Genomic DNA, 82,500 nt, shown 5'->3' with positions numbered 1-82,500 from the left:
AGCGCCGTGAGTTCCCCGTCCGGGAAGGTGAGGTTCAGGTCCTGCACGGCGAACGAATCGCCGAAACGTTTTTCAAGGTGATGCAGTTCGATCATGCGGCCCTCCCCAGGCGCCGTGCGAGCAGGGTCTCCAGGCCGCGCAGCGCCGCGTCGACCGCCACGGCCAGCAGCGCCGCCGGCACGGCGCCCAGCAGGATCAGGTCGGTCGCGGCACTCTGGAGACCCTTGAAGATGTACGTGCCCAGCCCGCCCGCCCCGATCAGCGCCGCGACGGCCGCCACGCCCACCAGCAGCACCGCCGCCTGCCGCACCCCGCTGAGCCACACCGGCAGCGCCAGCGGCAGCTGCACCCGCCAGAAGCGTTGCGAGGCGGTCATGCCCATGCCGCGCGCCGCGTCCACCGCGCCGGCCGGCACGCTCCGCAGCGCCACCACACCGTTGCGCAGCACCGGCAGCAGCGCGTACAGCGTCATGGCACTCAGGGCCGGGGCGACCCCGATGCCGCTGACCCCCGCCTCACGCAGGGCCGGGAAGGCGTTCGCCAGCGCCGAGAGCGGCGCGATCAGCAGGCCCAGCAGCGCCAGACTGGGAATGGTCTGAACGGCGTTCGCGGCGCCCAGTACCGCGCCCGCCACCCGTTCGCGCCCGGACGCCCACACGGCCAGCGGCGCCCCGATCAGGAGCGCCAGCCCCAGCGCCGTGCCCACCAGCCGCAGGTGCTGCGCGAGTTCCTGCACCCAGCGCGGCCCCTCGCTGCGGCCCTCGACCAGCACGGACCAGTCCGCCAGGGTGCCGGTCAGCAGCAGCGCCGCCAGCCCCGGCAACCACGCCCACCCGGCCACGCGTGGACCGCCGCACAACCGCGCGCCGTACACGGCCACGCCCGCCCCCAGCAGGGTCAGCCACGCGCCGCTGGCGGCACTGGCCCGCGCGAACTCCGCCTGACCGACCAGCGCCGCGCCCGTGCGCGTGCCCAGTAACCACACGGCCAGCAGCAGTGCCAGCGTGGCCGGCACCCAGGTCAGCGCCGACCGCCAGCGGGCCGCCGCCAGTGGAAGCAGCGCCAGCACCAGCAGCGTGGCCACCCACACGGGCGGCAGCCGCAGGTACTCGCCCGGCGCCAGACGGTTGGGCCGCAGCAGCACCCACGGCAACCACGCGCCCGCCAGCATGGGCAGGGCCGCCAGGGCCAGGACCGCCTGAACGTCCCCGCGCGCCCCCGACCGGCCCGCAGCAGAAGGGGCAGGCAGCCTCTCGGCTCCCACCTCCTTGCCCGCCGGATCACTCACGGACGGCCCGCCTGCGGGTGGGGAAAGTCCCAGCGCGGAAAGACGCTCCGTCCGGCCCGCCCCAGTGCAGCGCCCCCAGGCGCAGAGTCTCCAGTCACGGCGCTTACTTGATCAGGCCCTTGGCCTTCAGGTACTCCTGCGCCACCGCCTGCGCCGTGCGGCCCTCCAGGGCCACCTTGGCGTTCAGGCCCTGCATGGTGGACTGCGACAGCGTGGCAAAGGTCCTGTTCAGCAGCGCCTCAATCTGCGGGTTGGCTTTCAGGGTCGCCGTGCGGATGATCGGGGACGGCTGGTACACCGCCTGCGCGCCCTTGGGGTCCTTCAGGGCCACCATCTTCAGCGCCGCCAGCGTGCCGTCCGTGCCGTAGGCCATCGCGGCGTTCACGCCGTTCGTGCCGTTCGCGGCGGCCTGCTGCGTCTGGGGCGGCGTGGCCCCCGCCAGGATCAGCTTCTGATCGGCCTTCAGCTTGAAGCCGTACGCTTCCTCGAAGGCCGGCATGGTGTCGGGACGGTTGAAGAACTCCGGGCTGCCCGCCAGTTTCAGTTTCCCGCCGCCATTCACGTAACGGGCGAGGTCCGCGACCGTGTTCAGCCGCGCGCTTTTCGCCAGCGCTTCGGGCACCGCGATCACCCAGGTGTTGTTCACGGCGGCCGGCTTGAGCCACGTCACGCCGTTCCGGCTGTCCAACTGCCGCGCCAGCCCGTAGATGGTGCCGGTGTTCCCCGCCTGCTTGGCCGTGATCTTCGCCTTCGGGAACAGGTACACCGCGTTGCCCGTGTACTCGGGGTACACGTCGATCTCGCCCGCCAGCAGCGCCTTGCGGTTCACGCCGGTATCCCCCAGGTTCGTGCGGTCAGTCACGTCCAGGCCCGCGTTCTTGAGGGTCAGGACGATCATCTGCCCCAGGATCTGCGCCTCGGGGTCGAGTTTGCTCCCGACCACGATGGGCTTCGCGGCGGCAGCGCCGGACAGGGCGGCGCCCAGAAGAAGGGCCGGCAGCAGAAGGGTGCGGGTCATGCGGTCAACGTACCCGCCGCCCCGGGCCGCACAGGTAGGGCAGGTCACAAAACCCACCGGCCTCCAGAGACTTCTAAAGACTTCTTAAACCCGCCCCCAGACGGGCAGCCGGGGCAGTCAGCGGTTCTGGCTCTCGTCCAGGCCCACCCCGAAGCCCTGATCCAGCAGCGCCTCGTTGTACGTGCGGAACGCCAGCATCGTCTGCGTGCGCGTGATGCCCTCCACCTTGCGCAGATGCCCGGTCACCACGTCATCCAGGTCCTCGTAGCGGGCGATTTTCAGGATCGCCACGATGTCCCACTCGCCCGTCACCGAGTACACCTCACGCACGCCGGGCACGCCCGCCAGCGCCTCGGCCGTCTCCTGCACCCGCTGCCGCTCTGCCTGCACCATCACGATCGCCGTTACCATACCCGCCATTGTGCGCCCACACCGGCCCCCACCGCACCCGCCTGACCGGTCGTTCGGGGACGTTCCGCCGCCCCGCCGGCGCGTATTGTGCAGACATGACCGCACCCGCCGCCGCGCCCAAGCCTGCCCCCACGCCACGCGAGCAGCTCCTGAACCGCATCCAACGCGACATCCCCATCACCCGGCGCCCCTACGCCGTCATCGCGCAGGACGTCGGCCTGACCGAAGCCGAGGCCCTGAGCATCCTGCGTGAAGTGAAGGCCGAGGGCGTGCTGCGGCAGGTCAGCGCCATCTTCGACACCCGCACCCTGGGCTACCAGAGCAGCCTCGTGGCCGCCGTGCACGACGAGGACCAGCTCGACGCCGGCGCCGAGATCGTCAACGCCCACCCCGGCGTCAGCCACAACTACAAACGCAACCACGACTTCAACCTCTGGTACACCATCGCCGTGCCGCCCGAAAGTGACCTCGAGGCGCACGTGCAGAAACTCCACGAACTCAGCGGCGCGCGCCTGACCCGCCTGATGCCCACCCTGCACCTGTTCAAGATCGGCGTGGAATTCGACATGACCGGCAAGGAAGACTGGAACGCCAAGGCCAAACCCCAGTACACCAGCGAGCAGCGCAACATCGGCTACGCAGTCACCGACCTCGACCGGGCCTTCGTCACGGAATTCCAGAAGGACCTGCCCGTCACCGAGGAACCCTACGCCGACGCCTGCGCCGCCCTGGGCCTGAGCATCGAGGAAGTCGCCGCGCACGCCGAGAAGATGAAGGCTGCCGGCGCGCTGCGCCGCGTGTCCGCCGTGTTCCGCCACCAGAAGGCCGGCTTCACCTTCAACGCCATGGGCGTCTGGGCCGTCCCGCAGGAGAATGTGGCCGAGGTCGGCCGCCAGATGGCCGAATTCAAGGCCGTCTCGCACTGCTATCTGCGCCCCACCTACCCCGAATGGCCCTACACCATCTTCACGATGGTTCACGGCCGCAGCAAGGAAGAAGCCTTCGGCAAGATCAGCGCCATCGAACAGGAAGTCGCGCAGGGCGTCGACCACGCCATCCTGTACTCCACCAAGGAATACAAGAAGGTCCGCCTGGAGTTCTACAAACCGGAATTCTACGACTGGGCGCGGCAGAACCTTGGCACCGAGGCCTGACCAGGAGGGCGGAGAGGGGATGGATGCCTCTCTCTGACCGGACACGACGAAAAAGAACCGCCCCGTAACGTGGGGCGGTTCTTTTTCGTCGTGCGCTCGCTTACAGCACCAGCAGGATGGGCTGTTCCAGCGTCCCGGCCACCTGCGCCAGGAAGTGCGCGGCGTGGGCGGGGTTCACGTCGCCGTTCAGGGTCAGGGCGGCGCGGCCGTCCTGCACGCGACCGACGCTGAGGGTCAGGGTGTGCGGGAAGTGCAGGTCGTCCAGGCCGTGCGCGCCGGCGTCCACGACCAGCAGGTCCGGGGTGCCGTCCTGCGCGGTGCCCAGCTGCGCCAGCGCGTCGCGCAGGCTGCCGGTCCCGACCGTCTGGGCGTGCGTGTCGCCCTGCACGGCCACGCTGCCCAGCCCCAGGGTGTCGGCGTGACGCTGCGCGGCGCGGGCCACCAGCAGACCCAGCGGCAGGTCCTGTTCCAGCGCGGCACTCACCTGACGTTGCAGGTCGCGCAGCGCGGCCACGTCGGCGTCACGGCGCAGGTACGCACCGAACCACACGGCGTTCGCCGGAGCGGCTGCGGGCGTGTGGACCACCGCGCTGACCGGCGCGACCAGCACGGGCGCTTCCTCTTCCGCAGCGTCCTGCGGAACTTCCTGCGCTGCGGCAGGCACGTCCGTCCGGGCGTCCTCGGGTTCCGTCACCTCGGGAGCGGCCACTTCCGGCTCGGCCAACTCGGGCTCGGTCGCTTCCGGTTCGGCCAACTCGGGCTCCGGGGCGACTTCCGGCTCCGTCACTTCCGGTTCCGACACGTCGGCCACGGCCGCGACCTCGGGCTCGGCAGCGATGTCGGGTTCAGGGGCGATCTCGGGCTCGGGGGCACTCTCAGGCTCGGCTGTGATCGCGGGCTCTGCCGGGGCGGTCTCCTCGACGGGCAGATCGGCCTGCGGGGCCTCCACGAACGCCTCGTCGGTGTCCGTCATTCCGGTGCTGCCGGTGATCTCGGCGCTGTCGGTGGCGGCCTCGACCGGTTCGGCCGTTGCGGACTCCAGCACCTCCGGCTCCGACACTTCCGGTTCCAGGGCCTCCGGCTCGGGGGCCTGCGCCGTCGCGGCGGGTTCGGCCCAGGCCTGGTCCTGCTCCTGGCGGCCGTCCGTCCAGGCGGGCGCGGCATCGGCAGCAGTCTCCTCGGCGGCGACGGGTTCCGCCACCACGGGAGCGGGCTCGACCGGCTCAGACTCGACCGGCTCGGGTGCAGCTGGCTCGGGTGCAGTCGCCGCGACCTCGGCCGGCTGGGTGGCGACGGATTCCGGCGTCACGGGGGTCGCCTCGGGCGCCGGCTTCTGGTACAGGCGGGACAGCAGGCTGCCCAGGCCGGCGGCCAGTCCGGTCGCGGCGGCGGCCTCGGCCACGGGGGCCGGGGCGGGTTCGGCCGCGGGCTGCGGCGCCTCCATCTGCGGAACTTCCAGCTGCGGCGCTGCGATCTGCGGAACGTCGGATTGCGCGGCCTCGTGGGTCACGTCCGGGGCGGGCGTGAACACGGGCGGGGGCATCACGACGGGCACGTCGGCCGCCGCGCCTTCCGGCAGGTGGGCCGGGGCGGGGTCGGGCGTGTGGCCGGGGGTGGGCGTTCCCCAGTTCCAGCCTCCGGCGGTCGCGGCGGGCTGCGGCGCGGCCGGTTCCGTCGCCGCGAAAGCCGGAGCGTTGACGGTGGGCTCGGGCGTGGCGGGGATGGGGTCGGGCAGGGCCGGCTCGGGCAAGGTGGGTTCGGGCATGGTGGGTTCGGGGGCGGCGGCGACCGGCTGGGCGGCGCTCTCCTCGTCCTCCAGCTCGAATTCCAGGTCCTCGTCTTCCAGGCTGCTGCCGGTCGGGGTGGCCGGCACCTGCGGGGACACCGCCGTGCGGGCCTGCTCGACGAACGCGGTGATGTCGGTGTCCACGCCGGCGCGGCTGAGCATGTCGGCGTTCATGCCGGCCTTGTTCAGCATGTCCGCGCTGGGGATCTCGTCACCGGTCCAGTCGGCGGGGGTGGGGTCCACGGGCGTGCTGGGCGGGTCTTCCTCGCCACTCATGACGCGCGACAGGTAATTCAGGATGTCCTGTTCGACGATCATGCCGCCGCTTCCGGTCCCGTCGAGTTTCTGCCAGTCAATCCCGTTCGCTTCCGCCAGAATTTTGGCGAGCGGAGCAATCCGATCCATTCAATTCCCCCTTTGTGCGCCCCATTGTAAGGGACGTCTGTGCGCCCCGGCGCCACGGTTCGGCGCCGCCCCGGTGAGGGGCGGCGAGACGGCCGGGCGAGGGACCAGCGTAAGCATTGTCACAGGGTGACGAACGGCCTCTGACAGCGTTCTTTCACGCGGCCCGCCGCCCGGCGCGGGCGGGGCATGCGCCGCTGGTGAAGACATGCGCCCCGGTGATACGCTGGTGGGCGGTACCGCGCCCTCCGGGCGGCCCCCTCCCGCTGCAACGGAGCCGGGGGCCCGGAACGCGGCGGAACACAGGAGTCATATGCTGATACTTGAGGAGATGCAGTCGCGCGGGCACGAGGCCCTGACCTTGCTTCACCATGCCCCCAGCGGTCTGCGCGCGGCCCTGGCGGTCCACTCGACGGTGCTGGGGCCCGCCATTGCCGGCGTGCGCCTGCGCGAACAGGACGAGGAACTGGCGATCCGGGGGGCGCTGGCGCTGTCCGAGAGCCTGACCCTGAAGGCCGCGCTGGCCGGCCTGAACTACGGCGGCGGCGCCTGCGTGATCCTGATGCCCGAGTCGGGCGTCGAGGACCCGCACGCCCGGGAAGCGCTGTTCCGCGCGCTGGGCCGTCAGGTGCTGCCCATGGAGTCGCGGGTGGTGCTGACCGAGGACATCGGCGTGAGCCCGGCCGACATCGCGTTCGTGGCGCAGGAGACCCGCTCCACGCTCGGCATGAACACCGACACGAGTTCCGTCACGGGGTACGGCGTGTACCGCGGCATGAAGGCCGCCGCGCGCCACGCGCTGGGCTCCGAGAGTCTGCGCGGCGTGCGCGTGGCGATCATGGGCGTCGGCGCGGTCGGCCGGGCGCTGGCCGGGCACCTGCACCGCGAGGGCGCGCGCCTGACCGTCGCGGACGACCGTCCGGAACGCGCGCAGGCGCTGGCGGACACCCTGAGCGGCGTGACGGTCGTCGGCTGCCACGAACTGCTCGACGTGCCCAGCGACATCCTGGCACCCTGCGGGTACGGGCACACCATCCGCAGTCAGGACGTGCCGCGCCTGCAGTGCCGCCTGATTGCCGGCGGCGAGCACCACCCCCTGACCCGCCGGGGTGAGGAGGCCGTCAAGGAGGCCGGAATCGTGTACATGCCGGACTTCGCCATCAACTCGGCGGGCCTGATCGCCGCGGCCACCGGCCTGGAGGCCGCGCAGGCCGCCGAGCGGGTGTACCAGATCGTCAACCGCATCACGGCCGCCGCCGAGCAGTACGGCAAGGCCCCGCACGTCGTGGCGCGCCGCATGGCCGAGCGCCGCATCGACCTGATCGGCAGTCTGGGCGCCAGTGCCAGCGGCGTCCGCCCCGCCGGGGGTGTCGCGTGAGCCGGCCGTTCATGATCGGCGTGGCCGGCGGGTCCGGCAGCGGCAAGACCACCGTCACGCGCCGCGTGATCGAGACGGTCGGGCGCGAGGGCGTGGCCGTCCTGAACCAGGACAACTACTACCGCAACCAGGACGACATTCCCTTCGAGGCGCGCCTGAAGACCAACTACGACCACCCGGCCGCCTTCGACTGGGCGCTGCTGGGCGAGCACGTGGACGCCCTGCTGGCCGGCGTGCCCATCGACATGCCCGAGTACGACTTCACGAACCACACCCGTTCGGCGCAGACCACCCGCGTCCTGCCCGGCCCGGTCGTGGTCCTCGAGGGGTTCTTCGCGCTGTACGACGAGGCGCTGCGCGGCCGCATGCACCTGAAGGTGTTCGTGGACGCCGACGCCGACGTGCGCTTCATCCGCCGCCTGCTGCGCGACACGCAGGAACGTGGCCGCACGCCCGAGAGCGTGATCGAGCAGTACCTGGAGTACGTGCGCCCCATGCACCTGAGTTTCGTGGAACCCACCAAACGCTACGCCGACGTGATCATCCCGCACGGCGGCATGAACGAACCCGCGCTGGACATGCTGGCCGCCCGGATCCGCGCGACCATCTGAGCGCCGCGCGCCGGTCGGTCCTTTCGGTGGACGACCCGGCCCTCCGGCGGCCGTCAGCATGAATCTCCCTGGCGCCGCGCCCGCCCCGCAACCGCGCCCCGGTCCCGCGTGACCACAGGTCCGTGCGCTGCGGGGGTGGTGGACCGCCGCCCGGCCCCCGTCGACCCTCCGTCCATTTCCGCCGTTTCTCCCCTTTAGGATGTGCCTGTGACCGATGCTCCCCCCACCCGCGACGCGCCTGCCCAGGGCGGCATGACCGTCCCGCCGCCGTCCCGACACCCCTGGACTCCGGCGCTGCTGGGCCTGATCCTGCTGTCCCTGATTCCGGCGCTGCTGCTGGCCGTGGGCCGCGTGAACCACGAACGAGACGAGAAGACGGCCGCGCTGGTCATGGATTACCCGGCCGTGGCCGCGCAGGCGCGCCGTTTCGGCCTGGAACCGCAGGCGCTGATGGACCGCTACCAGAAGCTCGGCGTGAACGGCGTCGCCGTGTACGAGGACGTGATCGGGAATCTCGTGCAGCGCGGCGAGGTGTACCTGCGCAGCGGCGCGGACCTGAAAGCCGACTTCCCGGACTCGGACGCGAACCCGCAGAACGTGTACCTGCGCTCGCTGAAACCCGGCGTGGCCGAGGCCCTGCCCGCCCGCTACACCATGCCCACCCGGCAGGTCCGCGTGGGCGGCCTGACCTGGACCGAGTGGCCCACCGACCCCACCTTCCTGCCCACCGGCCCGAACGCCGCGCTGATCAGCGAACTGAAGGGCAAGGGCTACACCATCGTGTACCGCCCGTACGCCGACGACGCCCTGCGCGAACCCGGCGCGGACTGGCCGGACGTGCCGTTCATCGCATTCAACGGCGAGGAGGTCATCGGGGCGCGCACGCCCGAACTGCTGGAGAAGATCAACGAACGCATGGGGGACCGCGTCCCCGCGCTGATTGAGGCGACCCCGCAGCGCGGCCTGGACACCCTGATCGCCACGCACGGCGCGGCCCGCACCTTCAGCGTGAACCCCGCGTGGCAGAACCGCCTGGACCCGATCACGCTGGCCAGCAAGTACAACCTCGCGGCCCGTGAGCGCTCCATGCGCCTGCTGTACCTGCGCCCCTACCCGACCATCAACGAGACCGAGGCCCTGCTGACCCGCACCACCGAGCTGCTGGGCCGGTCCGGCGTGAAGATCACCGAGCCGGTCATCCGGCCCTTCACCGAGAACACGGCGCTGCGCGCCCTGAGCCTGATCGGGCCGGTCGCGGCGCTGCTGCTGCTGGGCCTGAGCTTCCCGCTGGTCCGCCTGGGCCTGCTGGTCGCCGCCGCGAGCGGCGCGCTGGCCCTGGGCCTGAACCGCTTCGATCCCTTCGCGGGCGGCGCGCTGATCGCCGCCGTGACCTTCCCCGCGCTGGGACTGGTGCTGCGCCGCGCCCGCGTGACCGACTGGTTCATCGCGACCGGCCTGAGCCTGTGCGGCGTGCTGTTCGTCTCCGCGCTAGGCGCGAACCGCGACAGCGTGCTGGGCCTCGAACCGTTCCGGGGCGTGGGCCTGACCCTGGCGCTGCCGCTGCTGCTGGTCGCCCTGAGCTTCCTGCCCCGCCAGGACCTGCGCCAGACCGCGCGGGACATCTACAACGCGCCCATCAAACTGGGTGACGTGGTCGTGATGGGCGCGGCGCTGGCCGTGTTCGCGCTGGTGTTCCTGCGGCGCGGCAACGCCACCGGCGCCAGCGTCAGCGACGCCGAGGCGAAGATCCGCCAGGACCTTCAGGACAGCCTCGTGCGGCCGCGCTTCAAGGAGATGGCCGGCCACCCGCTGGGCATCGTGGGCCTGAGCGGCGCGCTGCCCGGTTACCTGGGCGCCATGCTGATCCTGGGCGGCGTGGTCGGCCAGTCCAGTATCCTGAACACCTTCTCGCACTTCCACACGCCGCTGCTGATCAGCGCCACCCGCTGCTTCCTGGGCCTGGGCGTCGGCCTGATCGCCGGTCTGGTCGGCCTCTGGCTGGTCCGCACGGCGCTGCGCCTGTGGCACACGTACGGCGCGCGGACGGTGAACGCATGACCCGCACCACCGTCACCGTCAGCGGCTACTACGGCTTCGGGAACACCGGCGACGAGGCCATCGCGCTGGCCATCACCCGCGAACTGCGCAAGTACAGCGCCGAGCCGCTGCTGCTGTCGAACACCCCCGCCGAGACCGCCCGCACCTACGACTGCCTGAGCGCCGAACGCATGAAACCCGCCGCCGTGCTGGGCGCGCTCATGCGCTCGCGCGTGCTGCTGTCCGGCGGGGGCGGCCTGCTTCAGGACAAGACCAGCAGCCGCACCCTCACGTACTACCTGGCGATCATCCGCCTCGCGAAACTGATGGGCCGCCGCGTGGTCGTGTTCAACCAGAGCGTCGGCCCCCTGAGCGAACAGGGCGGCCGTCGCGTGGCCCGCGCGCTGCGTGGCGTGACCGTCATCGTGCGCGACCAGGGCAGCCTGGACACCCTGGGCAGCCTGGGCGTGCGCGCCGAACTGGGCGGCGACCCGGCCTTGCTGCTGAGCGCCGCGCCCGCCACCCGCGACCTGAAACGCGTGATCGTCGCCCCGCGCGGCGACGTGACCGACGCCACCGAGAAACTCAGGGACGTCATCCGCCGCCTGCAGGCCGAGGGCCGCCACGTCACCGCCCTGAGCTTCATGCCCGACCACGACGACGAAGCCGCCCACAGCCTCGGCGCGAACGACGTGATCAGCACCCGCGACCCACAGGTGGCGCTGGACGCCATCGCCGCCAGCGGGTACGTGATCGGGGTGCGCCTGCACGCCGTGATCCTGGCCGCCGCGACCGGCACGCCCTTCACCGGCGTCGCCTACGACCCCAAGGTGCAGGGCTTCTGCGCCGACGCCGGCGCGCCCGCCCACCCCACCGACCTGAACGCCGAACAGGTGGCCGAGGAAGCCCTGCGGCGCGTCGTGCCCGACTGGAACGCCGTCGAGGACATGAAACTCAGGGCCGCGCAGAGCTTCGGGCGCGCCCTGAACCGCTAGGCCCATGACCCGCCCGGACTACCGCCCCCCCGACGGGCACCGCCGCCTGCTGCTGCACGTCGCCTGGGACGGCGCGCCCTACGCCGGGTGGCAGTCCCAGCCCACGCTGCCCAGCGTGCAGGACACCTTGCACGGCGCGCTGGCCCGGCTGGGCGGCGGGGAGTTCCGCCCGGTCGCCGCCGGCCGCACCGATGCCGGCGTGCACGCCGAGGCCATGCCCGCCCACGTGGACGTGCCGGACACCTTCCAGGTGCCCCCCACCAAACTGGCCCGCGCCCTGAACGCCCACCTGCCCCACACCGTGGCCGTCCTGCACGCCGCCGACGCGCCCGCCGGGTTTCACGCCCGCTTCTCGTGCACCGAGCGGCAGTACGTGTACCGCCTGCTGGTCCACCCGCAACGGCACCCGCACTGGCACGGCCGCGCCCTGCACGTCCCGCAACCCCTGAACCCGGACGCCATGAACGCCGCCGCCGCCGCCCTGACCGGCACGCACGACTTCGCGGCGTTCGCCACCCAGGAGGACCGCCAGACCGTGCGCGAACTGCGGCGGCTGCGCGTGCAGCCCGGCCCGCTGATCTGGGAAATCCACGTGCACGGCGAGAGCTTCCTGCGGCACATGGTGCGCGGACTGGTCGGCACCCTGCTGCTGGCCGGACAGGGCCGCCTGAGCCCCGAGCAGGCCGAGAGCATCCTGCACTCGCGGCAGCGGTCACAGGCGGGCGCGAACGTGCCCGCGCACGGCCTGTCCTTCACCGGCGCCCGCTACGAGGGCTTCCCCGAAATCGCGTCCGCGTGACCCACGACCTGCACGCCTTCACCGGCCCGCGCCTCCCGCACGACGGCGGCCAGGGCACCGTGCGCGGCGCGCTGGTCGGCTGCGGTCCCCTGAGCGCTGCGTGCCTGCTGCGGTGGCACGCCGACCGGCTGGACCGGCCTCTGCCGCCGCGCGACGCCCTGGCCGCCGAACTGCTGACCGCCCAGCGGGCCTTCATCGTCCCCGCGACTGGCGGGCAACGCGCCGTGCTGCCCTGGGACTGGCTGACCGGCACGAACGACTGGCTGCGCGCACAGGGCCTTCCGCTGCGCGCACGCGGCCTGTGGGGCGTGCGCCGCGCCGAGGCGCTGCAACGCCACCTGCACCGTCTGTTCACCGCCGGGACGCCTGCCGTGGGCCTGGAATTCAGCCCGCGCCTCCAGCATTACGGCCTGCTGAGCACCTACCAGCCCGGCCCCACCCTTCGCGCCACGCTGCTCGTGGATGGCAGCGACCTGCACCTCGCGCCCCGCGTCGGCTTGGGCGGCGTGTTCTGGATCGAGGAGGGGTAGCGCCGCCGCTCTGGCCTACCCGAGCCGGACCCGGAGTTCCTGCGGGCCGCGCAGGACGAGGTTCGCCTTGAACGGCGGGGTGGGGTCGCTGACGGTCAGGTTCGGGAAGCGGCGGGCGAGCGCGGCGTACACTTCCGCGATTTCCAGGCGGGCCAGGGACGCGCCCAGGCAGTAGTGCGCGCCGGCGGCGAAGGCGAGGTGCCGGGCGCTGTTCGGGCGGTCCCAGTCGAGGCGGTCGGGGTCGGGGAACACGCCGGGGTCGCGGTTCGCGGCGGCCAGCATGGTCTGCACTTGCGTGCCGGCCGGGAGGGTGAGGGGCTGGCCGTCCGCGCCGGTGGTGGTGAGGTCGCCGGCCAGGGTGCGCCCGTCGAGTTGCACGGGCGAGACGACGCGCAGCAGTTCGTCCGCGACGTTCGGGTGGTCGGGGCGGGCGACCAGGGCGGCCCACGCCTGGGGTTGCCGGGCGAGTTCGAGGAGGCCGCCAGGAATCAGGTTGCTGGTCGTCTCGTGCCCGGCGGCCAGCAGCAGCACGGCGTTCGAGAGCAGTTCGTCGCTGCTCAGGCGTTCGCCGCCGTCCTGCGCGGCGGCCATGGCGCTCAGCAGGCCGGGTTGCGGGTGCGCGCGCAGTTCGTCGGCCAGGTCGCGGAAGTACGCGCGCATCTCGCTGGCGTCCGCCTCGATGCGGGCCAGCAGATCCGGATTGCCTTCCGCGCCGCCCAGCAGGTCCGCGACGCTCTGGGTCCAGCGCATGAATTTCGCCTCGTCCTCGCCGCGCAGGCCCAGCATCCGCATGATCACGCGCGCCGGGAGGGGCGCGGCCAGTCCAGCCACGAGGTCCACGTCCCGGTCGGTGGGCAGGGCGTCCAGCAGGTCGGTCAGGACCGCCTGCACCAGTTCGCGTTGCGCCTCGACCACGCGCGGCGTGAAGGCCGCCTGCACCAGCCCGCGCAGGCGGGCGTGCGAGGGGCCGTTGTGGAACAGCATCATGGGTTGCAGCAGCCGGGTGCCCTGCGTGTCGGCCGGCATCTGCGAGATCACGGCCCCCGAGAGGGCCAGCGGGGAGCGCAGCACGGCGCTGTTCACGGCGTGCGAGGTCACGAAGGTCATGCCCCACTCCGACACGCCCAGCACGCCGGACGGGTTCAGGTCGCGCAGCGCGGCGTACGCCGGGTACGGGTCCGGGATGGTCTGTGGGTGCCACAGGGCCTGCACGGCCTCCTGCGTGCGCTGCTGTTCGGGCGTGAACGGCTGGGCGGCCACCTGCGCTGGATTGGTCATGCCCCAGCGTGCGCTCCGGTCTACTCGACCCTCAAGCACCCGCGTCGAGTAGATGTGACGGCCGCTGCGGTACGCTGCGGGCATGCCGCCCGCCTGGACGCGCCTGGAATACCCGCACGCCGCGCGGCTGGCCCTGAACCCCGCGTACACCGACCTGCTGCGCCTCCTGATGACCCGCGAGTGGACTGCCGCCCCGCTGGCTGCCGCCGCCGGGCAGGCGCTGAACGCCGCGCACCACCGTCTGGGCCGCCTGCTGGAGGCCGGACTGATCCGCGTCACGCGCCTCGAACGCCGCCGGGGGCGCCCGCTGCGGCACTACCGGGCCGTCAGCGACGCCCTGCTGATCCCGTACCACCTCACGTCGCTGGGCAGCCTGGAGGCGCTGATCTCGCTGCACGAGGACGCCTTCAGCGACCGGTTCCGGCAGGCGGTCGTGCAGGCCGGCGTGCCGCTGGTCCGCCGCGAGGAGGACATCGCCGTGCGCCTGTACCGCCACGCGGGCGGCGTGGTCATGGACGTCACGCCCACCGCCGAGCATTTCGATATGGACGACCTGCTGCGCCCGGAGGCGCCCGCCCTGACCGTCGACTGGGGCGTGCTGCACCTGACCCGCGAGGACGCCAAGGCCCTGCAACGCGACCTGCACGACCTGCTGGCCCGCTACGCCGCGCGGGGCGGCCCGCACCCGCACCTGTACCGCGTGAACCTCGCGCCCGATACCGGCGAGTAGAGAGCGGGAAGGGGAGGCGGGAACACCGATCCACTGCCCACTCCCCACACCTGACTCAGCCTCTGCGGGTCACGCCGTCCAGGGTCAGCAGCGGGCCGTACAGTTCGGGGCGGCGATCGCGGAAGAAGCCCATCCCGGCGCGGAACTTGCGGGCCTCGGCGATGTTCAGGGTGTGGATCAGGGCGCCTTCCTCGGTCTCGGCCAGTTCCGCGACGATCTCGCCGGTGTAGTCGCTGACGAAGGTGTGCCCGTAGTACGTCTGGGTCAGGTCGCCCACGACCTCGGTCCCGATGCGGTTGGCGGCGGCCACGTACGTGGAGTTGCTGACGGCGTGGCCGATCATGGCGCGCTGCCACATGTGGTGGCTGTTCGGGGTTTCCACCTCGGCCGGTTCGCTGCCGATGGCGGTGGGGTACAGCAGGAAGTCCGCGCCTTGCAGCATCATCACGCGGGCCGTCTCCGGGTACCACTGGTCCCAGCAGATGCCCACGCCCACGCGCCCGAAGCGGGTGTCCCAGACTTTAAAGCCGGTGTCGCCGGGGTTGAAGTAGTACTTCTCCTCGTAGCCGGGGCCGTCGGGGATGTGCGTCTTGCGGTAGTTGCCCAAGAGGGTGCCGTCCGCGTCGATGCACACGAGGCTGTTGTAGTGCGCCTGCCCGGCCTTCTCGAAGTACGACAGGGGCAGCACCACGCCCAGTTCGCGGGCCAGTTCCTGGAAACGCCCGATGAACGGGTGGCCCTCCAGCGGGTGCGCCAGCGCGAAGTACTCCTCGCGTTCCACCTGACAGAAGTACAGGTTCTCGAACAGTTCCGGCAGCAGGATCACCTGCGCGCCCTGCGCGGCGGCGTCGCGCACGTGCGCGGTGGCGCGCGTGACGTTGTCTTCGAGTTGATCCGTGACGTGCATCTGCACGACGGCCAGCTTCACGGTGTCGGGGGCTCTCATGCCCCCACGCTACCGGATGGGGGGGGTGAGGATGGTGCGCCCCGCCTTCAGGGAAGGGTGAGGGCCGGCCCCGGTCTGGCTAGCCCCCGGCGCCGTCCGGGGCGCGGGCGGCCTTTAGAGTGACCGTATGAAGTACGTTTCCACGCGCGGCCTGCAGGACCTGGGAAGCTTCTCGGACGTGCTGCTCTCGGGACTCGCCCCGGACGGCGGACTGGCCATGCCCCAGCGCATTCCGACCTTCACGCCCGCGCAGATCGGGGCGTGGCGCGACCTGAGCTACGCCGACCTCGCTTTCGAGGTCATGCGGCCCTTCATCAGCGACATTCCCGAAGACGACCTGCGCCGCCTGCTGCGCGCCACGTACACGCCAGAGGCGTTCCACAGCGAGGCGATCACGCCCCTGACCCCCCTGGGCGAGGCGGGACCGGACGGGGGCGGCCTGTTCCTGCTGGAACTGTCGAACGGACCCTCGCTGGCGTTCAAGGACATGGCCATGCAGTTCCTGGGCCACGTGTTCGAGTACGTGCTGGAGGCGCGCGACGAGCGGCTGAACATCCTGGGCGCCACCAGCGGCGACACCGGCTCGGCCGCCGAGTACGCCATGCTCGGCAAGGCCCGCGTGAACGTGTTCATGCTCTCCCCGCACGGCCGCATGAGCGCCTTCCAGCAGGCGCAGATGTTCAGCCTGCACGACGACAACATCTTCAACGTGGCCCTTCAGGGCGTGTTCGACGACTGCCAGGACCTCGTGAAGGCCGTGAACGCCGACGCCGACTTCAAGGCCCGCTTCGAGATCGGGGCGGTGAACTCCATCAACTGGGCGCGGGTGCTGGCGCAGGCCGTGTACTACTTCCGCGCGTACCTGACCCTGAACCTGCCCGAAGGGGCAGAGGCGGATTTCAGTGTGCCGTCCGGGAACTTCGGGAACGTGTTCGCCGGGTACCTCGCCCGCAGCATGGGCCTGCCGGTCGGGCAGCTGATCGTCGCCACGAACGAGAACGACGTCCTGAACGACTTCTTCACGGGGGGCGTGTATCACGTCCGGCCCGCCGAACGGGTCGCGGTCACCAGCAGCCCCAGCATGGACATCGGCAAGGCCAGCAACTTCGAACGCTACCTGTATCTGATCACCGGCAGCGACGCCCCGCAGACGCACGGCTGGTGGCAGGACGTCGGTGAGGGCCGCCCGGTGGACCTGCGCGGCACCGCCCACTGGGACGCCGTGCAGGCCAGCGGCCTGAAATCCGGGCGCAGTACCCATGCGGACCGCCTGAACACCATCCGCCGCGTGGACCGCGAGCACGGCCGCCTGATCGACCCGCACACCGCCGACGGCGTCCTCGTCGGCGAGCGCCACCGCCGCCCCGGCGTGCCGATGGTCTGCCTGGAGACCGCCCTGCCCGCCAAGTTCGAGGAGACCGTGCAGGAGGCAGTGGGCCGCCTGCCCGAGCGCCCCGAGCGCTTCGCGGGCATCGAGAACGCCCCGAAACGCTTCGAGGTCCTGCCGAACGACGTGCAGACCCTCAAGGACTTCATCGCGGCGCGTCTGGGCGCAAAGCAGCCCAGCTGACCTTCACGCCTAGCCCGGCCGGTGTAGCTTGCCGGGCATGACCGATACCCAGACAGCCGTCCCCCAGGCAACCGACGTATTCATCGACTTCCTGTGCCCCTACGCGTGGCGCGGCGTGGAACTCGCCGCCGTGCTGCGCGCCGGGGGCGAGGCGTTCACGCTGCGGCACTTCTCGCTCGTGCAGGGCAACCACGCTGACAACGCCGGGCAGGCGACCCCCACGTGGTGGCTGACCGATCAGCCGGCCGGTGAGGGCAGCGAGTACCAGCAGGGCAGCCTCGCCGCGTTCCTGGCCGCGCAGGCCGCCGCCCGCCAGGGTGAGGACGCCGCCTGGGCGTTCTCGCTGGCGCTGTTCCGCGCCCGCCACGAACACGGCCAGCCCCTGACGGAAGGCACCATCCAGGCGGCCGCCGTGCAGGCCGCGCTGGACCCGGAACGCTTCGCCGCCGACCTGAGCGACGACGCGGGCCTGCGCGCCACGCTGCGCGCCGACCTGCAGGATGCCGCCGAGATCGGCGTGTTCGGCACGCCCACCTTCGTCCTCCCGACCGGCGAGGCCGCGTACTACCGCTTCGAGAACCTGACCCGCGACCCCGCACAGGCCCGCGCGTGGTGGGACCTGTACGTGACCGTCCTGCGCGACGGAGCGGGCGTGGCGACCATCAAACGCGCCAGGAACCGCCCCGCCCGCCGCGCCTGAAGCAGGGCCGGGCCGCTGTGTGACCGGATGCCCAAGGGCCGCCCCACCCACCGCCCGCCGCCCCTGCCTACGCTCGGGGCATGACCCTCAGCACCCGGCCCGCTCCCGGCGGCCCCTCCCCGATCCTGGACCTCGCGGGCGTGACCCTGGAGGTCAACCACCTGGAGCGTGGCGTGCGCTTCTACGCGCAGGTGCTGGGCCTGCCCCTGCAACACCTGGACGAGGACCGCCGCACCGCCCGCCTCGGCGTGAACGCCTCCCAGACCCTGACGCTGTGGCAGCCCGTCACGCGCCAGCCGAACGACCCGTGGCTGGCACCGCTGCGGGCGCGCGGCGCGGGGCACCTGCACCTCGCGTTCCAGGTGCGGCCAGAGGACCTGCCCCGCTGCCGGACCCTGCTGGACGCCCACGCCCTGCCCTGGCAGGAGATCGACCTGGGTACCCCGGACGCCCCGGACCCCACCCTGTACTTCTTCGATCCGTTCGGGCACGGACTGGAACTGCGGACCGTGAACCGCCACGACCCGCGCCAGCCGCACTGCCCGGTCCCCGACCACCCGCTGGCGCCCGACCCGCACGCGCTGCCGGTCCTGGGCCTGCGCGAGGCAGCCATCGCCTTCGGTGACTACCCAGCCATGAAGGAACGGCTGCCCCGCGCCTACGGTTTCGCGTTCGCCAAGGAGCAGGACGACCGCGACTTCGCTCAGTTCACGCTGGGCCCCTGGCCGGAACCCGACGGGAACGGCACCCCACACCGCTGGCTGTACGCCTGGGACCCGCAGGTAGGACTGGCCGACATGCTGGGCGGCGACCACGCCCTGCTGGAGTTCTACGCCGACGTGCCCGCCGTCGCCGCCCGCGTGCAGGCCGAGGGACTGCCCTGCGTCACTGACGCCGGTCGCCTCGCCGTGCGCGATCCCGAAGGGCATGTGTTCGTGTTCCGCCCGGTGCCGACTGATACGGACTCCGATTGAATGGCTTATAAAGCCGTTCAATCCGAGCGGATGCGAGTAGGAGAGAAACGGATTCCGGACGTGGAGTTGGCAGATCGGTGGTCTTCCGATCTGTCAACGAAATAAACGGAATCCGTATGACAGCGGTTGGAAGTGGAATTGAAGGGCGTGCTGTTGGCCCTTCAATTCCACTTCCAACCGCTGGTGTGAACGGTTTCTCGCTCTGCTCGTTTCAGGGGTGCTGAGGGAACCCCTCGACACCCCTGAAAACCGCTGTGACTAAAGGCGGGTCAGGCCGCTGCGGCGGTCCATGTACGCCGCGTACGCCGGATCGAAGCTGAGCAGCAGGACGGCCATCACGCCGTGTCCATTGATCTGTACGCCCTGAAAGCGGAAGCCCGCGCGGAGCTTCGGGACGATCACCGCGTTGTTCGTCAGGTGGTGGTGGCTGCGGACCAGCGCGTAGCCCTCGCCGTGCAGGGCGTCCAGTACCACGGGCAGCAGCCGCGTGTACACGCCCCGCCCCCGGTGGGCAGGCAGCAGCGCCGTGTTCACCATGTACGCCGTGCGGGTGTCCCAGGCGCGGCTGGCCTGCCACCCGGCCACCCGCCCCGCGTGGCTGATCAGCCAGCTCCACAGCGGGCCGTGCGGTGCGGGGGCGGGTTTACGCTCGCCCCAGTCGAACGAGTCCGTCTCGTAGGCGCTGGCCTCCAGCTGCGCGTACACCTCGCGGTACGTGGCGGTCGGCACGCGGTGCAGCGTGTACCCGCCGCCCAGATCCACGCCCGCCTCCGCGTCTGCCGGGAGGGGGAGGCTGGGCGCGTCGGCCAGACCGGGCAGCGCTTCGTCCGGGACGCCCAGTCGCCGCGCCGCCTCGCCTGATGGCGCGCGCAGGCCGCTGCGGACGTGCATCGCCTGCCCGTACGTCCCATCCAGGCTGAGGGTCAGCGCGGCATTCACCCCGCCCTCGTAGGCATTCAGGCCCTGAAGGTGAAACCCGGCGCGGAGCTTCGGGACGATCACGGCGTTGTTCGTCGCGCGGTGGTGGCTCTGCACCAGCGTGAACCCGGCTGTGCGGAAGGCGGCCAGCAGGTGCGGCAGCAACCGCGAGTACACCCCGCGCCCCTGATGCTCCGGTAGCAGGCCCGTGTCGGCCATGTACACCGTCCGCCCGTCCAGCGCGTGCGCGTGATGCCAGCCGATCAATTCCGCGCCGTGGTACACGCCCCAGTTCCAAGAGTCGCCGACCGGCGGGGCCGGGCGCACCGGCGGGTCGAAGGCGTACAGCGAGTTCCCGCCGAAGATCCGGTCCTCCAGCCGCGCGCACGCCTCCCGGTAGGCCTCCAGCGAGATCGGGCGGGCCACGTACCCGCCGCCCAGGTCAAGGTCAGTCACGCCGTCACTCTGGCACGCGCGGTCAGCGGACGTGGTTCATGTAGAAGTTGTAGACCTGAGCCTGCCACTCTGCGTTCCCCTGGAGGGTGAAATGGATGTCCTCCAGCGGCACCTCGCGGCCCTGGGCGTCCACGAAGCGTGCGCCGTCCAGCGGACGCAGGCCCAGCGTTTCCTCGATAAGGGTCAGCAGGCGCGGTTCATCCAGCAGGTCGCGGAAACTCCCGAACGACACCTGCCGCCCGCTGTCCGGCGCGACACCCCCCATGGAGCGGGGCCGGGCCGCGCCGCAGGCCGGGCAGGAGCCCAGCAGGCCCAGCTGCTGCTCATAGACCAGCCAGCGGTGCCCGCACGCGGGGCATTCCACGGTGCAGATCGGCTGATCCTGCGGCAGCGGCTGGAAGGGCATGGGTCACCCCTGCTGCTGCCAGGGCGTCCCGGTGGGCTGCTGCTGCGTGACGCAGTGGAAACTGCCGCCCCCCTCGATGATCGCGCGGCTGCTCAGGCCGATCACCTCGCGGCCGGGGAACAGCGGCGTCAGGACCTCCAGGGCGCGGGCATCGTTCGGGTCGCCGTACTGCGGGACGACCACGAAGCCGTTCCCGATGTAGAAGTTCGCGTAGGTGGGCGGCAGGCGGCCCTCGGCGCCTTCCAGGTAGGTGGCGGGCAGGGGCAGTTCCACGATGCGGAAGGGCTGGCCGTCCTGGTCGGTCATGGCGCGCAGGTCCGCGAGGTTCTTCGCCATGACCGCGTGGTTGGGGTCCTCGGGGTTGGGTTCGACGCTGGTGACAATGGTGCGCTCATCCGTGAAGCGCGTGATGGTGTCGATGTGCCCGTCGGTGTGGTCGTTCTCCAGGCCGCCGTCCAGCCACAGCAGCTTGCGCACGCCCAGCGTGTCGTTCAGCAGCGCCGCGTATCCTTCCTCGGTCAGGCCGGGGTTGCGGGTGTCGGTCAGGAAGCACGAGCGGGTGGTCAGGCCCACGCCCAGCCCGTTCACTTCCAGGCCGCCGCCCTCCAGCACAAACGGCTGCGCCCAGCGGTGCGTGCCCAGGTGCCCGGCGACGTACTCGGGCACGAGGTTGTCGTGGTCCCAGTTGAACTTCCCGCCCCACGAATTGAACTGCCAGTCGGTCAGGGCCAGATCACCGTCACGCTTCACGAAGATCGGGCCGTTGTCGCGCACCCACACGTCGTCCAGCGGCACGCGGTGGTAGGTGACGTTGGCGCCGTCCAGGCGGGCGCGGGCGTCGGCCTCGCTCTCCTCGTCCCGCACGAGCAGGTGCAGCGGCTCGAAGCGCGCGATGGTCCGCACCAGCCCGGCGAACTCGGCGCGCACGCCCGTCAGGTGCCCGAACCACAGGTCGTCGTCGGCGGGCCAGCTCATCCAGGTGGCGGCGTGCGCGGCCCACTCGGCGGGCATGCTGAAGCCCAGCTCGCGGGGCGTGGGCTCATGCGGGGTGGAGGCAGGGGAGAGGTCGGACATGCCCGCCATTAAAACAGACCCCGGTGCGCGGATTGTCTGATGAGGCGGCATGGGGGGACTGTGTATTACGCCAGCTGTGCCTGGGCGTGGCGGGTGGCAAGGTCCGGGCGGCCCGCCTCGATCAGCGCCCTATCGCGGATGCGGCACGAATCGCACACCCCGCACGGTTCCTCGCCCCCCTGATAGCAACTCCAGGTCACCTCGATCGGCACGCCCACCGCCAGCGCCTCGCGCACGATGTCCGCCTTCGTCATCTCCGCCAGCGGCGCCGTCAGCACCGCCCCGCGCCCCTCCAGGCCCGCCTTCGTCGCCAGGTCCGCCAGCGTCTGATACGCCGACAGGTACTCCGGGCGGCAGTCCGGGTACCCGCTGTAATCCACCGCGTTGATCCCCAGGAACACCCGCTCGGCGTCGATCGCCTCCGCGAGACTCAGACCCACCGCGATGAACACCGTGTTGCGCCCCGGCACGTATGTCGGCGGAATCACGCCGTCTTCCGTCCCGTCCGTCGGCACCACCATCGACTCGTCCGTCAGCGCACTTCCCCCGAACGACCCGATGTTGATGTCGATCACCCGGTGCACGGCCCCGAAATGCGCCGCGACCGTCGCCGCCCGCTCCAGCTCCACCGTATGCCGCTGCCCGTACCGGAACGACAACGCCGTACACGCGTACCCGTCCCGCGTTGCCATGCCCAGCACCGTGCTCGAATCCAGCCCACCCGACAGCAGCACCACCGCCCGCTTCATGCCCTCAGTCATACTCCACCTCCGAAAAAGAACCCCTCACCCCACCCTCTCCCCACGGGAGAGGGCTCCAGAAGCTCAGTACCCCAGGGCCGCGTTCCCGCCGAGGGGAATCAGGCGCTTGTCGCTGTGCGCGTCGAGGTCGTCGGCGCGGTACAGCTTGTGCATCTGGTAACCGGCCCGCAGGCGCGGGTTCTCCTTGACGGCCTGGGTGATCGCGTTCAGCACCCCCAGGTCCCGCTCGCGCGCCCGGCTCCACTCCGGGTGAAGCCAGATCACCGCGTCCTGCGGCAGACCGCTCAGGGTGTCCAGCCCGGCCTGGATGTCACCGGGCTCGTGGACGATGATCTTCACCTCGTCCGCCCGCGCCACGACCTCTGGCAGCGGGGGCTGCCCGAAGGGTTTGGGCGACAGCGTCACCCAGTCCAGCGCCCCGCGCAGCGGTGCGATGCCGCTCGTCTCGATGTGAACCCGGCGGCCCAGCGCGTGCAGGGCGTCCGTCAGGGGGTTCAGGTCGAACAGGATCGGCTCGCCCCCCGTGACCACCACGACCGCGCCGTCCGGGCTCTCGGCGCGTACCACCTCGGCCAGTTCATCGGCACCCATCAGGGTCACGCCGTCGGGGCGGTAGTCACGGTGCCAGGTGCCGGCGCTGTCGCACCACGGGCAGGCCTGCGGGCAGCCGTACAGCCGGATGAAGTACGCCGCGCGGCCCAGGTGAACTCCCTCGCCCTGCCAGGTGTAGAAGCGCTCGTACACCGGGTATTTCACGGCCTCACTCCCAGTACTCGCAGGAACTGTCGGGCGTTTCCCACAGCGTCACGTGCAGGCGCAGGTCGGCGCCGTCGTCCCCGTCGGGCAGGTCGGCGCGCACGCGGTCCATCGTCTTGCGGTGGATGTACGCGGCGATGACCTCGGCGGTGGTGTCGTCGCCCAGGTCCGGGAGGTCGTTCAGGTACGCGTGGTCCAGGCCGCCGGCGTCGACGTCCTTCTTGGCCCATTTGAGGGTCTTGAAGTCCGCGACCATGATGGCGCGCTTCACATGGGCACTCGGGCGCAGGCGGTCACTGCTGAGTTCCATGCGGACGCGGTACGTGTGCCCGTGTAGCCGCCCGCACGGGCCGTCGTAGCCGGTGATCACGTGTGCGGAGTCGAACGTGAATTCCGAACTCAGTTTCCACGGCATCCGCTTACGCCCCCTGGGGCTGATGGTCGGGCGCCACGTACTTCACGGTGCAGATCGTGTTCAGGCCGCCACGCATCCCGTAATCGCAGCGGATCTCCATGCTCAGGGGGTTCAGCAGGTTCACCAGATCCGCCAGCACCCGCCGCGTCGCGTGCTCGTGGTAGATCCCCACGAAACGGTAGCTCGTCAGGTAGTACTTCAGGCTCTTCAGTTCCACGCACGCCTCGCGCGGCAGGTACCGGATCTCCAGGCGGCCGAAGTCCGGCAGGCCACTCCAGGGGCACACCGGGCTGAACTCGTCCGTCACGATCTCGATCTGCATCGGCTCGCCCGGATAGCGCACCGGGTCGTCCTCGCGCACGTGCGGGAAGGTGCCCAGCACCGCCACGTCGATGGCATCCAGGCCCTGCACGTCGTAGCGGCGGTCGAAACCGGGGTTCTGGGGGCCGCAGTCGGCTCCGGCGGTGGCCGGCGTGTTCACAGTGTTCGTCATGTTCTCTCCCTGACGGTCCCGCCGCTTGGTACGGACAGGCCGGGACGACAGCACAGGTCGTCCAGTGGTGGGGGAGCCCCCGCGGGCGGCAGGCTCGCCGGGCATTATCCGTGCCCGCCGCCCCGCTGCCTAGGGCCGCGCCGCCCGAACGGCACAACGAAAACCCCCCACCGCCGGGGTGGGGGGCTTTCTTGGTGGTGGCCAGGGCCGGACTTGAACCGGCGACCCAACGATTTTCAGTCGTTTGCTCTACCAGCTGAGCTACCTAGCCTTCCTTGGCGGTCCGGACGGGATTTGAACCCGCGACCTTCTGCGTGACAGGCAGATATGCTAACCGCTACACTACCGGACCAAGTGGATGTGACTGCTGGTACGCCGCTGTAAAAGCAGCGGGGTTAAGGATAGCGGCGGCTGTCACGGTTGTCAACCGGGCGCGGGCCGGGTCAGAAGGGAACGGCGCGGACGCTGATCAGGGGGTCGGGCTGGTCGGGGTTCAGCATGAGTTCCAGGTACTCGCGGCCGTGCAGGGCGTCGATCATGGCCAGTCCGTGCGTCTCGTCGAGCAGGATGCCGTCCTCGATCTGGGTGTGGCCGTACACGCCGAAGCTCAGGCCGGCCATCTGCACGTACTCGGGCGTGTCGCGGAACCAGCGCTTGGGGCTGCGGTCGGCGTAGAACAGGTCGTCGTAGTGGGTGTGCGCGGGCAGCGGGGAGACGTGCGCGAACTGCACGCTGCCGACCCTCAGTTCCCGGGGGAAGCCCTGCATCCAGTGTTTCAGGTGGTCGGGCAGGTGAATGCCGCCGTGGTCCGGGTCGAATTCGGTGTGCACAAGGCCGCCGCTGGTGCCGAGCACGAAACTGGTGTTCAGGACGGCGTCGTCGTGGTTGCCCAGGATGATGTGGATGGCGTGCGGCGCGGCCAGCTGGTACTCGCGCAGCTGTTCGAGGTGCTTGACCTGTTCGCGCGCGGCGAGGAACAGATGGTCGGGGTTTTTCGGGTCGAAGCGGTGAACGCCGGTCAGGCGGCTGTACTCGCGTTCGTTCTTGGGATGCACGAGGTCGCCGATCAGGACGACCTGGTACAGCCCGGCCTGCACGGGTGGCGTGGGCCGGCCGTTCGCGTCGGCGCAGCTGGCGGCGCGCAGGGCGGCCCAGAGGGTGTCGAAGTCGGCGTGCACGTCACCGAAGGCCAGGAACTTGCGCATCGGCTGTCAGTGTACGGGATCCCGCCGCCCTCCCGCTCCGGCGCCGGTCATGGGGCCGGTCAGCCCCTGAGGATGGCGTGCAGTTCCTTGTAGATGGCGCGGCTCTCCTCGAGCGTCTCGCCGTAGCCGCGCATCAGGATGCGGGCGGCCTCTCCGCCGCGCCCGGCGACTTTCAGCTGTTCGAGCAGGTCCTCGATGTGCCGCCGGGCCTTTTCCATCTGCGGGTCGCGGGGCGGTTCGGGCGGCAGGGGGCGTTCCGGGGCCTCGGTGGGGGCGGGCGTGTCGGTTTCCAGTTCGGTGGTGTTTGCGCCGTCTTCCGGGTCGTACTCGACCCAGACGGGGTCGCTGGTGGGCCGCACGCCGTACGTGCGGGCCAGGTCGGCCAGCGCGGCGCGTTTGGCGTCCGGCAGTGAGTGCGCGGCGGCCAGTCCCTCGCGCACGACGCCGTGGACGGTCAGGCGGGCGCGCACGACGGGCGGGCTGACGCTGTCGCAGGCCCAGGTGAGACTCCAGGCGGGGTCCAGCAGGTCGAGTTGCGGGGCGAGCACGTCGAGGTCCGGGGCGAGGGCCACGCGGGCCTGGTCGCCGCGCAGGTCCAGGGTGGCCCAGGCGGTCATGCTGGCGCGCAGGGCGTCGCGCACGCGGTGAAGGTCAGCCATGTTCCGGAGTGTACCGGGTTGCCGGGCCGGGAACCGGGCTGTGTGAATGCACGGTGGACGCCCGTTCAGGGGCGGGGCGTGAGGGTCAGTTGCCGGGTGCGGCCCCAGTCGGCGGGGTCGGTGCTCATGGGCAGGTACTCCCCGGCGATCCAGCGGCCCTGCTGGTCGGCCGTGTGCCGCGCCAGCGGGTGTCCTTCCTGGCCCAGGCTGCCGATGTACAGGCTGCGGTCGGGGTCGGCGAGGTCCACGATCTGGCGGTAGCTGGCGCCGTGCGTCTGTCGGTACGTGCCGTGTTCGGGCCGGGCGACGTTCACGGTGTTCGTTCCGCCGGGCGTGGGGGCCTCGTGGTTGAACAGCCACGCCAGCGCGCCGACCTTCCCGAAGGCGCGGTGGTGGCTGGCGACGGTGTGCAGCCGCCCGTACGTCCAGCGGTTCAGGTCGGGTCCCAGGCGGCCTTCCAGGTCGGTCAGGGCGGCGTCCAGCGTGCGGGTCAGCAGGGCGGCGCAGTCGCCGGCGCCGTTCACGGCGCACAGTTCGCCGTTCCCGCGCAGCTGGTTCAGGACCGAGAGGCTGTTCATGACCGCGTCGTTGCCCAGCTCGTCGCGGGCCATCCTTTGCAGTTGCATCAGCCACGCCTCGAACAGGGTGGACGGCACGCTGTCGGTCGTCTGCCGGCCGTCCCAGCCGCGCAGCCGCTCCAGGGCCTGCCGGGCGCGGTCGCTGCCGGGCCGGGTGGCGAGGAGCGGCCCGCGCAGGTCCGCCCACACCAGACTCAGGGTGTCGAGCTGCACGCGCCGCACGTCCGCGACCGTCAGGGTGCGGCCGCCCTCCAGCAGGTCCGTGATCCGCCGGGCGCGGTACGGTTCCGCCCAGTTGCGGTCGTTGCCCAGCGCGTGCGGGTAGCTGTCCGGCACGACCCGGTTGTTCGCGGTGACGATCAATCCGTCGGCGGGGTTGAAGGTGTGCGGCAGCTGCTCGAACGGCACGAAGCCCTGCCACTCGCGCGACCCGTCCCCGCTGACCGGCAGGCTGCCGTCCCAGCCGCGCCGGACGGGAATGCGGCCCGGCGCGTAGTAGCCGGTGTTGCCGTCCACGTCGGCGTACACGAAACTCTGGCTGGGGGCCACGTAGGACCGCAGCGCGCCCGTGAAGTCCGCCCAGTTGCGCGCGTAGTTCAGGCCCAGGAAGGCGTCCATGGTCGTGTCGCCGTCCTGAAGGGCAGTCCATTTCAGCGCGACGCGCGGCCCGACCGCGCCCGCCCCGGCGTCGCTGATGATCGGCCCGTGCCGGCTGCTGCGCACCGTGAGGATCACGTCGGGCGCGCCCTTGACCCGGATGACCTCGCGGCGGCTGGTCAGCGGCGCGCCCTCGGGTTCGATGTACAGGTCCTGCACGTCCGGGTTGACGTTCGTCACGCCCCACGCGACCCGCTCGTTGCGGCCGATCACGATGGCCGGCAGGCCCGGAATGCTCGCCCCGATGGCCTTCAGGCGGTCACCCTGCAGGTCCGCGAGGTACCACAGCATCGGCGCGGTCAGCGCGAGGTGCGGGTCGTCCGCCAGGATCGGTTTCCCGCTGGCCGCGCGGGTCCCGGCGATCACCCAGTTGTTGCTGCCCTTGCCCGGCACGGCCTGCAGGCCCAGCGTCCGCGCCGCCTGCAGGTGCGCGCGCAGCGCGGTCACGGTCGCCTGCGGCAGCGCCGTGGGCGCGGCGGCCCGGCCTGCCGCCACTGATCGGCCCACCGCCTTTCCCGTCCTGGCCGCGCCGGTCAGGGACTGCGCCGCGCCGCTCAGCTCGTCGGCACTCAGGACGGTCGGCGCGCCGTCCGGGTAGGGCGCCGTCACCTGATCCAGTCCGTCCGCGCCCAGCCGGCGCACGACCTGCGCGCCCAGCACCTCCTCCTCGTAGTTGCCGCCCAGATCGAAGGCCATCAGCTTGCTCCAGGACACGCTGTCCACCTCGCGCCAGGGTTCGGGCGTGTAGCCCAGAATCCGGAACTCCAGTGCGGTCCGCCCCTGCGCCTGCGCGGCGTTCACGCCCGCCGTGTACGCCCGGATCAGCGCGCGCGACTGCGCCGACAGCGCCGGCAGAGACGCCTGGGCGGCCCGCTCGAAGCCCCAGGTGCGCAGGAACCGGTCCTGCGGCAGCGCCGCCCCGCCCAGCACCTCGGCCAGTCGGCCCTGCGCCACGCGCCGCTGGAAGTCCATCTGCCACGCCCGGTCCTGCCAGTGCGCGAAACCCAGCGCGAACACCGCGTCCGCGTCGGTGTTCGCGCGGATGTGAGGCACGCCCCAGGCGTCCCGCGTGACCGTCACCGCGCCGCCCAGCCCACCCGCCGCTGCGCTCCCGGCGTGCTGCCCCTGCGCCGACAGGTGCAGCCACGCGCCCGCGCCGCCCAGCGCGAGCAGCAGCGCGCCCGTCACTCCCAGTGCCGCGCGCCCCGCGACCGCCCACCCTGACCGTTTCCTCACGCCGCCCGCCGCCTGCCGTCTGTGCCTCACGTTGCGCTCCCCTGACACCCGCGCCCGTGCCGGGGCGGTGTCTGCTGCCTGCTCTGTCTGCCTCTGATCCGTGAAGCATAGCGCCCGGCCCTGCCGCCGCGACGTGCAGAAACCCGCTCCCGGAACGGCCGGGGCGGGTTGGTATCAGGGCCGGGCTCAGCGGCCCGCCGGGTCAGAATTCTTCGTGCAGCAGGGCGGCGTTCGCGGCGGCGCGGCGCGGGTGGACCGGCAGGCGCTCGGTCAGCATCAGCAGCCCCTGGGTGCCGGCGTGGGTCAGGCCGCTCAGGAACTGCCCGCTGACCGGCGTGTCGAAACACGGCTGCGGTACCGGCAACGTGCAGTCCAGCACGCAGAAATCCAGTCGGGCGTCCGGTCTGGCCGGGCAGGTGACGGCCGCGCCGTACCCGTTCGAGAACCGGAACACCAGCAGTTCCCCGTCCGGCAGGGTGTGCCGTTCGGGTTCGTGCAGCAGCGCCGGAAAGGACGTGGTCGGCGTCAGCAGCGCCGCGTGAAGGCTGAGCACGGGATCGTGAAGGGTCATGGGCGCACTCCTGAGGGCCGGACGTGAACGCCGGCAGCGTTCAGGACAGCCGGATCGGTGAAAGGATCGGGTGGGAACAGGCGCCGGGCCGGACGTCCGGGGCTCTGACCGGCACCGTACGGCCGGCGTCCTTACGGGTCACTTACCACCCGCGACCTTCAGACCCCCGCTGCCCCCACCTGGGGGGGTGGCCGGCCGGCGGGCCGTACAATCGGCGCTGTGTTGTGGCTGCGGCCCCTGACCATGCTGCGGCTCCTGACGCTGCTGACCCTGTGTGAGACTGTCCGCACCGGGTTCTTCGTGTCGGCCCTGCCGGTCAGTGGCCCGGCGCTGCCGCTGAGCGCCGCCGCGATCGGCGCGATGGCCGGCGCGCACTACCTGGCGGACGCGCTCGCCAAGGGACCGGCCGGGCTGCTGATCGGCCGCTGGGGCCTGGGCGCCGCACTGCTGCCCGGCCCGCTGCTGGGCCTCGCGGCGCTGCTGCTGGCCCGCCACGCCCCGCACGCCCTGAGCGGCGTGCTGGTATGCGCCGCGTGGGGCGTGGGGTACGCGGCGCTGTGGCCGGGCGTCATGAGCGCCTCGCAGGCGCTGGCCGTGCCGGGCCGCACCGCCCGCGCCCTGACCGTCAGCAACCTGAGCGTGGCGCCCGCCATCCTGACCGGCGCGCTGGTGGTCGGGCCGCTCATGAAAGGCTGGCCGGACCTGACCTGGACGGCGCTGCTGGTCACGCAACTCCTGACGGCGCTGCTGGCCCTGAGCCTGCTGCGGGTGCGGCTGCCCGCCCCGGAGCGGACCGCGCCGCTGTGGCGCGACTGGCGGCCCGTCGCGGGCCTGCTGCCCGCCGCGTTCGTGCAGACGCTCGCCCCGGCCCTGCTGAGCACCGTCCTGTACCCGCTGCTCGACCGCCTGGACCTGACCGTGCGCGACCTGCTGCCGGGCGGTGCGGTCGCCCTGACCACCTTCGGCCTGAGCGTGTGGCTGATCGGCCGCCGCGCCGACCGGGGCGACCCGCGCCGCGCGCTGCTGCCGGGCCTGCTGCTGCTGGCCGGCACCTTCGCGCTGGCCGCCGCGCCCGGCGTGACCACCCTGCTGCCGCTGCTGGGCGCGCTGCTGGGCGCGCTGCTGGGCGCCGGGTACGGAGCGTTCATCACCGGCTGGAACGGTCTGGTCGCCCGGACCCTCCCGGAAGGGCAGCGGGCCGCCGCGTGGGGGACCGTCATGGCCGTCGAGGCGCTCGGTTACGCCGCCGGTCCCGTCCTGGGCGGCGTGGCGTGGCAACTGGCGGGCGTGCCCGGCGTGTTCGGGCTGGGCGCCGCCGTGTTCCTGGGCGCCCTGCTGTACGACCTGCTGCGCCACCGCGCCCCGACCGGGAAGGCGGCGGGCGGCCGGGGGTAGGGGAGAGGCCCCTGCGCCTCACGTCCCGGCCGCGCACTCCGGCGTTACAGCGTGCGGGTGGCCTGCACCCACCAGTGCGGGAACTGCCGGGCCAGGGTCTGCGCGGCGTCGTGCGCGTGGGCGTCGTCGCGGGCCAGTCCCAGGCAGGTGCTGCCCGAACCGCTCATCAGGGGCGAGTGCAGCCCGGCCGCCTCCAGCGCCCCCAGCGCCTCGCGGATGGGCGCGTGGCGCGCGGCGACCGGGCCCTGCAGGGCGTTCAGGTACGGAACGGGGCGGCCGTTCGTCAGGGCGGCCAGGATCGCCTCGACGTCCAGCGCGGGCGTGAAGGCCTCCTCGGCGTCCAGCCAGGCGTAGGCGTCGCGGGCGCTGACCTCCACACCGGGATTCACCAGCACCAGCGACACGGGCGGCACCGGCAGCGGCGCCAGGATCTCGCCCACACCGGACGCCACGGCTGCGCGGCCCAGCAGGAAGAACGGCACGTCCGCGCCGAGTGTCAGGGCCAGCCCCGGCAGGTCCACGCGCGCCGGGTACAGCCGCGCCAGGGCCATCAGGGTGGTCGCGGCGTCGCTGCTGCCGCCCCCCAGCCCGGACGCCAGCGGCAGGCGCTTGTGCAGCGTGATGGCCGCCCCGCCGTCCACTCCGGCGGCGTCCAGGTACGCGCGGGCGGCGCGGAACACCAGGTTGCCCTCGTCGGCCGGCAGGTCCGCGCCCTGCACGCGCAGGCTCAGCGTGCCGGCCGGGGCGATGTCCAGGTCGTCCCCGACGTTCAGCGGGACCATCAGCGAGTGCAGTTCGTGGTACCCGTCGGCGCGCAGGTCACGGACACTCAGGCCCAGGTTCACCTTCGCCGGCGCGAAGTACGTGACGTGGGGGGCGGGGTCGGCGGGAGCGTGGCTCATGACGCCCCAGCATCCCACACGCGGGCCAGGGCCTGCGCGATCAGCAGGTCGCCGGGCGTCGTGACCTTCAGCAGCCGCGCGTCGCCCGGCACCAGCGCCACCGGCTGCCCCGCGCGGGCGATCAGGCCGGCGTCGTCGGTGGCGGCGTGACCGTCGGCCAGCGCCGCCTCGTGCGCGGCGATCAGGGCCGCGCGGCGGAAGGCCTGCGGGGTCTGCACGGCCCACAGGCCCTCGCGGGGCGTCAGGGTTCCCCAGTCGCCCGCCGGGTCGGCGCGCACCAGCGTGTCGGCCACGGGCATCGCGGCGGTCGCCGCCCCCGTGTCCTGCACGGCGGCCAGCAGGTCACGGATCACGCGCGAGGGCAGGAAGGGCCGCGCGGCGTCGTGAATCAGCACCACGTCGGCGTCCGTGGCGCGCAGCAACGCCAGCACGCTCGCCTGCCGGGTGTCGCCGCCCACCACCGCGCGGCCCGGCACGTCGTCCGGCAGGGTCAGCCCGGCCGGCAGCGCGATCAGGACCTCGTGCACGTGCGGGGCGAGCGCGGCGGCCGAGCGGCCCAGCAGCGTGCGCCCCTCGACCGGCACGAACGCCTTGGGACCCAGGCCCAGGCGCGTGCCGGACCCGGCCGCCGGGATCAGCGCCGCGACCTTCACGGGCTTCCCCCTCATACGGACTCCGATTGAATGGGCTGCAAAGCCCGTTCAATCCGAGCGGATGCGACTCGTAGAGCTGCCCCGCAGAGAAGGAGAAGAACGGGTTCCGGACGTGGAGCCGGCAATCCGGTGCGGTTCCGGATTGTCGGCGAAACAAACGGAATCCGTATCACGCTCCGTCCTCCCGCCAGCGCTGGAAGCCCGGCACGTCCAGCCCGAACTGATCGAGGACCCGCGCCGTCACGAAGTGCAGCAGCTCGTCCACGCTGCGCGGCGCGTGGTAGAAGCCCGCGCTGGCGGTCATGACGGTCGCGCCCGCGTCGTGCGCGGCGAGCATGTTCAGCAGCGCCGGGCGCGGCAGCGGGTCCTCGCGCAGCACCAGCACCAGCGGCCGGCGTTCCTTGAGGGTCACGTGCGCCGCGCGCGCCAGCAGGTTGTCGGCAAAGCCGTGCGCGACCTTCGCCAGCGTGCCCGCGCTGCACGGAACGATCAGCATGCCGTCCGTGCGGAACGACCCGCTCGCCACGCCCGCCGCGAGATCCCGGTCGTCATGCACGTGCCGGGCCAGCGCCGTCAGGTCCGGCAGCTGCGGCCCGCTCCCCTCGGCCGTCATGACCCGCTTGGCGCCGCTGGACACGATCAGGTGCGACTCCACGTTCAGGTCGTGCAGGGCGCGCAGGACCGCGTGCGCGTACGGAATGCCGCTTCCACCGGAAACACCCACCACCAGCTTCATGCGCGCACCCTAACAGGCCCGCGCGCGCCCGGCTGTACGACCGGATGCAGGCGCCCCGCGCGGCCCGGTTCAATCGAAGTCCGTGTCAGCTGCGGCCCGTGTCGGCCACGTCCCGCCGCAGCCGGCGCGCGTGCCGCACCTCGGCTGCCACGAACGCCAGGGTGTTCACGACGTACGTGAACACCAGCAGGCCCGTCAGGGCCGCCTGCGCGCCGCCGCGCGTCAACTCCGGCAGGGTCGGGAACCCGGTCAGGCCGGTCGCGGGCGCCAGTCCGGCCACCGCGCCGCCCCAGGCGAGCAGCAGGATCCCGCCCCACGGACTGTCGATCAGCGACGAACCGGGCAGCGCCAGCGCCAGCAGCCGGAACCCCGCCGGGCGCGACAGGCGCGGCGGCAGCGGCGTGCGCGGCAACAGCAGCGACAGTGCCAGCAGCCCGGTCAGGACCGCCGACCCCAGCAGGCCCAGCGCCACCCGCCGCCCCACCGCCGGGTCCGTGAGCAGCGCCGCCGGGCTGGACAGCGCGGCGCGCAGCGTCACGCTCAGGTCGCCGGTCACGGCCCGCGTCACGCTGCGCTGGTCCGGGTAGCACAGGCGCGGCTCGCCGGGCCGGTTGGTCCGCTGGAACTCCAGGGACGCCGCGCCGGGGTTCAGGCCCAGGTTGAACGCCGCCGCGCTCAGGTCCGGGCGGGTCGACAGGGCGGCGCGGTACAGGTCGCGCGCCTGCGGTTCGTCGCCGCGCGCCTGCGCGATCACACCCAGGTTGTTGCGGGCGCAGGCGTCCGGCAGCGCGCGGGTGTACAGGCTCCGCGCGAGGCCGTCCTGCCCGTCGAGCTGCGCGGCCAGCCCGGTCAGCAGCGCCGCGTCCGGTCCCGGCCGCAGGGTCAGGTCCGCCAGTTGCGCGTTGCCCCACCCGCCCCCGTACGTGCCGCCGCTCAGGGCCGGGGACTGCTGGGCCGCGCCGGCGTGCGCCGCCCAGTGCAGGCCGCCCAGCGTGCCCAGCAGCGCCGCGCCCAGCAGCGTCAGCATCAGGCGTTCGCTGGGCGAGGTGTACCCCACGAACACCCGCCGGGCGCGGGACAGCGGGTGACGCACCCACGAGCGGTAGCGGCCGCCCAGCGCGCGGGTGTCCTCCCACTGCGCGGACCACGCGCGCGCCGCGAGGGTCAGCAGCGCGGCCGTCAGGGTCAGCAGCAGCGCCAGCGCCGCCAGTCGCCCCGCGCCCCGCACGCGGTCCAGGCCCTCGGGTCCCAGGTTGTACAGGGTGCCGCTGCTCAGGGACCGCGTGAACTGCCGCCACTCCTCGGCCTCGCCCTCGCGGCCCTGCTCGTCCAGGATGCGGGCGTAGCGGGTGTACAGCGCCGCGCCGCCCTGAAAGCGGGGGTGCAGGTCCCGCAGGTACGTCATCCAGGTGGCGGCCCGCGCCAGACGGTTCTGTTCGAGCAGCGTGCCCACGTACCCGCTGGGATTGCCGTACGCGCCCAGCGCCGCGCGCGAGATCGGCACGTCCGGGTCCAGGCCGCGCGCGGCGGCGTCCCGGCGGGCCCGGTCGAGCGCCAGGTCCGCCGCCGACGGGAAGCCCGCGCCGTCCAGGCGGGCGGCCAGCTGCACCCAGGCCGGGAACGGCATGCTGACGTTCAGGGCGCGGCGCACGGCGCTCAGGGCGGCGTAGTCGTCGCCGCGCGCCGCCTGCGCCTGCCGCAACGCCAGGAAGGGATTGAGGGGGTCCTGCGCGGCCGCGCGTTCCAGGTCGGCGGGCGGCACGCTGTCGGCGGCGCGGGCCAGCCAGCCGGTCACGTCCGGGTCCGGTGGGAAGACCACGCGTTCCTGCACGCTGAGCAGGCCGCCGGCGCTGTCCAGCGTGAAGCGTTCGTTCACGCTGCCGAGCTGCGTGGTGACGCGCACCACGCCCCCGGAGGCGTCCAGGGACGTGACGGGTCCCGGCAGGTCCGCGCGGCCCTGCACCGCGCCGCCCGGCCCGAAGGCGTACACGACCGGCCCGACGCCCAGGTACACGGTCGCGCCGACCTCCAGCGGACCGGTCAGGTTGCCCAGGCCGGGCGGCAAGGTCCGCGACCACAGCAGGCGGGGGCCGTCCTCGGCGCGCAGGGTGCGGTCCTCCAGGACGGCGCCGGCCTGGGCCAGCGTCAGCAGGCCCGACGCCAGCAGCGCCGCGCCCCGCGCCAGCAACGGCCCGGCGGGCCGCCGGATGGGGCGCGTCACGCCGCGCCTCCGCGCCGCAGCAGGTGCAGGCTGCGGGCCGCCATGACCGCCCCGCCCGCCAGCAGTTCCGGCAGGCCCCCGTACCGCGCGGCGAACAGCATGCCCAGCGGCACGGCCACCGCCGCCGCGAACGGCACCGCGTTCAGTCCCACCCGGCGCTGCCCCCAGGCGCGGTACGCGGGAATCACCAGCGCCGCCACGCCCAGCGTCAGCAGCAGCGTCAGGGGCGCCGTGACCAGCAGCACGCCGATCAGCGGCACGATGCCCGCCCCGCCCCGGAAGCGGAAGAACACCGGGTAGCAGTGGCCCAGCACCACGCCCAGCGCCGCCAGCCAGCCCAGGTCCGGCGCGGCCCACTGGGCCAGCAGGGCGGCCAGCGCGCCGCGCAGCAGGTCCCCGCCCGTCACCAGGGCGGCGGCGGCCGCGCCGTACTGCCGGTACGTGCCGCTCGCGCCGGGCAGGTCGCGTCCGCGGATGTCCGCGCCGCGCGCGCGCGAGTACAGCACGCCCGACACCAGCGAACCCAGCAGGTAGGAGGTCAGCAGGATCAGGGCGGGCATACGCGCGGCATTGTACGGCGAAGGCCGGGGGCGGCGCGCTGCGCTGCGTGCCGGCGCGGCGTGGCCGCACTACACTCCGGGCATGACCGACCCGATCACCGCCTCGCCTCCTCGCGTGACCGGCCGCAGCGAACTGCGCCGGTACTCCCGGCAGCTGCTGGTCCCCGAGTGGCTGGAGGCCGGCGCGCAGGAGCGCCTGCGGGCCGCGACGGTCCTGATCGTCGGGGCGGGCGGGCTGGGCGGGCCGGTGGCGCTGGCGCTGGCCGGGGCGGGCGTGGGCCGCCTGATCATCGCGGACAGCGACACGGTGGACCTGAGCAACCTGCACCGCCAGACGCAGTTCACGCAGGCCGACGTGGGGCGGCCCAAGGCGGCGCTGACGGCCGCGCGGGCGCAGGCGGTCAATCCCTTCGTGACGGCGCTGGCCGCCCCGCACCTGGACGCCGGGAACGCCCGCGACCTGCTGGGCGGCGCGGACCTGACCGTGGACGCCACCGACAACTTCGGGTCGCGGTACCTGATCGCCGACACCTGCGCGGCGCTGGGCCGCGAGTGGGTGTGGGGGGCGGCCAGCGGCACGAGCGGCATGGTCAGCGTGTTCGGCCCTGGCCTGGGCCTGCGTGACGTGTTTCCCGATCCGGGCGACGACCTGTCCTGCGACGAGGCGGGCGTGATCGGCCCGGTCCCGGCGGTGGTGGGGAACATGATGGCGCTGGAGGCTCTGAAGCTGCTGGGCGGCGTCGGTGAGCCGCTGCGCGGGCGCCTGTGGACCCTGGACGCCCTGACCGGCCGCACCCGCACGCTGGCCCTGCGCGCGCCCTGAGCCCCGGCGTTCGGGAGCCGGAAGGCGCCGGGGGAATCTGGGGGGGGTGCCCTCTGCGGGTGCCGGAGCAGACTGTGGGATTTTTCTCATCCAGTCGCGGTTTTCAGGGCGCGGCAGCGGGGGCGGGGCAGGCTGCGCTCCGACTGGGTCGCCGTTCTTCGCTTGACGCGGGGCAATGGTGTGTTAGTGTGCATTTGAGCCAAAAATTCACCGCTCAATTCAGTTCCCGGAGGTTCCCGCATGGCCAAGAGCAGCAAGCCCGCCGCGAAGAAACCCGCCACCCGTCCCGCCGCCCGGACTGCCAAGGCCGCGCCGGCCGAGACGGTCCCTGCCGACGCCGGGAAGATCGCCAAGACGCAGATCATCGACATGGTCGCCGACCGCACCACCCTGAACAAGAAACAGGCGGGCGAGGCGGTCAGCACCATGGTCGACTGCGTGATCGACGCGCTGCGCAGCGGCCACAGCGTCGGCCTGCCGGGCCTGGGAACCCTCAGCATCGCCCAGACCGCCGCCCGGACCGGCGTGAAACCCGGCACCAGCGAACGCATCACCATTCCCGCCGGGAAGAAGGTGCGTTTCAAGGTCGCCACCACCCTCAAGGGCAGTCTGTAAGCAGGTCGTCACCGCTCAGAGCGGCCGGCGGGGGAGACGGGGCGAAGACCCCGCTTCCCTCCCGGCCGCTCCGCTGCCACCCGCTCTGAGCGGTCGGTATCGCCGGATCAGCGGCGCGGCGTGGCCAGCCACTGCTCCAGCTGCCCGCCGGGCCGCAGGCGGTGCGCGTGCAGGCGCGTGTCCGGTCCGGGCGGGCCGTGCAGGACGCCGTGCAGCGTCAGGCGGTCGAGTTCGTCCGCGAGGTTCAGCTGCTCGGTCACCTGTCCGCCCTGCACGAGCAGCAGCGTGCCGTGCGTCCAGCGGGCCGTCAGGGCGCGCAGGTCGGCGGGGGCCAGCGGGCGGGGCGTGCCGGGCAGCATCAGGTGGTGGCGGGCGGCGGCCAGCGTCTCGCCGCGCAGGGTGCCGCCGCCGCTCCAGGGGTCGGCGCGCAGGTCCAGCGCCGCGCCGCGCAGCGTCAGGTGCGCGCCCAGCAGGCGGGCGCTGTCGTGCAGCACGGCGCGCAGCGTGGTCAGCGGCGTGCGGGCGTGCAGGTGCAGCAGCCGGGCGTCCAGGCGGGCCAGCGGCGCGCCGCGCACCTCGGCGGCGTACTGCGGCGGGTAGAAGGCGACGGTCAGATGAAGACTGGGAGTGCCGGGCGGTCCCGGCGCGTCCGGGTCCGGTGGGAACTGGTTCATGACGGGCCTCCGTCGCCCGGAGCCGCGGGTGGCCCGGAGCGGGGACAGGACACTGAAGGTGGATGCCGCTCATCCTGACACGCCGCGCGCCCCGCGTGGGGCCGGATCGGGGGAATGCGAGCCGGAGCCCGGCCTGACCGGGCGGGCCTTGCTACGCTGGGGGTATGACTGACGCTGCTGTTCGCGCGAAACTCACTGCCCTGGTCCCGGCGCTACGGCATTTTCATTCCGCGCTGCTGGACTTCGCCAAGAGTGACTACGAGTTCCTGAACGGTCCGGTCGGGGGGCCGTTCGAGCTGTACTCGCTGGTCATGAACCACCCGCAGTTCCAGTGGCTGCGGCCCCTGTCGGGCCTGATGGCCACGCTGGACGAGGTGCTGGACGCCAAGGACACCACCCTGACCGAACGGAACGTGACCGACATCCGTCAGGCGCTGGGCCTGCTGTTCGCCGAGACCGACACGCGCTTCGCGGAGTTCCGGGGCGGGTACAACCGCGCCCGCACGGACCTGCGCGTCCGCGAGACCGAGGCGAAGTGGCGCGAGATCCTGCACAGCCTGGAAGCCTGAGCCGCCCGTGAAACTGGTGGTTGGCCTGGGCAATCCGGGCAGTGGGTACGCGCAGACGCGGCATAACGTGGGCTGGCTGGTCGTCGACGAGGTCGCCCGCCGCGCCGGGGCGACGTGGCGCAGGGAAGGCAAGGACGCCGAGGTGGCCGAGGTGCGCCTGGGGCCGGGCGCGGGCGAGAAGGTGCTGCTGGTCAAGCCGCTGACGTTCATGAACGCGTCTGGCCGGGCGGTCGCGCCGCTGATGTCGTTCTACAAGCTGGAGGGCACGGACCTGCTGGTCGCGCAGGACGACCTGGACAGTCCGTTCGGGCTGCTGAAGCTCCGCATGGGCGGGCGGCACGGCGGGCAGAACGGCGTGCGCGACATCATCCGGCTGCTGGGGCACGAGGCCTTCGCGCGCCTGAAGATCGGCATCTCACGTCCCCCGGCGGGCTGGGCGGTGCCGGACTGGGTCCTGAGCCGCTGGCGCGACGAGGAGAAGAAAGACCTGACCGAACTGGTGCGGCTGGGCGCGAACGCCGTGGAGGTCTGGGCGGCGTCCGGGCTGGCCGAGGCGCAGGGGCAGTTCAACGGCACGGACCTGCGCCCGCCCCCACCTCCGAAACCGGCCCCCCCCCAAGTGGTGCCGGCGTCCGTCCCGTCAGCAGGGACCGCGCCGGTCAGCGCGCCGGGCGGGGCGGGGCATACTGGCGGGCATGTCGAAAACCCGGAAGAAGGATAGGAAGGCCCCCTCCGTCCCCGAGCTGCGCCTGGACGTGCTGATGCACCTGTCGAATCTGCCCGGCGTGCCCGGACAGGAGGACGCCGTGCGCGACTTCGTGCTGGCCGAACTGGAAGGACTGGCCGACGAGGTCCACGTGGACGCCATGGGCAACGTGATCGCCCGCCGCGCTGCCCGCCCCCCGAAAAAGGGCGAGGTGGCCGAGCGCGTGATGATCAGCGCCCACATGGACGAGATCGGCTTCCTGGTGCGCTTCATCGACGACCGGGGCTTCCTGCGGGTGCAGGCGCTGGGCGGCTTCGACACCCGCAACCTGTTCGCGCGGAACGTGACCGTCCACGCGCGCGGCGGGGCGCTGCCGGGCATCCTGACGCCCGGCGGCAAGCCGGTGCACATCGCCAGTCCCGAGGAACGCAAGAAGATCCCGGAGGTCCGGGAATTCTTCATCGACCTGGGCCTGGGCGCCGACGAGGTCCGCGCGCAGGTGCGGGTCGGGGACATGGTCACGCTGGACCAGTCGGCCCGCCGGGTCGGGCGGCTGGTGTGCGGCAAGGCCATGGACGACCGCGCCAGCGTGTTCCTGCTGCTCGAGACGCTGCGCGCCCTGCGCGGCCAGGACCTGCGGCACGAACTGATCGCGGTGTTCAGCACCCAGGAGGAGGTCGGGCTGCGCGGCGCGATCACCGCCGCGTACGGCGCGCAGCCCACCGTCGGCATCGGCCTGGACGTGACGCTGGCCGTGGACACGCCCGGCGTGCCCGCCGAGGACGCCGTGACCCGCCTCGGGGACGGCATCGGCATCAAGGTGTTCGATTCGAGCATGATCTCGCACCGCGCGCTCGTCGATAGCTTCTGGGATCTGGCGCAGGCCAATGGCATTCCCGCGCAGCTGGAGGTGCTGGCGCAGGGCGGCACGGACGGCGCGGCCATCCAGCGCAGCCGGGGCGGCGTGCCCACCCTGACCCTCAGCCTCCCCACCCGTTACATCCACACGGTCGTGGAGGCCGTTCACGAGGCCGACCTGCGCGCCGGGGTGGACCTGCTGGTCGCCTACCTGCGCTGACAGCGGCCCGCCCCCCCTCTGGACCGCCCCGGCCCCCGGTGGGACCGGCAGGTGGGGGGGGTGGGAACGGCCGCTTCCGGCGGCGCGTACTGTGGGGCGTATGGAACTGCTCTCCGGTCTGCTGTCCTCGCTGGGCCTGTCGGGCGCGGCGGGTCTGAACGCCTTCGTGCCGCTGCTGCTGGTGGGCCTGCTGTCCCGCTTCGGCGTGCTGGGCCTGAACGAACCCTTCGACCTGCTGGGCAACACCTGGGTGCTGGTGGGCATCGGCGTGCTGGGCCTGCTGGATTTCGTGGGCGACAAGATTCCGGGCGTGGATCACGCGCTGCACCTGCTGGGCGGCGTGGTGAACACGGCGGCCGGCGCGGTGCTGTTCGCGGCGCAGTCCGGCGTGGCCGACGTGCCCCCGGCCCTCAGCATGGCGCTGGGCCTGATCGTGGCCGGGGGCGTCCACGCCACGCGCACGGCGGTCAGGCCGGTGGCGACCGCCACGACCGGCGGCCTGGGGAACCCGGTGGTCAGTGGCGTCGAGGACGGCACGAGCGTGCTGCTCAGCGTGCTGGCGGTGTTCGCGCCGGTCGTGGGAGCTGTGGTGCTGGCCGTGGTCGCGGTGCTGGGCGTGCGCTTCTGGCTGCGGCTGAGGCCCCGCCGGCTGATCTAATACGGACTCCGGTTGAATGGGCTGCAAAGCCCGTTCAACCCGAGCGAAGCGAGTGGGAGCAACACGGGTTCCGGACGTGGAGCTGGCAATCCGGTGAAGTTCCGGATTGTCGGCGAAACAAACGGAATCCGTGTTAGAAGCAGCAGCGAACATCAGAGTGGCGCGGCAGTCCTTCACAGGGGCTGCCGCGCCGCCTTCTGTCCCGCCGGCGGCCAGAGCGGGGGAGGGGAGAACCGCTCCTCCGGGGGCGTGAGGCGCCGCGCCGCAACAGGATGCAGTTTTGCGGACACATGACGCAATCTGCGCAGAAAAATCTAGCCAAATCGCAAGAAAACTTTTGACATTCTGCACATGTGTCTCTAAGCTCGGGGTATGCAGGGATGCGAAAACTGCAAATTGAACCGGAAAAGGGAGACACCATGAAACTCGTCACGGCTGTCATCAGGCCCGAGAGGGTCCAGCAGGTCAAGGAAGCGCTGTTCCAGGCCGGAATCAGCGGCATCACGCTGTCCCGCGTCAGTGGGCACGGCGGCGAGCAGGAGATCGTCGAGCACTACCGCGGCACGCGCGTCATGGTGGAATTCCGCGACAAGGTCGAGGTCCGCATGGCCGTCAGCGAGCCCTTCGTGCAGGCCGCCATCGACGCCGTGTGCCGCGGCGCCCGGACCGGCGAGGTCGGCGACGGCAAGATCTTCGTCCAGCCGCTCGAACGCGTGGTCCGTATCCGCACCGGCGAGCAGGACGCCGCCGCGCTGACCCCCGTCACCGAGACCCGCCTCACGCCCGCCTGAGCGGCCCCGATCAAGGAGCGACCATGACCCACCCCACCCCCCTGAAGGCGGCCCTGCCGCTCGCGTTGCTGCTGGGCGGCGCGGCCCTCGCGCAGGACGCCAAACCCGAACTGAACACCGGCGACACCGCCTGGATGCTGGTGTCCGCCGCGCTGGTCCTGCTGATGACGCCGGGCCTCGCGTTCTTCTACGGCGGCCTGACCCGCGCCCAGAGCGTCCTGAACACCATGATGATGAGCTTCGTGTCCATCGGGATCGTCGGCGTGCTGTGGATGCTGGCCGGGTACACCCTGGCCTTCGGCGAGGGCGGCAACGCCCTGATCGGCGGCCTGGGCAACCTGGGCCTCGAGGGCCTGAGCGGCGCCCTGAGCGGCACCATCCCCACGTACGTGTTCGCGGCGTTCCAGGCGATGTTCGCCATCATCGCGCTGGCCCTGATCAGCGGCGCGGTCGTGGAACGCATGCGCTTCGGGGCCTTCGTGCTGTTCGGCGGCCTGTGGACCCTGCTGATCTACTCGCCGCTGGCCCACTGGGTCTGGAGCGCCGACGGCTGGCTGTTCAAGGACGGCGCGCTGGACTTCGCGGGCGGCACCGTCATTCACATCAGCGCCGGAATCAGCGCCCTGGTCGCTGCGTTCGTGGTCGGGCCGCGCCTGGGGCACCCCCGCGTGGCGCACGTGCCGCACAACGTCCCGCTGGTCCTGCTGGGCGCCGGGCTGCTGTGGTTCGGCTGGATGGGCTTCAACGCCGGCAGCGCCCTGAGCGCCGGTCAGACCGCCGCGCTGGCCTTCATCACCACCCTGATCGCCCCGGCCGCCGCGATGCTGACCTGGCTGGTCTGGGAAAGCGTCCGCAACGGCAAACCCACCGCCGTGGGCGCCGCGACCGGCGTGGTCGTGGGTCTGGTCGCCATCACCCCCGCCTGCGCCTTCGTGAGCCCCTGGGCCGCGCTGGTGATCGGCGCGCTGGGCGCCACCGCCAGCTACTGGGCCGTGCAGCTCAAGCACCGCCTGCGTGCCGACGATTCCCTCGACGTGTTCGCCTGCCACGGCGTGGCCGGCATTGTGGGCGCCCTGCTGACCGGCGCGCTCGCCTGGACGACCGGCGCCGGCAAGCCCGTGGGCGAGCAGATGATCGTGCAGATCGTGAGTGTCGTGGCGAGCCTCGCCTTCGCCGGGGTGGGCAGCTTCATCCTGCTGAAACTGGTGTCGCTGGTCACGCCGCTGCGCGTCCCGGCCAGCCAGGAGGTCACGGGCATGGACATCGCCGCCCACAGCGAGCAGGGCTACAGCGAGAACGAGACGGGCCTGGGCGCGCCGGTGTTCGTCGGCGGCGACTGATCCCCACCCTCCCCTGAGCGCCTTCCTGACCTGATCTTTCCTGTCCCTCCACGCGGCCCTGCGCGGCCGGCCTGACAATCCACGACCCTCCACGTCTGCCTGCCTCCGACCGCATCCCCGGAAGGCAGGCCTTGTCCTGCCGCGCTCTGTTCCGGGGCCCCTGTTCCGGGGCCGTCACCCGGCCAGGAACGCGGCGTGCTGACCGGCGGTTGGCGGGCCCAGCAGGGACGCTTGCCCTCCCGGATTCCCGAAAAGGCTGTGTTAGGATGGATTACGAGTCTGACGCAATTATCACAAAGGGTCGGGCCACCGCAAAACTCACCGCACCCCCGCCACACCCCATGACGTTCATGGGGCGCCTTGACCGGGGTGCTTGAGTCACGAAGGGAAAGGAGGAGTGAGTTTTGGACGTCTCAAGTCGAGTCTTAAGTGAACTGGCCAGCCGTGAAGCGGCGCTGGACGCGCAGATCGAAGCGGCCCGCGCACAGGCGCAGGCGACCGTGGAAGCAGCCGAGGCGGAAGCTGCCGGCATCCTCCGCGAAGCTGAAGCCCGCGCGAAAGCCCTGCAGACCGAGCACGAGCAGACGCTCGGCGCCGAAGTGCAGCAGATTCGCGCGCAGGCCAGCGCCAGCGCCCAGGAGCAGGCACAGGCCACCCGCGCCCGCGCCGAGGCCAAACTGGGCCAGGCCGTGGACACCATCATGAGGGCGGTGCTTCCGTGATCAACCCCATGCAGCAGGTCGTGATCGCCACGCGCAAACGCGACAGCGACGCCGTCATTGCGGCCCTGCAGAACGCCGGGGTGCTGCACCTCAAGCCCATCACGGGCGGTCCACTGAACACCGGGACCCTGGCCGGCACAGACGCCCAGAGCCGCCGCGAGGACGAGCGCCTGCTCGCCCGCGTGGAAAGCACCCTCGCGGAACTGGGCAGCTACCGCCCGGCTCCCGCCCCGCTGCCCGCCGAGACCACCTGGGCCGACACCATCGAGCAGGCCGCGCTTCCCGTGGCCGCGCTCGCCCGTCAGCGTCAGGAATTCCAGGCCGACCTGGACGCCGAAGCCACCTACGGTGACGCCGTGCGCGCCCTGTCGCGCCTGGCCGGCGGGCTGGACCGCAGCCGCCGCGTGGCGACCGTGCCGTTCCTGCTTCAGCCGACCGACAACGTCGCCGAGTTGCAGGCCGCGCTGAACGAGACGCTGCGCGACCGCCACGCCCTGGCGACCGAGACGGTCGGGCAGAACCGCGTGGGCCTGATCGCCACCCTGACCGGTGACCGTGACGCCGCGCGCGCCGCCCTGGGCCGCGTCCGCCTCGGCGAGCTGCGCCTGCCGGGCCGTTTCGACCGCCTGAGCCTCAGCGAGGCAGCCGAGCAGATGGAACAGATCGCCCGCAGCGGGGAAGCCCGCCAGCGCGAACTGAACACCGAACGCGACCGGCTGGCCCAGACGCACGCGCCCGTCCTGTACGCCATCCGCGACGTCCTGAAAGACCGCGTGGCCGTGCACGATGTCCGCGCCGTGTCCGCACGCGGCAAGTACAGCCTCGCGCTGCAGGGCTACGTGCCGCAGGACCGCGCCGCCGCCCTCACGGCGGCCCTGGCGCCCTTCGGTGACGCCGTCAGCTACGAACTGCACGCCGTGGACGAGCACCACGACGCGCTCGTGCCGGTCGAACTGAAGAACAACAGCTACGTGCGGCCCTTCCAGGTCGTCATGGGCCTGATGTCGCCGCCCAAGTACGGCAGTTTCGATCCCACCTGGATCGTGGCACTGTTCTTCCCGCTGTTCTTCGGGATCATCATCGCCGACATCGCGTACGGCCTGATGTTCCTCGCCTTCGGCCTGTGGCTGCTGGGCAAGGCCCGGCGCAACGAGGGCTGGGACCTGAGCTTCATGGGTGCGTACATCCCGCCCGCCACCCTCAAGGACCTGGGCTTCGTGACGAACGTCATGGCCGCCTGGACCATCGTGTGGGGCTTCCTCACCGGCGAGTTCTTCGGCACCCTGCTTGAGCACGTGCACTTCTTCTACATCAACCCGGAACTGCTCGACCGCCTCTGGGGCTGGACCGGCCTGACCTTCCCGGTCGACCCGTACAAGGCCAAGGAAGGGTATTACGAGGGCTTCCTGCCCATCGTGTTCCCCCGCCTGGAAACCGAGTACTTCAGCAACGTCGCCCTGGTGTTCGCGCTGCTGTTCGGCATCCTTCAGGTCCTGTGGGGCTGGGCGATCCGTATCCAGCAGGGACTCAAGCACAAAGACCCCGTCCACACCTGGGAAGGCATCGCGCTGTTCGGCGGCGTCGGTGCCCTGGTGCTGCTGGCCTTCATCAGCCGCGCCGCCAAGGACTTCGGCGCACTCAGCAACTTCGCCGACCCCCGCGTCTGGCTGATGTTCCTGGGCTTCGCCGCGTTCATCGTCGGCTGGCTGCGCGTCATCAAGCACTTCCCGCTGCTGCCCATCGAACTGCTCTCACAGGGCGGCGCGGTCGTCAGTTACGCCCGAATCTTCGCCGTGGGCCTCGTGTCCGCCATTCTCGCCAAGCTGTGCACCGACCTGGGCTGGAGCCTCTACGAGAGCCTCGGCTTCCTCGGTCTGCTGCTGGGCCTGCTGGTCGGCGTGATCCTGCACTTCTTCGTTCTCGCCCTCACCCTCATCGGCCACATCCTGCAGCCCATCCGACTGCACATGGTCGAGTTCCTGAACCCCACCGGCTTCAACACCGAAACCAGCCCCCGTTACAACCCCCTTCGCCGCCTCAGCCCCACCCAGGGGCAGGTCAAATAAACCAGGAGTGTTCACCATGACCCAGTACAACAAGATCGCCGTCGCTGCCCTCGTCCTCGCCCTCGCCAGCACCGGTTTCGCCCAGGAAGCCGCCGAAGCCGCCTCTGACTCCAGCCAGGAAGGCCTGATCGCCGTCGGTAAGGGCCTCGCCCTCGGTCTCGGCGCCATCGGCACCGGCATCGCCCAGGCCCGCATCGGCTCCAGCCTCGTCGGCGCCGTCGCCGAGGACCCCAGCAAGGCCGGCGGCCTGCTGCTGTACTTCCTGCTGCCCGAAACCCTGGTCATCTTCGGCTTCCTTGCGCTGTTCCTGATCTGATATGGCGCTCGACAAGCTCCTCGAAAACGAAGCCCAGGCCGAAATCGAGCGCATCCGCGCCGACGCGCAGGCCCGCGCCGAGCAGATCGTCGCCGGCGCCCAGGAACGCGCCCGGACGCTCGTCGAGAGCCGCACCCGCCAGCTGGCCAACCAGCGGCAGGCGGAACTCGTCCGCGCCCGCAGCGCCGCCGACCTGGACAGCAACGCCCAGCGCCTGACCTCCTCCGACACCCTGCAGGCCCAGGCCTTCAAGGTCTCCGAGCAGTACCTGCACTCCAGCGTCACCTCGCCCGAATACCCCATGATCCTGGCGAAGCTGATCAGCGAGGCCCTGCAGGTCCTGCCCAACGCCGAGGCGGTCGAGGCCAGCCTGAACGAACACGACGCCGTCCGTCAGGCGCTGGCCCAGCTGGGCCGCACCCTGGACGTCCGCGTGAACGAGCAGGTCAAGACCGGCGTGCGCCTGGTCGGCCCCGGCGGCAAGTCCAGCATCCAGAACACCCTCACCGGCCGACTGGACCGCGTGCGCGGTGAACTCGCGCCGCAGATCAGCCGACTGCTGGCCGAGTAAGGACCGACATGCCCGACGACTACGCTTACATCAACACGCGCGTCCGCATCATGCGGACCAGACTGCTCGACGGACGCTCGCTTGACTCGGCGCTCGCGGCGGGCAGCTACCAGGAGTTCCTGCGGGTCCTGAGCGAAACCGACCTCGCCGCGAACCTGCGCGACACCACCAACGAGACCGCCGGTCTGCCCGAACTGGACCGCGCGCTCAGCCGCAACCTGTTCGACACCACCCAGAAGGTCCTGGGCTTCGCCGAGGGAGACTCCAAACGCGAGATTCAGGCCCTGCTGATGAAGTGGGACCTCGTGAACCTCAAGACCGTGGCGCGCGGCGTGGCCGGCGGCCGGGGCGCAGACGCCATCCTGGCGAGCCTGATCCCCGGCGGGACCATCAAGGCCAGCGCCCTGCAGACCGCCGCGCAGAGCAGCGACCTGCCCAGCGCAGCAGCCGCCATCACGCTCAGCGGGCACCCGCTGGCCCCCGCCATGCGCGCCGGCGTGCAGGCCTACGCCGCCAGCAACCGCCTGCTGGACCTGGAAGTGGCCCTGGACCAGGGCTACTACCGGCACGCGCTGAAAGTCTCGCGTGACACCAGCCTGCGCCGCTACCTGAGCCGCGAGATCGACATCACCAACGCCCTGATCGCCCGCTCCAGCGCCGGTCAGCCGCTCGAACCCAGCCTGTTCGTCGCCGGCGGGAAACTCGACGCGGCCGGCTACGCCCGCCTCGCCGGGGGCGACGCCAGCGGCCTGAGCGACGTCGCCGCGATTCTCGAAGCTCCCACCCTGGAAGACGCCGAGGTCGCCGCCCGCGTCGCCCTGGACACCGCCGCGCGCAGCATCGCCGCCGGTGACCCCGAAGGCGTGGGTATCATCCTCGACTTCCTGCGCCGCAAGGAAATCGAGATCGCCAAACTGCGCCTGATCGGCCGCGGCAAGTTCTACGACCTGCCCACCGATCAGATCCGCCGCGAGGTGCAGGCATGACCAAAAGCACCTCCACCCAGCGTGTCGCCGTACTCAGCGACGCCGAGACCGCCACCGGCTACCGCCTCGCGGGCGCCGAGGTGATCGAGGCGACCGCCGAGACGGCCGTGGCCGAACTGGAACGCGTGATCGTCAGCGGCACCTACGGCCTGATCGCCGTGGACACCGGCCTGATCGCCGATCCCGTCACCGCCACCGCCCGCGTCATGCGGGGCCGCGACCTGCCGATCCTGCTGCCCATCCCCAGCCTGCGCGACGCGTTCAACCCGGACACCGTCGACGCCAAGGCCTACATGGGCAAGCTGGTGCGCGACACCATCGGCTTCGACATCAAACTGTAAAACGGAGGTTGAAGGCAGATGGCAGATAGCAGATGGCAACAACACAGAAGAAGCTCGAGCGTTCTCGCTCGCGGCCTTCTGCCATCGGCCTTCCGCCTTCTGCCCCTCCCAAGGAGTACCAAATGACGCAGAACAAGACTGGCGTCGTGCAGAGCATCGCCGGACCGGCCGTCATTGCTGACGGCATGTACGGCGCGAAGATGTACGACATCGTGCGCGTGGGCACCGAACGCCTCGTGGGCGAGATCATCCGCCTCGACGGCAACACCGCCTTCGTGCAGGTGTACGAGGACACCAGCGGCCTGACCGTCGGTGAGCCCGTGGAAACCACCGGCCTGCCCCTGAGCGTCGAGCTCGGGCCGGGCATGCTGAACGGCATCTACGACGGCATTCAGCGCCCCCTGGACAAGATCCGCGAGGCCTCGGGCGACTTCATCGCGCGCGGCATCGAGGTCTCCTCCCTGGACCGCACCAAGAAGTGGAGCTTCACGCCCAGCGTGCAGGTCGGCGACACCGTCACGGGCAGCGCCATCCTGGGCACCGTGCCGGAGTTCTCCTTCACGCACAAGGTCCTGACGCCCCCCGACAAGAGCGGCAAGCTCGCCTGGATCGCGCCCGCCGGTGAGTACACCATCGACGACACCATCGCGAAACTCGAGGACGGCACCGAACTGCGCATGGCCCACTACTGGCCCGTGCGTGCGCCCCGTCCCGTCGCCAAGAAACTCGACCCCAGCCTGCCGTTCCTGACCGGGATGCGCATTCTGGACGTCCTGTTCCCCCTGGTGATGGGTGGCGCGGCCGCGATCCCCGGTCCCTTCGGGAGTGGCAAGACCGTGACCCAGCAGAGCGTGGCGAAGTACGGCAACGCCGACATCGTCGTGTACGTCGGTTGCGGCGAGCGCGGCAACGAGATGACGGACGTGCTGGTCGAGTTCCCGGAACTGGAAGACCCCAAGACCGGCGGCCCCCTGATGCACCGCACCATCCTGATCGCCAACACGTCCAACATGCCCGTGGCCGCCCGTGAAGCGAGCGTCTACACCGGCATCACGCTGGCCGAGTACTTCCGCGACCAGGGCTACTCCGTGTCCCTGATGGCCGACTCCACCAGCCGCTGGGCCGAGGCGCTGCGCGAGATCTCCAGCCGCCTGGAAGAAATGCCCGCCGAAGAAGGCTACCCGCCCTACCTGGGCGCCAAGCTCGCCGCGTTCTACGAGCGCGCCGGGGCCGTCAAGACCCTCGCGGGCGACGACGGTGCGGTCAGCGTGATCGGCGCGGTCAGCCCCGCCGGCGGTGACATGTCCGAGCCCGTCACGCAGGCCACCCTGCGTATCACGGGGGCCTTCTGGCGTCTGGACGCCGGCCTCGCCCGCCGCCGTCACTTCCCCGCCATCAACTGGAACGGCAGCTACAGCCTGTTCACGCCCATCCTGGACTCCTGGTACCGCGCCAACGTCGGCGAGGACTTCCCGGAACTGCGCCAGCGCATCGGCAACCTGCTGCAGCAGGAAGCGGCGCTGCAGGAAGTCGTGCAGCTCGTCGGCCCCGACGCCCTGCAGGACAACGAGCGCCTGATCATCGAGGCGGGCCGCATGCTGAGGCAGGACTTCCTGCAGCAGAACGGCTTCGATCCGGTCGACGCCAGCGCCAGCATGCCCAAGAACTACGGCCTGATGCAGATGTTCCTGAAGTTCTACGACCAGGCCGAAGTGGCCCTCAAGGACGGCGCGACCATCGACGAGATCGTCCAGAGCCCCGTCATCGAGAAACTCGCCCGCGCCCGCTACACCGCCGAGGGTGACTTCGCCGCGTACCGCGACGGCGTGCTGAGCGAACTCGACACCACCTTCAAGGGAGTGAAAGCGTGACCCTTCTCCAGAAGGAATACAACGACGTCGCGTACATCTCCGGGCCGCTGCTGTTCGTGAACGCAGCCTCGGACCTCGCGTACGGCGCCATCGTGAACATCAAGGACGCCAGCGGCAAACTGCGCGGCGGTCAGGTCATCTCCGTGACCGACCAGAACGCCGTGATCCAGGTGTTCGAAGAGACCCGTGGTCTGGACCTCGCGACCGCCAGCGTCAGCCTCGTCGAAGACGTGGCCCGCCTGGGCGTCAGCAAGGAAATGATCGGCCGCCGCTTCGACGGCCTGGGCCGCCCCATCGACGGGCTGCCCGAGGTGATCGCCGAGAAACGCCTGAGCATCAACGGTCAGGCCATGAACCCCGCCGCGCGCGCCAAGCCCGAGGAGTTCATCCAGACCGGCATCAGCACCATCGACGTGAACACCAGCCTGATCCGTGGTCAGAAACTCCCGATCTTCTCGGGCTCGGGTCTGCCGCACAACGAACTGGCCGCCCAGATCGCCCGTCAGGCCAAGGTGCCCGGCCACGAGGGTGACTTCGCCGTCGTGTTCGCCGCGATGGGCCTGACCCAGCGCGAAGTGTCGTTCTTCACGCAGGAATTCGAACGCACCGGCGCGCTCGCCCGCTCCGTGCTGTTCCTGAACAAGGCCGACGACCCCGCCGTGGAGCGTCTGCTGACCCCCCGCATGGCCCTGACCACCGCCGAGTACCTGGCCTTCGAGCACGGCTACCACGTGCTGGTGATCCTGACCGACCTGACGAACTACTGCGAGGCCCTCCGTGAAATCGGCGGCGCCCGTGAAGAGATCCCCGGTCGCCGTGGCTTCCCCGGTTACATGTACACCGACCTTGCGAGCCTGTACGAGCGCGCCGGCGTCGTGGACGGCAAGCCTGGCTCGGTCACGCAGATCCCGATCCTGTCCATGCCCGACGACGACATCACGCACCCCATCCCCGACCTGACCGGTTACATCACCGAAGGTCAGATCGTGGTGGACCGCGCGCTGAACGCCAAGGGCGTGTTCCCCCCGATCAACCCCCTGCCCAGCCTGTCCCGCCTTCAGGGCAACGGCATCGGCAAGGGCAAGACCCGCGCCGACCACAAGAACGTCTCGGACCAGCTGTTCGCCGCGTACGCCAACGGCCTGGACCTGCGCAAACTGGTCGCCATCACCGGTGAAGACGCCCTGAGCGAAACCGACAAGCTGTTCCTGCGTTTCGCGGACGACTTCGAGAACTACTTCATCGGCCAGGGCAACCAGGACCGCTCCATCGACGACAGCCTCACCGTCGCCTGGGGCATCCTGAGCAAGCTGCCCCAGAGCCAGCTGACCCGCCTCGGCAAGGACTCCATCGACAAGTACTACGGCACCAAGATGGACGAGATGTGGAAAGGCAACCGCATGTGACCCCCTGACGGAAGGCGGCCCGGCCCCCAGCCTGGACTTCCCGCCTTCCGTCATGACCGACCGACCAGGGAGGTGAATACTTATGGCAGAACAGATCAGCCCCACCCGCAGCGCCATGCTGGCCAGCAAGGCCAGCCTGAAAACCGCTCAGAGCGGCGCGGACCTCCTGAAACGCAAGCGTGACGCCCTCATCGGCGAGTTCTTCGCGCTCGTCAAGGACGCCCTCGCCGCGCGCGAGGAACTCGCCGGCGTCAGCAAGGGCGCGTACACCAGCCTGTTCGGCGCGAAAGCCTGGGACAGCCCCGAGGCCGTCGAGAGCCTCAGCCTCGCCGGCAGCGGCGACTACGCCGTCGACATGCAGATCGTGAGCATCTACGGCGTGAAGGTCCCCAAGATCGAGATCCCGGAGCGTCGCAACGCCGCCACGTTCAGCCCCATCAACGTCGGCGCGCGCACCATCCAGGCCGCCACCGACTTCGGCGGGGTGCTGGAGGCCATCGTCAAGGTCGCCGCGACCGAGACGAAACTGCGCCGCATCGGCGAGGAAATCAAGAAGACCAGCCGCCGCGTGAACGCCCTGGAACAGATCCGCATTCCGGGCATTCAGGAGGACATCCGCTTCATCCGCGGGGTGCTCGACCAGCGCGAACGCGAGGCCAGCTTCACCCTGAAGAAGATCAAGGCGAAACTGGAAGCCGAAGCCGCCAAGGACAAGGCCAACGCGCAGGCCGGAAACCACGGCAGCGCCGCCGACTGAGAACAACTCCGGTTGAATGGTCTGTCAAAACCGTTCAACCCGAGCGGACGCGAGTTGGAGCAAGGCGGATGCCGGGCGTGGAGTCGATCACCCGGTGCTGTGCCGGGTGAACGACGAAACAGACGGGATCCGTACGAAGACGCAACTGCGTTCCACCACAGCTGCGCTCCACGGACCGCCCCCCACCCGGAGGGCGGTTTTCTGTGCGCTGTGCGTGCGGGCGCGCTATGCTGCGCGGCAACCACAACCCTGTTCCCGCCGCGCCGCTGCCCTGTGGCTGCGCCCGTCTGATCCTTCCGAGGTGCCCGTATGCCCACACTCCTGCCCTGCCCTTCACGCCCGTGACCCCCTCCACCCTGCCCCTGAGCGGCGTGCGGATCGCGGATTTCACGCGGGTGCTGACCGGGCCGTTCGCCACCATGCTGCTGGGCGACCTGGGCGCGGACGTGATCAAGGTCGAGCCGCCGGGCGGGGACGACACGCGCGCCTGGGGGCCGCCCTTTCAGGTGGGGGAGGGGGGCCGCGAGAGCAGTTACTTCCTGAGCGTGAACCGCAACAAGCGCAGCCTGACCCTGGACCTGAAAACCCCGGACGGACTGGAGGCCGCGCACCGCCTGATCGCCGGGAGTGACGTGCTGATCGAGAACTTCCGGCCCGGCACGCTGGACCGCCTGGGCCTGGGCTGGGAGGCCCTGAGCGCCGCCCACCCGCGCCTGATCTACGCGAGCATCACGGGTTTCGGGCTGGACGGCCCGTACCGGGACCGGGCCGGGTACGACGTCGTGGCGCAGGGCATGGGCGGCATGATGAGTTACAACGGCGAGCCGGGCGGGCCGCCCCTGCGGGTGGGTGTGGCGGTGGCCGATGTGTTCGCGGGGTCGCTGGTCACGCAGGCGATCCTGGCGGCGCTGTACGCCCGCGAACGCACCGGGCGCGGCGAGCGGGTGGACGTGAACCTGCTCGAGAGCGTGGTGGCGCTGGGCAGTTCGCAGGTGGGCCGTTTCCTGGCGACCGGGGAGGTGCCCACGCCCACCGGGAACGATCACCGGTCCATCGTGCCGTACGGAACGTTCCCCTGCGCGGACGGGTTCGTGAACGTGGCGGTGGGGAACGACGCGCTGTGGCGGCGCTTCTGCGAGGCGCTGGACCTGACGGACCTGGGTGCGGACGCCCGCCTCGCCACGAACGAGGGCCGCGTGACGCACCGCGCGGACCTGGACACCCGGATGCTGCCCGGACTGGCCCGTTACTCGCGGCAGGAGGTCATGGACCGCCTGGAACGTGCGGGCGTGCCGTGTGGCCCCGTGAACGATCTGGCCGAGGTGTTCGCGGACCCGCACGTGCAGGCGCGTGGCGTGGCCGTGACCGTCCCGCACCCCACGCTGGGAGCGACGACCGTGACCAGCCCACCCTGGCGTTTTGGTGGCGAGGCCCTGCCGGTGCGCCGCGCGCCGCCCACGCCCGGCCAGCACACCGCCGAGCTGCTGGCCGAACTGGGACTGCCAGGGAGGGCCGGGTCTATGCCAGCCGCTCCAGAGCCCGGCGCAGATTGAGGCGTGCCGGGGCGTCCAGCGCCGCGAATTCCGGCGTGAGGAACAGCCGCTCGCGGCTCAGGAAACCGCGCAGCACCCCCGAGCGACCCGCCCGGTAGGCGCCGTCCGGAACGTGCGCGTACTCGGCGCGGATGGCGCGGTCGTAGGCGTCGAAGTCGTCGGGGTCGGCGCCCAGGATGCCCAGGTCCGCGTCCACGAACAGCGCCCCGGCCCGCGTGGTCGGGGGTGTGGTGTGGCGCGTGGCGAGAATCAGGTCCCGCACCTGCGCCTGCACGTCCCCACCGGCTCTCTGTGCGGCCAGCCACGAGCTGAACACGTCCGCGCTGCGTTCCTCGTTGTCGGCGGCGCGCGGATCGTAGATCAGGTCGTGCCCCCACGCCGCCAGTTCCAGTTCCGGCGTGAGCACGCCGCGCCCGCCCAGCGCCCGGATCAGGGACTGGACGTGCGCGGCGGTGTGGTACGCCCGCTCCGGGGCGTCGTAGAACGGCCGCGCGAAGGCTTCGGCAGCCGCCACGAGCGTCATGGGTTCAGCCGTGCCGGGCCGCGAGGGCCGCGCCGATCACGCCGGCGTTCGTGCCCAGCTGCGCGCGGCGGATCGTGACGGACGCGAAGCCCTGCGCGTACTCGTCGGCGGCGGCCTGCACGCCATGGAAGAAGTAATCCCCGACGCTGGCGACCCCGCCGCCCAGCACGAACACTTCCGGGTCGATGGTCTTCTGCAGGTCGGCCAGCGCGATCCCGATGTGCCGGACGGCCTGCGCGACCACGCGTCGCGCGGCCGGGTGGCCCTGCTGGGCCAGCTGGAAGGCCTCGGCGGTGCTCACGTCGCGGTTCAGAGCAAAGCTGGCGTCGCGGGCGATGGCGGTGCCGCTGGCGACGGCCTCGAGCGCGCCGTCCAGGCCCGCGCCGCTGACCGGACCGCCGGGCAGGGCCGTGATGTGCCCGATCTCGCCGGCGATGCCGTGCCGGCCGCGCCAGATGCGGCCGTTCAGGACGATCCCGGCGCCGATGCCGGTGCTGACCGTCACGTAGATGCTGCTCTCGGTGCCGCGCGCCGCGCCCAGGTGCGCCTCGGCGAGGGCGGCGGCCTTGGCGTCGTTTTCCAGGACCACGCGCTGCGCGAGGCGGTCGCGCAGGCCGTCCACGAGCGGCACGTCGGTGAAGCCGTAGATGTTCGGTGCGAACTTCACGCGGGTCCGGTCGGCGTTCAGCGGGCCGGGGATGCCCACGCCGATCAGGCGGGCTTCCGGGTGGCGCTCCTGAAGGCGGCGGACCTCGCCGGCAATGGCGTCCAGCACGGTTTCCCAGCCGGTTTCCGGGGTGGGGATCACGTGCGCGCTCAGCAGTTCGTCGCCACGCAGGACGCCGCTGGCGATCTTGGTGCCGCCCACGTCGATGCCGATGCTGATGGGTTCAGGGTTGGAGGGATTGGTCATGCGGGCTCCTGGGTCTGCTGTGAAATCTGGGCGGGGGGCGGGCGCCGCAGCTGGGAACGCTTCCAGTCGGGGTTCCCGCTGCCGTTCAGGCCCCCGGCCGGAACGAGGAGGTGAAGGACGTCAGTGCTGCGCCGCTCACTGTACCGCGCCGCCCCCCACCCCAGTTATGGTTGCAGGCCGACAGAATTCATACGGACTGCCGTTCGCTTCGCCGACAATCCGGAACTTCACCGCCCCTGCCAGCTCCACGTCCGAAGGGGCGTTTCTCTCCTTCTGTGCGCGGTAGCTCTCCGGGTCGCCTCCGCCCGGACCCGGCGGGCTGTGCAGCCCATTCCATCGGAGTCCGTCTCAGTCTCCGGAGGAGTCCTCGCCCGATGCGCCGCCCACCGTGACGTCCCCGCCGTCCGCCGCTTCCTCGGGTTCGAAGCCCAGCAGGGCCAGCGCCTCGGCGAGCTGCACCTCGGGCACGTACAGGCCCACGTCGCCCTGGTAGCCGCCCGTCTCGATCTCGATCACGGGGCTGCCCATCGACCACTGGAACGGCGTGCGCACCACGCTGACCACCCCGCCGTCCATCAGGTTGCGCCGCCAGCCCTCCGCCATGATGCGCGGCAGGGTGTCGATCCGCACCCACACGTCCCCCTGGTACAGCGCCCGGTCCTCGTAGGCGGCGCTCACGACCCGGCCCCCCGCACCATGACCGGCGCGACCCGCCCGGCAAACCCGGCCGGAATGGCCAGCGGCGCGCCCTGATCATCCACGCGCACCTGCACCGACCGCGCGAACGCGCACGGCACCCCATCCGCCAGGATGCGGGCCACGCCCGTCCAGCTGGTGCGGCCCAGCCGCTCGATCAGCGTCTCGATCACGACCTCCTGCCCCAGCCGGATGTCCCGCACGTAATCCAGTTCCAGCCGCGCCAGCACCGACCGGTCGTCGGCGTCCCGCAGGTCCAGCGCGCGCGACAGGTCCATGCGCGCCACCTCCAGAAACTCGGCGTAGCGGGCGTTGTTCACGTGCCCCATGGCGTCCAGGTCGCCGTACCGCAACTGGATCACCGTGCGGTGCGCGTCGCCCCAGTTCAGCGCCGGAATGCGCCCGCCGCCCGCTGCGGCCGCGCCGCTCCCCACCTCGGATGCCACTGTCATGCCCGCAGTGTAGAGCAGTTCCCCGCACCGCCACCGCACCGCCGCCGCCAGCGAGAACCGCCCTGACGGCAGCTTTCCGGGCGCCCCGCTCCGCCCGTTTCTCACGCCTCCCATCCGGGGGCCGCGCTATGCTGACCCGCGTGACCGACGCACCGCCCCCCCCAGTCCCCCCGGCGCGGGAACCGTGGCTGGAGCGCATCGAACGGCACCTCCAGCGCCTGCAACGGCTGCCGCTGACCATGATGGTCGCCAGCCTGCTCGCCGCGCTGGGCATCGTGCAACTGACCTTCCAGCTGGGCAACTCGGTGTACCGCACCGTCACCTGGAGTGCCGAGACCCGCCAGACCCAGGCGCGCGTGGAGACCCTGGAACGCGACGTGCAGATCCTCAGGGACGCCGTCAGGGCCAGCCAGGACCCCGAGTACCTGCGCGCCCTGGCCCGCTGCCGGGGATTCGTGGGCAAGAACGAACGCGTCGTGGTCGCCAGCGACGCCCCGGACAGCCCACCCGGCGAGAACTGCAAGGCCCTACGCGTTCCGTAGGGGCGGTGATGGTCAAAAGTTGATGGTCGATGGAGAGGGGTTCCCTTCCATCAACCATCAACTTTCGACTTTCAACGCCGTTCAGAACACGCGGTCGAGGATCAGGTCGTCCGGGGCAGGCGCCTGCGCGCTGACGCTGAGGCCCCCGGCCAGCAGGCGCTGCGCGACGTCCAGGCCGCGCCCGCCTCTGTGGTAGATGCGGACCACGCTGTCGCCGGCCTGCACGGCCTCGCCGGGCTTGCGCAGCAGCTCCACGCCCACGCCGTGATCGATGGCCTCGCCCTTGCGTTCGCGGCCCCCGCCGAGGGCCAGCACGGCGCGGCCCACGCTCAGGGCGTCGATGCCCGCCACGAAGCCGGACTCGGTGGCGGTCACGTCGGCGCGGCCGGGCGCCACGTCGAATTTGCTGATGTCGTCCACGTAGGTGGCGTCGCCGCCCTGCGCCTCGATGAACGCCCGGAACTTCGCCAGGGCCGACCCGTCGTGCAGGGTCGCCAGCGCCCGCTCGCGCGCCTGCGTTTCGTCCTCGCCCTGGGCGGCCAGCGCCTCGACGGCCAGCGCCACGCACAGTTCGGTCAGGTCCTGCGGGCCCTCGCCGCGCAGGGTCGCCAGGGCCTCCAGCACTTCCAGGGAGTTGCCGGCCATGTGGCCCAGCGGGGTGTCCATGTCGGTCAGGACGGCGCGCACCTGCCGTCCGGCGCGGGTGCCGATGTCCACCATCGCGCGGGCCAGTCCGCGCCCGGCGTCCAGGGTGCGCATGAACGCCCCGGCGCCCACCTTCACGTCCAGCACGACCGTGTGCGCGCCGGACGCGAGTTTCTTGCTCATGATCGAGCTGGCGATCAGTGGCAGGCAGTCCACGGTGGCGGTCACGTCCCGCAGCGCGTACAGTTTCCCGTCGGCCGGGGCGAGGTCCTTGCTCTGGCCCACGAGCGCGAGGCCGATCTCGCGGGCCTGCGCGATGAAGCGGTCCTCGTCGAGTTCGCTGGTCCAGCCGGGAATGCTTTCCAGCTTGTCGATGGTGCCGCCGGTGTGCGCCAGCCCGCGCCCGCTCATCTTGGCGACCGTCTGGCCCAGTGCGGCCAGCATGGGCGTCAGGATCAGGCTGGTCTTGTCGCCCACGCCGCCGGTGGAGTGCTTGTCCACCGTGCGCGGCAGGTCCCCGAGGTTCATCAGGTCGCCGCTCTCGGCCATGACCATGGTCAGGTCGGCGGTTTCCTGTTCGGCCATGCCGCGCAGGAACACGGCCATCAGCCACGCGCTCATCTGGTAGTCCGGCACGTCGCCGCGCGTGTAGCCCAGCACGAGTTGTTCCAGTTCCTGGCGGGTGTGTTCCTCGCCGTCGCGTTTCTTGCGGATCAGGTCGGGAATGTTCACGGCATTCAGCGTTGAGTCAGTCATAGCGTAGTGTACGTCTGCTGCGCGCAGTTCTGTCCCGCCGCGCTACGAGGGATCGGGCGCGCTGGTCCAGCCGACGGTCGCGTGCGTGCCGTCGCAGTAGGGTTTGTTCCCGCTGTGGCCGCAGCGGCACAGCGCGGCGCGTACCTCGCGCTGCTCGCCCTGCGGCGTGTCGATCACGAGGTTGCCCCGGATCATCAGCGGGCCGTCGGGGCTGGGGGTGATGGTGGTGGTCTCGTCGGGCATCTCGGCCTCCTGTCCTTCCAGGACGTAGTGCAGCGCCCCGGTGGGGCAGGTGCGGACGACCGCCGCGACCGCATCGGCACCGGCGTTCGCGGGCTGAATCCACGGGCGGGCCGCCGGGTCGAACACGCCGGGCAGGCCACGTACGCAGCTGGCGACGTGCAGGCAGCGCCGCGCGTCGTAGTAGACCGTGATGCCGGGGGCCGTGTACGCCCGGCCCTGCGCCAGTTCCTCGTTGGTGGGCGTGGTCATGCCCCAGTGTACGCAGGGCTGGCAGGAGCCGGGCCGGCGTGCGCGGCGCAGCGCTCGGCCAGCCGGGCGAACTCGGCGCGCAGTTCGGGCGGGCTGTCCACCCGGAAGGAGCAGTCCAGGCCCAGCAGGAACGCCGCGAAGCCGCTCAGGCCCTCGCGGGTGGTGGTCAGGCGCGTGCCGTGGGCGTCTGGGCGCAGTTCGGTGCCCCAGGTGGACACCCGGCCGCGCAGGTCCTCCGGGGGGCAGTCCAGCCACACGCTGATGGCGTGGGTGGGTTTCGGGGCGCGCAGCGTGGAGCGCAGGTACGCGGCGGCGTCGAGGTCCGCTTCCCGCCTGAAGTGGCGGTCCTGCACGCTCAGGGCGCTCATGCGGTCCAGCCGGAACGAACGTCGCGCCCCGCGCAGGTGGCAGTCCGCGACCGCATACCAGCGCCCCTCCAGATGCACCACCCGGTGAACGTCCGCGTCCCGCCGCGTCTCGGGGGCGTCGGGGGCGGCGTACGTGAAGGTGACGGTGCAGGCGTCGCGCACGGCCCGCAGCAGCGCCGCGAGCAACTGCGCGTCGGTGGGGGCCACCCAGGGGCCGGTGTCGAACTGCACGCTGCCTTCCAGGGCCAGCATGTCGGCGCGCAGGTCGTGCGGGAGGCTGCGCGACAGTTTGGCGCTGGCGCCCTGCGCGGCGGGGGCCAGGGCGTGCAGGCCCAGGTGCCGCAGGGTCCGCAGTCCCAGCGCGGCGGCCAGCGCCTCCTCGGGCGTGAACATCAGCGGGGGCAGGCGGAACCCGGCCTTCAGGCGGTATGCGCCGCCCACGCCCCGGCGGCCCTCGACGGGAATGCCGAGGTCTTGAAGACGGGCCACGTAGCGCTGCACGGTGCGGGGGCTGACTTCCAGGCGGCGGGCCAGTTCGGCGCCGCTGACCTCCTCGTGCGCCTGCAGGAGTTCCAGCACGGTCAGTACCCGCATGCTCGGGTCGTACATGTCCCAATGGTAATCGGAATAAGCGTCACGTTCTGACGGGAATCCGGATTATGCTGGAGACAGATTCAACCCCAGGAGGTTCCACCATGACCGCACCCGCTGCCGAGTCCGCCGCTGCCCTGTCGCCCGCGCTGTCCATCCCCGACTTCATCGCCCACTGGCAGGGCCACCGCGACCTGACCCGCCGCGTCATCGAGGCCTTCCCCGACGATCAGCTGTTCACCTTCAGCCTGGGCGGCATGCGGCCCTTCGGCGCGCAGGCCACCGAGATCCACCTCGTGGACGCCATGACCGTCACCGCCCTGCGGACCGGCGGGTGGACCGAACCCGACTGGACCGCCGGCCCTGGCACGAAGGTCGACCTGCTGGCTGTCTGGGACGCCGTGAGCGCCGAACTGGCCGAACACGGCCCGCACACCGACCCCGCCTTCTTCAACCAGATGCACGCCCTGCCCTGGGGCGAGATGCCCGGCTGGGTCGCCGCGATCTACGCCGTGGACAACGAAATCCACCACCGCGCCCAGGGGTACGTCTCCCTGCGCGCCCTGGGGATCGAACCGCCCGCCTTCCACGAGCGTTGAACCATGAACCCCGCCACGCTGTACGACCACCTGACCCGGGCGCGGCGCGACCTGCTGGGCACGCTGCGCGCCGCGCCGGACGACGTGCTGCGGTTGCCGCTGCTGCGCGGCGAGCGGTTCCACTCCATCCTCGACCTGCTGATCCACACCGCCGAGGTCGAGGACGGCTGGATCCACGGGGACTTCCAGGGCCTCCCGATGGTGCAGGACCGCTTCCCGGACGTCCGGGCGGGCGCGGCGGCGCCTGATACGACCCTCGGTCTGGACGCCATCGCCGCGTACTGGCAGGCGGTCGAGGCGGACACCCGCGCGTACCTGAAGACCCTGACGGCCGCCGACCTGGAACGCACCGTCACGCTGGACGACTGGCCCGAGGGGCACCGCCAGTTCACCCTGGACGGCCTGATCTGGCACGTCCTGCTGCACGAGGTGCGGCACACGGCGCAGATCGCCGCGTTGCTGCGCACCCAGGGCGTGAAACCGCCGCAGCTGGACCTGCTGTTCTACCTACCCGCGCTGGAGACCGGACGGTCCGCCGCCGCTTTCGTGAACCCACCCCCGGAGGACCCATGACCCCCGCCGCCCCCCCGACTCCCACGCCGCCCCCGGTCCGCCCCGCGCCGCAGCGGCCCGCCACCCGCATCCGCTGCCAGCTGCCCTGACCCCGGAGTCCACATGACCGACCTGACCCTGACCCTGGAGGCCTTCGCGCTGAACGCCCGCGTGAACGACTTCCTGATCGGCCGCCTGACCCCGGACGACCTGAACGTCTCGGACGGGCGGGGCGGCATGACCGTCGCGCGGATGCTGTCGCACATGGGCGCGTCGCGCGGCGGGTGGCTGCTGGAGATGGCGCCCGGATTCGCGGCGTCCACCCTGGCCCTGACCGGCGGGGAGAATCCGTGGCGCTGGCACACGACCGACCCGGCCCTGATCCGCGCCATGCTGCGCGCCGGGGACGAGGCCGCCATCCAGGCGGTGCAGGCGCACGCGGCGAGCGGCACCCCGTTCGCCGACCCGCACGGCGTGGGCACCTTCCACACCCGCCCGGCGCTGTTCCTGACCTACATGACCGTCCACGACGCCGGGCACCGGGGCCAGATCGTGACCCTGCTGCGCCACGCCGGCACCTCGCCAGAACGACTGGACGACCTGGAGGACGCCTGGAACATCTGGCGCCGCCCCCTCTCACCGGAGACCCCATGACCGACCTGACCCTGCTGCTCGAATCCTTCCGCCGCAACGCCCGCGTGAACGATACCCTGATCGCCGCCCTGACGCCCGAGGAGTTCGCCCTGACCGACGGGCGCGGCGGCTGGACCGTCGAGCGGCACCTGCGCCACATGGCGGGCTTCCGCGTGGGCTGGCTGTGGAACATGAGCCGCGACCACGCCAGTCCCCTTCTCAACCCCGACGAACTGGACGCCGACGGCGACCCGCAGTGGCGCTGGGCAAACGCGCCCGCCACCAGCCTGCCCGAGGCGCTGGCCGCCGGGGACGCCGCCGCGCTGGCCGCCGTGGAAGCCCACCGCGCGTCCGGCGAGCCCTTCGCCGACCCCTGGGGCGAGGGCACCTACCAGAGCGACCCGGCGCACTTCCTGATGCACACCATCGTTCACGACAGCCATCACCGTGGGCAGGTTCTGAGCCTGATCCGCCAGGGGGGCCGCACGCCCGAGCAGATGGACGCCCTGGACGCCCACTGGGCCATCTGGCGCGAGTAGAGCAGGTCCCGTACAGACAGAGACGCCCCCACCGGTGCAGGGTGGGGGCGTCTCTGTCTACGTGGATCATACGGATTCCGTCTGTTTCGCTGACAACCCGGAACTTCACCGGATTGCCAGCTCCACGTCCGGAACCCGTTTCTCTCCTGCTCGCTCTGCTGCGCAGCTCTACGAGTCCGCTCGGTTTGAACGGGCTTTGCAGCCCATTCAATCGGAGTCCGTATCAGGTCAGGCGGGCGGCGCCTTGGTCAGGTCCGGCATGGTCGTCTGGCCGTTCACGCGGGCGACCGCCTCGCGGACCACGTCACCGGTGATCAGCTCCTGCGACAGCAGCGCCTCGGCAACCTCATGCATGGCGGCGCTGTACTGCTGGACGATCTCGCGCGAACGTTCGAAGGCGCGGGTCAGGATGCGCTTGACGTCCTCGTCGACGAGCTGGCTGGTGTGCTCGCTGAACGCCTTGGGTTTGGCCATGTCCTCACCCAGGAAGACCGGGCCGCTGTCGGTGGTCAGGGCCATGTTCTTGAAGTTCTCGCCCATGCCCCACTCCAGCACCATCTTGCGGGCGATGTTCGTCGCCTTGCGGAAGTCGTCGGCGGCGCCGCTGGTCACGCTGCCCATGAACACTTCCTCGGCGGCGCGGCCACCCAGCGCCACGATCAGCTGGTTTTCCAGGCGTTCCTTGCTCATCAGGACCTGCTCTTCGGGCAGGTAGAAGGCGGCGCCCAGCGCCCGGCCGCGCGGGATGATGCTGACCTTCTGCAGGCGGTCACTGCCGGGAATCACGGCGGCCGTGACGGCGTGACCGGCCTCGTGGAAGGCGATGGCGCGTTTCTCGGCGTCACTGACGGTCAGGCTGCCGTTCTCGAGGCCCAGGGTGATCTTGTCGAGCGCGCGGTAGAAGTCGCTCATATCGATCACGGTCTTGCCGATGCGGGCCGCCTCGAGCGCCGCCTCGTTCGTGACGTTCTTCAGGTCCGCGCCGCTGAAGTACGGGGTGCTGCGCGCGACCTCGTTCACGTCCACGCCGCTGCCGATGGGCTTGTTGCGCAGGTGGACTTTCAGGATCGCCTCGCGTTCCTTGAGGTTGGGCAGGTCGATGGTCACCTGACGGTCGAAACGGCCGGGGCGCAGCAGCGCCGGGTCCAGCACGTCCGGGCGGTTGGTGGCGCCCAGCACGATCACCGAGCTGGACTTGTCGAAGCCGTCCATCTCCGAGAGGATCTGGTTGAGGGTCTGCTCGCGCTCGTCGTGACCGCCGCCGATGCCCGCGCCGCGCTTGCGGCCGATGGAGTCGATCTCGTCGATGAACATGATCGCGGGCGCGCTCTTGCGGGCGTCCTCGAACAGGGTGCGCACGCGGCTGGCGCCGACACCCACGAACATCTCCATGAACTCGCTGGCGCTGACCGAGAAGAACGGCACGTCCGCCTCGCCGGCGATGGCGCGGGCCAGCAGCGTCTTACCGGTGCCGGGAGGGCCGACGAGCAGCACGCCCTTGGGAATCTCCGCGCCGATCTGGTGGTACTTGCCGGGGTTCTTCAGGAAGTCCACGACCTCGATGAGTTCCTTCTTGGCTTCCTCGTGACCGGCCACGTCCGTGAACTTGGTCTGCACGCGGTTTTCCTTGCCGTACTTCTTGGCCTTGCTCTGCCCGAACTGCATGACGCCGTTCTGGCCGCCCTGGGCGCGCATGAAGAAGAAGTACATCATGGCGAACAGCAGGATGATCGGCAGGAAGTTCAGCAGGATGCTCAGCCACTGGCTGGGCTGCTCGAAGCGCAGGTCCACGTTCCGCTGCTGCAGTTCCGGGATCAGGCCGCCGTCGGGCGTGGCGACGCTGCTGGGCAGGCGGACCGTGAAGGTGCGGGCCTCGGTGGTGCGTTCCGGCTGGCCGGGAGGAGTCGGCAGGGGAATCTGCGTGGCTTCCTTCAGGGTGACGGTCGCGTTGCTTTCGCGCACGATCACCTGGGCGACCTTGTCCTGCTCCAGCAGCGTCTTGAATTCAGTGTAGTTCACGCTGGTCCTGCCGCTGATGGGCGCCTGCGAGAACATGAGGAACAGGGCCAGTACGAACAGAACGATCAGCCAGGGATTGAGCCGTTTCAAGAACAGTCCTCCGGGGGAGTGAATGGGGCGTCCGGGGCACGCGCGGCCCCACTGAAGTTGAGTGTAACAGACTCAAGGTGTATGAAATTGTCCCGATTTCACAGCCTTCCTCACCTGCGCTTTACCCTTCGGCCACGTTGACCCGCGCCGCCCGGCGTCCCCGCCGCCACGCCACGCCCAGCGCCAGCAGGCCCAGCGGCACGCCCACCCACAGCGCCAGAAACAGCGCGACCGGCAGGACATTCAGCGCGACCCCGAGCCACGGGCTGCGCCTCTCGAAGCGCAGGTTCACGTTCCGCGCCTCCAGTTGCGCTGTCAGTGCCGAATCCGGCGTCACCGCGCGGTCCGACAGGCGTACCCGCACCTGCTGACCGCCGCGCAGCCACGCCTGAACGTTCCCTCCGTCCCGCATGACCACCCGCTCGACCCGCCCGGCCGCCACCAGTTCCCGGAACGCCGCCCCGCTGACACTGCTGCCCGCACCGCCCAGCGCCCGCCAGCCCAGCCCCCCCAGCCCCGCGAACCACAGCAGCGCCAGCACGCCCGCCACCACCCCCCACCTGCCCGCCCTCCCTGCTCCGCCTGTCATGTCCGCATCCCATCACGCCCGCACGGGCCGCACAACCACCCAAAGCATGAGCGGGCGCGCTATCCTGAAGAAGAATGATTGACGTGGCCACCACCTGGCAGCAAGTCTGCGCGGCACTCGCGGGCGGCGACTACGACACGGCCTTTACCGTCATGGCAGCGGCCATGCAGGAAGCCCGCCGACCCGAACGCGCCCGCCTGGCCCTGCTGGCCGGCAGCATGCACGCCCTGTACGGCGACGCCGCCCTCGCCGAGATCGGCGCGTCACTGCGCGAGGCCCGCACCCTCGACCCCGCCCTGCGCGCCGACCCGCTGTACGTGGCGCTGATGGCCGAACTGGAAGCCCGCACGCACGGCGACGGCGCCGCCCCGCCCCCCCAGGCGGTGCGGGACGCCCCGGACCCCCTGGCCCGCTTCCACGCCATGTGCGCCCTGGCGCTGGCCGACAAACCGCAGGAGGCGCTGGACCTGCACGTACCCAGCGCCGACCTGCCCGAACACCTGCGCTGGCGCCTGCGCTCCTGGGAGGCCGACGCGCACGAGCAGCTCGGGCAGACCGCCGAGGCCGTGAACCTGTACGCCGAGGCCGCGCACCTGAGCAGCGGCATGAACCGCGCCGTCATGCTTCAGGAACAGGCGGCGCTGCTGCTGCAAGAAGGCCAGCCGGACGCCGCGAACGCCGCGCTGAACCAGGCCCGGCCCCTCTACCCGGCCCGCCCCACCCCGGCCGAGGAGGAAGAACACGGCCTGAACCTCGCCACCTGGCACTACCTGCGCGCCCAGGCGCAACTGAACCTGGGCCAGCCCGACGCGGCGCACGACATGATCCGCGAGGCCGCCCGCCTGGAAGCGCAGCACGGCGACCCCAGCTACGGCGTGGCGCTCGTGCGCGGGCAGGTCCTGACCCACCTGGGCCAGCAGGAGCAGGCCATCACGGCCTTCCAGGCCGCCCTGAACCTCGCCACCGAGACGGACCGCCCCTACGCCAACCACGAACTGGGCGTGGCGCTGCTGGACCTCGACCGGCCCGTCGAGGCCCGCGAGAAACTCGAGGCGGTCCTGAACGAACCCGACTACCCCTACCTGCCCGAGGTGCTGGCCGACGTCGCCGAGTGCGACTACCGCCTGGGCCGCCTGCAGGAAGCGCAGCTGGAAGCCGAGCAGGCCCTCGCGCAGGGCGCGGTCGTCCCGGCCAGCCTGGTGCTGGGCAGCGTCGCCCTGGATTACTTCCAGCTGGACGAGGCGCTCGAACACTACGCCCGCGTGATCCGCGAGGCCGCGCCCGCCAGCCGCGACTGGGTCGCCGCGCACCAGATGGCGACCGACGTGATGGCCCAGCAGGGCTTCCCGGACCCCGCCGCCGCGTACGCGCACGCCCAGCAGGCCCTGTCGCACACCCCCGAGAGTGACGACTGGCACGGCACCCTGCAGGAGCACCTGCGCAAGGCCGAGGCGCTGATGGCCCAGAAGGGCGGCAGCGGCGGCCGCATGCTGAACTGACCCCGACTCCGATGAAAGGGGCTGCACAGCCATTCTGTCGGAGCGGACGCGAGCAGGAGAGAACCGGATTGCGGATGACGCGACAGGACCGGGGCCGCCGGGAAGGATCACTTCTTCCTGGCGGCCCCGGTCAGTGGTGGGTCAGCGTTTCACGTCGAACACGGTGACGCTGCCGGCCTTGCCGAGCAGGCCCGCGCCGACCATCAGCTGGTTGCCGGCGGGCGCCCACGCAAGCAGCGAGGTGCCCATGTTGAAGGTGCCGGTGCGGATCAGGCGGTTGCCGCTGGCCGTGTCGAAGATCTGAAGGGCGTTCTGCGGGTCGCTGGTCAGGACGGCCAGCAGTTTGCCGTCCGGGCTGAACCGCACGGCCCGCACGCGGTTGTCGAAGGCCAGAGTCTTGAAGGCGGTGGTCGCGCCGGGCTTCACGAGGGCCACGCGCGCCTCGTAGTCGGCGTCGTCGTACGTGACGGCCAGCGTGCCGCCCCGGCTGAGTTGCAGGGCGCTCGCCTCGGCGTCGGTCGGGAGCTTGAAGGCGGGCGTCTGCTTGCCGGTAGCGACGTCGTACCGGAACACGTTGCCCTCGTGCGGGATGACCAGGATGGCCTTGCCGTCGGTGGTGGGCAGCGCGGCGTGGATGTCCTCGACTTTCAGCTGCTTCTCCGTGACCTTCTTGACGACCTTGCCGGTCTGCGCGTTCAGCAGCGCCAGGCCGTAGTAGCCGGTGGCGACTGCGAACAGGCCGTCGGGCGTGGACTGGATCAGGTCGTACTCGGCGTCGCTGTCCAGCGTGGCGAGGCGGTTGAGTTTCCCGCCGCGCAGGGTGCTGACCGTCTCGCCGTTCAGGGTCCACAGCACGTCGTTCTGCAGGTCGAAGTCGTACAGGCGGTTGGTGCCGCCCACGTTCAGGTCCTGCAGGGTGCCGAGGTTCGTGAAGCGGTTCACGCCGGCGTACGCGGTCTTCCCGATGAACCCGCCGCTCAGGGTGTTGCTGGACGCCAGGGTCACGCGGCCGGTGGCGGGGGCGTCCGGCGCGGCGGCGTTCAGGAACGCGACGCTGCTGCCCAGCGCCAGCAGTCGGCCGTCCGGGCCGCTCACGACCGGGCCGTCGCTGTCGACCTCGAAGGCCGCGCCGCGCGGCTGGCCGGTCTGCGCGTCGATGCGCTGACCCTCGCCGTACGACACGAGCAGCAGTTCACGGTCGTTCAGGAACAGCAGCGAGTCGTCGGTGGGGTCGAGGTCCTCGCCGCCCTTCACGTCCACGGGTTCCTGACCGGCGCGCAGGATCAGCGCCTCGCTGCCGGTGCGGACGGCGGCGGCCTGCCTGTCCGGGCTGAAGTGCGCGCCCAGCCCGCCGGGTTCCTCGGCGAGGTTCGCCTCGGCCAGCACGTCGCCGCTGTCCAGTTCGACGAGTTCCACGCGGTCCTCGAAGCTCAGGACGGCGCGCGTGCCGTCGGGCGAGACGACGGCGCCGTACAGGTCGCCGTCGCCGATCAGGTCGGTGGCGCGGCCGTTGGTGAGGTTGATGCTGCGCAGCGTGCCGTCGTCCAGCATCAGCAGGTTGCCCTGCGGGTCGAAGGCGAGCGTGGCGTCGTAGCTGGGTTCGCCGCTGCGCAGTTCGCGGCCGCTGGCGACGTCCCAGACGGTCCAGCGGTCGCCGGTCATGGCGGCCAGTCGGCTGCCGTCCACGCTGACGCTCAGGCCGCTGATGGGGCCGCGCAGCGTGTACCAGCCGATCTGGGTTTTCAGGTTGCTGTCGAGGATCAGGACGCCGTTGTCGGCGTTCACGGCGACCCGGTTGCCGGGCAGCGTGACGGCGTGCGCGGTGTCCGCGCCGGGCAGCGTGACGACCCGCGAGGTGCTGACCGTCAGGGCCGAGGCGGCGGCGCTGAGGCTGAGGGCGGCAGTGAGCAGCAGGGTTGGGATCTTCATGAAGACGACTGTAAACAATTTCACGTCCGGACCCTGCCTCATCTGCACCGGGTCCAGGCGGTCCGCTCTCTGCCCGCGTGCCAGCCGCCCCGCTGCCGTCCGGGTCAGCCGGCCAGGGCGGCCGTCAGGGCGGCGTTCAGCGTGGCGGGGTCGGCCTTGCCGCCGCTGAGCCGCATGACCTGCCCGGTGAAGAAGCCCAGCAGCGCAGTCTTCCCGGCACGGTAGGCGTCCACCTTGTCGGCGTGGTCGGCCATGACCTGCGCGATGGCGGCGTTCAGGGCGTCCTCGCTGAGGCTCCCGGCGAGGTTCTCGCGGTCAATGATCGTGGCGGGCGCCTCGCCGGTCTGCGCGGCGCGGGCCAGCACCTCGCGGGCGACGCGGGTGGTGACCTTCTTCCCGGCCAGCAGCGCGGCCAGCGGGGCGAGGTCGGCGGCCTGCACGCGGACTTCCCCGGCGCGCAGGCCCGGCGCGAGGTCGTTCGCGGTCCAGCTGGCGACCTGCGCGAAGGTGCTGTCCTGCGCGGCCCCACCGAGGAAAGTCAGCAGCGCGGCGTCACGCGCGAGGGTGCGGGCCTCGGCGTCCGGGACGCCCAGGGCGGTCAGGCGGGCCACCTCGGCCTCCTGTTCGGGGGTCAGGGCGGCGGGCGCGGCCTTCTCGGTCGACTCGGGTTTCGGGGCCTGCCTGGCGGGCTTGGGCGCTTTCGCTGGTGCCTCGGCCTTCTGCGTGGCTTTCGCCCAGGCGTCCTTCAGGGTGATGATCCGCCCGAACACCAGCGCGTCCTCGCGGCTGTCCACCGGGTCGCGCCAGAAGTACCCCTGCCGCTCGAACTGGTAGCGGGTGCCTGCGGGGTCGCGCGTGACGCTGGGTTCCACCAGTCCGCGCGTCACGCGCAGGCTGTCCGGGTTCAGGAACGCCATGAAGCCCGCGTCGAGGGGTTTGGTCTCGTCCTCGTGCCCGATCTCCTCGGGGTCGAAGTCGGGGGCGAGCGGTTCGGCCTGCGCGTCCTCGGGATTGGCCGCCTCGGGGTTGGGCACGCGGAACAGGCGGTCGTACAGGCGGAACTCGGCGGGCACGCCGTGCTCGGCGCTGACCCAGTGGATCACGCCCCCGGCTTTGGCATCCTCGCCCAGCAGCGTGGCGTACACGCGCGTGACCTGCCCGCGTTCATCGACGTCGAAGCGGTCGGCGCGGATGATGCCCGCCCCGCGCAGGCGCACCGTACCGCCCGGCGTGAGGCGCTTGAACCCTTTGGGCGGCTCGGGGTTGAAGTCGTCGCGTTCGATGACGAGTTCGCGGGTCAGCGGCACGTCGCGCACGGCGACCTCGGGGGCCACGCGCTCCCCGCCCGGCAGGGCGACCAGTCCGTCGGGCGAGTCGCGCACCACGTCGAACGGCCAGTAGGGGAGGCTCAGCGTCTGCGCCTCGGGCAGATTCTCCAGGGTGACGGGCAGCGGGTCCAGCACCGCCATCACGCGCGGCGCGCGGTGGTTCAGGTCGCTGCGCACCGCGTTCTCGTACACGCTGAGGTCCACGGTGCGGTTCGTGCGGCTCACGCCGATCTGCGCCGCGAAGGCCCGCACGGCCTCCGGCGTGACGCCCAGGCGACGCTGCGCGCGCAGGGTGGGCATGCGCGGATCGTCCCAGCCGCTCACCGCCCCGGCCTCCACCAGCCGCCGCAGCTTGCGCTTACTCGTGATCGTGTACTCCAGGCCGCGCCGCCCGAACTCGTACTGGTGCGGGCGCGGGCTGAAGCCCAGCCGCTCCATCAGCCAGTCGTAGATGGCGCGGTTGTCCACGAACTCCAGGCTGCACATCGAGTGCGTCACGCCCTCCAGCGCGTCCTGGATGGGGTGCTGGAAGTCGTACATGGGGTAGATGCACCACGCGTCCCCCGCGCGGTAGTGACGCCCGCGCAGGATGCGGTACAGCACCGGGTCGCGCAGCTTCATGTTCGGGCTGCCCAGGTCGATCTTCGCGCGCAGCACGTGCGCCCCGTCCGCGAACTCCCCGGCGCGCATCCGGCGCAGCAGGTCCAAGTTCTCCTCGGGCGTGCGGTCCCGGTAGGGGCTGGGCGTGCCGGGCGTGCGGGCGTCGCCGCGCAGGCGGGCCATCTCGTCACCGGTCACGGAATCCACGTAGGCGTCACCCTGGTTCACGAGCTGCTCGGCGTACGCGTAGTACTGCTCGAAGTGGTCGCTGGCGTAGTACAGGTGCTCGCCCCAGTCCCAGCCCAGCCAGCGCAGGTCGTCCGCGATGGCGTCCGCGTACTCCTGCGTGGCGAGTTCCGGGTTGGTGTCGTCCATGCGCAGGTGGTAACGCCCGCCGTACTGCGCGGCCGTCTGGAAATCCAGGAACGAGGCGAAGATGTGCCCCAGGTGCGCGTACCCGCTCGGTTCCGGCGGGAAACGCGTCACGACCTGCGGGTACTTCCCGCTGTGCAGGTCGCGTTCGATGATCTCGGTGATGAAGTTCGGGGCCACGCGCGGCGCGCTGTCACCGGCGGCGGGGGAGGGGTCGGGGGCCGTCATGCCGCCCAGCATAGCGGGGGCAGGCGCCGGGCCGCCCGAGACCGGGAACAGTTCACGCCCCCGGAACCGTGTGTCCGGGGGCGTGGCAGGCGCGGGCTTACAGCGTGACGGGTCTACAGCGTGACGGGTCTACAGCGTGACGGGTCTACAGCGTGACGTGGGCCGTGACGACCGCCGGCACCAGAAAGAGCGCGCCCATGATGAACGACAGCGCCAAGTTGTGCTCCTCGCGCAGCTCGCGGCGGATGTAGCGCAGCACCCCCTCGCCCCTGCGGCGGGCCAGCGAGCCGAACACTACCAGCACGCCCAGCGTGAACAGCAGCAGCGTCACGACCACCGCCACCGCCAGCCACGTGAACGCCTCGGCCCAGCTGCCGTCCGTGGGCACGGGCGCGGCGATGGTGCGGCTCAGCAGCAGGCTCAGGCCCAGCGACACCCAGAAGAACACCGCGCCGATCGCGGCCGTCTGGTGCTCTTCGATCTCGGTGATCAGTTCCCGCACCCGCACGCCCAGCACCGCGCGGATGAACAGCAGGCTGACCAGCAGCGTGGGCAGCCACACAGCGAGATTCCAGCCCAGCTCGGTCACCAGGGTCGTCAGCAGGTCGGTGAAGGTCATGATCCTCAGTTATACAGGCCGCGCTCACAGGACCGTGGCGGAATGCCGCGCTGGCTCGCAGTGCCCCGCGCGCTGCCCCGGTACCCTGCGCGGCATGACCCCACCGACCTTCACGCTGCGGCACGTCACCGACCCCCGCGACCCGGCCATTCCCGCGTTCGGCCGCGTGCAGGAGGCCAGCTACTACGCGCCAGACATGCTGATCCCCCCGGAGGTCTTCGGGCACCTCATCACCCGCCGCAGTCCGGAGCGCGAGGACCGCCTGCTGGTCGCGCAGACCCCGGACGGCGAGGTACTGGGCGGCACCCTGTACGCCCTGCTGCCCCTGCCCGGCAGCCTGCGCGGGGCGGGCTTCAACTCGTTCATGGCCGTCACCTGCGCCGCACGGGGCCTGGGCGTGGGCCGCGCCCTGCACGACGAGACGCTGCGTGTGGTCCGCGACGCCGGACTGGCGGGCATGTTCGCCGACAGCGTCCACCCCACCCGCCAGAACGCAGAGGACCGCGCCGCCGAGGCCGCGACCGGCGTGGACCCCGCGCAGCGTCGCGCGGCGCTGCACGCCCTGGGCCTGCGCACCGTGGACCTTCCCTACTGGCAGCCGGTGGGCGGCCCCGACGGCGGTCCCCTCACCGACCTGGACCTGCTGTTCCAGCCCGCCCGTCCAGCTCAGACCGTCCCGCTGGCCCTCGTGACCGGCGTCCTGCGCGCCTACTGGACCGGCTGGCTGGGCGCGGAGCGCGCGCGGGCAGAAGCGCGGGCGCTGGCCGACCGCGCCGGACACGCTGAACGGATCGGACTGCTGGCCGGAACCGAACCGCCGACGTACTGGGCCGCCCCGTAGGGGCATCCAGGCAGATAGAGGAGTGGAACCGGCACTCTCCCGGAACCTCTCCATTCCCGTCGTGCAGTCAGTCCGTCGCCGGCAGGGTGCCCAGCACGGTGCGGACCTGCGCCTGCACGTCGCGGTCGAGTGCGGCGGTGGCGGGCAGGGCCGCCGCGCGGGTCAGGACGGCCCGCGCCTGCGGGTCCTTCAGCAGCGCGAGGCTGATGCCGGCGTGTCCCTGCACGAACACGCTGTCCGGCGCGGCGCGGGCGGCACGGGTGGCGAGCGTCCGGGCGCGTTCGGCGTTCCCGCCGCTGAACACTCCGGCCTTGACCCAGGCGCCGGCGTGCCATTCGGCCAGGACCGCCTGGATGTCGGCGCGGTCCGGCGCGAGGCTCAGGGCGCGGTCCAGGGCGGCGCGGGCCTGCTGCGCGGTGTTCAGGGCGCCTAGCGTGTACCCGCCGGCGCGGGCCTGGAGGCCCAGGGCGCTGCCCAGCGCGAGGTGACTGTCGGGGCTGTCGGGCGCGGCGGTCACGGCCTGCCGGGCGGCCTGCACGGCGCGGGCGGTCCAGTCGCGGCCTCCGGCGCGGTACTCGGTCATGGCGGCGGCGGCGCGGCTGGCGGTCAGGGCGTCGCCGCGCCCGACGGCCGTCTCGAAGGCCCGCTGGTACTCACCGTTGCCCAGCAGTTCGGCGGGCGTGACGGCCGTGGCGGGCGGCGCGGCCAGCAGCAGGGCCGCGAGCAGGCTGGCGGGGTGGACACAGGGAAAACCGCGCTTCACGTTGCCCACCATAGCGGGTGGTCGTGAAGCGCGGCTGATGGACGTGCCGGAGGGCGGCCCGGATGGAAAGGGTGGAACAACCCGTCCATCCGGGGCCGTGTCACGCGGCGGGCTGTTCGCCCTGCGGGTCGGGCCGGACCGCCTCGGCGTCGGGGGTGCGGCGGGTGCGGGCCGGGCGTTCCGGACTGTCGGGGGCCGTGTTGCTGGAGGTGGGGTTGCCGGGAGTGGCGGCGTTGCTAGGCGCGGCGGTCACGCGGCCCAGGGTGGCCTCGAAGGCGCGCAGGGCGTCGCTGGCCTCGAGGTCCGCGACGGCGCGGGCGTTCAGCGCGCCGAGTTCCTCGCGGGTCACGGCGTACTCGGGGGCGTCGTGGCCCTTGAGGGTCTGCAGGACGCGGTAGGCGGTGGGCGCCTCAATGCTGGCGCCCTTGCTGGTGCTGACCGTGGCGTCGCTGTGCATGTCCGCGCCGATCAGGGTGATGGTCTCGGGGCTGATCAGCGTGACGCGGTCGCCGCGTTCCTCCATGTGCGCGGCGAGTTGCAGCAGGCCGCGCAGGTCGAGCATGTGGTGGAACAGGTCGAGGTGGGCCAGCATGGCTCCGGCTTTCTTCAGGGTGTCCATACCCGCATTATTCTGTTTTGGGCAGAATTGTCAAGAGGTGTTTTGCAGAATGATGGGCGAAGGTTCAGTTCCTGACCTGACTCCGCCCGGTCAGCGTCACCGGCACCTGCAGGGTCCTGCCGGATCGCAACACCGTCAGGGTCACGGTATCTCCCGGCCGGAAGGCCCGCACCGCGTACTGGAACTCGCTGAAATTCACGATCCGTTTCCCGTTCACGGCCGTCACGATGTCCCCCGACACCCGCTCGTCGTTCGCGTCCAGCCGCAGCGGCTGCAACCCCGCCCGCTCGGCCGGACTGCCACGCGACACCCCGGTGAAGAACGCGCCCGGCGTGTCCCCCAGCTTCAGCAGACGGCTCAGCTCCGTGAACCCCCGTTCCGGCAGGAAGAACAGATCCCCGAACGGCCCGCCCAGCGTGATCCCGATCACCGGCGCGTCGCGTTTCTCACCGGCCTTCAGGGCCGTCAGGCGCGGGTCCGTCACCGTGACCGGCACCGCGTACGCCCGGCTGCGGCGGCCATCCGTGCGGATATAACTCACGATGCCCGTCACCTGCCCCGACGCGTTCAGCACCGGCCCGCCACTGTCCCCCGGCACCACCGGCGCGTTCAGCTCCAGCGTGCCCGGCGGGAAATCCGCGCGGCCCGCGTCCGCGTCCAGCGCGGTCAGGCGCCCCGTCTTGGGCCGCAGGAACGCCCCCCCGCCGTTCCCGATCGCCAGGGCCACGTTCCCCACGCCGGGCGCGCCGGTCGCCAGCGGCAGGAACGGCGTCCCGGCCGGCACCTTCACCCGCAGCAGCGCCAGATCGTCCTGATCGTTATACCCGATCACCTCGGCCGCGTAGCGTTTGCGGTCCAGGGTCTGCGCACTCAGGGTCCGCGCCCCCTCCACCACGTGGTACGCGGTCAGGGCCAGCCCGTCCGCCGAGATCAGCACCGCCGACCCCACCCCGTCCGGGTCGGCGCAGTCGTCCGGCGCGCACTGCTCGATCCGCAACGTGGCGGGCCGCGCCTTCTGGAACAGCTCCTGCAGGCGCGCCGTCTCGCTGGCCGTCAGCGGCGCGGGCGTGACGGCCCGGCGTTCGGCGACGCCCGGTGCGGTCGCCGGCGCAGCAGTCGGCGCGGCTGGCGGGGCCGTCTGCGCGGCCGCCCACAGCGGCAACGTGCCCAGCAGCGCCCCCAGCAGGGCGCGGCGCAGCGGAACACCGGACAGGCGGGCGGGGAAGGCGCGCTGCGGGCCGCGACCGGCGGACCCGCGCGAAGCTGGTCTGAGGTTCATGCCTCATTCTGCGCGCCGGGTCAGTCGTCGGCTGTGTCTGAATTCGCCATCCGCCCCCCTAGTCCAACCCGTGCAGCCCGGCCCGTCCAGTCAGGCCGGGGGTCGCCCGGCGCGCCGCCCGCTACAGTCCGGCCATGACCCTCCCTGCCCGCGTGTTCGTGTACGGCACCCTGCTGCCCGGCGAACGCAACGCCCACGTCGCGGCGCGGGGGTTCCGCGCGCGGCCCGCCACGCTGCGCGGCTTCACCCTGCACCACCTGCACCCGGAAGGCTACCCGGCCCTGACCCCCGGCCCGGCCGACACCCTGGTGCGCGGCGCGGTGCTGGAGTACACCCCGCAGGCCTGGCAGGCGGCCCTGCCCGGCCTGGACGAACTCGAAGGCCTGCACGACACGCCCGCGCTGTACACCCGGCAACTCGCGGTCCTGACCCTGGAAGGCCCCGGCACCCCGGACGGCGGAGAGGAGGTCACGGCCTGGGTGTACGTGTACGCCCGCCCGGAACGGCTGCGTGCACCGGGAGCCGACGTGGTGCCCAGCGGCGACTGGCGCGACGTCCCCGACCGTGACCGGCGCGGCCCGGACGGCCGCTGAGGCGGGGACAGCGGCGCGCAAAGAAGACCGCCGCCCTTCCTTGCGGGGGGCGGCGGTGCTGCGGGGCGCGTCTTAGCGGACGATGCGCTGGCCGCGGCGGATCTTCAGCTGATCCGTCAGGGCGATGTACTCGTCGTAGTTGGTGCGCTCCAGGTACTTCAGCAGGCGGCGGCGCTGACCGTTCATCAGCTGCAGGCCGCGCTGGCCGTGCTTGTCCTTCTTGTTGGCCGTCAGGTGGACGGACAGGTTGTTGATGCGCGCGGACAGCAGGGCGATCTGCACGGCGGTGCTGCCGGTGTCTTTCTCGTGCTTGGCGTGGGTCTGGACGGTCGCTTTCTTGTCGATCATGTTGAGCCTCTCGTGTTACTGAAGTCCCGCGCGCAGCAGCCGGGGAAAATCCCTGGTCCGTGTGACCGGACGGCAGGCCCCACCGCTCGCGGCGGCAAACGCGATCATACCACGAAGCGCCGCCCTGACAAGGCGGGCCGCGCCACTCTAGACTTGACAACGCCGGGGGCCGCCCCTAGTATTGCTATCGCCTCTCTGAGTTGCTCGGGTGGCGGAATTGGTAGACGCGCACGTTTGAGGGGCGTGTAGCTTAGCTGTGTGGGTTCAAGTCCCATCCCGAGCACCAACGAACAGCGCCGGACTCCTACAGGGTCCGGCGCTTTCCATGCATCCCCCGCATGTCCGCAGGACTGCACAGCCGCCGGCGTCCTGTGCTATGGTCTGGAACGCATTGCTGGCGCAGCGCAGCGTGAACGCCTGAACCTGGTCAGGGCCGGAAGGCAGCAGCCATAAGGGATGATTCGCGGGTGCCGTTGCTCACCGGCAATGCTTTTTTTCTGCTCACTCCAGGGGCGGCCCCGTTTCAAGGTGGGGCCGCCCCTGTCTTATGCGGATTCCGTTTGTTCCGCCGACAATCCGGAACCTCACCGGATTGCCGGCTCCACGTCCGGAACCCGCCCCTCTCCCACTCGCTTCGCTCGGATTGAACGGGCTGTGCAGCCCATTCAATCGGAGTCCGTATCAGCGGGTCAGGCGGTCCAGGTCCGTCTGCGCGCCCAGCTGCCGGGACAGCCGGATCTCCCGTTCGGTCCAGACGTGCCGGGCGCCGCTCAGGGCGTCCTCGCGGCCCAGCCACAGGTCCGCGCCCGTCCAGATGAACGCGTCGCTGGGCAGTTGCTCGTGCGCGGGCAGGGTGGGGTCCAGCAGCGGATGCAGGGTGAGCGGGGAGATCAGCGTCATGCGCCCAGCGTGCATCCGACCGGTCAGGTGGACGTCCCCGCCGCGTCAGCCCCCCGTCACGCGGGGAGGGGCGGTCAGCGGGTCTTGGGTTGCAGGACGAGTGCCTGAGTCTCCTTCACGACCGCCAGTTCGCGCAGGCGCTCGCCGTCCAGATCGCCGGCCTTCGCGAGCGCCTCGGCGCGGCGGCGGTCGATGGCGGCGACCTCCAGCGCCGCCGCGTCCCCGAACACCTCCCGGAAGCGGTCCAGCGGGTACTCGACGCGCCGCGACACCTTCAGCGTGGCGCGGTACAGGTCCGTCTCGGCCTGATCGCCGCTCAGCAGCGCCGCCTTGACCCGCGCGCCCAGCTCGTCCCGTTCGGCCTCCAGGCCCAGGATCGTGTCGCGCAGCGTCGCGTACCGCTCCAGCAGGTCGCTCAGGGTCAGGTCCTCTGTACCGTCCATTCCGTCAGGATACGGCTATACCCGGCGTTCCTCCGCCGGGCGGGTGGGCGCTAGCATGCCGCGTATGGACGATCCCGCTGCCCAGCCTGCCGCCGACCTCGAGCGCCGCATCCTGGACGCCATCCGCCGTGGCGCCAGCATGGAGGACATCGCGGACATCAAGGAATCCGACGAGGCCACCCCGGAGGCCGCCATCCGCGCCCTGAAGGACGGCAACGCCCGGTTCTTCAGCGGGCAGGCGACCCGCCCGGACGTCAGCGCCAACGACCGCCGCGCGCAGATCATGGGCCAGACGCCCTACGCCGCGATCCTCGCGTGCAGCGACAGCCGCGTGCCGGTCGAACTGGTGTTCGATCAGGGCCTGGGGCAGCTGTTCGTGGTCCGCGTGGCCGGGAACGTGGTCGGCGAGTCCGGCCTGGGCACCCTGGAGTACGCCATCCGTCACCTCGACGTACATCTGGTGGTCGTGATGGGCCACGAGGCCTGCGGGGCCGTGGCCGCCGCCCTGCTGCCCGAGGAACGCGTGGCCGAGGAACCCGAACACCTCCAGAACCTGATCCGCCGCATCCAGCCCAGCGTGCAGAACATGCCGCCCATCCGCGACAAGAAAGCCCGCATGCGCGAGGCCGTGCTGAACAACGTCCGGCATCAGGTCAGCATCCTGCGCTCCCAGACCGTCATCCAGCAGGCCGAGGCGAGCGGGCAGATCCGCGTGATCGGCGCGTACTACGAGATCGGCAGCGGCGCCGTGGACTTCCTGATCGACGAGGAAGACCTGCGGCCCTGAAGGGTGCAGATGGTCGAAGGCAGATGGCAGATGGCTCAGTGGTTCCGGCCATCTGCCATCTGCCATCCGCCGTCCCCGCTCAGATCACGAATTCACCGGCGCGCATCACGGGCTCGCGCGTGCCGTCCTTCGTCACGCCGTCCACGTCCATCTCGCCGCTGCCGATCATCCAGTCCACGTGGGTCAGGCTGTCGTTCCCGCCGGCTGCCAGGAAGTCCTCCAGCGGCATGTCCACGCCGCCCTTCACGTTGAAGCGGTAGGCGCTGCCGATGGCGATGTGCGACGCGGCGTTCTCGTCGTACAGGGTGTTGAAGAAGAACAGGCCCGAACGGCTGATCGGGCTGGAGTGCGGCACCAGGGCCACCTCGCCCAGGCGGTGGCTGCCCTCGTCGGTGTCGATCATCTTCAGCAGCGCGCTCTCGCCCTGCTCGGCGCTGGCCTTCGTGATGCGCCCGCCGCTGAACTCGATACGGATGCCGTCGATCAGCGTGCCGTTGTACGACAGCGGCTTGGTGCTCACCACCGTGCCGTCCACCCGCTCGCGGTGCGGGGCGGTCCAGACCTCCTCGGTGGGGATGTTCGCCGTGAAGGTGATCCCGCCGGGCGTGTCGGCTGCCCCGCCGCCCCAGACGTGATCGTCCGCGAGGCCCACCGTCAGGTCCGTCCCGCCGCCCCGGAAGTGCAGCGCGGCGTACTGCTTGCCGGTCAGCAGGTCCCGGCGGCGCTTCAGGTCACCCAGGTGCGCCTCCCACAGCTCCACCGCGTCCGGCTGATCGGCGCGGGTCGCCGCGAAGATCGCGTCCCACTGCTGCGCCACGGCCTGCTCGGCGGTCGCGTCGGGGAACATCAGTTCCGCCCAGCCACTGACCGGCGCGCTGATCAGGTTCCAGTTCAGGCGGTTTGTCATCACCTGCGCGGTGTACGGGCGGCGGTACGCGGCCAGCGTGCGCTGGTGCGTCGCCACGCGCTCGGCGTCCACGCCGCCCAGCAGGTTCGGGTTCGTCGCGCGGATCGCCAGGACTGCGCCACCCGCCTCCGCGGTCTCGATCTCGGCGTCCACCCGCCAGCGGCTGATCTGGTCGAAAGTGCCGTCCAGTGCCAGCTCGAAGCGGGCCAGTTGCACGTCGTCGTCATCCCAGCGGACATCCACGAAACTGGCGCCCGCCGCGTACGCCTCGCGTACCACCAGCCGCGCCAGTTGCGCCGTCTCGACCGGGGCCTGCACCAGCAGCCGCTGGCCGGGCTTCACGCCCACACCCACCCGAACAGCCAGCCGCGCGTAGTTCCGTAACTTCTCCTCAAACGTCAGGGTCATGCCCGGCAGGATAGCCACGCGGCCCCGGCAGGTACAGAAGGCCGTCCCGTCTCACCGCGCACCCTTGACGGATCCTGAAAGTGCCTTTATAGTTCTGTGGCTGGGTATCGAGGCGTAGCGCAGCCTGGTAGCGCACTACCTTGGGGTGGTAGGGGTCGTGAGTTCAAATCTCGCCGCCTCGACCAGCAAAGGAACCGGAGTGATCTCTCACTCCGGTTCCCCTTTTTATGCCGGTTTTTCAACGGAAGCGCCGCTCCCTGTCACAGGGAGCGGCGCTTCCGTCCGGTCGTTACGCCTGTTCGACCAGGGTGCCGGCCGTGTCGATGGGGAAGTCCATGACGCGGCCCTCCAGTCCGTTGCGGGCCATGACGCCGTGCAGGTAGGCGTGCAGGGGCGCGGTGGGCTGGCGGGTGTCGTGGAAGCACAGCACGGTGGGTCCGGCGCCGCTGAGGGCCGCGCCGAGCGCGCCGTGCTTCCAGGCTTCTTCCAGGATGTCGCTCAGGCCCGGCACCAGGGGCGCGCGCCAGATCTGGTGAATGTAGTCCTGCATGGCGTGCCGCAGCAGGTCCAAGCGGCCCTGCGAGAGCGCGGCGGCCAGCAGCGCCGCGTGCGACAGGGCGTGCACGGCGTCGGCCCGGCTGTACTCCTTGGGCAGCACGGCGCGGGCCTTGCTGGTGCTCAGCTCGAAGTCCGGGATCAGGACCGTCACGCCCAGGTGTGCGGGCGGGTCCAGCCGCACGTAGTGCGTGCCGAGCTTGTCCAGCGTCGCCACGACGATCCCGCCGAACAGCGCGGGGGCCACGTTGTCCGGGTGACCTTCCTCGCGCGCGGCGACGTCCAGGACCGTCTCGTCGTCCAGGGGACGGCCCAGCAGTTCGTTTCCGGCGACGATCCCGGCGACCAGCGCGGCGGCGCTGCTGCCCAGTCCGCGCGCCAGGGGCACGTCGGTTTCGATCTCGATGCGGGCGGGCGGCAGGGGGAGTCCGGCACGCCGCGCGGCGAGTTCCATGGCGCGGTACACGTAGTTGCTCTCGTCGGCGGGCGTGCCGTCCAGCTCGGCGCCCATGGGAACGACCTGGGTGGTGGCCTGCGGCGTGACGCGCAGGGTGGTGTACAGCGGCACGCTCAGGCCCAGGCTGTCGAAGCCGGGTCCCAGGTTCGCGCTGCTAGCGGGGGCACGCACCGTGAAGGTGCCGAGTGGCCCTGCGGGGGCGGGGCGGTCGCGTTCAGATGGTCCGGGCATATGTGGGGGGCCTCCGGGCCACGCCGCTGACGGGCGGGGCCTGCTGCCGCCATGCTACCCACCCCTCCGGCGCCCGTGGGGCCAGGGGTAAGACAAATGGGGGCGACGCCGCTGCGGGGCGGTGTGCAGGTCGGGTGCGGACTGCTGCCCGGCAGAGGTGTGGCCCGTCACACCATATGAGAGGCCAGGGGCGGCGGCCGCTCCCGGTTCCCAGGGGTGATCCGGCGCCCCCGCAGGCGCAACTGTCTTTGGGGTCAGGTCAGAAATGAGCGTTCTGGCCGCGATTCTGAAGTCCAGCCTTAACCGCAGTTGGCGGGACATCCATCCCACCTTCGCCCGCCCTTGAGAAAGTACGACCTTCTACATTTGCGGGGTTTGATGAGTTTCATGCTGCATCCACAACGAGAGCAACACACGTTGATGTCACTCGAAGCAAGTTCCAAGTAAACGGAGGTAGAAATCATGGGTTGGATCATTACTATTCTGGTTGGTGCGCTGTGCGGCTGGCTCGCGAGCCTCATCATGAAGACGGACGCCCAGCAGGGCGCCATCGCCAACATCCTGATCGGTATCGTCGGCAGCATCCTGGCGCAGGCCGTGTTCGGCAACATGCTGAACCTCGGCGGCGAAGTGGCCGGCAACGGCTTCAGCTTCTGGAGCATCGTCTGGGGCGTGGTCGGCAGCGTCGTCCTGATCGCGATCCTCAAGGCCCTGCGCGTCCTGCGCTGATCCCACCCTCTCTGGCACGGACGGTTCCCTGGTGGACCGTCCGTTCTTCGTTGGCGGCCGCCCTCACCGCTCCTGCCGGACGGCCACGGTCGGGGCGTCGGTCATTTTGCGCCCCGCCGATTCCCTGTGCTACAGTTGGACGGCTTGTCTGATTCAGGCCGGCGCGGCAGCGAACCCAGAACAGGTCGCAGCCCCCGGTCAGTTAGGAAGGATCAGGCTCAAGAAGGAGAGTCATCATGGCGAAAGTGTGCGAAGTGTGCGGTAAGGGACCGATCGTGGTCAACTCGGTCATCCGCCGCGGTAAGGCCCGCGCTGCGGGCGGCGTGGGCCGTAAGGTCACCGGCGTGAGCAAGCGGGTTCAGAAGCCCAACCTCCAGCCCCTCACGGTCACCCGTGCGGGCGTCAGCCTGCGCCTGCGCGTGTGCAACAAGTGCCGCAAGGCCGTGGCCTGAGCGCCTCAGTTCAACCCAGCCGCCCCTGTCCACACCGGACGGGGGCGACTTCTTTTGGTGGTCTGCCGTCCGGCGGGTCGTAACCTACCCCTGGACCGGCCGCCACTCCTGACGGGTGGCCCCTCCCTAAAGGACAGGTTCCTGAAGCACAGGCCACTGAAAAAGTGAACAGGCAGAGAGGCGGTGGCCGGGTCGTCACCGGACTCACCGCCCCTGCGCTTGAGATCAGAGAGGCTTCAGGACAGGCGTGTCCCTGTCCTCACTGGACGTCCCGGCGGGCCTGCCGGTCGCCCACGAAGCTCAGGATCAGCAGGGACAGCGTGCCCAGCACCACACACATGTCGGCGAGGTTGAAGATCGGGAAGTCACCGGCGTTCAACGCGCGGGTCACGCTGCTCAGGACCGGCGAGTGGATCATGTCCGTCACCTTTCCCTGCCGCAGGCCGTCGATGGCGTTTCCGATCGCCCCGGCCGAGATCATCGCCAGGATCACGCTCAGCGCGCGCGGCTGCGGTTTCCAGGTCAGGTAACCCAGGATGCCCAGGCCGATCAGTAGGCGACCCACCGCCAGCGGCACGGCGCTGCCACTGAACAGACTCCAGGCGGCGCCCGTGTTGAAGGTCAGGTACCACTCGACCAGCCCCGGAATGAACGGACGGGCCGGCTGGCCTTCTTGCAGGTTGCTCAGCGCCCAGGCTTTCAGCGCCTGATCGGCCGCGACCAGCAGCGCAGCCAGCACGAGGGGCAGCCACACGGGCGCGCGGCGGAAACGGTCGGTCAGGGTCGGCACGCTGCGCAGTATATGGAGTGCCCTGCAGTGGAAGTGTCCGGCCCCGCCGGGAGTGGTCTGGGTGGGTTCACGTTTGCCGGGCGCGGCGCGCGGCACAATCTGGGGTATGGCAAACGTTGAATCCTTCGATCTGGACCACACCAGGGTCAGAGCTCCGTACGTGCGACTGGCGGGCGTGAAGACCACGCCGCGCGGCGACTCGATCAGCAAGTACGACCTGCGCCTGCTGCAACCCAACCAGGGGGCCATCGACCCGGCGGCCATCCACACGCTCGAGCACCTGCTGGCCGGCTACCTGCGCGACCACCTGAGCGACGTGGTGGACGTCTCACCGATGGGCTGCCGGACCGGCATGTACATGGCCGTCATCGGGGAACCCGACGAGCAGGGCGTCCTGAAGGCCTTCGAGGCGGCCCTGAAGGACACGGCGGCGCATGACCGTCCCATTCCCGGCGTCAGCGAACTGGAATGCGGCAACTACCGCGACCATGACCTGGAAGCGGCGCGTGGGCACGCCCGTGACGCGCTGGCGCAGGGCCTGAAGGTGCAGGAGACGGTGCTGCTGCAACGCTGAGGCGCCCGTGACGGCCCGGAACGACAGCCGCCTTCGGGTGGCTGTTCTGCGTTCAGGACACGGTTTTCCGGTTGCGGGCCGGGAGCGTTAAGCCTGTGGTGTGTGGGGGGTGTTGACAGATTCGCGCGGCGCCTGTATCTTTTCTGAG

General features: G+C 71.2%; 87 protein-coding genes, 4 tRNA genes and 1 other RNA gene (1 of these 92 only partly in view). 45 read left to right on the top strand and 47 right to left on the bottom strand.

Annotated features, from left to right (window positions below; genetic code table 11):
* From CBQ26_RS18900 to CBQ26_RS18885, 4 genes are all read right to left on the bottom strand, one after another.
* Nucleotides 1–95: the 5' portion of an ABC transporter ATP-binding protein gene (locus CBQ26_RS18900; RefSeq protein WP_088250172.1), read on the bottom strand. It extends 850 nt beyond the left edge of the window; 95 of the gene's 945 nt are visible here — the first part of the coding sequence; its start codon is at nucleotides 93–95; the stop codon falls past the left edge of the window.
* Nucleotides 92–1,288 (bottom strand): ABC transporter permease, encoded by a 1,197-nt coding sequence (locus CBQ26_RS18895; protein WP_342351788.1) that lies wholly within the window; start codon nucleotides 1,286–1,288, stop codon nucleotides 92–94. Before CBQ26_RS18895 ends, CBQ26_RS18900 begins: the two co-directional genes overlap by 4 nt.
* Nucleotides 1,289–1,391: 103 nt before the next feature.
* Entirely contained in the window at nucleotides 1,392–2,306 is a 915-nt protein-coding gene (locus CBQ26_RS18890; RefSeq protein ID WP_088250170.1) for a glycine betaine ABC transporter substrate-binding protein, read from the bottom strand.
* 117 nt (nucleotides 2,307–2,423) lie between these two features.
* Nucleotides 2,424–2,717, bottom strand: a complete 294-nt coding sequence (locus tag CBQ26_RS18885) for an Lrp/AsnC family transcriptional regulator (RefSeq protein ID WP_172418169.1) — start codon at nucleotides 2,715–2,717, stop codon at nucleotides 2,424–2,426.
* Nucleotides 2,718–2,812: 95 nt separating this feature from the next.
* Between CBQ26_RS18885 and ahbA the strand changes: the two genes are divergently transcribed.
* On the top strand, nucleotides 2,813–3,871 hold the full coding sequence (gene ahbA / locus CBQ26_RS18880; RefSeq protein ID WP_088250168.1) for a siroheme decarboxylase subunit alpha: 1,059 nt from the start codon (nucleotides 2,813–2,815) through the stop codon (nucleotides 3,869–3,871).
* A gap of 100 nt (nucleotides 3,872–3,971) precedes the next feature.
* Here ahbA and CBQ26_RS18875 read toward each other — a convergent pair whose 3' ends face one another.
* Nucleotides 3,972–6,062, bottom strand: coding sequence for an E3 binding domain-containing protein (locus tag CBQ26_RS18875; protein WP_088250167.1), 2,091 nt, complete (start codon nucleotides 6,060–6,062; stop codon nucleotides 3,972–3,974).
* A gap of 310 nt (nucleotides 6,063–6,372) precedes the next feature.
* On the opposite strand from CBQ26_RS18875, the gene CBQ26_RS18870 reads away from it, so the two are divergent.
* The 6 genes from CBQ26_RS18870 to CBQ26_RS18845 all read left to right on the top strand — a co-directional run bounded on the left by CBQ26_RS18870 (nucleotide 6,373) and on the right by CBQ26_RS18845 (nucleotide 12,409).
* Nucleotides 6,373–7,437 (top strand): Glu/Leu/Phe/Val dehydrogenase family protein, encoded by a 1,065-nt coding sequence (locus CBQ26_RS18870; protein ID WP_088250166.1) that lies wholly within the window; start codon nucleotides 6,373–6,375, stop codon nucleotides 7,435–7,437.
* Nucleotides 7,438–7,448: 11 nt separating this feature from the next.
* Complete coding sequence (gene udk, locus CBQ26_RS18865) at nucleotides 7,449–8,048, top strand: uridine kinase (protein WP_088250165.1); 600 nt, start codon at nucleotides 7,449–7,451, stop codon at nucleotides 8,046–8,048.
* 207 nt (nucleotides 8,049–8,255) lie between these two features.
* Nucleotides 8,256–10,106 carry a DUF5693 family protein gene (locus tag CBQ26_RS18860; RefSeq protein ID WP_308430632.1) on the top strand — a complete coding sequence of 617 codons (1,851 nt, stop codon included), beginning with the start codon at nucleotides 8,256–8,258 and terminating at the stop codon, nucleotides 10,104–10,106.
* Entirely contained in the window at nucleotides 10,103–11,080 is a 978-nt protein-coding gene (gene csaB / locus CBQ26_RS18855) for a polysaccharide pyruvyl transferase CsaB (protein WP_088250164.1), read from the top strand. The genes CBQ26_RS18860 and csaB overlap by 4 nt, the downstream gene beginning before the upstream one ends.
* A gap of 4 nt (nucleotides 11,081–11,084) precedes the next feature.
* Entirely contained in the window at nucleotides 11,085–11,879 is a 795-nt protein-coding gene (gene truA, locus CBQ26_RS18850; protein WP_088250163.1) for a tRNA pseudouridine(38-40) synthase TruA, read from the top strand.
* Nucleotides 11,876–12,409: a hypothetical protein gene (locus tag CBQ26_RS18845; RefSeq protein ID WP_088250162.1), complete on the top strand. Its 534-nt coding sequence runs from the start codon at nucleotides 11,876–11,878 to the stop codon at nucleotides 12,407–12,409. The genes truA and CBQ26_RS18845 overlap by 4 nt, the downstream gene beginning before the upstream one ends.
* Before the next feature lie 15 nt (nucleotides 12,410–12,424).
* Here the strand turns inward: CBQ26_RS18845 and CBQ26_RS18840 are convergent, their stop codons facing one another.
* Complete coding sequence (locus CBQ26_RS18840; RefSeq protein ID WP_088250161.1) at nucleotides 12,425–13,687, bottom strand: cytochrome P450; 1,263 nt, start codon at nucleotides 13,685–13,687, stop codon at nucleotides 12,425–12,427.
* Between the two features lie 82 nt (nucleotides 13,688–13,769).
* Between CBQ26_RS18840 and CBQ26_RS18835 the strand changes: the two genes are divergently transcribed.
* Nucleotides 13,770–14,417: a hypothetical protein gene (locus tag CBQ26_RS18835; RefSeq protein ID WP_088250160.1), complete on the top strand. Its 648-nt coding sequence runs from the start codon at nucleotides 13,770–13,772 to the stop codon at nucleotides 14,415–14,417.
* A gap of 55 nt (nucleotides 14,418–14,472) precedes the next feature.
* Here CBQ26_RS18835 and aguB read toward each other — a convergent pair whose 3' ends face one another.
* A complete protein-coding gene (gene aguB / locus CBQ26_RS18830) occupies nucleotides 14,473–15,363 on the bottom strand; it encodes an N-carbamoylputrescine amidase (protein ID WP_088250159.1) in 891 nt (296 codons plus the stop codon).
* A 127-nt stretch (nucleotides 15,364–15,490) separates the two neighbouring features.
* Here aguB and thrC point away from each other — a divergent pair, with 127 nt between their 5' ends.
* The 3 genes from thrC (at nucleotide 15,491) to CBQ26_RS22060 (ending at nucleotide 18,607) form a co-directional block, all read left to right on the top strand.
* Nucleotides 15,491–16,933 carry a threonine synthase gene (thrC, locus tag CBQ26_RS18825; protein ID WP_088250158.1) on the top strand — a complete coding sequence of 481 codons (1,443 nt, stop codon included), beginning with the start codon at nucleotides 15,491–15,493 and terminating at the stop codon, nucleotides 16,931–16,933.
* A gap of 37 nt (nucleotides 16,934–16,970) precedes the next feature.
* The gene (locus CBQ26_RS18820) at nucleotides 16,971–17,633 is read left to right on the top strand and encodes a DsbA family oxidoreductase (protein ID WP_088250157.1); all 663 of its coding nucleotides are present in this window, start codon (nucleotides 16,971–16,973) and stop codon (nucleotides 17,631–17,633) included.
* An 80-nt stretch (nucleotides 17,634–17,713) separates the two neighbouring features.
* Entirely contained in the window at nucleotides 17,714–18,607 is an 894-nt protein-coding gene (locus CBQ26_RS22060) for a VOC family protein (RefSeq protein ID WP_172418168.1), read from the top strand.
* A 258-nt stretch (nucleotides 18,608–18,865) separates the two neighbouring features.
* Here CBQ26_RS22060 and CBQ26_RS18810 read toward each other — a convergent pair whose 3' ends face one another.
* The 13 genes from CBQ26_RS18810 to CBQ26_RS18750 all read right to left on the bottom strand — a co-directional run bounded on the left by CBQ26_RS18810 (nucleotide 18,866) and on the right by CBQ26_RS18750 (nucleotide 28,792).
* On the bottom strand, nucleotides 18,866–19,981 hold the full coding sequence (locus CBQ26_RS18810) for a GNAT family N-acetyltransferase (RefSeq protein WP_088250156.1): 1,116 nt from the start codon (nucleotides 19,979–19,981) through the stop codon (nucleotides 18,866–18,868).
* Nucleotides 19,982–20,003: 22 nt separating this feature from the next.
* Nucleotides 20,004–20,387 (bottom strand): hypothetical protein, encoded by a 384-nt coding sequence (locus CBQ26_RS18805; protein ID WP_088250155.1) that lies wholly within the window; start codon nucleotides 20,385–20,387, stop codon nucleotides 20,004–20,006.
* Nucleotides 20,388–20,390: 3 nt separating this feature from the next.
* Complete coding sequence (locus tag CBQ26_RS18800) at nucleotides 20,391–21,398, bottom strand: agmatine deiminase family protein (RefSeq protein ID WP_373297211.1); 1,008 nt, start codon at nucleotides 21,396–21,398, stop codon at nucleotides 20,391–20,393.
* Nucleotides 21,399–21,526: 128 nt separating this feature from the next.
* The gene (queC, locus tag CBQ26_RS18795; RefSeq protein ID WP_088250153.1) at nucleotides 21,527–22,222 is read right to left on the bottom strand and encodes a 7-cyano-7-deazaguanine synthase QueC; all 696 of its coding nucleotides are present in this window, start codon (nucleotides 22,220–22,222) and stop codon (nucleotides 21,527–21,529) included.
* Nucleotides 22,223–22,285: 63 nt separating this feature from the next.
* A complete protein-coding gene (locus CBQ26_RS18790; protein ID WP_088250152.1) occupies nucleotides 22,286–22,978 on the bottom strand; it encodes a 7-carboxy-7-deazaguanine synthase QueE in 693 nt (230 codons plus the stop codon).
* 4 nt (nucleotides 22,979–22,982) lie between these two features.
* The gene (locus CBQ26_RS18785) at nucleotides 22,983–23,393 is read right to left on the bottom strand and encodes a 6-pyruvoyl trahydropterin synthase family protein (RefSeq protein ID WP_088250151.1); all 411 of its coding nucleotides are present in this window, start codon (nucleotides 23,391–23,393) and stop codon (nucleotides 22,983–22,985) included.
* Nucleotides 23,394–23,397: 4 nt separating this feature from the next.
* The gene (queF, locus tag CBQ26_RS18780) at nucleotides 23,398–23,886 is read right to left on the bottom strand and encodes a preQ(1) synthase (protein WP_088250150.1); all 489 of its coding nucleotides are present in this window, start codon (nucleotides 23,884–23,886) and stop codon (nucleotides 23,398–23,400) included.
* A gap of 195 nt (nucleotides 23,887–24,081) precedes the next feature.
* Nucleotides 24,082–24,157, bottom strand: a tRNA-Phe gene (locus CBQ26_RS18775).
* Nucleotides 24,158–24,162: 5 nt separating this feature from the next.
* Nucleotides 24,163–24,238 (bottom strand) — tRNA-Asp (locus CBQ26_RS18770).
* A gap of 91 nt (nucleotides 24,239–24,329) precedes the next feature.
* Entirely contained in the window at nucleotides 24,330–25,091 is a 762-nt protein-coding gene (locus CBQ26_RS18765; protein ID WP_088250149.1) for a metallophosphoesterase, read from the bottom strand.
* Between the two features lie 59 nt (nucleotides 25,092–25,150).
* Nucleotides 25,151–25,750, bottom strand: a complete 600-nt coding sequence (locus CBQ26_RS18760; RefSeq protein WP_088250148.1) for a single-stranded DNA-binding protein — start codon at nucleotides 25,748–25,750, stop codon at nucleotides 25,151–25,153.
* Nucleotides 25,751–25,815: 65 nt separating this feature from the next.
* Nucleotides 25,816–28,221, bottom strand: a complete 2,406-nt coding sequence (locus CBQ26_RS18755; protein WP_229844345.1) for a penicillin acylase family protein — start codon at nucleotides 28,219–28,221, stop codon at nucleotides 25,816–25,818.
* A 202-nt stretch (nucleotides 28,222–28,423) separates the two neighbouring features.
* Nucleotides 28,424–28,792 carry a hypothetical protein gene (locus CBQ26_RS18750; RefSeq protein ID WP_088250147.1) on the bottom strand — a complete coding sequence of 123 codons (369 nt, stop codon included), beginning with the start codon at nucleotides 28,790–28,792 and terminating at the stop codon, nucleotides 28,424–28,426.
* 219 nt (nucleotides 28,793–29,011) lie between these two features.
* Here CBQ26_RS18750 and CBQ26_RS18745 point away from each other — a divergent pair, with 219 nt between their 5' ends.
* A complete protein-coding gene (locus tag CBQ26_RS18745) occupies nucleotides 29,012–30,187 on the top strand; it encodes an MFS transporter (protein ID WP_088250146.1) in 1,176 nt (391 codons plus the stop codon).
* Nucleotides 30,188–30,231: 44 nt separating this feature from the next.
* Here CBQ26_RS18745 and CBQ26_RS18740 read toward each other — a convergent pair whose 3' ends face one another.
* From CBQ26_RS18740 to CBQ26_RS18720, 5 genes are all read right to left on the bottom strand, one after another.
* Complete coding sequence (locus CBQ26_RS18740) at nucleotides 30,232–31,089, bottom strand: 4-(cytidine 5'-diphospho)-2-C-methyl-D-erythritol kinase (protein WP_088250145.1); 858 nt, start codon at nucleotides 31,087–31,089, stop codon at nucleotides 30,232–30,234.
* Nucleotides 31,086–31,757, bottom strand: coding sequence for a 2-C-methyl-D-erythritol 4-phosphate cytidylyltransferase (gene ispD, locus CBQ26_RS18735; protein WP_088250144.1), 672 nt, complete (start codon nucleotides 31,755–31,757; stop codon nucleotides 31,086–31,088). The genes CBQ26_RS18740 and ispD overlap by 4 nt, the downstream gene beginning before the upstream one ends.
* A gap of 154 nt (nucleotides 31,758–31,911) precedes the next feature.
* Nucleotides 31,912–32,478, bottom strand: coding sequence for a UbiX family flavin prenyltransferase (locus CBQ26_RS18730; RefSeq protein WP_088250143.1), 567 nt, complete (start codon nucleotides 32,476–32,478; stop codon nucleotides 31,912–31,914).
* A gap of 85 nt (nucleotides 32,479–32,563) precedes the next feature.
* Nucleotides 32,564–34,699, bottom strand: a complete 2,136-nt coding sequence (locus CBQ26_RS18725; protein ID WP_229844346.1) for a hypothetical protein — start codon at nucleotides 34,697–34,699, stop codon at nucleotides 32,564–32,566.
* Complete coding sequence (locus CBQ26_RS18720) at nucleotides 34,696–35,259, bottom strand: glycerol-3-phosphate acyltransferase (protein WP_088250142.1); 564 nt, start codon at nucleotides 35,257–35,259, stop codon at nucleotides 34,696–34,698. Before CBQ26_RS18720 ends, CBQ26_RS18725 begins: the two co-directional genes overlap by 4 nt.
* A gap of 82 nt (nucleotides 35,260–35,341) precedes the next feature.
* Here CBQ26_RS18720 and CBQ26_RS18715 point away from each other — a divergent pair, with 82 nt between their 5' ends.
* Nucleotides 35,342–36,082 (top strand): HesA/MoeB/ThiF family protein, encoded by a 741-nt coding sequence (locus tag CBQ26_RS18715; protein WP_088250141.1) that lies wholly within the window; start codon nucleotides 35,342–35,344, stop codon nucleotides 36,080–36,082.
* Between the two features lie 240 nt (nucleotides 36,083–36,322).
* Nucleotides 36,323–36,697, top strand: a complete 375-nt coding sequence (locus CBQ26_RS18710) for an HU family DNA-binding protein (RefSeq protein ID WP_088250140.1) — start codon at nucleotides 36,323–36,325, stop codon at nucleotides 36,695–36,697.
* Nucleotides 36,698–36,804: 107 nt separating this feature from the next.
* On the opposite strand, the gene CBQ26_RS18705 is transcribed toward CBQ26_RS18710, so the two are convergent.
* The gene (locus tag CBQ26_RS18705) at nucleotides 36,805–37,371 is read right to left on the bottom strand and encodes a hypothetical protein (RefSeq protein WP_088250139.1); all 567 of its coding nucleotides are present in this window, start codon (nucleotides 37,369–37,371) and stop codon (nucleotides 36,805–36,807) included.
* A 164-nt stretch (nucleotides 37,372–37,535) separates the two neighbouring features.
* Here CBQ26_RS18705 and CBQ26_RS18700 point away from each other — a divergent pair, with 164 nt between their 5' ends.
* From CBQ26_RS18700 to CBQ26_RS18625, 16 genes are all read left to right on the top strand, one after another.
* Nucleotides 37,536–37,940, top strand: a complete 405-nt coding sequence (locus CBQ26_RS18700; RefSeq protein WP_055362156.1) for a hypothetical protein — start codon at nucleotides 37,536–37,538, stop codon at nucleotides 37,938–37,940.
* Nucleotides 37,941–37,947: 7 nt separating this feature from the next.
* Nucleotides 37,948–38,661 carry an aminoacyl-tRNA hydrolase gene (gene pth, locus CBQ26_RS18695; RefSeq protein WP_088250138.1) on the top strand — a complete coding sequence of 238 codons (714 nt, stop codon included), beginning with the start codon at nucleotides 37,948–37,950 and terminating at the stop codon, nucleotides 38,659–38,661.
* Entirely contained in the window at nucleotides 38,636–39,724 is a 1,089-nt protein-coding gene (locus tag CBQ26_RS18690) for a M42 family metallopeptidase (RefSeq protein WP_229844347.1), read from the top strand. The genes pth and CBQ26_RS18690 overlap by 26 nt, the downstream gene beginning before the upstream one ends.
* Before the next feature lie 100 nt (nucleotides 39,725–39,824).
* On the top strand, nucleotides 39,825–40,382 hold the full coding sequence (locus CBQ26_RS18685) for a DUF4126 domain-containing protein (RefSeq protein WP_088250137.1): 558 nt from the start codon (nucleotides 39,825–39,827) through the stop codon (nucleotides 40,380–40,382).
* 419 nt (nucleotides 40,383–40,801) lie between these two features.
* A complete protein-coding gene (locus CBQ26_RS18680) occupies nucleotides 40,802–41,173 on the top strand; it encodes a P-II family nitrogen regulator (RefSeq protein ID WP_078301225.1) in 372 nt (123 codons plus the stop codon).
* A gap of 23 nt (nucleotides 41,174–41,196) precedes the next feature.
* The gene (locus CBQ26_RS18675) at nucleotides 41,197–42,513 is read left to right on the top strand and encodes an ammonium transporter (RefSeq protein ID WP_088250135.1); all 1,317 of its coding nucleotides are present in this window, start codon (nucleotides 41,197–41,199) and stop codon (nucleotides 42,511–42,513) included.
* Between the two features lie 404 nt (nucleotides 42,514–42,917).
* Entirely contained in the window at nucleotides 42,918–43,235 is a 318-nt protein-coding gene (locus tag CBQ26_RS18670; protein WP_088250134.1) for a V-type ATPase subunit subunit G family protein, read from the top strand.
* Nucleotides 43,232–45,301, top strand: coding sequence for a V-type ATP synthase subunit I (locus CBQ26_RS18665; protein ID WP_088250133.1), 2,070 nt, complete (start codon nucleotides 43,232–43,234; stop codon nucleotides 45,299–45,301). The genes CBQ26_RS18670 and CBQ26_RS18665 overlap by 4 nt, the downstream gene beginning before the upstream one ends.
* A 16-nt stretch (nucleotides 45,302–45,317) precedes the next feature.
* Nucleotides 45,318–45,617 (top strand): V-type ATP synthase subunit K, encoded by a 300-nt coding sequence (locus CBQ26_RS18660; RefSeq protein WP_088250177.1) that lies wholly within the window; start codon nucleotides 45,318–45,320, stop codon nucleotides 45,615–45,617.
* A gap of 1 nt (nucleotide 45,618) precedes the next feature.
* A complete protein-coding gene (locus CBQ26_RS18655; protein WP_088250132.1) occupies nucleotides 45,619–46,188 on the top strand; it encodes a V-type ATP synthase subunit E in 570 nt (189 codons plus the stop codon).
* An 8-nt stretch (nucleotides 46,189–46,196) separates the two neighbouring features.
* A complete protein-coding gene (locus CBQ26_RS18650; RefSeq protein WP_088250131.1) occupies nucleotides 46,197–47,174 on the top strand; it encodes a V0D/AC39 family V-type ATPase subunit in 978 nt (325 codons plus the stop codon).
* Nucleotides 47,171–47,515 (top strand): V-type ATP synthase subunit F, encoded by a 345-nt coding sequence (locus CBQ26_RS18645; RefSeq protein WP_088250130.1) that lies wholly within the window; start codon nucleotides 47,171–47,173, stop codon nucleotides 47,513–47,515. Before CBQ26_RS18650 ends, CBQ26_RS18645 begins: the two co-directional genes overlap by 4 nt.
* 122 nt (nucleotides 47,516–47,637) lie before the next feature.
* Nucleotides 47,638–49,386: a V-type ATP synthase subunit A gene (locus tag CBQ26_RS18640; protein WP_088250129.1), complete on the top strand. Its 1,749-nt coding sequence runs from the start codon at nucleotides 47,638–47,640 to the stop codon at nucleotides 49,384–49,386.
* Nucleotides 49,383–50,792, top strand: coding sequence for a V-type ATP synthase subunit B (locus CBQ26_RS18635; protein ID WP_088250128.1), 1,410 nt, complete (start codon nucleotides 49,383–49,385; stop codon nucleotides 50,790–50,792). The genes CBQ26_RS18640 and CBQ26_RS18635 overlap by 4 nt, the downstream gene beginning before the upstream one ends.
* Nucleotides 50,793–50,874: 82 nt before the next feature.
* Complete coding sequence (locus CBQ26_RS18630; protein ID WP_088250127.1) at nucleotides 50,875–51,549, top strand: V-type ATP synthase subunit D; 675 nt, start codon at nucleotides 50,875–50,877, stop codon at nucleotides 51,547–51,549.
* A 341-nt stretch (nucleotides 51,550–51,890) separates the two neighbouring features.
* Nucleotides 51,891–53,102 (top strand): CaiB/BaiF CoA transferase family protein, encoded by a 1,212-nt coding sequence (locus CBQ26_RS18625; protein WP_229844348.1) that lies wholly within the window; start codon nucleotides 51,891–51,893, stop codon nucleotides 53,100–53,102.
* Here the strand turns inward: CBQ26_RS18625 and CBQ26_RS18620 are convergent.
* The 4 genes from CBQ26_RS18620 to CBQ26_RS18605 form a co-directional block, all read right to left on the bottom strand.
* Nucleotides 53,068–53,625 carry an HD domain-containing protein gene (locus CBQ26_RS18620; RefSeq protein WP_088250125.1) on the bottom strand — a complete coding sequence of 186 codons (558 nt, stop codon included), beginning with the start codon at nucleotides 53,623–53,625 and terminating at the stop codon, nucleotides 53,068–53,070. The genes CBQ26_RS18625 and CBQ26_RS18620 overlap by 35 nt on opposite strands.
* Before the next feature lie 4 nt (nucleotides 53,626–53,629).
* Nucleotides 53,630–54,538 carry an ROK family protein gene (locus CBQ26_RS18615; RefSeq protein ID WP_088250124.1) on the bottom strand — a complete coding sequence of 303 codons (909 nt, stop codon included), beginning with the start codon at nucleotides 54,536–54,538 and terminating at the stop codon, nucleotides 53,630–53,632.
* 348 nt (nucleotides 54,539–54,886) lie between these two features.
* Nucleotides 54,887–55,216: a hypothetical protein gene (locus tag CBQ26_RS18610; RefSeq protein WP_088250123.1), complete on the bottom strand. Its 330-nt coding sequence runs from the start codon at nucleotides 55,214–55,216 to the stop codon at nucleotides 54,887–54,889.
* The gene (locus CBQ26_RS18605; protein ID WP_088250122.1) at nucleotides 55,213–55,686 is read right to left on the bottom strand and encodes an acyl-CoA thioesterase; all 474 of its coding nucleotides are present in this window, start codon (nucleotides 55,684–55,686) and stop codon (nucleotides 55,213–55,215) included. The genes CBQ26_RS18610 and CBQ26_RS18605 overlap by 4 nt, the downstream gene beginning before the upstream one ends.
* A gap of 140 nt (nucleotides 55,687–55,826) precedes the next feature.
* Between CBQ26_RS18605 and CBQ26_RS18600 the strand changes: the two genes are divergently transcribed.
* Nucleotides 55,827–56,228, top strand: coding sequence for a cell division protein FtsB (locus tag CBQ26_RS18600; protein WP_229844349.1), 402 nt, complete (start codon nucleotides 55,827–55,829; stop codon nucleotides 56,226–56,228).
* 81 nt (nucleotides 56,229–56,309) lie between these two features.
* Here CBQ26_RS18600 and CBQ26_RS18595 read toward each other — a convergent pair whose 3' ends face one another.
* From CBQ26_RS18595 to CBQ26_RS18585, 3 genes are read right to left on the bottom strand one after another with little or no spacing between them, the layout of a single operon-like run.
* Nucleotides 56,310–57,629, bottom strand: a complete 1,320-nt coding sequence (locus tag CBQ26_RS18595) for a thymidine phosphorylase (RefSeq protein ID WP_088250120.1) — start codon at nucleotides 57,627–57,629, stop codon at nucleotides 56,310–56,312.
* Between the two features lie 42 nt (nucleotides 57,630–57,671).
* Entirely contained in the window at nucleotides 57,672–58,121 is a 450-nt protein-coding gene (locus tag CBQ26_RS18590; protein ID WP_088250119.1) for a (4Fe-4S)-binding protein, read from the bottom strand.
* Nucleotides 58,118–59,098: a helix-turn-helix transcriptional regulator gene (locus CBQ26_RS18585; RefSeq protein WP_088250118.1), complete on the bottom strand. Its 981-nt coding sequence runs from the start codon at nucleotides 59,096–59,098 to the stop codon at nucleotides 58,118–58,120. Before CBQ26_RS18585 ends, CBQ26_RS18590 begins: the two co-directional genes overlap by 4 nt.
* Nucleotides 59,099–59,184: 86 nt before the next feature.
* On the opposite strand from CBQ26_RS18585, the gene CBQ26_RS18580 reads away from it, so the two are divergent.
* The 4 genes from CBQ26_RS18580 (at nucleotide 59,185) to CBQ26_RS18565 (ending at nucleotide 61,403) form a co-directional block, all read left to right on the top strand.
* On the top strand, nucleotides 59,185–59,679 hold the full coding sequence (locus CBQ26_RS18580; protein WP_229844350.1) for a DinB family protein: 495 nt from the start codon (nucleotides 59,185–59,187) through the stop codon (nucleotides 59,677–59,679).
* Between the two features lie 3 nt (nucleotides 59,680–59,682).
* Entirely contained in the window at nucleotides 59,683–60,252 is a 570-nt protein-coding gene (locus CBQ26_RS18575) for a DinB family protein (RefSeq protein WP_088250116.1), read from the top strand.
* Nucleotides 60,253–60,354: 102 nt separating this feature from the next.
* On the top strand, nucleotides 60,355–60,885 hold the full coding sequence (locus tag CBQ26_RS18570; RefSeq protein WP_088250115.1) for a DinB family protein: 531 nt from the start codon (nucleotides 60,355–60,357) through the stop codon (nucleotides 60,883–60,885).
* The gene (locus CBQ26_RS18565) at nucleotides 60,882–61,403 is read left to right on the top strand and encodes a DinB family protein (protein ID WP_088250114.1); all 522 of its coding nucleotides are present in this window, start codon (nucleotides 60,882–60,884) and stop codon (nucleotides 61,401–61,403) included. Before CBQ26_RS18570 ends, CBQ26_RS18565 begins: the two co-directional genes overlap by 4 nt.
* 228 nt (nucleotides 61,404–61,631) lie before the next feature.
* On the opposite strand, the gene ftsH is transcribed toward CBQ26_RS18565, so the two are convergent.
* Together ftsH and CBQ26_RS18555 are read right to left on the bottom strand one after the other, a co-directional pair.
* A complete protein-coding gene (ftsH, locus tag CBQ26_RS18560) occupies nucleotides 61,632–63,512 on the bottom strand; it encodes an ATP-dependent zinc metalloprotease FtsH (RefSeq protein ID WP_088250113.1) in 1,881 nt (626 codons plus the stop codon).
* 121 nt (nucleotides 63,513–63,633) lie between these two features.
* A complete protein-coding gene (locus CBQ26_RS18555) occupies nucleotides 63,634–64,062 on the bottom strand; it encodes a hypothetical protein (RefSeq protein ID WP_143342207.1) in 429 nt (142 codons plus the stop codon).
* Nucleotides 64,063–64,175: 113 nt separating this feature from the next.
* Between CBQ26_RS18555 and CBQ26_RS18550 the strand changes: the two genes are divergently transcribed.
* Nucleotides 64,176–65,600, top strand: a complete 1,425-nt coding sequence (locus CBQ26_RS18550) for a tetratricopeptide repeat protein (RefSeq protein ID WP_088250111.1) — start codon at nucleotides 64,176–64,178, stop codon at nucleotides 65,598–65,600.
* 141 nt (nucleotides 65,601–65,741) lie between these two features.
* On the opposite strand, the gene CBQ26_RS18545 is transcribed toward CBQ26_RS18550, so the two are convergent.
* From CBQ26_RS18545 to CBQ26_RS18535, 3 genes are all read right to left on the bottom strand, one after another.
* On the bottom strand, nucleotides 65,742–67,529 hold the full coding sequence (locus CBQ26_RS18545; protein WP_088250110.1) for a WD40 repeat domain-containing protein: 1,788 nt from the start codon (nucleotides 67,527–67,529) through the stop codon (nucleotides 65,742–65,744).
* 104 nt (nucleotides 67,530–67,633) lie between these two features.
* Nucleotides 67,634–70,057, bottom strand: a complete 2,424-nt coding sequence (locus tag CBQ26_RS18540) for a glutamine--tRNA ligase/YqeY domain fusion protein (RefSeq protein ID WP_088250109.1) — start codon at nucleotides 70,055–70,057, stop codon at nucleotides 67,634–67,636.
* Nucleotides 70,058–70,202: 145 nt separating this feature from the next.
* Entirely contained in the window at nucleotides 70,203–70,676 is a 474-nt protein-coding gene (locus tag CBQ26_RS18535) for a hypothetical protein (RefSeq protein ID WP_088250108.1), read from the bottom strand.
* Nucleotides 70,677–70,770: 94 nt separating this feature from the next.
* Between CBQ26_RS18535 and CBQ26_RS18530 the strand changes: the two genes are divergently transcribed.
* Nucleotides 70,771–71,517 carry a GNAT family N-acetyltransferase gene (locus tag CBQ26_RS18530; RefSeq protein WP_088250107.1) on the top strand — a complete coding sequence of 249 codons (747 nt, stop codon included), beginning with the start codon at nucleotides 70,771–70,773 and terminating at the stop codon, nucleotides 71,515–71,517.
* Between the two features lie 67 nt (nucleotides 71,518–71,584).
* Here the strand turns inward: CBQ26_RS18530 and CBQ26_RS18525 are convergent, their stop codons facing one another.
* The 3 genes from CBQ26_RS18525 to CBQ26_RS18515 all read right to left on the bottom strand — a co-directional run bounded on the left by CBQ26_RS18525 (nucleotide 71,585) and on the right by CBQ26_RS18515 (nucleotide 74,178).
* Nucleotides 71,585–72,280: a hypothetical protein gene (locus tag CBQ26_RS18525; RefSeq protein ID WP_143342206.1), complete on the bottom strand. Its 696-nt coding sequence runs from the start codon at nucleotides 72,278–72,280 to the stop codon at nucleotides 71,585–71,587.
* A 100-nt stretch (nucleotides 72,281–72,380) separates the two neighbouring features.
* Nucleotides 72,381–72,899, bottom strand: a complete 519-nt coding sequence (locus CBQ26_RS18520) for a multidrug DMT transporter (RefSeq protein WP_088250105.1) — start codon at nucleotides 72,897–72,899, stop codon at nucleotides 72,381–72,383.
* 64 nt (nucleotides 72,900–72,963) lie between these two features.
* Nucleotides 72,964–74,178, bottom strand: coding sequence for a S1C family serine protease (locus CBQ26_RS18515; protein WP_088250104.1), 1,215 nt, complete (start codon nucleotides 74,176–74,178; stop codon nucleotides 72,964–72,966).
* 134 nt (nucleotides 74,179–74,312) lie between these two features.
* On the opposite strand from CBQ26_RS18515, the gene CBQ26_RS18510 reads away from it, so the two are divergent.
* Nucleotides 74,313–74,771 carry a gamma-glutamylcyclotransferase family protein gene (locus CBQ26_RS18510; RefSeq protein ID WP_088250103.1) on the top strand — a complete coding sequence of 153 codons (459 nt, stop codon included), beginning with the start codon at nucleotides 74,313–74,315 and terminating at the stop codon, nucleotides 74,769–74,771.
* A gap of 72 nt (nucleotides 74,772–74,843) precedes the next feature.
* On the opposite strand, the gene rpsO is transcribed toward CBQ26_RS18510, so the two are convergent.
* Nucleotides 74,844–75,119: a 30S ribosomal protein S15 gene (rpsO, locus tag CBQ26_RS18505; RefSeq protein WP_055363614.1), complete on the bottom strand. Its 276-nt coding sequence runs from the start codon at nucleotides 75,117–75,119 to the stop codon at nucleotides 74,844–74,846.
* Between the two features lie 202 nt (nucleotides 75,120–75,321).
* On the opposite strand from rpsO, the gene CBQ26_RS18500 reads away from it, so the two are divergent.
* Together CBQ26_RS18500 and ffs are read left to right on the top strand one after the other, a co-directional pair.
* Nucleotides 75,322–75,405, top strand: a tRNA-Leu gene (locus CBQ26_RS18500).
* A 105-nt stretch (nucleotides 75,406–75,510) separates the two neighbouring features.
* An RNA gene (ffs, locus tag CBQ26_RS18495) (signal recognition particle sRNA small type) lies at nucleotides 75,511–75,609 on the top strand.
* A 191-nt stretch (nucleotides 75,610–75,800) separates the two neighbouring features.
* On the opposite strand, the gene CBQ26_RS18490 is transcribed toward ffs, so the two are convergent.
* Nucleotides 75,801–76,019, bottom strand: coding sequence for a hypothetical protein (locus tag CBQ26_RS18490; protein WP_088250102.1), 219 nt, complete (start codon nucleotides 76,017–76,019; stop codon nucleotides 75,801–75,803).
* Nucleotides 76,020–76,093: 74 nt separating this feature from the next.
* On the bottom strand, nucleotides 76,094–76,462 hold the full coding sequence (locus CBQ26_RS18485) for a hypothetical protein (RefSeq protein WP_088250101.1): 369 nt from the start codon (nucleotides 76,460–76,462) through the stop codon (nucleotides 76,094–76,096).
* 64 nt (nucleotides 76,463–76,526) lie between these two features.
* Between CBQ26_RS18485 and CBQ26_RS18480 the strand changes: the two genes are divergently transcribed.
* A complete protein-coding gene (locus CBQ26_RS18480; RefSeq protein ID WP_172418167.1) occupies nucleotides 76,527–77,249 on the top strand; it encodes a carbonic anhydrase in 723 nt (240 codons plus the stop codon).
* 79 nt (nucleotides 77,250–77,328) lie between these two features.
* Here the strand turns inward: CBQ26_RS18480 and CBQ26_RS18475 are convergent, their stop codons facing one another.
* Nucleotides 77,329–78,564: an aminopeptidase gene (locus tag CBQ26_RS18475; RefSeq protein ID WP_172418166.1), complete on the bottom strand. Its 1,236-nt coding sequence runs from the start codon at nucleotides 78,562–78,564 to the stop codon at nucleotides 77,329–77,331.
* 108 nt (nucleotides 78,565–78,672) lie between these two features.
* Between CBQ26_RS18475 and CBQ26_RS18470 the strand changes: the two genes are divergently transcribed.
* Nucleotides 78,673–78,749 (top strand) — tRNA-Pro (locus tag CBQ26_RS18470).
* 104 nt (nucleotides 78,750–78,853) lie between these two features.
* On the opposite strand, the gene thrB is transcribed toward CBQ26_RS18470, so the two are convergent.
* Nucleotides 78,854–79,807 carry a homoserine kinase gene (gene thrB, locus CBQ26_RS18465; protein WP_088250099.1) on the bottom strand — a complete coding sequence of 318 codons (954 nt, stop codon included), beginning with the start codon at nucleotides 79,805–79,807 and terminating at the stop codon, nucleotides 78,854–78,856.
* A gap of 462 nt (nucleotides 79,808–80,269) precedes the next feature.
* Here thrB and CBQ26_RS18460 point away from each other — a divergent pair, with 462 nt between their 5' ends.
* Nucleotides 80,270–80,536, top strand: coding sequence for a GlsB/YeaQ/YmgE family stress response membrane protein (locus CBQ26_RS18460; RefSeq protein WP_088250098.1), 267 nt, complete (start codon nucleotides 80,270–80,272; stop codon nucleotides 80,534–80,536).
* A 236-nt stretch (nucleotides 80,537–80,772) separates the two neighbouring features.
* Nucleotides 80,773–80,988, top strand: coding sequence for a 50S ribosomal protein L28 (gene rpmB / locus CBQ26_RS18455; RefSeq protein ID WP_055362117.1), 216 nt, complete (start codon nucleotides 80,773–80,775; stop codon nucleotides 80,986–80,988).
* Between the two features lie 259 nt (nucleotides 80,989–81,247).
* On the opposite strand, the gene lspA is transcribed toward rpmB, so the two are convergent.
* Complete coding sequence (gene lspA / locus CBQ26_RS18450) at nucleotides 81,248–81,790, bottom strand: signal peptidase II (RefSeq protein WP_088250175.1); 543 nt, start codon at nucleotides 81,788–81,790, stop codon at nucleotides 81,248–81,250.
* A 94-nt stretch (nucleotides 81,791–81,884) separates the two neighbouring features.
* On the opposite strand from lspA, the gene CBQ26_RS18445 reads away from it, so the two are divergent.
* Complete coding sequence (locus tag CBQ26_RS18445; RefSeq protein WP_088250097.1) at nucleotides 81,885–82,352, top strand: S-ribosylhomocysteine lyase; 468 nt, start codon at nucleotides 81,885–81,887, stop codon at nucleotides 82,350–82,352.
* The last annotated feature ends 148 nt before the right edge of the window (nucleotides 82,353–82,500 follow it).

This window comes from Deinococcus indicus, from assembly GCF_002198095.1.
GTDB classification, from domain to species: domain Bacteria; phylum Deinococcota; class Deinococci; order Deinococcales; family Deinococcaceae; genus Deinococcus; species Deinococcus caeni.
The sequence above is the reverse complement of the archived record's forward strand: the minus strand, read 5'-3'. Positions and strand labels throughout refer to the sequence as shown.

Bases quoted from the DNA above. Each gene is read 5' to 3' on its own strand.
- CBQ26_RS18530 (WP_088250107.1), top strand. From the start codon at position 70,771: ATGACCCCACCGACCTTCACGCTGCGGCACGTCACCGACCCCCGCGAC.
- thrC (WP_088250158.1), top strand. From the start codon at position 15,491: ATGAAGTACGTTTCCACGCGCGGCCTGCAGGACCTGGGAAGCTTCTCG.
- CBQ26_RS18885 (WP_172418169.1), bottom strand. From the start codon at position 2,717: ATGGTAACGGCGATCGTGATGGTGCAGGCAGAGCGGCAGCGGGTGCAG.
- truA (WP_088250163.1), top strand. From the start codon at position 11,085: ATGACCCGCCCGGACTACCGCCCCCCCGACGGGCACCGCCGCCTGCTG.
- CBQ26_RS18675 (WP_088250135.1), top strand. From the start codon at position 41,197: ATGACCCACCCCACCCCCCTGAAGGCGGCCCTGCCGCTCGCGTTGCTG.
- CBQ26_RS18890 (WP_088250170.1), bottom strand. From the start codon at position 2,306: ATGACCCGCACCCTTCTGCTGCCGGCCCTTCTTCTGGGCGCCGCCCTG.
- CBQ26_RS18445 (WP_088250097.1), top strand. From the start codon at position 81,885: ATGGCAAACGTTGAATCCTTCGATCTGGACCACACCAGGGTCAGAGCT.
- CBQ26_RS18875 (WP_088250167.1), bottom strand. From the start codon at position 6,062: ATGGATCGGATTGCTCCGCTCGCCAAAATTCTGGCGGAAGCGAACGGG.
- CBQ26_RS18535 (WP_088250108.1), bottom strand. From the start codon at position 70,676: ATGACCTTCACCGACCTGCTGACGACCCTGGTGACCGAGCTGGGCTGG.
- CBQ26_RS18785 (WP_088250151.1), bottom strand. From the start codon at position 23,393: ATGCCGTGGAAACTGAGTTCGGAATTCACGTTCGACTCCGCACACGTG.
- CBQ26_RS18805 (WP_088250155.1), bottom strand. From the start codon at position 20,387: ATGCCCTTCCAGCCGCTGCCGCAGGATCAGCCGATCTGCACCGTGGAA.
- CBQ26_RS18715 (WP_088250141.1), top strand. From the start codon at position 35,342: ATGACCGACCCGATCACCGCCTCGCCTCCTCGCGTGACCGGCCGCAGC.
- CBQ26_RS18460 (WP_088250098.1), top strand. From the start codon at position 80,270: ATGGGTTGGATCATTACTATTCTGGTTGGTGCGCTGTGCGGCTGGCTC.
- CBQ26_RS18740 (WP_088250145.1), bottom strand. From the start codon at position 31,089: ATGAGCCACGCTCCCGCCGACCCCGCCCCCCACGTCACGTACTTCGCG.
- CBQ26_RS18590 (WP_088250119.1), bottom strand. From the start codon at position 58,121: ATGACCACGCCCACCAACGAGGAACTGGCGCAGGGCCGGGCGTACACG.
- CBQ26_RS18510 (WP_088250103.1), top strand. From the start codon at position 74,313: ATGACCCTCCCTGCCCGCGTGTTCGTGTACGGCACCCTGCTGCCCGGC.
- CBQ26_RS18840 (WP_088250161.1), bottom strand. From the start codon at position 13,687: ATGACCAATCCAGCGCAGGTGGCCGCCCAGCCGTTCACGCCCGAACAG.
- CBQ26_RS18605 (WP_088250122.1), bottom strand. From the start codon at position 55,686: ATGACAGTGGCATCCGAGGTGGGGAGCGGCGCGGCCGCAGCGGGCGGC.
- CBQ26_RS18710 (WP_088250140.1), top strand. From the start codon at position 36,323: ATGGCCAAGAGCAGCAAGCCCGCCGCGAAGAAACCCGCCACCCGTCCC.
- ispD (WP_088250144.1), bottom strand. From the start codon at position 31,757: ATGAGGGGGAAGCCCGTGAAGGTCGCGGCGCTGATCCCGGCGGCCGGG.
- CBQ26_RS18540 (WP_088250109.1), bottom strand. From the start codon at position 70,057: ATGACGGCCCCCGACCCCTCCCCCGCCGCCGGTGACAGCGCGCCGCGC.
- rpmB (WP_055362117.1), top strand. From the start codon at position 80,773: ATGGCGAAAGTGTGCGAAGTGTGCGGTAAGGGACCGATCGTGGTCAAC.
- CBQ26_RS18680 (WP_078301225.1), top strand. From the start codon at position 40,802: ATGAAACTCGTCACGGCTGTCATCAGGCCCGAGAGGGTCCAGCAGGTC.
- CBQ26_RS18615 (WP_088250124.1), bottom strand. From the start codon at position 54,538: ATGACCAATCCCTCCAACCCTGAACCCATCAGCATCGGCATCGACGTG.
- CBQ26_RS18515 (WP_088250104.1), bottom strand. From the start codon at position 74,178: ATGAACCTCAGACCAGCTTCGCGCGGGTCCGCCGGTCGCGGCCCGCAG.
- CBQ26_RS18835 (WP_088250160.1), top strand. From the start codon at position 13,770: ATGCCGCCCGCCTGGACGCGCCTGGAATACCCGCACGCCGCGCGGCTG.
- rpsO (WP_055363614.1), bottom strand. From the start codon at position 75,119: ATGATCGACAAGAAAGCGACCGTCCAGACCCACGCCAAGCACGAGAAA.
- CBQ26_RS18870 (WP_088250166.1), top strand. From the start codon at position 6,373: ATGCTGATACTTGAGGAGATGCAGTCGCGCGGGCACGAGGCCCTGACC.
- CBQ26_RS18690 (WP_229844347.1), top strand. From the start codon at position 38,636: ATGTCGAAAACCCGGAAGAAGGATAGGAAGGCCCCCTCCGTCCCCGAG.
- CBQ26_RS18660 (WP_088250177.1), top strand. From the start codon at position 45,318: ATGACCCAGTACAACAAGATCGCCGTCGCTGCCCTCGTCCTCGCCCTC.
- CBQ26_RS18645 (WP_088250130.1), top strand. From the start codon at position 47,171: ATGACCAAAAGCACCTCCACCCAGCGTGTCGCCGTACTCAGCGACGCC.
- CBQ26_RS18685 (WP_088250137.1), top strand. From the start codon at position 39,825: ATGGAACTGCTCTCCGGTCTGCTGTCCTCGCTGGGCCTGTCGGGCGCG.
- CBQ26_RS18595 (WP_088250120.1), bottom strand. From the start codon at position 57,629: ATGACTGACTCAACGCTGAATGCCGTGAACATTCCCGACCTGATCCGC.
- thrB (WP_088250099.1), bottom strand. From the start codon at position 79,807: ATGCCCGGACCATCTGAACGCGACCGCCCCGCCCCCGCAGGGCCACTC.
- CBQ26_RS18720 (WP_088250142.1), bottom strand. From the start codon at position 35,259: ATGCCCGCCCTGATCCTGCTGACCTCCTACCTGCTGGGTTCGCTGGTG.
- CBQ26_RS18575 (WP_088250116.1), top strand. From the start codon at position 59,683: ATGAACCCCGCCACGCTGTACGACCACCTGACCCGGGCGCGGCGCGAC.
- CBQ26_RS18730 (WP_088250143.1), bottom strand. From the start codon at position 32,478: ATGAAGCTGGTGGTGGGTGTTTCCGGTGGAAGCGGCATTCCGTACGCG.
- udk (WP_088250165.1), top strand. From the start codon at position 7,449: ATGATCGGCGTGGCCGGCGGGTCCGGCAGCGGCAAGACCACCGTCACG.
- CBQ26_RS18820 (WP_088250157.1), top strand. From the start codon at position 16,971: ATGACCGATACCCAGACAGCCGTCCCCCAGGCAACCGACGTATTCATC.
- CBQ26_RS18490 (WP_088250102.1), bottom strand. From the start codon at position 76,019: ATGACGCTGATCTCCCCGCTCACCCTGCATCCGCTGCTGGACCCCACC.
- aguB (WP_088250159.1), bottom strand. From the start codon at position 15,363: ATGAGAGCCCCCGACACCGTGAAGCTGGCCGTCGTGCAGATGCACGTC.
- CBQ26_RS18475 (WP_172418166.1), bottom strand. From the start codon at position 78,564: ATGACCCTGACGTTTGAGGAGAAGTTACGGAACTACGCGCGGCTGGCT.
- CBQ26_RS18705 (WP_088250139.1), bottom strand. From the start codon at position 37,371: ATGAACCAGTTCCCACCGGACCCGGACGCGCCGGGACCGCCCGGCACT.
- CBQ26_RS18580 (WP_229844350.1), top strand. From the start codon at position 59,185: ATGACCGCACCCGCTGCCGAGTCCGCCGCTGCCCTGTCGCCCGCGCTG.
- queC (WP_088250153.1), bottom strand. From the start codon at position 22,222: ATGACTGAGGGCATGAAGCGGGCGGTGGTGCTGCTGTCGGGTGGGCTG.
- CBQ26_RS18565 (WP_088250114.1), top strand. From the start codon at position 60,882: ATGACCGACCTGACCCTGCTGCTCGAATCCTTCCGCCGCAACGCCCGC.
- CBQ26_RS18760 (WP_088250148.1), bottom strand. From the start codon at position 25,750: ATGGCTGACCTTCACCGCGTGCGCGACGCCCTGCGCGCCAGCATGACC.
- CBQ26_RS18700 (WP_055362156.1), top strand. From the start codon at position 37,536: ATGACTGACGCTGCTGTTCGCGCGAAACTCACTGCCCTGGTCCCGGCG.
- CBQ26_RS18480 (WP_172418167.1), top strand. From the start codon at position 76,527: ATGGACGATCCCGCTGCCCAGCCTGCCGCCGACCTCGAGCGCCGCATC.
- CBQ26_RS18570 (WP_088250115.1), top strand. From the start codon at position 60,355: ATGACCGACCTGACCCTGACCCTGGAGGCCTTCGCGCTGAACGCCCGC.
- csaB (WP_088250164.1), top strand. From the start codon at position 10,103: ATGACCCGCACCACCGTCACCGTCAGCGGCTACTACGGCTTCGGGAAC.
- CBQ26_RS18630 (WP_088250127.1), top strand. From the start codon at position 50,875: ATGGCAGAACAGATCAGCCCCACCCGCAGCGCCATGCTGGCCAGCAAG.
- CBQ26_RS22060 (WP_172418168.1), top strand. From the start codon at position 17,714: ATGACCCTCAGCACCCGGCCCGCTCCCGGCGGCCCCTCCCCGATCCTG.
- CBQ26_RS18655 (WP_088250132.1), top strand. From the start codon at position 45,619: ATGGCGCTCGACAAGCTCCTCGAAAACGAAGCCCAGGCCGAAATCGAG.
- CBQ26_RS18750 (WP_088250147.1), bottom strand. From the start codon at position 28,792: ATGACCCTTCACGATCCCGTGCTCAGCCTTCACGCGGCGCTGCTGACG.
- CBQ26_RS18765 (WP_088250149.1), bottom strand. From the start codon at position 25,091: ATGCGCAAGTTCCTGGCCTTCGGTGACGTGCACGCCGACTTCGACACC.
- CBQ26_RS18545 (WP_088250110.1), bottom strand. From the start codon at position 67,529: ATGAAGATCCCAACCCTGCTGCTCACTGCCGCCCTCAGCCTCAGCGCC.
- CBQ26_RS18550 (WP_088250111.1), top strand. From the start codon at position 64,176: ATGATTGACGTGGCCACCACCTGGCAGCAAGTCTGCGCGGCACTCGCG.
- CBQ26_RS18650 (WP_088250131.1), top strand. From the start codon at position 46,197: ATGCCCGACGACTACGCTTACATCAACACGCGCGTCCGCATCATGCGG.
- CBQ26_RS18485 (WP_088250101.1), bottom strand. From the start codon at position 76,462: ATGGACGGTACAGAGGACCTGACCCTGAGCGACCTGCTGGAGCGGTAC.
- CBQ26_RS18520 (WP_088250105.1), bottom strand. From the start codon at position 72,899: ATGGACACCCTGAAGAAAGCCGGAGCCATGCTGGCCCACCTCGACCTG.
- ahbA (WP_088250168.1), top strand. From the start codon at position 2,813: ATGACCGCACCCGCCGCCGCGCCCAAGCCTGCCCCCACGCCACGCGAG.
- CBQ26_RS18620 (WP_088250125.1), bottom strand. From the start codon at position 53,625: ATGACGCTCGTGGCGGCTGCCGAAGCCTTCGCGCGGCCGTTCTACGAC.
- CBQ26_RS18800 (WP_373297211.1), bottom strand. From the start codon at position 21,398: ATGCCCGCCGAGTGGGCCGCGCACGCCGCCACCTGGATGAGCTGGCCC.
- queF (WP_088250150.1), bottom strand. From the start codon at position 23,886: ATGACGAACACTGTGAACACGCCGGCCACCGCCGGAGCCGACTGCGGC.
- CBQ26_RS18640 (WP_088250129.1), top strand. From the start codon at position 47,638: ATGACGCAGAACAAGACTGGCGTCGTGCAGAGCATCGCCGGACCGGCC.
- CBQ26_RS18585 (WP_088250118.1), bottom strand. From the start codon at position 59,098: ATGTACGACCCGAGCATGCGGGTACTGACCGTGCTGGAACTCCTGCAG.